Annotated in this window: 91 protein-coding genes, 13 tRNA genes, 9 rRNA genes, 1 pseudogene and 1 riboswitch (2 of these 115 running past the window's edge); of the genes and pseudogenes, 77 read left to right on the top strand and 37 right to left on the bottom strand. The window is 42.2% G+C overall.

All coding sequences use genetic code 11. The features are described from left to right. The 4 genes from IUZ65_RS16310 to IUZ65_RS16295 all read right to left on the bottom strand — a co-directional run. On the bottom strand, positions 1–299 hold the 5' portion of the coding sequence (locus IUZ65_RS16310) for a DoxX family protein (protein WP_195704694.1). The gene continues 178 nt to the left of window position 1, outside the view; the window shows 299 of its 477 coding nt (coding positions 1–299); the start codon lies at positions 297–299; its stop codon lies beyond the left edge, outside the window. Between the two features lie 12 nt (positions 300–311). Next, positions 312–1,073, bottom strand: a complete 762-nt coding sequence (locus IUZ65_RS16305) for an HvfC/BufC N-terminal domain-containing protein (RefSeq protein WP_195704693.1) — start codon at positions 1,071–1,073, stop codon at positions 312–314. Beyond that, positions 1,070–1,924 carry an MNIO family bufferin maturase gene (gene bufB, locus IUZ65_RS16300; RefSeq protein ID WP_195704692.1) on the bottom strand — a complete coding sequence of 285 codons (855 nt, stop codon included), beginning with the start codon at positions 1,922–1,924 and terminating at the stop codon, positions 1,070–1,072. Before bufB ends, IUZ65_RS16305 begins: the two co-directional genes overlap by 4 nt. Positions 1,925–2,003: 79 nt before the next feature. Next, positions 2,004–2,264, bottom strand: coding sequence for a BufA1 family periplasmic bufferin-type metallophore (locus tag IUZ65_RS16295; RefSeq protein WP_195704691.1), 261 nt, complete (start codon positions 2,262–2,264; stop codon positions 2,004–2,006). Positions 2,265–2,539: 275 nt separating this feature from the next. Here IUZ65_RS16295 and uvrD point away from each other — a divergent pair, with 275 nt between their 5' ends. After that, positions 2,540–4,711 carry a DNA helicase II gene (gene uvrD / locus IUZ65_RS16290; RefSeq protein ID WP_195704690.1) on the top strand — a complete coding sequence of 724 codons (2,172 nt, stop codon included), beginning with the start codon at positions 2,540–2,542 and terminating at the stop codon, positions 4,709–4,711. Positions 4,712–5,365: 654 nt separating this feature from the next. On the opposite strand, the gene rarD is transcribed toward uvrD, so the two are convergent. Beyond that, entirely contained in the window at positions 5,366–6,277 is a 912-nt protein-coding gene (gene rarD / locus IUZ65_RS16285; RefSeq protein ID WP_195704689.1) for an EamA family transporter RarD, read from the bottom strand. 173 nt (positions 6,278–6,450) lie between these two features. Here rarD and recQ point away from each other — a divergent pair, with 173 nt between their 5' ends. The 3 genes from recQ to IUZ65_RS16270 all read left to right on the top strand — a co-directional run bounded on the left by recQ (position 6,451) and on the right by IUZ65_RS16270 (position 9,507). Further along, positions 6,451–8,289: an ATP-dependent DNA helicase RecQ gene (gene recQ / locus IUZ65_RS16280; RefSeq protein WP_195704688.1), complete on the top strand. Its 1,839-nt coding sequence runs from the start codon at positions 6,451–6,453 to the stop codon at positions 8,287–8,289. Continuing rightward, entirely contained in the window at positions 8,285–8,590 is a 306-nt protein-coding gene (locus IUZ65_RS16275; RefSeq protein ID WP_195705146.1) for a DUF3630 family protein, read from the top strand. Before recQ ends, IUZ65_RS16275 begins: the two co-directional genes overlap by 5 nt. A gap of 245 nt (positions 8,591–8,835) precedes the next feature. Continuing rightward, entirely contained in the window at positions 8,836–9,507 is a 672-nt protein-coding gene (locus IUZ65_RS16270) for a 7-cyano-7-deazaguanine/7-aminomethyl-7-deazaguanine transporter (protein WP_195704687.1), read from the top strand. A gap of 78 nt (positions 9,508–9,585) precedes the next feature. Here IUZ65_RS16270 and gppA read toward each other — a convergent pair whose 3' ends face one another. Together gppA and rhlB are read right to left on the bottom strand one after the other, a co-directional pair. Continuing rightward, complete coding sequence (gppA, locus tag IUZ65_RS16265) at positions 9,586–11,079, bottom strand: guanosine-5'-triphosphate,3'-diphosphate diphosphatase (RefSeq protein ID WP_195704686.1); 1,494 nt, start codon at positions 11,077–11,079, stop codon at positions 9,586–9,588. A gap of 18 nt (positions 11,080–11,097) precedes the next feature. Beyond that, positions 11,098–12,399 (bottom strand): ATP-dependent RNA helicase RhlB, encoded by a 1,302-nt coding sequence (rhlB, locus tag IUZ65_RS16260; protein ID WP_195704685.1) that lies wholly within the window; start codon positions 12,397–12,399, stop codon positions 11,098–11,100. Between the two features lie 113 nt (positions 12,400–12,512). Between rhlB and trxA the strand changes: the two genes are divergently transcribed. The 12 genes and pseudogenes from trxA to IUZ65_RS16200 all read left to right on the top strand — a co-directional run bounded on the left by trxA (position 12,513) and on the right by IUZ65_RS16200 (position 23,260). Next, on the top strand, positions 12,513–12,839 hold the full coding sequence (gene trxA / locus IUZ65_RS16255) for a thioredoxin TrxA (RefSeq protein ID WP_195704684.1): 327 nt from the start codon (positions 12,513–12,515) through the stop codon (positions 12,837–12,839). Positions 12,840–13,047: 208 nt separating this feature from the next. Further along, positions 13,048–14,307 carry a transcription termination factor Rho gene (gene rho, locus IUZ65_RS16250; RefSeq protein WP_195704683.1) on the top strand — a complete coding sequence of 420 codons (1,260 nt, stop codon included), beginning with the start codon at positions 13,048–13,050 and terminating at the stop codon, positions 14,305–14,307. 212 nt (positions 14,308–14,519) lie between these two features. Next, positions 14,520–15,968 (top strand): annotated as a pseudogene (ubiD, locus tag IUZ65_RS16245) (4-hydroxy-3-polyprenylbenzoate decarboxylase); the annotation flags it as partial. A gap of 14 nt (positions 15,969–15,982) precedes the next feature. Further along, positions 15,983–16,252, top strand: coding sequence for a 2Fe-2S iron-sulfur cluster-binding protein (locus tag IUZ65_RS16240; protein ID WP_195704681.1), 270 nt, complete (start codon positions 15,983–15,985; stop codon positions 16,250–16,252). Between the two features lie 8 nt (positions 16,253–16,260). Then, on the top strand, positions 16,261–16,971 hold the full coding sequence (fre, locus tag IUZ65_RS16235) for an NAD(P)H-flavin reductase (RefSeq protein ID WP_195704680.1): 711 nt from the start codon (positions 16,261–16,263) through the stop codon (positions 16,969–16,971). 586 nt (positions 16,972–17,557) lie between these two features. Beyond that, positions 17,558–19,110: ribosomal RNA gene (locus tag IUZ65_RS16230) — 16S ribosomal RNA — on the top strand. A 124-nt stretch (positions 19,111–19,234) separates the two neighbouring features. Further along, positions 19,235–19,310, top strand: a tRNA-Glu gene (locus tag IUZ65_RS16225). A gap of 2 nt (positions 19,311–19,312) precedes the next feature. Continuing rightward, positions 19,313–19,388 (top strand) — tRNA-Lys (locus IUZ65_RS16220). 64 nt (positions 19,389–19,452) lie between these two features. Further along, a tRNA-Val gene (locus IUZ65_RS16215) sits at positions 19,453–19,528 on the top strand. Positions 19,529–19,951: 423 nt separating this feature from the next. Beyond that, positions 19,952–22,844: ribosomal RNA gene (locus IUZ65_RS16210) — 23S ribosomal RNA — on the top strand. Between the two features lie 122 nt (positions 22,845–22,966). Beyond that, positions 22,967–23,082 (top strand): 5S ribosomal RNA (rrf, locus tag IUZ65_RS16205). Together the 16S, 23S and 5S rRNA genes with 4 tRNA genes alongside form the textbook arrangement of a ribosomal RNA operon. An 87-nt stretch (positions 23,083–23,169) precedes the next feature. Next, positions 23,170–23,260, top strand: a tRNA-Ser gene (locus IUZ65_RS16200). Between the two features lie 450 nt (positions 23,261–23,710). On the opposite strand, the gene IUZ65_RS16195 is transcribed toward IUZ65_RS16200, so the two are convergent. The 7 genes from IUZ65_RS16195 to lptM all read right to left on the bottom strand — a co-directional run bounded on the left by IUZ65_RS16195 (position 23,711) and on the right by lptM (position 29,455). Further along, a complete protein-coding gene (locus IUZ65_RS16195) occupies positions 23,711–24,685 on the bottom strand; it encodes a sensor domain-containing diguanylate cyclase (RefSeq protein ID WP_195704679.1) in 975 nt (324 codons plus the stop codon). Between the two features lie 183 nt (positions 24,686–24,868). Then, positions 24,869–25,585: a 5-amino-6-(5-phospho-D-ribitylamino)uracil phosphatase YigB gene (gene yigB / locus IUZ65_RS16190; RefSeq protein ID WP_195705145.1), complete on the bottom strand. Its 717-nt coding sequence runs from the start codon at positions 25,583–25,585 to the stop codon at positions 24,869–24,871. Next, the gene (xerC, locus tag IUZ65_RS16185; protein ID WP_443083720.1) at positions 25,585–26,526 is read right to left on the bottom strand and encodes a tyrosine recombinase XerC; all 942 of its coding nucleotides are present in this window, start codon (positions 26,524–26,526) and stop codon (positions 25,585–25,587) included. The genes yigB and xerC overlap by 1 nt, the downstream gene beginning before the upstream one ends. Further along, positions 26,486–27,193 carry a DUF484 family protein gene (locus IUZ65_RS16180; protein WP_195704678.1) on the bottom strand — a complete coding sequence of 236 codons (708 nt, stop codon included), beginning with the start codon at positions 27,191–27,193 and terminating at the stop codon, positions 26,486–26,488. Before IUZ65_RS16180 ends, xerC begins: the two co-directional genes overlap by 41 nt. Positions 27,194–27,218: 25 nt before the next feature. Next, positions 27,219–28,049, bottom strand: coding sequence for a diaminopimelate epimerase (gene dapF / locus IUZ65_RS16175; RefSeq protein ID WP_195704677.1), 831 nt, complete (start codon positions 28,047–28,049; stop codon positions 27,219–27,221). Between the two features lie 9 nt (positions 28,050–28,058). Next, complete coding sequence (lysA, locus tag IUZ65_RS16170) at positions 28,059–29,312, bottom strand: diaminopimelate decarboxylase (RefSeq protein WP_195704676.1); 1,254 nt, start codon at positions 29,310–29,312, stop codon at positions 28,059–28,061. Positions 29,313–29,332: 20 nt separating this feature from the next. Then, a complete protein-coding gene (gene lptM, locus IUZ65_RS23515) occupies positions 29,333–29,455 on the bottom strand; it encodes an LPS translocon maturation chaperone LptM (RefSeq protein ID WP_443083719.1) in 123 nt (40 codons plus the stop codon). A gap of 76 nt (positions 29,456–29,531) precedes the next feature. Between lptM and cyaY the strand changes: the two genes are divergently transcribed. After that, positions 29,532–29,849 (top strand): iron donor protein CyaY, encoded by a 318-nt coding sequence (cyaY, locus tag IUZ65_RS16160; RefSeq protein WP_195704675.1) that lies wholly within the window; start codon positions 29,532–29,534, stop codon positions 29,847–29,849. Between the two features lie 70 nt (positions 29,850–29,919). Here cyaY and IUZ65_RS16155 read toward each other — a convergent pair whose 3' ends face one another. Then, on the bottom strand, positions 29,920–32,454 hold the full coding sequence (locus IUZ65_RS16155; protein ID WP_195704674.1) for a class I adenylate cyclase: 2,535 nt from the start codon (positions 32,452–32,454) through the stop codon (positions 29,920–29,922). Positions 32,455–32,809: 355 nt separating this feature from the next. On the opposite strand from IUZ65_RS16155, the gene hemC reads away from it, so the two are divergent. From hemC to IUZ65_RS16135, 4 genes are read left to right on the top strand one after another with little or no spacing between them, the layout of a single operon-like run. Continuing rightward, positions 32,810–33,748 carry a hydroxymethylbilane synthase gene (hemC, locus tag IUZ65_RS16150; protein ID WP_195704673.1) on the top strand — a complete coding sequence of 313 codons (939 nt, stop codon included), beginning with the start codon at positions 32,810–32,812 and terminating at the stop codon, positions 33,746–33,748. Positions 33,749–33,750: 2 nt separating this feature from the next. Next, complete coding sequence (locus IUZ65_RS16145; RefSeq protein ID WP_195704672.1) at positions 33,751–34,509, top strand: uroporphyrinogen-III synthase; 759 nt, start codon at positions 33,751–33,753, stop codon at positions 34,507–34,509. Then, entirely contained in the window at positions 34,499–35,776 is a 1,278-nt protein-coding gene (locus IUZ65_RS16140; RefSeq protein ID WP_195704671.1) for a uroporphyrinogen-III C-methyltransferase, read from the top strand. Before IUZ65_RS16145 ends, IUZ65_RS16140 begins: the two co-directional genes overlap by 11 nt. Further along, complete coding sequence (locus IUZ65_RS16135; protein ID WP_195704670.1) at positions 35,773–36,954, top strand: heme biosynthesis protein HemY; 1,182 nt, start codon at positions 35,773–35,775, stop codon at positions 36,952–36,954. Before IUZ65_RS16140 ends, IUZ65_RS16135 begins: the two co-directional genes overlap by 4 nt. 74 nt (positions 36,955–37,028) lie before the next feature. Here IUZ65_RS16135 and IUZ65_RS16130 read toward each other — a convergent pair whose 3' ends face one another. The 4 genes from IUZ65_RS16130 to IUZ65_RS16115 form a co-directional block, all read right to left on the bottom strand. After that, positions 37,029–37,637 carry a tRNA-uridine aminocarboxypropyltransferase gene (locus tag IUZ65_RS16130; RefSeq protein WP_195704669.1) on the bottom strand — a complete coding sequence of 203 codons (609 nt, stop codon included), beginning with the start codon at positions 37,635–37,637 and terminating at the stop codon, positions 37,029–37,031. A 1-nt stretch (position 37,638) separates the two neighbouring features. Then, positions 37,639–38,667, bottom strand: a complete 1,029-nt coding sequence (locus IUZ65_RS16125; RefSeq protein WP_195704668.1) for a COG3650 family protein — start codon at positions 38,665–38,667, stop codon at positions 37,639–37,641. Positions 38,668–38,762: 95 nt separating this feature from the next. Further along, the gene (locus tag IUZ65_RS16120; protein ID WP_195704667.1) at positions 38,763–39,581 is read right to left on the bottom strand and encodes a Cof-type HAD-IIB family hydrolase; all 819 of its coding nucleotides are present in this window, start codon (positions 39,579–39,581) and stop codon (positions 38,763–38,765) included. A 106-nt stretch (positions 39,582–39,687) separates the two neighbouring features. Continuing rightward, entirely contained in the window at positions 39,688–40,659 is a 972-nt protein-coding gene (locus IUZ65_RS16115) for an alpha/beta fold hydrolase (RefSeq protein WP_195704666.1), read from the bottom strand. 225 nt (positions 40,660–40,884) lie between these two features. On the opposite strand from IUZ65_RS16115, the gene IUZ65_RS16110 reads away from it, so the two are divergent. The 9 genes from IUZ65_RS16110 (at position 40,885) to IUZ65_RS16070 (ending at position 47,632) form a co-directional block, all read left to right on the top strand. Further along, a complete protein-coding gene (locus tag IUZ65_RS16110; protein ID WP_195704665.1) occupies positions 40,885–41,223 on the top strand; it encodes a metalloregulator ArsR/SmtB family transcription factor in 339 nt (112 codons plus the stop codon). A gap of 36 nt (positions 41,224–41,259) precedes the next feature. After that, positions 41,260–42,261, top strand: coding sequence for an ArsJ-associated glyceraldehyde-3-phosphate dehydrogenase (locus IUZ65_RS16105; RefSeq protein ID WP_195704664.1), 1,002 nt, complete (start codon positions 41,260–41,262; stop codon positions 42,259–42,261). Between the two features lie 11 nt (positions 42,262–42,272). Then, a complete protein-coding gene (locus IUZ65_RS16100; RefSeq protein WP_195704663.1) occupies positions 42,273–42,767 on the top strand; it encodes a cyclin-dependent kinase inhibitor 3 family protein in 495 nt (164 codons plus the stop codon). 130 nt (positions 42,768–42,897) lie between these two features. Beyond that, on the top strand, positions 42,898–44,121 hold the full coding sequence (gene arsJ / locus IUZ65_RS16095; protein ID WP_195704662.1) for an organoarsenical effux MFS transporter ArsJ: 1,224 nt from the start codon (positions 42,898–42,900) through the stop codon (positions 44,119–44,121). A gap of 145 nt (positions 44,122–44,266) precedes the next feature. Further along, on the top strand, positions 44,267–45,280 hold the full coding sequence (locus tag IUZ65_RS16090) for an acyltransferase (RefSeq protein WP_195704661.1): 1,014 nt from the start codon (positions 44,267–44,269) through the stop codon (positions 45,278–45,280). A gap of 197 nt (positions 45,281–45,477) precedes the next feature. Beyond that, a complete protein-coding gene (locus IUZ65_RS16085; protein ID WP_195704660.1) occupies positions 45,478–45,843 on the top strand; it encodes a DUF4145 domain-containing protein in 366 nt (121 codons plus the stop codon). A 161-nt stretch (positions 45,844–46,004) separates the two neighbouring features. Continuing rightward, entirely contained in the window at positions 46,005–46,628 is a 624-nt protein-coding gene (locus tag IUZ65_RS16080; protein ID WP_195704659.1) for a lysoplasmalogenase, read from the top strand. A gap of 131 nt (positions 46,629–46,759) precedes the next feature. Beyond that, a complete protein-coding gene (locus IUZ65_RS16075) occupies positions 46,760–46,990 on the top strand; it encodes a YecH family metal-binding protein (RefSeq protein WP_195704658.1) in 231 nt (76 codons plus the stop codon). 57 nt (positions 46,991–47,047) lie between these two features. Next, on the top strand, positions 47,048–47,632 hold the full coding sequence (locus IUZ65_RS16070; protein ID WP_195704657.1) for a YhgN family NAAT transporter: 585 nt from the start codon (positions 47,048–47,050) through the stop codon (positions 47,630–47,632). Between the two features lie 36 nt (positions 47,633–47,668). Here IUZ65_RS16070 and IUZ65_RS16065 read toward each other — a convergent pair whose 3' ends face one another. Together IUZ65_RS16065 and rsmD are read right to left on the bottom strand one after the other, a co-directional pair. After that, positions 47,669–47,935, bottom strand: a complete 267-nt coding sequence (locus IUZ65_RS16065; RefSeq protein ID WP_195704656.1) for a DUF1145 domain-containing protein — start codon at positions 47,933–47,935, stop codon at positions 47,669–47,671. Next, positions 47,932–48,531 carry a 16S rRNA (guanine(966)-N(2))-methyltransferase RsmD gene (gene rsmD / locus IUZ65_RS16060; RefSeq protein ID WP_195704655.1) on the bottom strand — a complete coding sequence of 200 codons (600 nt, stop codon included), beginning with the start codon at positions 48,529–48,531 and terminating at the stop codon, positions 47,932–47,934. Before rsmD ends, IUZ65_RS16065 begins: the two co-directional genes overlap by 4 nt. Positions 48,532–48,693: 162 nt before the next feature. Here rsmD and ftsY point away from each other — a divergent pair, with 162 nt between their 5' ends. From ftsY to glpG, 6 genes are all read left to right on the top strand, one after another. Beyond that, complete coding sequence (gene ftsY, locus IUZ65_RS16055) at positions 48,694–50,013, top strand: signal recognition particle-docking protein FtsY (RefSeq protein WP_195704654.1); 1,320 nt, start codon at positions 48,694–48,696, stop codon at positions 50,011–50,013. A 66-nt stretch (positions 50,014–50,079) separates the two neighbouring features. Further along, positions 50,080–50,754: a cell division ATP-binding protein FtsE gene (ftsE, locus tag IUZ65_RS16050; RefSeq protein ID WP_195704653.1), complete on the top strand. Its 675-nt coding sequence runs from the start codon at positions 50,080–50,082 to the stop codon at positions 50,752–50,754. Continuing rightward, the gene (gene ftsX / locus IUZ65_RS16045) at positions 50,744–51,688 is read left to right on the top strand and encodes a permease-like cell division protein FtsX (protein WP_195704652.1); all 945 of its coding nucleotides are present in this window, start codon (positions 50,744–50,746) and stop codon (positions 51,686–51,688) included. Before ftsE ends, ftsX begins: the two co-directional genes overlap by 11 nt. A gap of 186 nt (positions 51,689–51,874) precedes the next feature. Next, positions 51,875–52,729, top strand: a complete 855-nt coding sequence (gene rpoH, locus IUZ65_RS16040; RefSeq protein WP_195704651.1) for an RNA polymerase sigma factor RpoH — start codon at positions 51,875–51,877, stop codon at positions 52,727–52,729. Positions 52,730–53,229: 500 nt separating this feature from the next. Continuing rightward, entirely contained in the window at positions 53,230–53,550 is a 321-nt protein-coding gene (gene glpE, locus IUZ65_RS16035) for a thiosulfate sulfurtransferase GlpE (protein ID WP_195704650.1), read from the top strand. Then, positions 53,551–54,390, top strand: coding sequence for a rhomboid family intramembrane serine protease GlpG (glpG, locus tag IUZ65_RS16030; protein ID WP_195704649.1), 840 nt, complete (start codon positions 53,551–53,553; stop codon positions 54,388–54,390). It begins immediately after the preceding gene. 74 nt (positions 54,391–54,464) lie between these two features. On the opposite strand, the gene IUZ65_RS16025 is transcribed toward glpG, so the two are convergent. After that, entirely contained in the window at positions 54,465–54,881 is a 417-nt protein-coding gene (locus IUZ65_RS16025) for a flagellar basal body-associated protein FliL (protein ID WP_195704648.1), read from the bottom strand. A 148-nt stretch (positions 54,882–55,029) separates the two neighbouring features. Here IUZ65_RS16025 and IUZ65_RS16020 point away from each other — a divergent pair, with 148 nt between their 5' ends. Next, positions 55,030–55,569 (top strand): chorismate lyase, encoded by a 540-nt coding sequence (locus IUZ65_RS16020; protein ID WP_195704647.1) that lies wholly within the window; start codon positions 55,030–55,032, stop codon positions 55,567–55,569. Further along, a complete protein-coding gene (gene ubiA, locus IUZ65_RS16015; RefSeq protein ID WP_195704646.1) occupies positions 55,570–56,424 on the top strand; it encodes a 4-hydroxybenzoate octaprenyltransferase in 855 nt (284 codons plus the stop codon). It abuts the gene before it with no gap. A gap of 130 nt (positions 56,425–56,554) precedes the next feature. Here the strand turns inward: ubiA and plsB are convergent, their stop codons facing one another. Further along, on the bottom strand, positions 56,555–58,981 hold the full coding sequence (gene plsB / locus IUZ65_RS16010; RefSeq protein ID WP_195704645.1) for a glycerol-3-phosphate 1-O-acyltransferase PlsB: 2,427 nt from the start codon (positions 58,979–58,981) through the stop codon (positions 56,555–56,557). Between the two features lie 370 nt (positions 58,982–59,351). Then, positions 59,352–60,278 (bottom strand): hypothetical protein, encoded by a 927-nt coding sequence (locus IUZ65_RS16005; protein ID WP_195704644.1) that lies wholly within the window; start codon positions 60,276–60,278, stop codon positions 59,352–59,354. A gap of 314 nt (positions 60,279–60,592) precedes the next feature. On the opposite strand from IUZ65_RS16005, the gene IUZ65_RS16000 reads away from it, so the two are divergent. The 4 genes from IUZ65_RS16000 to dinF all read left to right on the top strand — a co-directional run bounded on the left by IUZ65_RS16000 (position 60,593) and on the right by dinF (position 64,087). After that, on the top strand, positions 60,593–61,054 hold the full coding sequence (locus IUZ65_RS16000) for an Lrp/AsnC family transcriptional regulator (protein ID WP_195704643.1): 462 nt from the start codon (positions 60,593–60,595) through the stop codon (positions 61,052–61,054). Between the two features lie 106 nt (positions 61,055–61,160). Next, the gene (gene lexA, locus IUZ65_RS15995) at positions 61,161–61,784 is read left to right on the top strand and encodes a transcriptional repressor LexA (protein WP_195704642.1); all 624 of its coding nucleotides are present in this window, start codon (positions 61,161–61,163) and stop codon (positions 61,782–61,784) included. 59 nt (positions 61,785–61,843) lie between these two features. Continuing rightward, complete coding sequence (locus tag IUZ65_RS15990; protein ID WP_195704641.1) at positions 61,844–62,674, top strand: class I SAM-dependent methyltransferase; 831 nt, start codon at positions 61,844–61,846, stop codon at positions 62,672–62,674. 60 nt (positions 62,675–62,734) lie between these two features. Then, positions 62,735–64,087, top strand: coding sequence for an MATE family efflux transporter DinF (gene dinF / locus IUZ65_RS15985; RefSeq protein ID WP_443083718.1), 1,353 nt, complete (start codon positions 62,735–62,737; stop codon positions 64,085–64,087). 64 nt (positions 64,088–64,151) lie between these two features. Here the strand turns inward: dinF and sthA are convergent, their stop codons facing one another. Continuing rightward, positions 64,152–65,552 carry a Si-specific NAD(P)(+) transhydrogenase gene (gene sthA, locus IUZ65_RS15980; protein ID WP_195704639.1) on the bottom strand — a complete coding sequence of 467 codons (1,401 nt, stop codon included), beginning with the start codon at positions 65,550–65,552 and terminating at the stop codon, positions 64,152–64,154. A gap of 223 nt (positions 65,553–65,775) precedes the next feature. Between sthA and fabR the strand changes: the two genes are divergently transcribed. Both fabR and IUZ65_RS15970 read left to right on the top strand, forming a co-directional pair. Further along, positions 65,776–66,399 (top strand): HTH-type transcriptional repressor FabR, encoded by a 624-nt coding sequence (fabR, locus tag IUZ65_RS15975; protein ID WP_195704638.1) that lies wholly within the window; start codon positions 65,776–65,778, stop codon positions 66,397–66,399. 2 nt (positions 66,400–66,401) lie between these two features. After that, the gene (locus IUZ65_RS15970; protein ID WP_195704637.1) at positions 66,402–66,773 is read left to right on the top strand and encodes a YijD family membrane protein; all 372 of its coding nucleotides are present in this window, start codon (positions 66,402–66,404) and stop codon (positions 66,771–66,773) included. A gap of 50 nt (positions 66,774–66,823) precedes the next feature. On the opposite strand, the gene trmA is transcribed toward IUZ65_RS15970, so the two are convergent. Further along, on the bottom strand, positions 66,824–67,933 hold the full coding sequence (gene trmA, locus IUZ65_RS15965; RefSeq protein ID WP_195704636.1) for a tRNA (uridine(54)-C5)-methyltransferase TrmA: 1,110 nt from the start codon (positions 67,931–67,933) through the stop codon (positions 66,824–66,826). Between the two features lie 130 nt (positions 67,934–68,063). After that, positions 68,064–68,292: riboswitch (cobalamin riboswitch) on the top strand. A 36-nt stretch (positions 68,293–68,328) separates the two neighbouring features. On the opposite strand from trmA, the gene IUZ65_RS15960 reads away from it, so the two are divergent. Both IUZ65_RS15960 and murI read left to right on the top strand, forming a co-directional pair. After that, on the top strand, positions 68,329–70,194 hold the full coding sequence (locus IUZ65_RS15960; protein ID WP_195704635.1) for a TonB-dependent receptor domain-containing protein: 1,866 nt from the start codon (positions 68,329–68,331) through the stop codon (positions 70,192–70,194). A 170-nt stretch (positions 70,195–70,364) separates the two neighbouring features. Next, complete coding sequence (gene murI, locus IUZ65_RS15955; RefSeq protein WP_443083749.1) at positions 70,365–71,171, top strand: glutamate racemase; 807 nt, start codon at positions 70,365–70,367, stop codon at positions 71,169–71,171. Here the strand turns inward: murI and IUZ65_RS15950 are convergent. Next, positions 71,140–71,592 (bottom strand): RNA recognition motif domain-containing protein, encoded by a 453-nt coding sequence (locus IUZ65_RS15950; protein WP_195704633.1) that lies wholly within the window; start codon positions 71,590–71,592, stop codon positions 71,140–71,142. The genes murI and IUZ65_RS15950 overlap by 32 nt on opposite strands. Before the next feature lie 685 nt (positions 71,593–72,277). Here IUZ65_RS15950 and IUZ65_RS15945 point away from each other — a divergent pair. From IUZ65_RS15945 to IUZ65_RS15890, 12 genes are all read left to right on the top strand, one after another. Continuing rightward, a 16S ribosomal RNA gene (locus IUZ65_RS15945) occupies positions 72,278–73,830 on the top strand. 139 nt (positions 73,831–73,969) lie between these two features. After that, positions 73,970–74,046: transfer RNA gene (locus IUZ65_RS15940), tRNA-Ile, on the top strand. 127 nt (positions 74,047–74,173) lie between these two features. Beyond that, positions 74,174–74,249, top strand: a tRNA-Ala gene (locus IUZ65_RS15935). 384 nt (positions 74,250–74,633) lie between these two features. Beyond that, positions 74,634–77,526, top strand: a 23S ribosomal RNA gene (locus IUZ65_RS15930). A 122-nt stretch (positions 77,527–77,648) separates the two neighbouring features. Continuing rightward, a 5S ribosomal RNA gene (rrf, locus tag IUZ65_RS15925) occupies positions 77,649–77,764 on the top strand. A 514-nt stretch (positions 77,765–78,278) separates the two neighbouring features. Continuing rightward, a 16S ribosomal RNA gene (locus tag IUZ65_RS15920) occupies positions 78,279–79,831 on the top strand. 124 nt (positions 79,832–79,955) lie between these two features. After that, a tRNA-Glu gene (locus IUZ65_RS15915) sits at positions 79,956–80,031 on the top strand. 2 nt (positions 80,032–80,033) lie between these two features. Next, positions 80,034–80,109, top strand: a tRNA-Lys gene (locus tag IUZ65_RS15910). 64 nt (positions 80,110–80,173) lie between these two features. Further along, a tRNA-Val gene (locus IUZ65_RS15905) sits at positions 80,174–80,249 on the top strand. A 423-nt stretch (positions 80,250–80,672) separates the two neighbouring features. Then, positions 80,673–83,565, top strand: a 23S ribosomal RNA gene (locus IUZ65_RS15900). Between the two features lie 122 nt (positions 83,566–83,687). Then, positions 83,688–83,803, top strand: a 5S ribosomal RNA gene (rrf, locus tag IUZ65_RS15895). A 92-nt stretch (positions 83,804–83,895) separates the two neighbouring features. Further along, positions 83,896–83,972: transfer RNA gene (locus IUZ65_RS15890), tRNA-Asp, on the top strand. Between the two features lie 370 nt (positions 83,973–84,342). Here the strand turns inward: IUZ65_RS15890 and IUZ65_RS15885 are convergent. The 3 genes from IUZ65_RS15885 to IUZ65_RS15875 all read right to left on the bottom strand — a co-directional run bounded on the left by IUZ65_RS15885 (position 84,343) and on the right by IUZ65_RS15875 (position 87,460). After that, a protein-coding gene (locus IUZ65_RS15885; protein ID WP_195704632.1) for an IS630 family transposase occupies positions 84,343–85,378 on the bottom strand; the annotation gives its coding sequence in 2 pieces (ribosomal slippage) (positions 84,343–84,918 and positions 84,920–85,378; 1,035 coding nt in all). A 95-nt stretch (positions 85,379–85,473) separates the two neighbouring features. Beyond that, positions 85,474–86,814 (bottom strand): CDP-diacylglycerol--serine O-phosphatidyltransferase, encoded by a 1,341-nt coding sequence (gene pssA, locus IUZ65_RS15880; protein ID WP_195704631.1) that lies wholly within the window; start codon positions 86,812–86,814, stop codon positions 85,474–85,476. A gap of 220 nt (positions 86,815–87,034) precedes the next feature. Beyond that, positions 87,035–87,460 carry a GNAT family N-acetyltransferase gene (locus IUZ65_RS15875; protein ID WP_195704630.1) on the bottom strand — a complete coding sequence of 142 codons (426 nt, stop codon included), beginning with the start codon at positions 87,458–87,460 and terminating at the stop codon, positions 87,035–87,037. 65 nt (positions 87,461–87,525) lie between these two features. On the opposite strand from IUZ65_RS15875, the gene murB reads away from it, so the two are divergent. Together murB and birA are read left to right on the top strand one after the other, a co-directional pair. Next, positions 87,526–88,566: a UDP-N-acetylmuramate dehydrogenase gene (gene murB, locus IUZ65_RS15870; RefSeq protein WP_195704629.1), complete on the top strand. Its 1,041-nt coding sequence runs from the start codon at positions 87,526–87,528 to the stop codon at positions 88,564–88,566. Beyond that, positions 88,567–89,520 carry a bifunctional biotin--[acetyl-CoA-carboxylase] ligase/biotin operon repressor BirA gene (gene birA / locus IUZ65_RS15865; RefSeq protein WP_195704628.1) on the top strand — a complete coding sequence of 318 codons (954 nt, stop codon included), beginning with the start codon at positions 88,567–88,569 and terminating at the stop codon, positions 89,518–89,520. Between the two features lie 48 nt (positions 89,521–89,568). On the opposite strand, the gene coaA is transcribed toward birA, so the two are convergent. Further along, entirely contained in the window at positions 89,569–90,492 is a 924-nt protein-coding gene (gene coaA, locus IUZ65_RS15860; protein ID WP_195704627.1) for a type I pantothenate kinase, read from the bottom strand. A 207-nt stretch (positions 90,493–90,699) separates the two neighbouring features. Between coaA and IUZ65_RS15855 the strand changes: the two genes are divergently transcribed. The 12 genes from IUZ65_RS15855 to rpoC all read left to right on the top strand — a co-directional run bounded on the left by IUZ65_RS15855 (position 90,700) and on the right by rpoC (position 104,667). Next, positions 90,700–90,775: transfer RNA gene (locus IUZ65_RS15855), tRNA-Thr, on the top strand. A gap of 26 nt (positions 90,776–90,801) precedes the next feature. Beyond that, a tRNA-Tyr gene (locus IUZ65_RS15850) sits at positions 90,802–90,886 on the top strand. 34 nt (positions 90,887–90,920) lie between these two features. Further along, positions 90,921–90,995 (top strand) — tRNA-Gly (locus IUZ65_RS15845). A gap of 206 nt (positions 90,996–91,201) precedes the next feature. After that, positions 91,202–92,386: an elongation factor Tu gene (gene tuf, locus IUZ65_RS15840; RefSeq protein WP_195704512.1), complete on the top strand. Its 1,185-nt coding sequence runs from the start codon at positions 91,202–91,204 to the stop codon at positions 92,384–92,386. Between the two features lie 227 nt (positions 92,387–92,613). Beyond that, the gene (gene secE / locus IUZ65_RS15835) at positions 92,614–92,991 is read left to right on the top strand and encodes a preprotein translocase subunit SecE (RefSeq protein WP_195704626.1); all 378 of its coding nucleotides are present in this window, start codon (positions 92,614–92,616) and stop codon (positions 92,989–92,991) included. A gap of 12 nt (positions 92,992–93,003) precedes the next feature. Further along, positions 93,004–93,552, top strand: a complete 549-nt coding sequence (gene nusG / locus IUZ65_RS15830; protein WP_195704625.1) for a transcription termination/antitermination protein NusG — start codon at positions 93,004–93,006, stop codon at positions 93,550–93,552. 131 nt (positions 93,553–93,683) lie between these two features. Next, a complete protein-coding gene (gene rplK, locus IUZ65_RS15825; RefSeq protein WP_195704624.1) occupies positions 93,684–94,112 on the top strand; it encodes a 50S ribosomal protein L11 in 429 nt (142 codons plus the stop codon). 4 nt (positions 94,113–94,116) lie between these two features. Beyond that, positions 94,117–94,821 (top strand): 50S ribosomal protein L1, encoded by a 705-nt coding sequence (rplA, locus tag IUZ65_RS15820; RefSeq protein WP_195704623.1) that lies wholly within the window; start codon positions 94,117–94,119, stop codon positions 94,819–94,821. A 334-nt stretch (positions 94,822–95,155) separates the two neighbouring features. Further along, positions 95,156–95,650 carry a 50S ribosomal protein L10 gene (rplJ, locus tag IUZ65_RS15815; RefSeq protein ID WP_195704622.1) on the top strand — a complete coding sequence of 165 codons (495 nt, stop codon included), beginning with the start codon at positions 95,156–95,158 and terminating at the stop codon, positions 95,648–95,650. Positions 95,651–95,707: 57 nt separating this feature from the next. Beyond that, entirely contained in the window at positions 95,708–96,073 is a 366-nt protein-coding gene (rplL, locus tag IUZ65_RS15810) for a 50S ribosomal protein L7/L12 (protein WP_195704621.1), read from the top strand. Between the two features lie 239 nt (positions 96,074–96,312). After that, positions 96,313–100,341, top strand: coding sequence for a DNA-directed RNA polymerase subunit beta (gene rpoB, locus IUZ65_RS15805; protein WP_195704620.1), 4,029 nt, complete (start codon positions 96,313–96,315; stop codon positions 100,339–100,341). Between the two features lie 120 nt (positions 100,342–100,461). Then, positions 100,462–104,667: a DNA-directed RNA polymerase subunit beta' gene (rpoC, locus tag IUZ65_RS15800; protein WP_195704619.1), complete on the top strand. Its 4,206-nt coding sequence runs from the start codon at positions 100,462–100,464 to the stop codon at positions 104,665–104,667. 523 nt (positions 104,668–105,190) lie between these two features. Here the strand turns inward: rpoC and rsd are convergent. Further along, the gene (gene rsd / locus IUZ65_RS15795; RefSeq protein WP_195704618.1) at positions 105,191–105,685 is read right to left on the bottom strand and encodes a sigma D regulator; all 495 of its coding nucleotides are present in this window, start codon (positions 105,683–105,685) and stop codon (positions 105,191–105,193) included. Between the two features lie 184 nt (positions 105,686–105,869). Between rsd and nudC the strand changes: the two genes are divergently transcribed. Continuing rightward, complete coding sequence (gene nudC / locus IUZ65_RS15790) at positions 105,870–106,652, top strand: NAD(+) diphosphatase (protein ID WP_195704617.1); 783 nt, start codon at positions 105,870–105,872, stop codon at positions 106,650–106,652. Positions 106,653–106,902: 250 nt separating this feature from the next. Further along, positions 106,903–107,970, top strand: a complete 1,068-nt coding sequence (hemE, locus tag IUZ65_RS15785) for a uroporphyrinogen decarboxylase (RefSeq protein WP_195704616.1) — start codon at positions 106,903–106,905, stop codon at positions 107,968–107,970. A gap of 70 nt (positions 107,971–108,040) precedes the next feature. Here the strand turns inward: hemE and IUZ65_RS15780 are convergent, their stop codons facing one another. Together IUZ65_RS15780 and IUZ65_RS15775 are read right to left on the bottom strand one after the other, a co-directional pair. Beyond that, on the bottom strand, positions 108,041–108,628 hold the full coding sequence (locus IUZ65_RS15780) for a uracil-DNA glycosylase family protein (RefSeq protein WP_195704615.1): 588 nt from the start codon (positions 108,626–108,628) through the stop codon (positions 108,041–108,043). Further along, entirely contained in the window at positions 108,628–109,554 is a 927-nt protein-coding gene (locus IUZ65_RS15775; RefSeq protein WP_195704614.1) for a D-2-hydroxyacid dehydrogenase, read from the bottom strand. Before IUZ65_RS15775 ends, IUZ65_RS15780 begins: the two co-directional genes overlap by 1 nt. A 69-nt stretch (positions 109,555–109,623) precedes the next feature. Here IUZ65_RS15775 and IUZ65_RS15770 point away from each other — a divergent pair, with 69 nt between their 5' ends. Next, positions 109,624–110,211, top strand: a complete 588-nt coding sequence (locus tag IUZ65_RS15770; RefSeq protein WP_195704613.1) for a YjaG family protein — start codon at positions 109,624–109,626, stop codon at positions 110,209–110,211. A gap of 71 nt (positions 110,212–110,282) precedes the next feature. Here IUZ65_RS15770 and IUZ65_RS15765 read toward each other — a convergent pair whose 3' ends face one another. Then, a complete protein-coding gene (locus IUZ65_RS15765) occupies positions 110,283–111,332 on the bottom strand; it encodes a CNNM domain-containing protein (protein WP_195704612.1) in 1,050 nt (349 codons plus the stop codon). 269 nt (positions 111,333–111,601) lie between these two features. On the opposite strand from IUZ65_RS15765, the gene hupA reads away from it, so the two are divergent. Further along, positions 111,602–111,874, top strand: coding sequence for a nucleoid-associated protein HU-alpha (hupA, locus tag IUZ65_RS15760; protein ID WP_195704611.1), 273 nt, complete (start codon positions 111,602–111,604; stop codon positions 111,872–111,874). Positions 111,875–111,915: 41 nt separating this feature from the next. Next, positions 111,916–112,614 (top strand): DUF1481 domain-containing protein, encoded by a 699-nt coding sequence (locus IUZ65_RS15755; protein WP_195704610.1) that lies wholly within the window; start codon positions 111,916–111,918, stop codon positions 112,612–112,614. A 113-nt stretch (positions 112,615–112,727) separates the two neighbouring features. On the opposite strand, the gene purD is transcribed toward IUZ65_RS15755, so the two are convergent. Together purD and purH are read right to left on the bottom strand one after the other, a co-directional pair. Then, positions 112,728–114,017, bottom strand: coding sequence for a phosphoribosylamine--glycine ligase (gene purD, locus IUZ65_RS15750; RefSeq protein ID WP_195704609.1), 1,290 nt, complete (start codon positions 114,015–114,017; stop codon positions 112,728–112,730). Between the two features lie 197 nt (positions 114,018–114,214). After that, positions 114,215–115,343, bottom strand: the 3' portion of a protein-coding gene (gene purH / locus IUZ65_RS15745; protein WP_195704608.1) for a bifunctional phosphoribosylaminoimidazolecarboxamide formyltransferase/IMP cyclohydrolase. 464 nt of this gene lie beyond the right edge of the window; 1,129 of the gene's 1,593 nt are visible here — the last part of the coding sequence; the start codon falls outside the window, past its right edge — the gene reads right to left on this strand; it ends in the stop codon at positions 114,215–114,217.

Raw genomic sequence — 115,343 nt, 5'->3', positions numbered from 1 at the left:
AACAACGCCACGGCCATCGGTCTAGTTAATATCCCTAATGCGATAAATATTGGTAACGCCAATTCTGCGGCTGTCCCCAAATATGCAGCAATTTCCCACGGTAAGAATGGAACGATGTACTCGTATTCAAATAAATAGAGCGTGCTATCCCATGTGGCTATCTTCGTAAGCCCTGAGTTAAAAAAGACCCACGCAACCCACAGCCGACAAAAAAGCAAAAGAAAAGGGATAAAAATCTGTTGAAATTGTTCGGATGCGGACTGATATTTTGTAAATAATTTTTGAATTAGAACTGGCATATTATCCCCTGACTATATATGTGCCTGAAAACCGATAAATAAGTTTAAAGATATTAATTTTTGTAGATGCACGATTAAGTCCTGATTGATTTTACCAAGTGGTGTCTTGGCATTAACTTGCTCAAGAAGTGATATTTCATCATTATTAAGTGCTACAACTAATAATTCATCTTTATTTAAAACTAATACAATGCCGCTTTCTGGTTGGTTTATTTCCAAATTAACGAAATCATTATTTTTGATCGCTTTTCGGATGGAAAAAACAGCATAATTAGAGGTGACTAAATTGAGTGCTGGATTTAAGAATAAACATATATCGGATTGTTGTTCTGCACTGAACGTTTGAAGTCTATCAAAGGCATAAAGGTTTGGTGTTGGAGTAGGTTGGTTATACGTTTGGTTGCTATCATCGATTGCCCATTCTAAGGCTGCTATATCTGCCAAATAAGGCACGGTTGCAACAACCAGTTCTACAGATTTTATGGTTTCTGAAAAACCATCACCATAACCAGCAACGTTTCCTTCTTGCAGAGGGTAGGAAAGGATATGCTTTCGAGCAAGGCCATCGAAGCATTCTTGTCCTACTAGGCTTAAAACAATCGGATAGGTCGAACATAAAACTTCACTAAGACTGATAATAAAATTATTTCGATATATCTGTAAGCGCTCGTCAGAGGAGAAGTGATTACTACAAATATCACAATCCTCGCCGTTCGCTTTATAGTGAAGTGCTTTTGAAAAGTTCCTTTGAAGTTCTGATAACGATAACGTCATGATACCTTCCGTATCTGGTTCCCCAAAGAATGCAAATAGCGGCTAGCAATTTCAGCCTGAGCTAACAAAACGCTCGGTTCGGGTATATCCAAGTCCCACTCTATAAGAGTGTGCCTTGAACCATGCTTCGTTATCCAATTAGAGAAAAGTGCCCAAACTTCATCACTCACAGGTCGGCTGTGTGTGTCTATCCAGACTTCGCCTTTCTCAGTGCTTTTTTTCGTGAATCCAGCTAAATGGATCTCCTTTACCGTATCTGCATCGATACCTTCTAGGTACGTCTCGCTAGAAAAACCGTGGTTAAATGAAGATACATGTATATTGTTGAAATCAAGCAGTAGCTGGCAATCAGTGCGTTTTTGTACTTCAGACAAAAATACCCACTCATCAATAGTCGAATGGTTAAAGCTTAAATAACTAGAAGGGTTCTCGACCAATATTGGCTGCTTTAGATAATCTTGAACGGTTAAGACATTTCGACAAAACACACGAAGTGCTTCTTCAGTGTAAGGCAATGGAAGTAGATCATTGAAATAATGTCCTCCATTCTCACTCCAGCTTAGGTGATCGGAAACAAAGATAGGATCGATATCGTCAATCAAAGCTTTAAGCTTTGCCATGTGGCCTTCGTTTACCGGCGCGACAGATCCAAGAGACAGGCCAATACCATGACAGCTAATATTGTAATGTTCACGTAAAACCTGAAGGTCATTTCGTTGTTGAGAGCGGCTAGCAAAATAATTTTCGCTATGAATTTCTAACCAGCTAAGTTCTGGTGTACTTTCTTTAAAAAAGTCGATGTGTGGCGTTCGAAGACCAACCCCAACTTGGTGATGTAAATCAGATAGCATAATAGAGCCCTTTGACTTTCTTTTACCTAAAGCAATCAATTAAATCGGGAAAGATTATTAGATTGCTCTAGAGAAAAGATTAACTAGATGAAGTACTGCCACCTGCTAGACGATCACAAAGGCCAGCTGGTACCATGATGAAGGCATCTTTCTGGGCATCTTCTTTTGAAGTACCTGCACAAGAGCTGTTTTTCGTTGCGCAATCATTTTTTCCTGCTTTAGCTACCCCAAAGCATTTCTCTTTATCTGCAGCAACGGCATGGGTAGTAGTTAGTGTTGTTGCACCAATTGCTAGAAGGCTGGTAACGACTGCCGTAACGGCTAGATTAGACTTTTTCATAATAATTTCCTTTGAACTTATTCCATAGTTTAGTAAGGCAGAGTTAATATTGTTATTGTTGAGCCATTCATTAACTTGCTTATTGAATAGGAGCTGTTCTTTTGATGAAAAATTTCAACTACTTACAATTAATTCTCATTTCCATTTTAACTATTTGAAAATAAAGACATAAAGTTTTGAAAAATTATTTGGACTAAACGGCGCTAAATAAGAGGTTTAATGTATAATCGTTAACTTATGTATAAATAACCAGTAACTGTATTTAGGAATAAACGATGGATGCTTCATTACTACTTGATGGTCTTAACGATAAGCAGAGAGAAGCGGTTGGCGCCCCGCTAGAAAATATGCTGGTATTAGCCGGAGCAGGTAGTGGTAAAACAAGAGTTTTGGTCCATCGAATTGCTTGGTTGATGACGGTAGAAAATGCATCCCCATTTTCAGTTATGTCCGTTACATTTACGAACAAAGCTGCAGCAGAAATGCGAGGGCGGATTGAAGAATTGATGAAGGGCAGTGCCTCTGGAATGTGGAATGGTACCTTTCATGGAATTTGCCATCGGATACTCAGAGCTCATTATTTAGATGCCGACTTACCTCAGGATTTTCAGATACTTGATTCAGATGATCAACAGCGTTTACTTCGCCGGTTAATAAAAGCACAAAACCTAGATGAAAAGCAGTGGCCAGCAAAACAAGCTGCTTGGTGGATAAATGGAAAGAAAGATGAAGGTTTGAGACCTAAGCATATAGATGCTTATCAAGATCCGATAACGCAAACTTGGCTTCAGGTCTATTCTGCTTATCAAGAGGCATGCGATAGAGCGGGATTGGTCGATTTTGCAGAAATTTTGCTACGTGTAACAGAATTACTCCGTGATAAGAAGTTTATCAGAGAACACTACCAAGCTCGTTTCTCACATATTCTTGTTGATGAGTTTCAAGATACAAACAATATCCAATATGCTTGGCTTCGATTGATGGCAGGCAAAACGAGCCATGTGATGATAGTTGGGGATGATGACCAATCTATCTACGGCTGGCGCGGTGCAAAAATAGAAAACATCCACAAATTTACCGAAGAGTTTCCTAGTGTAGCGACTATTCGTCTTGAGCAAAATTACCGTTCAACCAAAACTATATTGAAAGCAGCCAATGAGCTAATTGAAAATAATACGGAACGAATGGGTAAAGAGCTTTGGACTGACGGTGAAGACGGCGAACAGATTTCGGTTTACTCTGCCTACAATGAGTTGGATGAAGCTCGCTTTACTGTGAGTAAAATAAAAGAGTGGCAAGAGAAAGGTGGCCTGCTGGTCGACTCTGCAATGCTCTATAGAAATAACGCCCAATCTAGAGTGTTAGAGGAAGCGCTCATTCAGGCTAGATTGCCTTACCGAATATATGGTGGTATGCGATTCTTCGAACGCCAGGAAATTAGAGACGCGTTGAGTTATTTGCGTTTGACGGCAAATCGGCGAGATGATGCAGCGTTTGAAAGGGTAGTCAATACTCCAACCCGTGGGATGGGAGATAAAACGTTAGAAACAATACGGTTAGCTGCTCGTGAGCGCGGCGCTACGATGTGGGAAGCAAGTGTGGCATTGCTTAACGAAAGAGTGCTTGCTGGTAGAGCCGCAGGTGCTTTAAGCCGATTTATCGAACTGATTGATGCCCTTGAAGATGACACGGCTGAGTTTTCTCTTCATCAACAGGCAGATCATGTAATTAAGTCTTCAGGTTTGTTCGCGATGTATGAGCAGGAAAAGGGAGAAAAGTCCAAAGCCCGCATTGAAAACTTAGAAGAACTCGTCACCGCAACGAGACAGTTTGAAAAACCCGAAGAAGCGGATGATATGACAATGTTGTCAGCATTCTTATCACATGCGGCATTGGAGGCGGGCGAAGGGCAAGCCGATGAATTTGATGATGCAGTCCAATTGATGACTTTACATAGCGCTAAGGGTTTAGAATTTCCAATGGTCTTTATGGTTGGGGTCGAAGAAGGTATGTTCCCAAGCCAAATGTCAGCAGAAGAAGCGGGTCGCTTAGAAGAAGAAAGACGGCTTTGCTATGTTGGTATGACTCGTGCGAAAGAGAAACTCTTTATTACCTACGCAGAAATGCGTCGTCTATATGGTCAAGATAAATACCATAAACCTTCTCGATTTATAAAAGAATTACCCGAAAGCTGCATAGAAGAAGTTCGCATGAAAGCCCAGGTTAGTAGACCAGCCACAAGCGGACGTTTTAACCAAACGAAAGTAAAAGATAATTTCAATGAAACAGGATTTAGTTTAGGTCAAAGAGTCACACACCCCAAATTTGGTGAAGGAACAATTATAAACTTCGAAGGTAGTGGCCCACAAAGCCGAGTTCAAGTTGCCTTTAATGGTGAAGGGATAAAATGGTTGGTAACGCAATACGCAAAATTAGAAAAAATGTAGAAAAGAAAAACCCCGATACAAAAGTATCGGGGTCATAGTCTTACTTGCAGCAATCCAGCTACTAAATATGCTCCATGCATCAAATCCATGATAGTGTGCTGTAATCCTTCAGCGTATTCCTTTTCATCGCCTTCCTAGCGGTGTCCTTGTGATCTTATCCTGATCTGCCAACAATCCTCGTCAGCTTCCTTCACTTGATCCTTGAGCGGTGTCCTTTACATCATCCTGATGTTTGATCCTTGCCTCTTCCAGAGGTGTCCATTGTCTTTCCTTAGTAGTAACCATCCTAGTTACTATTGCGTCCATTCAATGTCCAATTGCTTTCCTTGCAGATTACTCATCCTGAATAATCATATCTTCATCCTGAAGACCACCGAGTCCTTGGTGCTTTCCTGTTCCGTGTCAGTATCCTTCCGACAGGACAAATAATAGCAATTATCTGCCTATCAACAAGAGGGGTAAAAACCTTCCTAATTGTGAATAGTCATGCCTATTATTATTAAGTGTTGATTTTAAAGGGTTAATACCAAGTAAGAGCCTATTGCTCAATAGAGAAACACGGAATGGCTTACGCCTTTGTAAGAGATCTCTCACAAAGAAAAAGTCTAATCTCTTAGATGCAAAACTGCGTGAAAAGTCATATTTTGCACATTTTTACGCTTTTCGTTTCTTTCTATTTTGATTAGCGAACTTTAAGCCATCTAAACTAAAGACGAACAATGCGCCCCAAATAAAGGCAAAAGTTATCGCCTTGTCTGCAGAGAAAGGTTCGTTATATATAAACACGGCAAGCAAAAACATTAAGCTAGGACCAATATATTGGAAAAAACCTAATGTAGATAACATGATACGAGTCGCCGCACCGTTAAAGCAGAGCAGAGGTAGGGTAGTGACAATACCTGCGGTAAGAAGTAGTAAATTTAGGTTCAAATCATTATTGAGCAAGCTCGAAGTTGGGCTGTCGGCAATAAAGGTGAGGTAAATAAGCGCAGCGGGTAGAATAATCATCGTTTCAATAAATAACCCAGTCTGGGCATCTAAATTAATTTTTTTTCTAAGTAACCCATAACAACTAAAACTCGTCGCTAAAGCGAGAGCCACGACGGGAACTCGACCAAATGCGAATATTTGAATAGCAACGCCAATGAAGGCAAGTAGCACTGCAAACCATTGAAGTTTTCGGAGTCTTTCTCCTAGAAAAAACATGCCCAGTAACACATTAAAGAGTGGATTAATGTAGTAGCCCAAACTTGCATCAATCATATGTTCAGAATTCACCGCCCAAATGAAAATTAACCAATTTGTGGCGACAAGCAGTGAAGTAATAGTTAAAAAAAGCATGCTTTTCTTGTGGGTCAGAACTTTTGCAACGACTTTCCATCGTTTACCCAGGTGCAAAAGAAAAGCAAGGAAGACAAATGACCATATAATTCTGTGGCTAAGTATTTCTAATGGTGCGACTTCAATGATGGCCTTAAAATAGATAGGCGCTATGCCCCACATGGTGTATGCGGCAATCGCCAGTAATACGCCTTGTTTTGATCTAGCCTGTTGTTCGGATGTCATGCTTTTTAAACTTATTAGTTATTTGGAGTAAGAGAGCAAGTATAAAAGCGATATCACATATTCACCTAATAATTTGATGTGTTATTCCCTGCTAAACCCAACTACAATGTCTCGCTATATTAAGAACCCCATTTCTTAAATGACTGCTCTGTACTTTATCTATTAGGATACTAATGACTTCCAAGCTTTTAGCTCAGCAAATCGATGCGGATAAACCTGATGCAAAGTCGATACTTAATGATGTATTTGGTTATCAGAATTATCGTGACGGCCAAGAGGAAGTTATTACTGCCGTTCTAAATGACCAAGATAGTTTAGTGATTATGCCAACGGGTGGTGGTAAATCGCTTTGTTATCAAATTCCTGCATTGGTTAAAGAAGGGCTAACAATAGTTATCTCGCCACTTATCTCGTTAATGAAAGATCAAGTCGACCAATTAAAAGCAAATGGTGTTGCCGCTGGATGCCTGAATTCCTCAATGACAAGAGAGGAGTTGACCACCGTTTTTACTAGAATGAACAACGGGAAATTGAAACTGTTATATGTTTCTCCTGAGAGAGCGTTAAGCCAAGACTTCACTGAACGGTTGTCCTGGGTGCAAGTTTCAATGATTGCAGTTGATGAAGCTCATTGTATTTCACAATGGGGGCATGATTTTAGGCCGGAATACGCTGCCTTAGGTCAGTTAAGAATGCAATTACCTAATGTTCCGTTTATGGCTTTAACTGCGACAGCAGATGAAGCGACAAGAAAAGATATTGTTTCTAGACTGCATCTTAATCAAGCGTTGATCTACCTAGGAAGTTTTGACCGCCCCAATATTCGTTACAATCTTGTAGAGAAACACAAACCTGTTTCACAAGTAGTTCGTTTTTTGGCAACACAAAAAGGTCAATGTGGAATTATTTATTGTGGTAGTCGAAAAAAAGTAGAAATGCTGACTGAAAAACTGTGCAATAACCACATTCGTGCTGCTGGCTATCATGCCGGCATGGATTCTGATGAACGAGCCTATGTTCAAGATGCTTTCCAAAGAGATGATGTTCAAATTGTGGTCGCTACCGTCGCTTTTGGTATGGGGATAAATAAGCCTAATGTTCGGTTTGTTGTTCATTTTGATATACCAAGAAATATCGAATCTTATTATCAAGAAACAGGGCGAGCAGGCCGTGATGGTCTTCCTGCTGAAGCTATGATGCTATTTGACCCGGCAGATATGGGTTGGTTACGAAAAATATTGGACGAAAAGCCAGAAGGTGATCAAAAAAGAGTAGAAACACATAAACTCAACGCCATGAGTGCATTTGCTGAAGCGCAAACTTGTCGTCGACAAGTATTGCTCAACTATTTTGGTGAATACCGGCATGATCCTTGTGGAAACTGCGATATATGCTTGGATCCGCCAAAACATTTTGATGCGACAGAAGCAGCACGAAAAGCACTATCTTGTGTGTACCGAGTCAATCAAGGCTTTGGTATGGGCTATGTAGTGGAAGTTTTACGAGGAATGCAAAATATACGTGTTAGAGAGAATGGTCACGATAATCTTTCTACTTACGGTATAGGGCGTGAACATAGTCATGATTACTGGATTAGTATTATGCGTCAACTTATCCATAAAGGAATGCTATGCCAGAACATTACTCGTAATTCGACATTGCAACTAACGGAAGAGGCGAGACCACTCTTAAAAGGAGAGATGGTAATTGAACTCGCCGTTCCAAGATTGGACACGGCTGTTAGAGCGGCGAAATCGAACAAGCTCGCGAATCGTAATTATGATAAAAAATTATTTTCCAAGTTACGTAAGTTGCGTAAGTTTATCGCGGATGAAGTTGGCTTACCTCCCTATGTCGTATTTAGTGATGCGACATTGATTGATATGGCTGAGATTTTACCGACTTCATATGGTGAAATGCTTGCAGTGAATGGCGTGGGGCAGGTCAAACTAGAGAAGTACGCTGACAAGTTTTTAGATGCTATACAGGAGCACGTTACTCATGGAGATTAACAAGCATTGGGGGTTAATTGAACATATAGAGGCGGAAGGTAAGCTCATCTTAACTGCACCATCTTTTGATGTTGATTCTTTCCCCAAAGTTGGTAAAGAGTTAGTCTGTCTATTATCGGCTGAAATTAAAGAGAAGCAACTTGATGCCGATCTCCATTCTTGGTTGATTGATTTTGAAGGTTGTCTCTTTTTTTTAAGGGCTGAACATTACTCTGAATCTGTGTGGCTCGAGGCTCTGTACAAAGAAGAAAGCCGGGAAGAGGTCGCTTATTTAGCGAGTCTGTTTTCACAAGGGTTTTAGTTTTAAAGGTGCTCATCACTATCTGACCATTTCATTATTATCAAGGAATCCGCCGTAGCGTAATCAAACATCCGGTATAAATAAATTTGCAGACTTAAACGTTTGCTATTCTTTTAGGCTCTTGAAGCTTGATTTGATTGATGTATAATCGTCGCCCGCTCGTAAGAGCATTTTTAACTGCTTTAAAGAAGACATGTTGTCTACTTGGGTTCCCTCAACCCCAAGCAAAACTAAAAAGGTACAAAATGAATAATTTTACCCCTGCGCAAATGCGCAAAGCACTCTCTATACTTGTTCTGTTTCACTTGGTGATTATTGCGTCTAGCAATTACTTGGTTCAACTGCCATTTACCATTTTTGGTATGCATACCACTTGGGGGGCATTTACCTTCCCGTTTATTTTTCTAGCAACGGACCTTACGGTACGTGTTTTTGGTGCCAAGTTGGCCAGAAAAATAATATTCTTAGTAATGTTACCGGCTTTAATTGTCTCCTATTTATTGTCTGTGGTTTTCTTTGAAGGACAATTTCAAGGTTTTGGACAGTTAACGGAATTCAACCTATTTGTCGCACGTATTGCTGTTGCAAGTTTCATGGCTTACCTATTGGGCCAAATTCTCGATGTTCATGTATTTAATCGCCTGCGTCAATTGAAACAGTGGTGGATAGCACCAACGTGTTCAACCTTGATTGGTAATGCTCTCGATACATTAGCTTTCTTTGCCATTGCTTTTTATCAAAGTCCAGATGCGTTTATGGCTCAACATTGGAAAGAAATCGCCTTGGTTGATTATGGTTTTAAGTTGGTTATCAGCTTGGGATTATTCGTACCCATGTACGGTATGTTTCTCAACTACTTAGTTAAGAGAATGACCGCAATGAACCCTGACTTGAAAGTGACTGGCGTAAATGCTTAAAAAGTAAAAAAGCGAATGTCATATTGAAATTCGCTTTTTTAATGTACCTACCTAAAATAACCTAACTCTAACTTCTGATTATTCAGCATTTATTATCAACGGCCATCCTATATCGGATTGACGGTTAGACTCAATTTCAAGTTCAGCTGTTGTCAGTGGATTTTGTTCTAACCATGATTTTTGAATCGACATAACCAGCGAATCCTGATCCGCTTCAATGCGATATTGTGGCTCTAATTCAGAGCTTCTTCGATGCGTTAAGATAATCGCTATTCTTAATAAACGGAGTAATCTCTTACCACTTCGTTCAGAAATAGCATGCTGCTCTGGCAATGAAGAGAGCGGATCTCTATAGCGACGAGTTAATTCGCTAATATAGTATTTTTGTGCACGAGTGAAACCCGGTAGATCGAGGTTTTGCAAAAGGTAGGCGCTGTGCTGACCACCCTTTTTAAAATCAATAGCGAGTCCTATTTCGTGAAGCTTGGCTGCGGCTTCAAGTAATATTGAAGCTTGGGATTCAGGTACCCAAGTCTTCGCACCACACTGCTGAAGTAGAGAAAGTGATACGCTGAACACTTGCTCCCCATAGAGTTTATCTATTTGATAACGAGACTGAACGCTGCTAATGGTTCGAGAGCGAATATCATCGTGTTGCATTTCAATCATCATTCCATAGACCATTCCCTCGCGCAGAGCACCGCCTGCCAATGTCATGGTGTCGATCTTTAGGAGTTCAAAAATGGCGATTAATATGGATAGTCCACTTGGGAATACCAACGCCCTTTCTAACGTCAAACCGTCTATTTCTAGTTCTTCTAAATGATCGGCTAGCATAGCCTGTTTCTGCAATCGCTTAAGTTTGGAGTGAGTAATCACTTCGTCCATGCCTTGTGCAAGCATTATCTCTTGTAGAGCCTGAACGGTTCCACTGGCGCCTACGCATACATCCCAACCAATATCGTTATATTGTTTAAGAATTGGATGTAGAGTTGTTTTTGCTGCCTCAATTGCAGCGTCAAAATTGTGTGTATTAAGCTGACGATCTTTAAAGTGTTTTTCTAACCACGTGACGCACCCCATTTTTACACTGGTTAATGCTTTGGCGTTGAAGCCTTCTCCGATGATGAGTTCAGTACTTGCACCACCAATGTCGACAACAAGCCTTCTACCTAAGCCACCAGATGTATGAGCGACACCTTTATATATTGTTCCAGCTTCTTCTTTACCAGATATGACATTTATGTCATATCCAAGAATATGGTTTGCGTGTTTCAGAAAAACATCCACATTAGTGGCCGTTCTTAGTGTCGCTGTGCCAACAATGCGGATATTCTCTTCTGGGATATCTTGTAATCTTTCAGCAAACAATCTTAGACAGTCCCAGCCTCGTTGCATCGCTTCAGGGCTGAGAGCGTTATTCTCATTGAGTCCAGCAGCCAAGCGGACTTTCCGCTTAATCTTTGCCATTGTTTGAACACTTCCATCAATATGCCGTACAACGAGCATGTGGAAGCTGTTCGAGCCTAGGTCAATGGCCGCATAGAGCGGCGATGAGATTGCTTGATCCATATTTACTTTATCTATCCCTTAACTACGAGGTTGACGCGGTCGGTAGTTACTTCGCTTATTGTTGCTGCGATTACCGTTACGTGGGCCACCTGTCGGTCTACGGTTGTTGCTAGGTCTTGTACGCGTACGAAGTGCCTGTGGTAGATCATCGAGTAAAGCGCTCGGGTCATAATCTGATACAGGTATTGTGTGTTCAATGAATTCTTCAATTGCGGTCAAGTTAATTGCGTACTCTTCACAAGCAAAGCTGATTGAATTGCCACTCTCTCCAGCGCGCCCAGTACGGCCAATTCGATGGACGTAATCTTCGCAGTCATCAGGTAAGTCGTAGTTAAATACATGCGTTACTTGTGGGATATGTAACCCACGAGCAGCAACATCCGTCGCAACCAAAATATCGACTTCACCTTGAGTAAATTGCTCTAGGATTCGTTCTCGTTTCTTTTGAGGTACATCACCAGTCAAAAGACCAACACGATGATTGTCTGCAGCTAAATGACCCCAGATTGAATCACATTTATATTTGGTATTAGCAAATATAATTGCACGGTCTGGCCATTCTTCTTCAATTATCGATTGAAGAAGGGACATTTTATGCTCGTTTGACGGATAGAAGAGCTCTTCTTGGATTAGATATCCCGTTTTTTGCCCAGGTTCTACAACAACATGCTCTGGATTATGCATGTGCTCAAAGGCGAGTTCCTGTACACGATAAGAAAGTGTAGCGGAAAAAAGCATATTCAAGCGATCAGTCGGTTCTGGCATGCGACGAAAAAGAAAGCGGATATCTTTAATAAAACCTAAGTCGAACATTCTATCGGCTTCATCCAGTACAACTACTTGGATGTGGTTCAAATTAAAAACTTTTTGTTTGTAAAAGTCTATAATTCGGCCTGTTGTCCCAATGAGGATGTCTACGCCCTGTTCTAATTTTGATACTTGTTTATCGTAACTTTCGCCACCATAAGCAAGTCCAGCTTTTAGCCCTGTCGATTCAACTAGAGACTCAGCATCGTTGTAGATCTGAATTGCTAGCTCACGAGTCGGCGCCATAATAATTGCGCGAGGTTGGTTTGGTTTCCGCCCTTCTTGCTCCGGAGTGGTTAGTAAGTGGTTGAAAGCAGCAGTAAGAAACGCTAACGTTTTACCAGTACCCGTTTGGGCCTGGCCTGCAATATCTTGGCCGGTGAGCAGTACCGGCAACGCCAAGGCTTGGATAGGGGTACAATATTCGAACCCTTTTTTATCTAAACCTTCAATGACTTGCGGCAGTAAACCGAAGTCGGCGAATTTGTGCTCTGTGATATGAGTGTTTTTCATAAGTTATAGAATATCAGTTAAGGGTTGCAATACGGAAGCAAATACATTCCAATAGGGAATCTATTTCCTGGTTATCATCCAACCAGTAGCATATAAACACATTGGAGTGGAAGATGAGTGATAAATTTTTGCAGCTATCAGATGAAAGTTTTGAAAACGATGTAATCAAAGCTGCAGGGCCTGTATTAGTTGATTTTTGGGCTGAATGGTGTGGACCTTGTAAAATGATTGCACCTATTCTAGATGAGATCGCAGATGAATACGAAGGCAAACTCACTATCGGCAAACTAAATATTGACCAAAATGCTGGTACACCACCAAAATTTGGTATTCGTGGTATTCCAACGTTACTTCTTTTTAAAGATGGTAGTGTAGCAGCAACGAAAGTTGGTGCACTTTCTAAATCTCAATTAAAAGAGTTTTTAGACACAAACCTGTAGTTTAGTTTTGATATAGAGCGAGAAACCGTGCACTTTAACATTTGCGCGGTTTTGTTTTTTGTAAAACTAGACTAGTCTTTCATTTAGTGCTAGTTTGTCGCACGATAAATAAACAAATGTTCATTTCTTGGTCGCTCCTTAGACCGAAAAAATCATAACTAAACAAACAGATCCTATTTTGACAACAAAAGCTAAAGCATCCACTACTATGAATCTGACTGAATTGAAGAACAGGCCTATACCTGAGCTTGTCAAGCTTGGTGAAAGCCTCGGTCTGGAAAACCTTGCTCGTCTACGTAAACAAGACATTATTTTCTCTACTCTCAAAGCCCACGCGAAAAGCGGTGAAGACATTTTTGGAGATGGTGCATTAGAAATCCTTCAAGACGGTTTTGGGTTTTTACGTAGTGCAGATAGTTCTTATCTTGCGGGTCCAGATGATATTTATGTATCACCAAGCCAAATACGCCGTTTTAACTTGCGTACTGGCGACTCAATAGCGGGTAAAATTCGACCACCTAAAGATGGCGAACGTTATTTTGCTTTGCTAAAAGTTAACACTGTAAACCACGATAAACCTGATAACGCACGTAACAAGATTCTCTTTGAGAATTTGACTCCTTTGCATGCAAATGAACGCATGACGATGGAACGTGGTAATGGCTCGACAGAAGACATTACCGCACGTGTTTTAGACTTGGCTTCACCTATCGGTAAAGGCCAACGAGGTTTGATCGTTGCTCCGCCAAAAGCGGGTAAAACAATGTTGCTACAGAACATTGCGCAAAGTATTGCTCACAATCACCCTGAATGTATATTGATGGTTTTACTTATCGATGAACGCCCTGAAGAAGTGACAGAAATGCAACGCCTTGTAAAAGGTGAAGTTATTGCGTCAACTTTCGATGAACCTGCGTCTCGACATGTACAAGTTGCCGATATGGTAATCGAAAAAGCAAAACGTCTAGTAGAACATAAAAAAGACGTGGTTATTTTGCTTGATTCTATTACGCGTCTTGCTCGTGCATACAACACCGTTGTTCCATCATCAGGTAAAGTTTTGACGGGTGGTGTTGATGCGAATGCACTACATCGTCCTAAGCGTTTCTTCGGTGCAGCACGTAACGTTGAAGAAGGTGGCAGTTTAACGATTATCGCTACTGCATTGGTTGATACGGGCTCTAAAATGGATGAAGTCATCTACGAAGAGTTTAAAGGTACTGGTAACATGGAGCTGCATCTTAATCGTAAGATTGCAGAAAAACGTGTATTCCCAGCTATCGACTTTAACCGTTCAGGTACGCGTCGTGAAGAATTGCTAACGAAGTCAGATGAACTTCAGAAGATGTGGATTCTACGCAAGATTGTTCATCCAATGAGCGAATCTGATGCGATGGAATTCTTAATCGACAAATTGGCAATGACCAAAACAAATAACGAGTTCTTCGATGCGATGCGTAGACAATAACGTCACGTTTTAGAACTATTAGCTTTTAAGAATAGAGCTACTAAGAAACGCCACGCGTATTTATACGAGTGGCGTTTTTGTTTTTAGGTAAGCACTTAAAAAACCAAGAACCTCTCTTATTTATTATATTTCGAACAATTCCACGCTAAATAGTCGGTTTCGTTATTTTTTTGTTATAAAATAGCAACAATTCCAATAATCGAATGAGCCCTATGAGTATTAAGGATTTACGTGACTTTATTACCCTTTTAGAAGAAAAGGGTCAGCTTAAGCGTATTACTCACCCAATAGACCCACATTATGAGATGACGGAGATTAGCGATCGCACTTTGCGAGCTGGTGGTCCTGCTTTACTTTTTGAAAATCCAGTAGGGTATGAGATGCCAGTATTGACCAATCTCTTTGGTACAGCGGAACGTGTCGCACTGGGAATGGGGCGAAAGGAGGTTTCTGAGCTCAGAGAGGTTGGAAAGTTATTGGCTTACCTGAAAGAGCCTGAACCACCAAAGGGCTTTAAAGACGCAATTGACAAGATACCTGTATTCAAACAAGTTCTAAATATGCCCACCAAAAGGCTCAGGAAGGCTCCATGTCAAGAGGTTATTTGGCAAGGTGATGACGTTGATTTAGACAAGTTACCCGTAATGAGTTGTTGGGCTGAAGATGTGGCGCCATTGTTGACATGGGGACTGACTGTCACCAAGGGACCGAATCAAAAACGTCAAAATTTGGGTATTTACCGCCAACAAAAGCTGTCCAAAAACAAAGTTATCATGCGTTGGTTAGCACATCGAGGCGGCGCTCTTGATCTGCAAGATTGGATGCAAAGTAATCCTGGAGAGCGATTCCCGGTTTCCGTTGCATTTGGTGCTGACCCCGCAACTATTTTAGGTGCAGTGACACCGGTTCCCGATACTCTTTCTGAATACGCCTTTGCTGGCTTACTGCGAGGCAGTAAAACAGAAGTCGTTAAGTCTATAAGTAATGACTTAGAGGTGCCTGCAAGTGCTGAGATTGTATTGGAAGGTTACATCGATCCAAGTGAATTTGCGGCTGAAGGCCCATATGGCGATCATACTGGATACTACAATGAAGTAGAACAACATCGCGTGTTCACGATTACTCATATCACCATGAGAAATAATCCCATTTATCACAGTACTTATACTGGGAGACCACCAGATGAGCCCGCGGTTCTAGGCGTCGCGCTAAATGAAGTATTTGTTCCTATACTTCAGAAACAGTTTCCTGAAATTGTCGACTTTTATTTACCACCTGAAGGATGTTCTTATCGAATGGCTGTAGTGACAATGAAGAAGCAATACCCTGGACATGCAAAGAGAGTCATGATGGGAGTGTGGTCTTTTTTGAGGCAGTTCATGTACACCAAATTTATCGTTGTTTGTGATGATGATGTGAATGCTCGGGATTGGAATGATGTAATTTGGGCTATCACGACTAGGATGGATCCAGTGCGTGATACAGTGATGATTGATAATACCCCGATAGATTCGCTTGATTTTGCATCTCCCACTGTTGGTTTAGGATCAAAAATGGGGCTAGATGCAACCAATAAGTGGGAAGGGGAAACGCAAAGAGAGTGGGGTAGACCCATCAAAAAGGATCCAAAAATAGTAGAGAAAATAGATTCTATTTGGGATGACCTTGGTATTCTATGAGCCATAAAGTCACTCTACTTCCTAGCGGAAAAGAATTTGATGTATCAGCAGGACAGACGATATTAGAAGCCGCGCTCAACAATAATATAAGCTTCCCACATCGTTGTCAGGTTGGAGCATGTGCGATGTGCATGTGCCGAAAAGTGGAAGGTGAAGTTTCTTATCATTTAGACCCCGTATTGACTGAAAAAGAAATACAAAAGGGATGGATCTTTCCTTGTCAGGCATTTGCAGAAACTAATCTTAAACTTACCTTTGAAGAGTAAGAGGAAATATGACTATTCGTTGTAAAGTAAAGTCCATTCAACCCTTAGCATGCAATACCTATAAAATATTGCTTCATCCAGAAACCCCTGTCGAATTTAAAGCGGGTCAATATTTAATGGTGGTGATGGGAGAGAAAGATAAGCGCCCATTTTCTATTGCTAGTAGCCCTTGTCGGAATGAAGGAGAACTTGAACTTCATATAGGTGCCGCCGAAGAGAACGCTTATGCGGCAGAAGTTATCGACAAAATGAACATCGCGTTTGACAAAGGTAATGATATTGAGATTGATGCGCCGCACGGAGATGCTTGGCTTAAGGAAGGGAATCGTCCTATATTGCTTATCGCGGGTGGAACAGGTTTCAGCTATGTGCGTTCTATTCTCGATCATTGTGTAAGCCAGAATATCGAAAACCCGATATATCTTTACTGGGGAGCAAGATCGGACGGGCAACTTTATGCCTTTGACGAAATGAAAACGTTATCTGAAAAATTCAGCAATATTCATTTTATTCCTGTTCTAGAAAGCGCACCTAATATATGGAATGGCAAAATAGGTAATGTATTGACTGCTGTTTTAGCCGATTTTGACAGTTTAGAAGATTTTGATATCTATATAGCGGGTCGATTTGAAATGGCAGGCGCAGCCAGAGAACAATTTAGCTTAGAAAAAAATGCCAATAGAGAACGAATGTTCTCTGACGCCTATTCATTTATCTAGTTTGTTATATAAATGTAAGTAAAAGGACGCTTTATCGACCTCCTTTTTTACTTTTGGTGGTAAAAAGAACAATCAAAAAGAAAAATTGGATTTTTTTGAGAAAAGGGCTTGCGTCACATAAAAATCTCCCTATAATGCGCAACTCCTAACGGCGAGACCTTATTTAAAAAGGGATTAGCGTACTGGAACAAAATTTGGTCTTAGAGAAATAATTCTAAAAAAGTGTTTGACACGAAGAGTTATCTCGCTAAAATGACCGCCCACTTCAACGGGAAAGTCGAAAGGCTTAAAAGTAATAATTTACTTACTATTGAAGTAACGCTCTTTAACAATTTAAACCTATATCAATCTGTGTGGGCACTCGTTGATGACAATCGAAGATGATTCTCTGCCTTAGGGCACGAAATCAACAACGGTTTCAATGAACTGAGTGACCTAATTTGATGCTTTCGGGTATCGAACACAGTTATTTAAATATCACTCTGTTGGAGTGATAGAACTTTAAAGAACACTTTACTATTTAACCTTCGGTTATCTAAAGTAAAAGGCAATTTAAAGTCAGTATTCATTGAGCCAAAAAGAACTTAAATTGAAGAGTTTGATCATGGCTCAGATTGAACGCTGGCGGCAGGCTTAACACATGCAAGTCGAGCGGAAACGATGTTAACAATCCTTCGGGAGCGTTAATAGGCGTCGAGCGGCGGACGGGTGAGTAATGCTTAGGAATTTGCCCAGTTGAGGGGGATAACTATTGGAAACGATAGCTAATACCGCATACGCCCTACGGGGGAAAGGAGGGGACCTTCGGGCCTTCCGCGATTGGATAAGCCTAAGTGAGATTAGCTAGTTGGTGGGGTAATGGCTCACCAAGGCGACGATCTCTAGCTGGTCTGAGAGGATGATCAGCCACACTGGAACTGAGACACGGTCCAGACTCCTACGGGAGGCAGCAGTGGGGAATATTGCACAATGGGCGAAAGCCTGATGCAGCCATGCCGCGTGTATGAAGAAGGCCTTCGGGTTGTAAAGTACTTTCAGTAGTGAGGAAGGCAGTAAGTTTAATACGCTTATTGTTTGACGTTAGCTACAGAAGAAGCACCGGCTAACTCCGTGCCAGCAGCCGCGGTAATACGGAGGGTGCGAGCGTTAATCGGAATTACTGGGCGTAAAGCGCATGCAGGTGGTTTGTTAAGTCAGATGTGAAAGCCCGGGGCTCAACCCCGGAAGGTCATTTGAAACTGGCAAACTAGAGTACTGTAGAGGGGGGTAGAATTTCAGGTGTAGCGGTGAAATGCGTAGAGATCTGAAGGAATACCAGTGGCGAAGGCGGCCCCCTGGACAGATACTGACACTCAGATGCGAAAGCGTGGGGAGCAAACAGGATTAGATACCCTGGTAGTCCACGCCGTAAACGATGTCTACTTGAAGGTTGTGGCCTTGAGCCGTGGCTTTCGGAGCTAACGCGTTAAGTAGACCGCCTGGGGAGTACGGTCGCAAGATTAAAACTCAAATGAATTGACGGGGGCCCGCACAAGCGGTGGAGCATGTGGTTTAATTCGATGCAACGCGAAGAACCTTACCTACTCTTGACATCCAGAGAAGCCAGTGGAGACACAGGTGTGCCTTCGGGAGCTCTGAGACAGGTGCTGCATGGCTGTCGTCAGCTCGTGTTGTGAAATGTTGGGTTAAGTCCCGCAACGAGCGCAACCCTTATCCTTAATTGCCAGCGAGTTATGTCGGGAACTTTGGGGAGACTGCCGGTGATAAACCGGAGGAAGGTGGGGACGACGTCAAGTCATCATGGCCCTTACGAGTAGGGCTACACACGTGCTACAATGGCGCATACAGAGGGCAGCCAACTAGCAATAGTGAGCGAATCCCAAAAAGTGCGTCGTAGTCCGGATTGGAGTCTGCAACTCGACTCCATGAAGTCGGAATCGCTAGTAATCGTAGATCAGAATGCTACGGTGAATACGTTCCCGGGCCTTGTACACACCGCCCGTCACACCATGGGAGTGGGCTGCAAAAGAAGTAGGTAGTTTAACCTTCGGGGGGACGCTTACCACTTTGTGGTTCATGACTGGGGTGAAGTCGTAACAAGGTAGCCCTAGGGGAACCTGGGGCTGGATCACCTCCTTAAACGATGATTGCTCATGATGAGTGTTCACACAGATTGAAATAGGTTTAGAAAGTAAAGAGAGTATTTGTACCTGCTTAACTGCGGGTATAAGTGTGAAAGTGCCCAACACTTTTATGCACCTGTGTCCCGTTCGTCTAGAGGCCTAGGACACCGCCCTTTCACGGCGGTAACAGGGGTTCGACTCCCCTACGGGATACCATTGGGTCGTTAGCTCAGCTGGTAGAGCAGTTGACTTTTAATCAATTGGTCGCAGGTTCGAATCCTGCACGACCCACCATTCTTTCCCACGAAGGAATTAAAATCGTTTCGTTTTCACTTTGAAAAGTGAAAGCAAACAATGTGGGCGATTAGCTCAGTTGGGAGAGCACCTCCCTTACAAGGAGGGGGTCACTGGTTCGAGCCCAGTATCGCCCACCATTCTCTAAGTATTTTTGGTGTCATATCCAAACCAATGGTTATTAATTATTGGTTTATTGTGGTCTCTGAAAGTCTTTAGAAAATGTGATTAACTTATTTTAATAAGAATAGAACATTTTGCTCTTTAACAATTTGGAAAGCTGACTGATAAATAATTGATTATTATTTATCAAAATAAAAGTTCTCAAATCCTAAATCTTTTAGATTTAGGTACTTGTTGTCACTTCGGTGATAACAAACCAACACACATTCAAGTGTTCTTGGAAACAGCTAACTTCGGTTAACTGTTTAATATTTGAGTCCGGCAAAATCGAAAATGTTGTCTCGCTCATTCAAATAATGAGGCAACGATAGAAACCTTGGTTGCTATTACAATAACAATTCGTTGTTATTTCGCGTAAGCGAAACCCTTTGGGGTTGTATGGTTAAGTGACTAAGCGTACACGGTGGATGCCTTGGCAGTCAGAGGCGATGAAGGACGTATTAACTTGCGATAAGCGTAGATAAGGCAGTAAAAGCCACTTGAGTCTACGATTTCCGAATGGGGAAACCCACTAGCATAAGCTAGTATTATTAACTGAATACATAGGTTAATAAGGCAAACCCGGGGAACTGAAACATCTAAGTACCCGGAGGAGTAGAAATCAACCGAGATTCCGAAAGTAGCGGCGAGCGAAATTGGATTAGCCCTTAAGCTTTTAATGATGCAGGTGAAGATTCTGGAAAGTATCGCGATACAAGGTGATAGCCCTGTAACCGACACGTCATTTTAAGTGAAAACGAGTAAGGCGGGACACGTGATATCCTGTTTGAATATGGGGGGACCATCCTCCAAGGCTAAATACTACTGACTGACCGATAGTGAACCAGTACCGTGAGGGAAAGGCGAAAAGAACCCCTGTGAGGGGAGTGAAATAGAACCTGAAACCGTGTACGTACAAGCAGTAGGAGCAGGCATTGCGTCCTGTGACTGCGTACCTTTTGTATAATGGGTCAGCGACTTATATTTAGTAGCAAGGTTAACCGTATAGGGGAGCCGTAGGGAAACCGAGTCTTAACTGGGCGTCGAGTTGCTAGGTATAGACCCGAAACCAGGTGATCTAGCCATGGGCAGGTTGAAGGTTGAGTAACATCAACTGGAGGACCGAACCGACTAATGTTGAAAAATTAGCGGATGACTTGTGGCTAGGGGTGAAAGGCCAATCAAACCTGGAGATAGCTGGTTCTCCCCGAAAGCTATTTAGGTAGCGCCTCGGACGAATACTACTGGGGGTAGAGCACTGTTAAGGCTAGGGGGTCATCCCGACTTACCAACCCTTTGCAAACTCCGAATACCAGTAAGTAATATCCGGGAGACACACGGCGGGTGCTAACGTCCGTCGTGGAGAGGGAAACAACCCAGACCGCCAGCTAAGGTCCCAAAGTATAGCTAAGTGGGAAACGATGTGGGAAGGCTCAGACAGCCAGGATGTTGGCTTAGAAGCAGCCATCATTTAAAGAAAGCGTAATAGCTCACTGGTCGAGTCGGCCTGCGCGGAAGATGTAACGGGGCTAAGCTATACACCGAAGCTGCGGCAACATAATTTATTATGTTGGGTAGGGGAGCGTTCTGTAAGCCGTTGAAGGTGGACTGTAAGGTCTGCTGGAGGTATCAGAAGTGCGAATGCTGACATGAGTAACGATAATGGGAGTGAAAAACTCCCACGCCGGAAGACCAAGGGTTCCTGTCCAACGTTAATCGGGGCAGGGTAAGTCGACCCCTAAGGCGAGGCCGAAAGGCGTAGTCGATGGGAAACGGGTTAATATTCCCGTACTTCTTATAATTGCGATGGGGGGACGGAGAAGGCTAGGTGAGCCTGGCGATGGTAGTCCAGGTTCAAGGGTGTAGGCTAATTTCTTAGGTAAATCCGGGAAATTGTTAGGCTGAGACCCGATGTCGAGTCACTACGGTGATGAAGTCATTGATGCCATGCTTCCAGGAAAAGCCTCTAAGCTTCAGATTATAAGAAATCGTACCCCAAACCGACACAGGTGGTCGGGTAGAGAATACCAAGGCGCTTGAGAGAACTCGGGTGAAGGAACTAGGCAAAATGGTACCGTAACTTCGGGAGAAGGTACGCTCTTGACGGTGAAATCCCTTGCGGATGGAGCTATCGGGAGTCGCAGATACCAGGTGGCTGCAACTGTTTATTAAAAACACAGCACTGTGCAAAATCGTAAGATGACGTATACGGTGTGACGCCTGCCCGGTGCCGGAAGGTTAATTGATGGGGTTAGTCTTCGGACGAAGCTCTTGATCGAAGCCCCGGTAAACGGCGGCCGTAACTATAACGGTCCTAAGGTAGCGAAATTCCTTGTCGGGTAAGTTCCGACCTGCACGAATGGCGTAATGATGGCCACGCTGTCTCCACCCGAGACTCAGTGAAATTGAAATCGCTGTGAAGATGCAGTGTACCCGCGGCTAGACGGAAAGACCCCGTGAACCTTTACTACAGCTTGGCACTGAACATTGACCCTACATGTGTAGGATAGGTGGGAGACTTTGAAACTTCGTCGCTAGATGGAGTGGAGTCGACCTTGAAATACCACCCTTGTATGCTTGATGTTCTAACGTAGGCCCCTTATCGGGGTTGCGGACAGTGCCTGGTGGGTAGTTTGACTGGGGCGGTCTCCTCCCAAAGAGTAACGGAGGAGCACGAAGGTGGGCTAAACACGGTTGGACATCGTGTGGTTAGTGCAATGGCATAAGCCCGCTTGACTGCGAGAATGACAATTCGAGCAGGTGCGAAAGCAGGTCATAGTGATCCGGTGGTTCTGAATGGAAGGGCCATCGCTCAACGGATAAAAGGTACTCCGGGGATAACAGGCTGATACCGCCCAAGAGTTCATATCGACGGCGGTGTTTGGCACCTCGATGTCGGCTCATCACATCCTGGGGCTGAAGTCGGTCCCAAGGGTATGGCTGTTCGCCATTTAAAGTGGTACGCGAGCTGGGTTTAGAACGTCGTGAGACAGTTCGGTCCCTATCTGCCGTGGGCGTTGGAAGATTGAAAGGGGCTGCTCCTAGTACGAGAGGACCGGAGTGGACGAACCACTGGTGTTCGGGTTGTCATGCCAATGGCATTGCCCGGTAGCTAAGTTCGGAATCGATAAGCGCTGAAAGCATCTAAGCGCGAAGCGAGCCTTGAGATGAGTCTTCCCTGGCACTTTACGTGTCCTAAAGGGTTGTTCGAGACTAGAACGTTGATAGGCAGGGTGTGTAAGCGTTGTGAGGCGTTGAGCTAACCTGTACTAATTGCCCGTGAGGCTTAACCATACAACACCCAAGGGGTTTTGTGGACTCAATGTAAGAACATTGAATGTGTGTGAACTTTTATTTAGGTCAGTAATCCAGATTATTAAAGTTTTCTAAATTATTAGGAAGCTTTACCAAATTTGCTTGGCGACCATAGCGTTGTGGACCCACCTGATTCCATGCCGAACTCAGAAGTGAAACGCAATAGCGCCGATGGTAGTGTGGGGTCTCCCCATGTGAGAGTAGGACATCGCCAGGCTTTAATACCGTTTTATCTTTTTTAGGAAAGATAAGGCAAAAATAGTCAAAGCTAAGTTTTATAAGACTTTGATTATTAGCAAAATTCGGAGGGATGGCTGAGTGGTCGAAAGCACCGGTCTTGAAAACCGGCAAGGGTTTGTAGCCCTTCTAGAGTTCAAATCTCTATCCCTCCGCCACTATCTAAGCCCTAGTCGAAAGACTGGGGCTTTTTTTATAACTCAAATCCCTCAATAATGAACTTCTGTGATGTATTTTCTAACCACTCGTGTAGTTGTGTTCTTCCTCGCTATTCCGCAGTACTAATCTAAAACCTTCAATTTAGTACGTTGTGATTGCTATGTCGTGAATATTTTCTGCGGCACAGCCGTGTTGGCGATGGTATAGAATGGTGGAGGCTCCTATGCCGACTCCTACAATGCCTTGGAACTACTTATGAGGCATTTCCTTTATATTACTTAATAAGCGTTCAAAGTGTCTGAATAGAGGTTTCTGAAGGACAGATATCATCGGGGTTGAAGGAAGTTTCTTCCTATAGGAATGAAGGGTAGTAGCGGTAATAACTAGCGCTAAAGTCGCTACTATGTCTTGAGGTAAGTGTTGGCTTATGTACATTGAGGCTTAGTACATTAATAACAGATTTGGTTTCTACCGTTATCTTTCGCTCGGAATAGCGCTTTGTCGGCGGTACCCAACATTTTTTCGTAGATCTCTGAAGGAGTAAGATCGATTCCAGCGATGCTTTTTTCACCAAATGTAGCAACACCGACGCTTATGGTCACAGGGCTAGAGTTGGTCATTACACATTCCTCAACACCCATCCGTAATCGTTCAGCAGCGAGCTGTGCTTCTCTATGATTGGAATTGAACATGAGCACGACAAACTCATCACCTCCAAATCGACCAATTATGTCACTGTCCCGAGCTACTTTTCGCAATGTGTTGGCTACCTCCAGTAGAATATTATCTCCTTCAAGGTGACCAAGAGCATCGTTAATGACTTTAAAGTTGTCTACGTCGACCATCGCTAAAGATATCGGCATATGTTCTCTAGCGGCGATTAAAAGTTGTTGTTCAAAGATCTCTGCGAAGGCAAAGTGGTTGTAGAGAGAAGTATGAGGGTCATGCCTTGCGAGGTTTTTAAGCTCTTCATTTTTGCGTTTTAAAGTCTCTTCTGTTTCTTTTAACTGTGTGACATCGGTGTGGGTACCAAGAATACGTATTGCTTTGCCATTTTTATCTCTTAAAGCAAATCCTCGACATCTAACCCATACAGTTGAACCATCTTTGTGTTTGTATCTAACAATTTGATTATGCGGGTGAGCTGGGTTTTCACAATGAAGCTTAAAATTGTCTAATGCTTGCTTCATGTCTTCTTGATTGATGACTTCGCGCCAATCCGAGAGTAAGTGTTGTTTACTGGCAGGGTCATACCCCAACACCTTCCAGAAGTTGTCGCTCATCCATTTGTGTTCTTGGTTTTCTAAATCCCAGAAAAATACACCATCAAGGCAACTGGTTTGCAAGAACTGGAATATAGCTGGATCTTTCGCTAGTGTGTTTTGCAGTTCTTTCTCTAGATAGTGCGGTTCTGTTTTTTCCATTATTCAGACTCTTTATGTGATTCTCTATTTATACTAGCTATAAAAACTATCAAAGTAATAAGAAACCGTTCTTTTTGTTCAAATTCTTTGATTGAAGCAATAGAACAACAAAGTAAGTGTATTTACGGTGCAGGATTGTAGAAATTGGATTAACGCATTTAGGCCTTAAGGCCGACAGAACGGCTATACTAAATATAGCAGTTCACTTACATTCTCAATTTCTATATCTGGAAGAACTCTTGCTTGACGATGTTCCGTAATCGGACTTATTGACGTGTTAATCCAACATGTTGAAAAGCCGCATTTTTTAGCCCCACTGACATCTGAAATAAGGTGGTCACCAACATGTAAGATTTGTTCTTGGGGAAGCCTTAAGTGATGACTTGCTGCCAAAAACATATCTTGATGAGGCTTTGAACGTCCATCGGGTCCAGCTTTTAATACCAAATCGAAATATTGACCAAGGCCTATCTCATGCACATCTACATTACCATTGGTGATAGCTATCAACGGAAACTTTTCTTTTAATGCTTGCAGCGTTTGATGTGATTCTAATGGGACATCGACCTGGTTACGCAGCCATAAAGCGTGTTTTATCCCATCTTCGGACGCTTCTTTTGCTTTTAGGTTATCGTAACCCAATTGCTTTAAACCCTGCTCGATCTGTGTTTTCCGCCAAATAGTTACGTCATGCTTAAGCTCTGGATGCGTCTCGGCTAATTGAAACTTCAATTCCTTCCATTGTTGTGACGATAATTGACTTGAGATTGGATGGTGTTGATGGAGCCAGAGTGCCATTTCATTTTCTACTCTGCGTATCACCGGATGATTGTCATATAACGTATCATCGAGATCAAAACTAAGTGCCTTTATTGAACTTAAACGTCGGTATACCTGCATCATTTCTCTTTTTTCTTGAAAGCTCTAGGGTGCGCTTTATCATACTCTTGAGCTAGGTGTTGAAAATTTAAGTGAGTGTAAACCTGAGTCGTAGAAATGTTTTCATGTCCAAGTAATTCCTGAACTGCGCGCAGATTACCACTGGATTCTAGTATATGAGTGGCAAATGAGTGACGTAGTTTATGTGGACTAATATGACTGGAGACACCTTGTTTTAATCCCCATTGAGCCATTCGTTTTTGAACGTTTCTAGATGAGATGCGGGCACCTAATTTCGAAATAAATAACGCTGATTCGTCTTGCTTTAATAACATTGGGCGAAGTGTGAGCCACATATTTACCCATTGCTTAGCATATCCCGAAAACGGTACTTTACGCTCTTTGTCGCCTTTGCCGATGACTCTAATCTCTCCGTTGCCGTTGCTGATGTCTCTTATATCTAGGTTAATTAATTCAGCAAGGCGAATACCTGTTCCATACATCAGTTCCATCATCGCTCTATCACGAACGGATAATGGGTCGGTTTCATCTACGGCTAACAACAGGTCAACTTGGTCTACATCGAGGTTTTTTGGTAACGTTTTTTGGCGTTTTGGTGCAGCAACACCTTTGGCTGGATTGGCGTTTAGCTCACCTCGTAAAACTAAGAAATCGAAAAAACTCCTTAGAGAGGAGAGCCGTGTAGCAAGGCTACTCGACTTCATTCCTTGGCGCATACCTTTACTGGCAACTTGACGAACCCAAGCAGCATCAACCTGTTGCCAGTCCTGCAAGCCGAGATCAAATAGTTGTTCGGCGATAATTTGTAGCTGTTTTTTGTAATTGTTTTGGGTATGCAAACTGAGCCCTTTCTCGCTTCTTAAATATTGATAGAAGCGTTCAAGAGGCTCTATAAGTTGTTCAGGCAGATGTGTGGTTAAGGACATTGTTGGTTGGCCCATTATTTTCCCATTCAAGAGTCGAAACCAAATGAGAAACGACCGTTGCAAGGTGACGCAAAAATAGGGTATCCATACTCGGTTGGAAGTGACCACCGTCATTACTAGAAAAGGCGATGACACCAAGAGGCTTTGATTTTTCTAAAGGTAATATGGCAAATGAACCTAGTTCAGGGCAGCGATCATGGTTAAACAATAGATCACGGTCTGCTTTTTTTAATCTACCAAGGTAAGCCGACTTACCATTGAAATGATTGGTCGCAAATCGTTGCCAGTTCTCCATATTAATATGATGTTTGAGGTTGTCGCAATGTAACAATTTTAAATAAGCCGTGAGAGAGAGCTCTTTTGAAAACTGATTAATGGCATCAACAACCTGAGACAAAGTATGGCACTTGAGAATGGTTTCCTGAAGGCTCATAAATTGATGAAAATGCTGGCCGTTGTTCGCTGCCATTGACATTAATTCAGTGATCTCTTCCTCGAGGTCAGCGATTTTCTCTCTCTGCCTTCTTAGCTTTATTTCAACCAAAGAGACAGTGCCTTCCTGACGTACAGGAAGTGACATAAGCTCTGTGAGCTCTTGTCTTTCCCTGAAAAAGTCAGGATGGTCACGTAAATATTGAGCAATAACCTCAGCGGTCATTGGATCTGCTTTGCTTAAAGACAAATTTTTTCCTCTGTCATATTGCTAATTAGCACGTCAATTGACCATCAAATACATGAGTAGCAGGCCCGGTCATATAAAGAGGGTGTCCCGGTCCTTTCCACTTAATGACAAGATCTCCGCCGGGAAGATGGACCTTTACTTCTTCGTCTAAGGATTCTTGATATATACCGACAGCCACCGCTGCACAAGCTCCGCTACCACAAGCTAAGGTCTCTCCAGCGCCTCTTTCATAGACTCTAAGGTTTATCTCACCTCTATCTATAATTTGCATAAAGCCAGCATTCACTCTCTCAGGAAAGCGTTCATATGATTCAAGTAGAGGACCGAGTGTTTCAATATCAATGGTCTGAATATCATCAACTGGTGTCACGACATGAGGATTACCCATGCTCACCGCACCACAAAATAGAGTCTGTTCGTTGACACGAATTATGTAGGTTTTCTCAGCTTGTTTAGCTTTGAATGGAATTTTGTTAGGTTCAAATATGGGTTCGCCCATATTCACGGTAACAAAGTCATCCTCTTCAATATTCAACACCATTTTCCCTTTTTTGGTGCTCACGTTAATATTGAATTTGTTGGTTAGGCCTTTCATTCGAACAAATCGTGCAAAGCATCGTGCTCCGTTACCACACTGTTCTACTTCACTACCGTCAGCATTAAAAATGCGGTAGTGAAAATCGGATTCAGGATCATAAGGCGCTTCAACGACGAGTAATTGGTCGAAGCCAACACCGGTGTTTCGATTCGCCAAACGACGGATGAGATCTGGGGAAAAGAAAATATTCTGCGTAATGCAATCTACGACCATAAAGTCGTTGCCCAGACCGTGCATTTTAGAGAAATGGAAATGCATATTTTCTAGTTACTCCGGTAAAATGTGTTCATCACGCCAAAGGTCAATATACTCTTCACGTTTACGAACGAGATGTACTTTATCCCCGTCGACCATTACTTCAGCAGCTCGTCGACGAGCGTTATAGTTTGAAGACATTGAGAAGCCGTATGCACCTGCAGATCTTATCGCCAACAGGTCGCCCTGTTGTATTAATAGGTCTCGGTCTTTACCTAAAAAATCGCCAGTTTCGCAAATAGGGCCAACTATATCGTATGCTATTGCTTCCCCTTTCCTCGGTGAAACAGGCACTATATCTTGCCATGCAGAGTATAGTGCAGGGCGCATTAAGTCGTTCATAGCTGCATCAACTACTGCAAAGTTTTTGAATTCGGTGTGCTTTAAGTATTCGACCTTTGTCAGGAGAATACCTGCGTTCGCGGCAATTGCACGTCCCGGTTCAAAAATTAATTCAATATCTGGATGGTTAGTCAGGCGAGCTAATAACGCTTTTGCATAATCAGATGGTTGTGGGGGTAACTCATCTTTGTATACCACCCCAAGACCACCACCAACGTCCAAATGTTCGATATGAATATTATCGGCAATCAGTTGATCGATCAGTGCCAGTAGTCGGTCTGTCGCATCAATGAATGGCTCTATATCCGTGAGTTGAGATCCAATGTGGCAATCTATGCCTTGTACATTGAGATTTGGTAGACTATCTGCGAATCGATACACTTCTGATGCGCGATCAAATGCAATACCAAATTTGTTATCTCGTAGACCAGTAGAAATGTAAGGATGCGTTTTCGCGTCTACATCTGGATTAATTCTAAGAGAAATCGGTGCAATCACGCCCATTTCAGCGGCAACAGTGTTGAGCCTTTCCAACTCAGGTTCAGATTCTACATTGAAGCACTTGATATTTAACTCAAGCGCTCTTTTCATCTCTTCAACCGTTTTACCAACGCCAGAAAAGACGATTTTAGCAGGATCGCCACCTGCAGTTAATACGCGTTCTAGTTCACCACCAGAAACAATATCAAAGCCAGATCCCAAGCGTGCCAATGCGTTTAGCACACCTAGATTACCATTTGCCTTAACTGCGTAGCAGACAAGGTGAGGATGTTCGCCTACAGATTTATCAAACGCATTCCAGTGCCTTTCTAACGTCGCTCGGGAATAAATGTATAATGGGGTGCCAAACTGTTGCTCTAAAGCTTGTAGTGAAACTTCTTCAGCCCATAGTTGGCCATCATCCTGATAATTAAAATAATCCAATGTATTCTTTCCTTAACAAATTACGATTGCGTTTGTTCACTTTCTTGTGGCGCATCTTCTGGCATATAGAGTGATCCTGTATTTCCACAACCAGCTAAACTTAATGTTGATAACAAGCAGAGTCCCGCGATAATTTTTTTCATGGTGCAATTCGTGATTATTGATTCAATGCCCTCTATAATCGCACTACTAATAAGAAAAGCAATAGGATAGAGCAGGATGAATGATACTGAATATCATCAAATCGTAGATGAAGTGTTTAATCAACTGGAAGAGATGATTGATGATTCTGGTGCGGATGTTGATTTTGAAATCATTGGAAATGTAATGAATTTAGAATTTAGTGATAGAAGTCAAATAGTTATTAATAAACAAGAACCAATGAAAGAGATCTGGTTGGCATCAAAATCTGGCGGATTTCATTTTTCGTACATAGATGACAAATGGATCTGTTCAAAAACAGGTTCTGAGTTTTTCTCATTTGTGAAAAATGAATGTGGCAAGCAAGCAGGTGAAGATATTGACTGGGATGAATAAAGACGTTTTCTAATAATGCGAATCATTCATTCCCTATTAAATGGGAGTGGGTGACGAGTATTAACAAATCCTAGGCATTAACTGCCTTAGAAGGTTTTGATTGAACGCAATTATCATTGCGGTACGGTGCAACGTAGCTATTGCTAGTGTCATCTTTAGGATGAATAATTTGGTAATACTGTGGAAGATTGAAGTTAATCAAACAGAGGTCTTCGCTTTCAGTACCATGGCTAGAGGTATAGAATCGATTAACGTTATTTATCATGTCATCTTTACTGCCGTTAAACTGGTGGTAAACCTCTAAAGAGTTTTCTTCATCTAAAACATAGATGTTGAAACCATCAGCGGTATCTTCGAAAAAGAACTGAACCAAGCCTTCACTCGCAAAACTATCGACGACAGGTGGTAAATGATAGTCTCGCTCTTTATCAAGCATTGATAACGGTGAGCCATTTAATTTATTGGTTGATATGCTGCGATAAAAATCTACCGAGTTTTCTAATTTCTGAACTGATACCCCTCTTCTTTCGAAGAATAGACCAAACATTTGATTTGCGACTTTAATCGCTTTGAATTTTCGATTCGTTTGTTCTTCTACTGGCTTCAAACGCATATCAATGCATTCGGCAAGTAATTGGTAAACAGTATTACGAATGACGCCTCTTAAGTTTTTACTGTAGCAGAAAACATCAACCGACTCTGGTGGAACGGCATCTTGGTGCATTTTGCCCAGGATGGTTTTTAATGCATCTAATATTGCGGCATCACCGGTAAAGTGCATGGTTCTAACTTCATGCCAAGAGTTACGATATACCAAGTCAACGCTGCCAACTAAGCTTATGGCTTCTTCACCAAAACTAAATATATCTACGTTCTTCACATCAACTTTAAGTGAACGCGGAATATGTTGAGCGCTCGGATCATTCTCGAAGTTGATGAACATTGCCATTTGGCTGATTTCACACGGACTGCCCAAAGCCTGCATTGAAGGCCGGCGTTTACGTAGAGAAAAAGTATTTCGTAAATCACTGACCATTTGATAGAACTTGTCTATATCAAGTTGTGCATCTTTCACTACCGAATTTAATCGAGTAGATTCGGTAATTAACCCATTAAAAAATGACCATGCTACCAATTTACTTAAGTATTCATTGTGCTCAAGACTTTTGGAACCAATCAGTTTATTTGCGATAAGAGGCTGCTTATAGAGATACCATCCAGACGGATTTGTACGTCCTTTTTGTACCTGAATAAAACTTAGGTCGGGTTCATGAAGGTCCGGTGAAATTTGCGGATTGAGTAACGTTACTTTTCCGGGAAGTACTTCAAAGGCGGCGTAGAGCTTTCTTGCTAATATGCTAATGTCCTGAGGACTGATAGCTGACGTTATATCGTTGCGCCTAGCAAACTGTATTAGGTTACGATAACTCAACATTAGAGCATCAAGTAACCCATCATGGACAACTTTTACCTGTTCTACTTTCCAGTTGCGACGGTCATCTAATTCAGCAATGACGTTATGATCCCAATTCCAACTCTTAGTCATTTTGCCCAGTATTTTACGACGCCACTCTACAGAGCCAGCACCTGGGGTACGAGAAAGTTTTTCATGGGTTTTAAGGTAGAAACAACGACGAACTAAGTCTAGACGGGTGTAATCTTGAATACGTTCTAGGTAGGTAGTGACTTTATCGAGCATGAGATAATACGAATCCATGCTATATAGGTCAGGTTCATAGGCAAAAAATCGACGTTTGCTATCGACACTCAAAAGTTGAGTATTCGGGTATTCCCAAGAATAGGCTTCTAAAAGGATGGCCTTTAATACTGATTTGTAAGGGGAGTCGATACTTTTATATAACTGCCATAAGTTCGAACCAAAATATTCTTCCGCAGGAATTCGATTTAGCTCGCCAAAGTCGATCCAATCGTAGCAATTGATATGTCCTGTCTTACACAGTTGGTCAACGTACTCTTGATAACATTCCTCCATCTCTGGAGGTACGATTTGCCACAAAAGGCGCTGACCAGCTAACCGAACAGCAGAACGATAGAATTCATCAAGTAATAGTAAGTGTTGAGAGGAACCGCAGTTATCACCAGTCATCTCTTCGGAGTGGTTGCTTCTGAAGCGCTCTTCATCCATTAAGAAAAAGTTGGCCTCGATACCGTAGCCTTTAGCCCACTCAGTAATCAGTAAGCATTTATTACCAAGATGAGAGCGTTCATCATCCCCCATCTCTGGTGACACACAAACCCATATATCGAGATCACTGGATGTACTTTGACCGATAGAAGAGGTACTGCCCATGGTGTATAGCCCTAAAATATGAGCCTCGCTATCAGGTTCTATAGGTTCTGATTGGGTAGCTGAAATTTGAGCGATAAACTGTGTCTGAATATCGTTTTCTTCTAAAGAATGGACTCCATATGGGACGGGTTTGTCATAATAGCCAGGAACTGCGGGATGGTTGTAATGAAGAAGGGTAGGAATAAGATTGAAAACTTGCTTGCCTTTTTGATCCATAATCGCCAACGCGCGCTCGATGCGCTGCTGATTCAGAGAGTCAATTCTACTGATTATTGTTTGGATATAAGCCTGCAAGGTGTATTCCTTGGTCTGATAAATTCTAGTTCTGTTTAGTTTTTATTCTATGTACGTTACAAAACGTGATCAATTTAACACTTTTAGCGAGCGAGGTAAAGAAATTACAATTAATATGGTTATTTCTAAGCTGTTTACCCGCCATTCATTTCAACCCTCAATCGAGAGTGTCGTAATATAGAGAGCACTAATATAAGTGTAACTTTTATTGAGATAAACATCACATATTTTTTGTCATTTAAGCAAGAAACAAGCACAATTTATCAGACCTTATAACAATCGATATATGTGACTTAGATTGGATGGTAGGATAATAAAATTGTAGTCAATTAAAAAGTAAATATTCGGAATTTCCATGACAGATAACACTCCGGTAAGAATCGCTACTCGTAAGAGCCCTCTTGCTTTATGGCAAGCATATTTTGTTAGAGATGCCTTGCAAGCCGCTCACCCTGGCCTAGAAGTCGAGTTGGTTACCATGGTGACTAAGGGGGATATCATTCTTGATTCTCCATTGGCAAAAATTGGTGGAAAAGGCCTTTTTGTTAAAGAGTTAGAAGTTGCTATGTTAGAAGGACGCGCCGATCTTGCTGTCCACTCAATGAAAGATGTACCAGTAGGCTTCCCTGAGGGGTTAGGTCTTGTCACTATTTGTAAGAGAGAAGACCCGAGAGATGCGTTCGTCTCAAATACTTATGGGTCTATTGATGAGTTGCCGCTGGGTTCGATTGTCGGCACCTGTAGCTTGCGTCGTCAATGTCAGCTTTTGGAAGCTCGCCCAGATCTTGTTATCAAAGAATTACGCGGCAACGTCGGTACTCGGTTAGGTAAACTTGATGCCGGCGATTACGATGCAATTATTCTTGCTGCTGCCGGGTTAAAGCGCCTTGAGTTAAAGGAACGAATTAGAAGCTATATCGAACCAGAGCAATCCTTACCAGCGGTTGGTCAAGGTGCTGTAGGGATTGAATGCCGAGTTGATGATGAGCGCATATTGAAGCTTTTGGAACCATTAAATCACGCCGACACAGCAGATAGAGTGCGTTGTGAACGCGCGATGAATCTAACTTTGGAGGGTGGTTGTCAGGTACCTATTGGTAGTTACTCTCTTTTAGACGGTGATAAAATCTGGTTACGCGCTTTAGTTGGAGAACCCGATGGTAGCAAAATGGTTCGAGGAGAGATCCGCGGAAATCGTAAAGATGGAGAAATCTTAGGTGTCGAGCTTGCCAATCAGCTTCTTGCTGACGGAGCAAAAGAGATTTTAGAAAAGCTATATAGCGACCACGAGTAAGTATGGTCGTATTAATAACTAGGCCTAGCCCAGACGGAGAAGCGCTTTGTGATGCGCTTTCTTCTTGTGGTATCCAAGTTATTTATCAGCCTTTGATACAGTTCTCCGAGGGCAAGGACAGTTGTCGCCTCCACAAGACATTAAAAAATTCTGATTTGGTTATTGCGGTAAGTAAAGCAGCAGTTGAATGGGCCGGCAGAGTGTTGCAATCTGAAATGCAATCTTGGCCCGATTCCATTCGATATTTTGCCATCGGTCAAAAAACAGCGGATAAACTCAGCGAAGTTACCGCTCAGAAAGTACACTATCCGCAAGTGAGTGATAGTGAACATTTATTGAGACTTCCTCTACTATCAAAGCTTATCAATACCAAAGTGACAATATTGAGAGGCAATGGAGGACGGGAGCTCATCCGGGATGAATTACTTAAAAGAGGCGCTAGAGTTGAGTATTGTGAAGTATACCAACGTCAAACGCTTTCATTTGACGGAAACTCTAGTGTTAAGAATTGGAAAAAAAATAACGTTGACCATATAGTATTGACGAGTGGAGAACAGTTGGACTATTTCTTCAACATGATCCCTAATAATGAGCATAACTGGCTTTTTGAGCAAAAGCTTATCGTGCCAAGCAATAGAATTGCAACGTTAGCTCGAAGGCTTGGATTTCATGAAGTAGCGGTTTCGGGTAGTGCATCCAACCCCGATTTAGTCGCTGTTATTCAACAGCAATGCACAACAGGACAAGTACATGACAAATAAAAAAAACGGGCAAACAGAACCTGAAATCAACGAACTTCAATCAAATGATACGGCGTTGAAAGACACGTCTGTAAAAGTAAAAAAGAAGTTGGAAACCTCTTCTGAAACCTTGGTCGAGGGTAAGAAAGCAGAGAGTGGTGCCGATTCTACTTCTTCAAAAGCTACCTCTGATGGTCAGTCTGTAAAAAGTGACCAAGGAAACTCTCCAATCGATCCGGTTCAATTTGAAGAAAAACAGGGCAAACGAGGCGTTAAACTTGGCACTTTGGCCATTGTTATTTCTCTTTTATTTGCTGGTGGCGCTGCTTTTGTATTTAATCAGCAGAATGTCCAACATCAATCCCAACTTGCTCAACTAGAAGCGCAAATAAATAGTATGAGTAATCAGCTAGATCAACGACTTTCCTCAACAGAAGCGTTAGCCGCGGCAAAAGCAGATGAAGCATATAATAAAGCAGACACGGCGATTACTCAGCAACACGAGAGTATCAAAAGTCTACAAGTTGCTCTAGCCGATGTAGCGGGTAGACGACCAAACGATTGGCTTCTAGCTGAATCTGACTACTTAGTAAAACTAGCTGGAAGAAAGCTATTTTTAGAAAAAGACGTGGTGAGTGCGACTCAATTGATGGAGAGTGCCGATCAACGAATATCTCTGCTCAATGATCCGAGTTTAATGCCATTACGTAAAGAAATGGCAAAAGATATTACCACGCTTAAATCGGTCCCATTAATTGATAAAGATGGATTGGTATTAAGGCTAATTAGTCTGCAACAACAAATTGATACTTTACCGTTAGCGAACGCGATTTTACCTGAGACGCCTGTTGTAGAACACAAGAAGGTATCAACGGATATTTATGACTGGCAAGACAATCTATTGACGTCATTGACGGATTTTTCTGAACAGTTTATAACTTTCCGTACCCGTGAAGGCAATGTAATCCCGCTTCTCGCACCGAAACAGCATTATTATTTGAAAGAAAATGTGAAAGGTAAAATTGAGACAGCAATTCGTGCTGTCTATAATGAAAACCAAGCGATCTACCAAAGTTCATTGAAGACTGCAGATGAATGGACGATGCAGTTTTTTAAACTCGATGATCCTGCAGTAGTGCAGTTTAATAAGTCTATTCAGCAGCTTTCTGGACAAAATATCGAGGTTAAATACCCCGTTAAACTGGTGTCACAAAAAGCACTTCAAGATGTCATTAATGATCGTCTTCGTCGTCAAGTTACCAGTATGACCATGGAGGATAAACAATGATTCGAATGATTTTCCTCTTTGCGACACTTGGAATAGGGCTTTTTGTGGGTACTCAGTTTGCTGGGCAACAAGGCTATGTTCTGATTTCCATTGCTGACACAACGATAGAAATGAGCGTAACGACGTTAGTCATTTTTGTTATTGGTATTTTAGCGGCACTTTTTGGTTTGGAATACCTGATCAAAAAAACGTTGAATATGAGCAGTACTACATGGAACTGGTTTAGTGTTCGTAAGCTTAAGCGAGCTCGTAGAAATACGAACGAAGGTATTGTGAAGCTGCTAGAAGGCGATTGGCAAGCGGCGGAGAAAAAAGTAACTCGTTGGGCGAACCACCATGATATGCCATTACTGTGTTATTTAATCGCGTCAGAAGCCGCTCAAGAGATGGGTGATAACAACAAGCGGGATAAATATCTACAGTTAGCAAAGCAGCAAGATAACTCTACATTAGCGGTTGAGTTAACCAAAGCTCGCCAACAAGTTCGTGAACGAGATTTTGAGCAATCATTTATTACTTTGTCCACATTACAAAGTGCTCATGCTACGAATTCGATGGTACTGAATCTACTTAAGATTACGTATATTAATCTGGAACATTGGGCGCTTTTATTAGAAATCTTACCTAGGTTAGCCAAGGCTAAGCTTATTGATTCTGAAGAACAATCTAAGCTTTCTAAACAAGCTCAATGTGGTTTGATCATAGAAGTTGCTAGATCGAAAGGCTCTGAAGGTGCGATTGCACTTTGGAATAGCTTTCCTCGAAAGACTCGTCATGATGAAGAAATCGTTGCATGTTTAGCCATGCAATTAATAGAACGACACGCGGATTCTGAAGCCTATAGCTTGGTTGTTGAGTCACTCAAAAAGCAGCATAACGATGCTCTTATTCAGTTAATACCAACCATGAATTTAGCCGATAATTATCCTGCAGTTGTGATGTTGCAAGGGCTTATCAAGAAAAACTCAGAAGATGCCGTTGCCCATAGCGCAATAGCTAAAGTGTATATGACGAATGAAAAGTGGGTTGAAGCGCAGCAACACCTAGAAAAAGCGCTTTCGATTAGAGCTGATGTATCGGATTACTCTGCCTTAGCGACGGTTCTCGAAAAACAAGATCTTACTCATGCGGCAAATGATGTCTCGAGACAGGCGTTGACGTTGATTAGTGCCAAATAAAGACAATTAGCGTGAAATATCTGAATATAAAAAAACCAGCGTAAGCTGGTTTTTTTATATTCAGATATTGCCGATTAGGTCATCTGCTTATGACCGCTTCTGTCTGCTTTAAATATCGCCAAATAGTGGTGAAAAAAAACAATTAATCTATCGGCATTTATTGGTTCATTAGATAGCCTCAATAATTCACATGCTGTTTCACATGTACATAAGTGACCACTATCTTGATTACGTCGTAATGAGTAATCTGAATTTAACATACCCGATAACTTCATCATTGTTAGGGTTTGTAACCATGGGCTCTTTCGTATCATCTTATTCGCCTCCTGCCATGTTGAATCTAAAATGATAAACAGAGGTGGTTTCTCATTTTTATTGATTATTCTATCGTCAAGTATAGTGCTGTCTTCACTGGGAAATAGCAGTATCGGTCTAAAGTTATTGCTGTTGATAAGTTGGATTAGTTCTTGTGGTGGTGTGACTCTATCCCACGTAAACCTGAGCGTTTCAGGTAAGCTCTTTGAAACCAATTTACCTGTATTTGTTTCTCGCCTGATTTCGTTGGGATGCATTAATAATGCAATGTTAACTTTACTTTCAAGGTACGGAGTCTCTTCGCACAGGCAATTAAACTTAAAACCGCATTTTAAACACGGTTTTAATTGTGATTCTATTTGGGACATTCTATGGCTTGTCTCTATAAAGTGTTAAGCCACCATTTGCGATAGGGTACACATCACCATTCACTTTTTCGTGTTTAGCCTCTATCTGGTTGCCTTGCAGTGTGAATAGGCGCTCAGCGACTATCCGCTGTCCTTGATGGTGCGTCATCACCACTTGAACCTGTTCATCATTCAATTGCTGCCAATAACCCGATTCTTGGATTGGCAATCCAGCCGCGTAAGAATAAGTGGTTGTAGCCGTATGATCAGAAGATAATTTTAGTTCAATACTGAACCCTGTTGATTTAGTACTTGTTGCAATATAGCTATTGACCCATTTTAATGTGGCATCTTTGTTCGCCAAGGTTGCGCAACCTTGCTTTTCTTCATCTTTGTCATTAAACGTCGCGCTCCAGCCATAGATACTGTCGCTCATCGAGTCATTACATATTGCTTTCGTAATAGTAAGTTGCCCCTGTCCAAAATGATACTTACGTTCTGTCGGGGTTAAACGAGTAGATGAGAGTGAAAATCCTCTCTCATCAGCGCCAAATTGCTGGTAACGTGTTTTATCATCGCTAAACTCCATTGACCAGTATGGCTCGTTGCCAAAAGCTTTTGTTGAGCGAAATGGTTGCTCACAACGTTTGGTATTTTCTGTTGTGATGAAATTAATCCCTGAAACGACGAACCGAGCCGAAAAGTCATGATTGAATCCTTCGCCAGATGTCCCTTCAAGGTGACCGATCATTTCTGCATACATGGGCTGATATGTTTCACGGCTAAGCCCCATGGTTTCATTAAATGATTCAGTATCCATATCTACCCAATATTGCTGATTACTGCCGCAAGGAATGAAACTACGAGTTTCATGACCGACGGTGAGGATTCCTCTCATAATAAACGTAGGCGCTTTGGGTGTATCGCTCTCTTCGCTCAGAGAAATCTGCTTTTTATTCTTTTGTGAAGGAACGGATGTTTCCGATGAGGAAGAGCAAGCCTGGGTGAGACAAACTAATACCAGTAATATTGAAATAGGTAATAACTTCATAAAGTAAATCCATCTAACTACGTTTCAATCATTATGTCATAACTACTAAAAAAGGTAGCGAAATTGCTACCTTTAATCAAATATAAGACATTGAATTAAAACAAGTGCTCATTCAGATATTGGGCAACGGCGTGATCTTTATGGGAACCGATAATCTCATTATTGGGCAGTGCTTGTTTTACCTTTTCGTGAGAAGTTTCCATCACAAGGCCTTTGCCTGCCATCGATAGCATTTCAACATCATTCATTCCATCGCCAAAAGCGATACAATTTTCAAGCGTGGATCCTATCGAATGGGCAATCGCTTCTAATGCGGCCCCTTTAGATACACCATCCGCCATCACTTCTAAACAAGTAGGTGTCGAAAAGGCAACATTCACCCGGCCTTTAAATTGTGCATTCAGTTTATCTTCAAACTGGGTTAAGTATTCGTGGTCTGGGTAGACAAAGAAAAGTTTGGCAATACCTGTCGTGGGCATATTGTCGGCATCTAGAAGCGTGTACTGGAACCCCGAATCTTTATGAAATTTCTTGATGTCGTCATCTTCTCTGTTGGTTAGCCAATGATCATTTTGATAGACATGTATGCGAATTCTTGGATCTTTTTTGATGATATCTGCAATGGGCTGAACAAGTTCTTCATCTACATTTTTACTGTACATTAACTCATCATTTTGATTGTGTACACGAGCGCCATTTGACGTGATCATGAAGGCTGGTATGCCTGCTTGCTCGCGAATCTGAGCGACATCCACATGGTGGCGGCCTGTCGCAAAAACAAAGGTAAAACCTTTTGAATGCAGCTCCTGGAGTGTTTTTTTACTGAAGTCACTTAATTGGTGATCGGGAGCGAGAAGGGTGCCATCTAGATCAGAGGCGACAATTTGAAACTGTGTATCGTTTAGTCGGTTCATACAACTCTCTATTAATTATTTGACTCTAGCAGTAGGTAGTTTAGGGCAAAACACAGATGAAAAAGAGGGTAAAATTGTTAATCTTCTTTTCCCTATTTTCAGTTTATCAATCTTGTTCAAAAAAACGATGGATCATCGATAGAGCTTCATCTCTTATTTTATCATTCTCAAACAAAATTTCGTGTTTGCTGCCCTTACTTATCTCTAATTTTGAAGCTTTGTTAGTTATGCTCAGCGATGCAATAAATTCTAATTGGGCTTGATTACTGACGATATCATCCTGCTCAGCTTGAATAAGTAGTATTGGGATAACCAGTTTTTTAGCATTTTTGATGCATGCTGCTGCTCCGGATAGTGCTTGCCAAATCCAGTGAGCGCTGGGTCCTCCAATTTTGAGCTGAGGCATATCTTCGTAAAGGTCTCTAAACCACTTGTATCTTACTTTGCTGGAGGTCAGTGGGTTGAGCTTAAATGGTTTCGCTCGATATTCCCTATTTTTGGTTAGATAATCAGGTTTAGTACTAATAAGGCTAACAAGGCACGCCCAATATGGTGCAATGGGTTTCAAGAGCGGCGACATATTAACACCAAACATAGGGGCACTGAGTGCTACGCGATCAAAACCATGGTTGGGGTAGCACTGTAAATATCGGGTAGAAATTGCGCCTCCCATGGAATGTGCGATAAGAAATTTCTGGTCATATTTCCCCAGTTTAAAGCCATCAACTAATTCGGCCATGTCATCGACATAATGGGAGAAGGAGTCCACATGCCCAATTTGCCGGTCTTCGGTTAGTCGGTCGGATAAACCCTGCCCGCGATGATCAAACGAGTATACGTCATAACCTAATTGGAAAAAGTAATAAAGAAGTTCTTGATATTTCCATGCTGATTCCACTCGACCATTTGCAACCACAATGGCTTTGGTGTGATTAGCCGAAGTAACGGACATCCAATACAGGTTCTTTTGGCCTTTTCCTAGTACAAAGCCTTCCTCTCTTTTTTGCCAGAAATTATTGATTTTACCGTGCATGATTTCTGGATAGTCTGATTCTTGGATTGGGTTTGCCGTGATCATAATTACCTAATTTTTTTGTCACTTAAGGTGCGGGTATAAAGAATGAATGAAGTAAGCATATCACTCATGTTGCCCATATTAAATTGAGATAGCGAATGCCATTTTTTCTGCCGTGTGAATAAGCCTATTTCTTCATATGAAGATTTGATGACAATTCACATTGATCATTGATCTGAAATTATGGTTGTATAATATATACGTATATCCATATGTTTGGTTTGAATTATGTTGCCTAATCAGTTTTTTAAAATGCTGTCAGATGAGACTAGAGTTCGTTGCTTGCTATTAATTGCAAGAGAAGGAGAGCTGTGTGTCTGCGAACTGACTCAGGCACTGGGGGAGAGTCAGCCTAAGATATCCCGACATTTAGCTCAATTGCGCCAGTCTGGGATATTACAGGATGAACGGAAAGGACACTGGGTGTATTACCGTGTTGCCGCTGAATTACCTCGATGGTTAGAGAAAGTGATTGAAGGATTGAAACAATCTAATTGTTTAATAGAGCAATACAAAACTGACATTGAACGTTTGAATGCGATGAAGAGCCGTCCAAATAGATGCTGATACGGCTATATAAGATTATTTACAAGGAAATTACTTATGACGATTAAAGTAGGAATTAACGGTTTTGGTCGAATCGGTCGCTTAGCCTTACGCGCTGCCTATGACTGGCCAGATATGGAGTTTGTACATATTAATGATATTGCGTGCGATACGGCTACTTTAGCGCACCTGTTAGAATTTGACTCGATTCAGGGACGTTGGCATCACGAAGTGAGAGTGGATGCTTCTGAAATGGTGATTGATGGCAAAAGAGTGGCTACGAGTCAGCAGCAAGATATTAATGAAGTAGATTGGTCGGGTTGTGATGTGGTCATTGAAGCGACGGGTGTTCATCGTAAAGTTTCTCACTTAAACAAGTATCTAGCTCAGGGCGTTAAACGCGTTGTCGTGTCAGCACCAGTAAAAGAAGAAGGTGTTGCCAATATTGTTGTAGGAGTAAATGAACATATATTTAATCCAGCAGTACATAAAATTGTCACTGCAGCGTCGTGCACCACAAACTGTATTGCACCTGTGGTAAAAGTCATTCACGAGAAGCTTGGCATTGAACAGTCTTCCTTTACTACAATTCATAATTTAACCAATACACAAACCATTTTGGATGCTCCCCACAAAGACCTTCGCCGTGCTCGTGCGTGTGGTATGAGTTTGATCCCAACCACCACGGGTTCTGCAACCGCGATAGTTGAAATTTTCCCAGAACTTGAAGGGAAAATTAATGGCCATGCCGTTCGTGTTCCTCTGGCTAATGCGTCTTTGACCGACATTATTTTTGATGTGAAGCGCGATACGACAGCTGAGGAAGTGAACGCTCTACTAAAAGAGGCCTCTGAGGGAGATTTACAAGGTATTCTTGGATTTGAAGAACGTCCGTTGGTTTCTATTGATTATAAAGGTGATCCACGCTCAACGATTGTTGATGCTCTGTCTACCATGGTTGTCGGAACTCGTATGGTCAAGATTTACGCCTGGTACGACAACGAAATGGGTTACGCAACCCGAACGTCAGAGTTAGTTCGTAAAGTCGGCTTAGCATAAGGTATTTTAAAATGACACATCCAATTTGGCAGCTTAACGTAGCGGACAATGATGCCGCGCTTATTCTAACGCCTTGCCCAGGAACAAAAGGGGTTGATCTAGAGACTTCGCTTAAAGAATTAAAATCCTCTGGTGTACAGGCGATAGTGACAGCTTTGGAATTTGATGAGATGGAAAAAGCGGGAGTAGCAGAATTGCCAAGGTTAGCGAAACAATTAGGCATGTCTTGGTTCCATCAACCAATTAGAGACGATGAAGCGCCTGATGAGCAATTCGATGTTCGCTGGGAGATAATTAGTCCTCAGGTGCATGAAGTATTAAAGCGGGGCGGTAACGTAGTGTTGCATTGTATGGGTGGCTCTGGTCGTACAGGGCTACTCGCCGCGCATATATTGCTAGAGCTTGATTGGGATCTGAATAGGATCAAATCGGAGGTTCAAGCGCTACGTCCAGGCGCTTTTACTAAACCTCTTCAGATTGAGTATATTAATCAAGTTAGTAAATAGTTCAAACTTTGATTAGCCCGTGCACAGAGCTTTTGGCTTGCCATGATCCTAAAGCTCTCCTTGCTTCAATTAAGATGTAACATGGTTTCTTGAGTGATGGTTTATGTCTTTATTAACAGTGAATTAACTTATGTTTTCAAATTTGAACAAAAGTGTTCGTCAATATATGTTGGTTACGTTCAATTATTGGAACTTTACCATTACAGATGGCGCACTTCGTATGTTGGTGGTGCTCTATTTTCACGATCTTGGGTACAGCACACTTGCGATAGCATCCCTCTTTTTGTTTTATGAGTTCTTTGGCGTAATAACCAATTTAGTTGGAGGCTGGTTAGGGGCGCGTTTAGGTTTAAACCGAACAATGAATGTGGGGTTGGCAATGCAGGTTGGTGCCTTGGTAATGTTAGCGGTACCAAGTGCATGGCTTACTATTCCATGGGTCATGGCGGCGCAAGCGGTTTCAGGCATAGCTAAAGATCTAAATAAGATGAGTGCGAAAAGCGCTATCAAGACGCTGGTCCCCGATGACCAACAAGGGGCGCTTTACAAATGGGTAGCAATTTTAACGGGTTCTAAAAATGCGTTGAAAGGTGCTGGTTTCTTTATCGGTGGACTTTTGTTGTCTTTTATTGGATTTCAGTCTTCGGTATTGCTTATGGCTGGTGTGCTTTCTTTCGTACTTATGGGAAGCCTATTCGCTTTAGAAAGTGACATAGGGAAAGCAAAGAGTAAGCCTAAATTTAAAGAAATTTTTTCTAAATCGCGAAGTGTCAATATCCTCTCTGCGGCGCGTATGTTCTTATTTGGTGCTCGTGATGTTTGGTTTGTCGTGGCGTTACCCGTGTATTTAGGGTCAACGTTTGGTTGGGATCATTTGTGGGTAGGTGGATTTTTAGCGCTTTGGGTGATTGCTTATGGGTTTGTTCAGAGTATCGCTCCTAAAATTACAGGAAAAGGGCAAGGTAAGGTGCCAGATGGCTCTGCTGCAATAATGTGGGCTGCGTTACTTGCCATTATAACGGGATTAGTGGCCTATGCTGTTCAAATGGACTGGCAACCAGAACTCGTCATTGTTGTTGGCTTGATGGTATTTGGTGCCGTTTTTGCCGTGAACTCATCACTGCATTCTTATTTAATTGTTAGTTATGCGAAAGGCGATGGTGTCTCACTGGATGTGGGGTTTTATTATATGGCTAACGCTATGGGAAGGTTGATCGGAACAATACTATCTGGTTGGGTTTTCCAATTAGCGGGCTTGGCTGCATGTTTATGGGTCTCATTTTCTTTCTTAGCAATAACAACCCTTATCTCTATTTATCTACCTAAATCGGTAAAATCGATAGCGACCAACTAAGTAATTTAGGCGCTCACATAAATTTGTGAGCGTTTTTTACACCGTCTTGACTATCCCTTAAGCTATTCTTATGTACTATGATCAAATGATACTCAAGTTATCATAGTACTCATTCTTTTATTTTTGACCACAATCTGGAAAACTAATGGAAAAAAGAGTTTTTTTCTTCGACCTACTTCGTTGTATGGCCGCGATTGCGGTTATTGCTATTCACGTTCTCGCACCTTATCGACATGAATTAGGTACCATTCCGATGAATGAATGGTTTGTTGCGATTACGGTGAACGGTTTTAGTCGTTGGGCTGTTCCAGTGTTTATTATGATCACTGGGGCGTTGATGTTGAACGACACTCGGCCATTTAATGCGAAATATTATGTCAGTCGGCGCCTTGGTAAAGTTTTGATTCCATTTATTATCTGGTCTTTATTTTACGCTTATTTATCAGGGTGGTCTGAGGGTGGTTATGATTCTGGTGTGGCATTTGACACGTTGAAAAATGTTCTCCATAAAGAAACGTATTATCATCTTGGTTTTTTTTACTACTTTATTCCTCTTTATTTTGTCATTCCCTTTTTTCAGATTCTGGTTCAAAAAACGGATGACCTAGCGATTTTTGCTTTCTTATCAATATGGATACTCACAACAGCCTTGTTTCTATTTCGAATCGATGGTCCGTGGAGCCACCAATTATGGTTGTATTCCGGTTATCTATTGCTTGGTTATGTTCTTTACAAAAAGGTGCCATTAACAAAGGGGATGGTGATGTTTTTTGTTATTCTCGGTGCTATAGGGCTATTTAGTAGTGTTTGGATGGTTGCTACAGAAAGCATTGCGCAAGACAAATATACCTTTGGTAGGTGGCTATCTTATAAGACTCTCAATACCGTTGCTGCTGCCTCAATGGTGTTTATGCTTTGTCGCCAATTTGGTGAAGGATTAAGGCAAAGTACGAGAAAAGTTGTTGGGTTTATTAGTCAAAATTCTCTTGGGATATATATTCTGCACCCCATATTTTTATGGCCAATGAAAGAGTTTGAGTGGTCTAATGGTCATCCAATTTGGGTTATCCCGTTGTGGATATTACTTAGCGGTAGCGGCGCTCTCTTTGTTAGTTGGATACTGTCAAAAAGTAATAGGACGTCGTGGCTACTACCTTAATCGCATAGGCATCTCGACTATATAGTCGAGATGCCTGCTGTTGAGCTCGAATGTGTTTTCTCTGATGTAAGTGATTGTAAATTATCGTGTCGAGATCACATTATTTATCTAAGATAGGGCATGGTAATGTATTGTTTTTTCGGGAACTATTTATACTGGTAATGAGTCTTCAATTAGAAAGTTATTAGGAGAACAATATGTCGAATATTGAGGAAGTTGTTAAGCGTACTCGCCGTATTGAGAAGTTGTTGCGAGTGCAATATCATGCTGATGGAAAAGGATTACATCAACTAATCACCAGTTGTGAGGATAGATTACCTCACGATGTGATAAGTAAATTAAGGTATGTCGCCACTATTCGGAACAAAATAGTTCATGAAGAAGACTTTAAGTTGAATAACAGAAAATCTTACTTCGCTACCTGTGACGCTTGCGAAAAAGAACTTACCCCAAGAGCGAATCGTTTCATTTGGCGAGCGGCCATATTAGTCATGACGTTGTTTACGCTAGCGGCTCTAGGATTCTATCTTGTTCACTGGGATAAGCTTGTTGAACACTTATAACCCACTCCTACGTATGAAAATCACATGTGCAAAACACTTTTACAACAACCTCATTACATCGGGATGGTTATTTTCGTAAAGATCCAACTATTGGTCATTAATACTGGATTAAAATTTCATTTTTCCTAAACTAGCCGACTTAAATGAAATGAGGAAAATGTATGTGGGGTTGGCTGATGGTTGGGCTATCTGGGTTAATTCATATTTCGACGGCGAATAGCGAGAATAAAAACCTGTCTAAGATATTGAAACCGACAACTTTACTATTATTAATGGCTATTTTGGTAACAACTGGTCGTGAAGAGCCTCAGTTCATATGGGTGGTGATTGGACTTTCTCTTGCTGTCATTGCCGATACGTTTAGTGTTCTACCCAAAATAAGTACCAGAGCAAGCTTTATCGCGTTGATTTTGTCATTTCTATTTTACAGTAAGGGATTTTGGTCTCTGCTACAGGGCGATATTACGTGGTGGTTACCGTCTCTGCTATTTGCTGGTAGCATTATCCTTATCTTATTATTGCTACCAAAGCTGGATACAATTATTTTTCCTGTATCTATTATGGGTTTGGTCTTGGTCCAGATGTCATGGGTGGCCTGTGCTGTTTGGATGAACAATACCAATATGGCAAATTTGTATGCTTGTCTTGCTTGTTTTGTTTTTGTTGCTGCGACTCTAATTAGTGCGGTCAATGTCTATCGTCATCCTTTCCCAAATTCTGATTTATGGGCCACGAGTGGCTTTTTTATCGCTCATTCACTGACTGTCGCCTCTGTCATTGCGTGATCAGTTGATTGAATGACATTTTCTATTTCACTTTAGTTTTAAAGTTATCTACTTTGGATTCATCCACTATAGATTGATTAAGAATCTCACTTTCTAGTGTATTCTTAGCGGTCTCAGGTTAAGGGTAAAAAATGAATAACGTTCATGGACACAAAATATTAGATATGTTGTCAGAAAAATTTCTTACTCGAGATGAAGTAAAGAATCTGCTGACAGATGAGTACGGAGACGATGTCCAGTTTCATACTTGCCAGAGTGAAGGTCTGAACTTTGATGAACTTTTTGATTTCTTTATCGATAGAGAAAAAATAGTCACTGTTGATGGGAAATACAGCATTAATGCGACGAATAAGTGCGAATAACACCCCCCAATACCGTTATAGCTGTTTCACCAATATAGCGCGGAGATAAAATTAACAATGGATATACTTTCAGCAGCAACAATGTTGTTTTTAATTATGGACCCATTAGGTAATTTACCGGTCTTCTTGTCCATTCTTAAGCATATTGAACCGAAAAGACGACGAATTATATTAATCCGTGAGCTTTGCGTTGCGTTGGTTATTTTGCTTGCTTTTCTATTCGGTGGCCAAAACATACTTAATTTTCTACATATAAATCCTGAGACCTTAAGTATTTCTGGTGGTGTGATTCTCTTTATCATCGCCATCAGGATGATTTTTCCACAACCAGGCGGTGTGACAGGTCTTGCCGCTGGTGAAGAGCCATATATTGTACCGATGGCTATCCCAATGATTGCTGGCCCGTCTGTGATGGCTTTACTGCTATTATTGTCGAGTCAAGAACCTGATCGTATTTGGGATTGGGCCGCTGCGTTACTTATCGCCTGGGGGGCAAGCTTCTTTGTACTTATGTTCATCAACTTTTTCCATAAGCTATTGGGTGAAAAGGGTCTAAAAGCGGTAGAAAGGTTGATGGGGTTGTTATTAGTTATGATCTCTACCCAGATGTTCCTAGATGGTATTAAAGACTTTATAAGTTAAGGTATGGTAAAAAAAGAGCGCTTAAGCGCTCTTTTTTTACATCATGTGTTTACGCCTTATATCGAGCAGGGAAAATATACCGAATATTAAAATTGACCACTTCTCCCAACCACTTATTTTTATTTTGTCACCAAAAGCTCCGATAAATATCAGCATTTGAACCGCGTGCATCATGAATAAGAATCCAGTCATAATATAGAGTGCAATGGCCGCCTTACCTGGAAATGGCATGAAAATATTGAAGAGAAGGACAAACCAAACAAATGCGATAGAAGCTTTTGCTAAAAATATCAGGACTTTCATTCTATATTCCTTTCAAATAATCGGTAACTTACTTGGCCAGCTTTTTTTTCTCGATAAAGAGACCAATTGTCTGGTACGCCAGTAAGTGTGAGTTCTTTTTCTGTTTCAATATAAATCATAGCATTTTCTGCAAGCCAATTATTTTCTTCTAATAATTTTAAGCTCTTTTCTAGTAATCCTTTTCTAAAAGGAGGATCGATAAAGACGATATCAAAAGGTGTCCCCTGCTTCTCAAGGTAGGAAAGGCAATCCAAATTGATTGCTTCAATAGAATTTGTTTTTAATGTTGTGATATTTTGGCTTAACTGTTTATGTGCTTGAACGTTGAGTTCGAGCATCACAACCTGCTTTGCTTGACGCGAGGCGGCTTCAAAGCCTAATCCACCAGAGCCTGCAAACAGATCCAAACATTTGGCATGAGGCACATCTTGAGCAATCCAATTAAACAACGTCTCTTTTACGCGATCGGCCGTAGGTCTTAGCCCTTCAGCATTGAATACAGGTAGTTTTCTACCTCGCCAAAGACCAGCAATAATACGTATTGAGCCTTCTGGTTGCTTTTTTTGTACATTGTTTTTAGTTTGACTTCTTACCATAGATTTTTTGACCGCTAATAAAGTGTTACTATATCCCGTTATATAATGTCAAAGTGTACCAATCAAAACAGAAATTTTTCAATACTTTGTCATTTTTCTCTGCTCAAATAATTTTGCAGGGCATTAAATTAGAATTAGTTGTTAGATCTAGGACTCCTCTCGATGACGGATAAGAAAAAGCGCGGACTATTTTCATGGCTTGGTTTTGGCGAAGATGAAGGAAAAAGCCAAGAAGGTGAAAATAAGCAAATTGAAGAGCTTCAGCCAGAGAAGCAAGAAGAAAATGCCACTATTGAAACTGAGCTAGCGAGCAATGAAAGCGAAGACATTATTGCTGATGCCTCACAAACGAATGATATTCCATCAGTTAATACAGACGGCTTAGATGATGAAATCAATACGACTATCGACTTTGAAAGTGGGGTTGAGGCGCGTGTAGAATCGCCAATTGATACAACTGTACAGGTTGAATCAACAGAGGAATCCGCAGCAGTCGAAATTGTAGAAGCGCCTGTCGAAAGTGATACAAAGAAAGTCATTGTTGAACAAGAGAAACCAACAGAAGGTTTCTTTTCAAGGTTAAAGCGCAGCTTAGCCAGAACAAAACAGAACATCGGTGCGGGTTTTTTTGGTCTGTTTAAAGGAAAATCGATAGACGATGATCTTTTTGAAGAGCTTGAAGAACAACTTTTGATAGCCGATGTAGGGATGGATACAACCTTAAAGATTATCGGTAATCTAACAGAAAAGGCATCTCGTAGAGAATTAAAAGATGGTGAAGCGCTTTACGGTTTACTTAAAGAAGAAATGGCCGAAATACTGTCACATGTAGAGCAGCCACTCGTCATCGATACTAAGCATACTCCTTACGTCATACTAATGGTTGGCGTGAATGGAGTGGGTAAAACCACGACAATAGGTAAATTAGCAAAACAATTCCAAGCTGATGGGAAAAAAGTCATGCTTGCCGCGGGAGATACATTCCGAGCCGCTGCGGTGGAACAGTTACAAGTTTGGGGTGAAAGAAATAATGTCCCGGTTATTGCTCAACATACTGGTGCTGACAGTGCATCCGTCATTTATGATGCGATAGAAGCAGCGAAAGCTCGTGGTGTAGATGTTGTCATCGCGGATACTGCAGGTCGACTTCAAAATAAGGGTCACTTGATGGAAGAGCTGCGTAAAATTGTACGCGTAATGAAAAAAGTCGATGACTCAGCACCGCATGAAATAATGTTAACCCTTGATGCAGGTACTGGCCAAAACGCAATTAGCCAAGCCAAATTATTTAGCGATGTCGCCCCTGTTACTGGCATCACCCTGACAAAGCTTGATGGAACCGCGAAAGGTGGCGTTATATTCGCCATCGCGGATCAATTTAATATTCCTATTCGCTATATTGGTGTTGGGGAGGGTATTGATGATCTTCGCCCGTTTGAATCTGAAAACTTTATTGAAGCGCTATTTAGTCGCGAAGAATAATGATTAAGGTATTGTGCAGTAGCAAGCGCTTAATTGGAATGAGTTGAATAGTTAGAGGAAGAGTAAGTGATAAGATTTCAGCAAGTTAGTAAAGCTTATCGAGGTGGTCGTCAAGCATTACAAAAAGTGGATTTTCATCTTAGACAAGGTGAAATGGCATTTCTTGGTGGGCATTCTGGCGCTGGCAAAAGTACATTACTCAAGTTGATTTGTGCTATGGAGCGTCCTTCTGATGGCACTATTCAATTCAACGGACACGATATAACAAAGATATCGAATAACGATATTCCCCTTTTAAGACGTAATATTGGTATCGTTTTTCAAGATCACCGTTTGTTAATGGATCGGACTGTTTTTGATAATGTAGCATTACCAATGCGTATAGAGTCTGCGACAGAAAATGATATCAAGCGTAGAGTCTCCGCAGCGTTAGATAAAATAGGGTTGTTAGATAAAGCGAAGTGTTTGCCAAGTCAACTATCAGGTGGTGAGCAACAAAGAGTTGGTATCGCAAGAGCAGTTGTGAATAGGCCCACTTTAGTGCTGGCTGATGAACCGACGGGTAATCTAGATCCTGAACTGTCTAATCGAACCATGATGTTGCTGGAAGAGTTTAATCGAGCCGGTGTCTCTATTCTTGTTGCTACTCATGATATTGGTCTTGTCGGCAGTCGGCCTCAGTATCGACGATTTGAGTTGAATCAAGGTTTTTTAAGTGAGGTTGAAGGCTATGGCCAATAATGCTCGCAGCAAAAACAAAGTTGATCGTGTCGGTTTTTTGACCATGCATATAAGGCAGGCTAAAAGCTCATTTATGAGTTTGTGGCTTAGACCGTTAGGTAACATATTGACTCTAGCGGTGATCGCTATGGCACTTTCTTTGCCTGCGAGTGTTTATCTTGTGGGTAAAAATATTGCTAAAGTTGCTGAAGAGGTTGCGAGTCCGTCACAGGTAAGTGCCTATATACAAGAAGACATCGCAGAAGCGAGAATCATGGTACTTAAGGACCGGGTAGAAAGTTGGGAAAATGTAGAAAGTGTGCAATATATTTCTTCTCAACAAGGTCTTAGTGATTTAAGTGAGTATTCTGGATTTGAACAAGCTATTTCATTACTCAGTGATTATTCGTTACCCGCAGTGCTCGTTATACAACCATCTGAGCAAAATGATGTGAGCATCAGAGATATCGCAATAGCACTAAGAGATGAGCAGGGTATTACCGATGTAAGATTGGATGAAGATTGGCTTGCTCGCTTAGATGCAATGAAGAATCTGGCAACAACGGTTGTTGTTACTTTAGCGACCTTAATGCTAGGGGCTGTATTTTTAATTGTCGGCAACACATTGCGGTTTACGATTTTAGCGCATAAAGAAGAAATTCAAGTGATGAAGCTGATCGGAGCAACAGACAGTTTTATCTTAAGACCCTACTTATATTCTGGTATGTGGTTTGGCTTAATTGGAGCTGTAAGCGCTTGGTTTTTGACGGCAATTATTACGATATTGTTAAATGGAGCTGTAGAAAAGCTTTCTATGTTATACGACAGCCAATTTCACCTGATAGGCTTGAACTGGGATGAGTCATTGTTGTTATTAATGCTAGGTGTTTTCCTGGGCTTTATTGCAGCAAAACTATCCGCACGGAAACACTTAAAAGATATTGAACCTGTATAGGCTTTTCTTGTCTTAAAAAAGATTAAAACAGCAGGTTAAAACAGTAAATATTTGTAAATCGCTCTTGTATAGTGATTGTATCTATGGATAATTACCGTCCCCTTATTGAAATTTTCTTTGATTAAGTTCAATATTGATGGGTTTAGAATAAAAATATTGCTCAATGTAAAAAGAATGAGGAATTGAATGGCAAACCAAAAGTATTCAATGGCTTTAGTTACGCAAGATAGCTTAGACAGTTATATTCGTTCAGCAAACAGCTACCCTATGCTAAAACCTGAAGAAGAGCGTGATCTGGCAGAACGATTGCATTACAAAGGTGAAATTGACGCTGCGAAAGGTCTTATACTTTCACACCTTCGATTCGTCGTTCATGTTGCACGAGGTTATTCTGGTTACGGTTTACCGATGGCTGATTTGGTTCAGGAAGGCAATATCGGCCTGATGAAAGCAGTGAAGCGCTTTAATCCTGAAGTGGGTGTTCGTCTTGTTTCTTTTGCCGTCCATTGGATAAAAGCTGAGATTCATGAGTACGTTTTAAGAAACTGGCGTATTGTTAAGATCGCTACAACCAAGGCTCAACGTAAACTTTTTTTCAATCTACGTAAATCTAAAAAGCGTTTAGGTTGGTTTAATAACGGTGAAGTTGAAACGGTTGCTCGCGAACTAGGTGTTGCACCTTCTGAAGTACGTGAGATGGAATCTCGTCTTGCTGCACAAGATGCTGCTTTTGAATTGCAGAATGAAGATGACGATTCAGGAAGCTACTCAGCTCCCGTACTTTATCTAGAAGATAAGCATTCTGATGTTGCAGATAATGTGGAAGCTGATAATTGGGAAACGCATACTAATACGCGTTTAACTCATGCCTTGGCAACGCTAGATGAACGAAGCCAACATATTGTCCGTTCTCGTTGGTTAGATGATAAGAAATCAACATTGCAAGAACTCGCCGAAGTCTACAGTGTTTCTGCAGAGAGAATTCGTCAACTCGAAAAAAATGCAATGAAGAAGTTAAAACTTGCGGTTGGCGAGTTTTAATAAGAAAGCGTTGTTAATACTTACAGTACATTGAGAACGCCAAAATTTTTTAGAGCCGAGATCGTTGAGATCTCGGCTTTTTTGTGCCTGATCGAAATTGATCGATATGTCTGATCAAAATTGAACTTTTCCTGTGCATAAGTCTGTGAGGAAAACTTTCATTAACTGTCAGGAAGTAGCGGATAGACTGGGATTAAGAGAGAATATCCATTGGGGATAGTTTATTTGATACACACAGAAAAAGAAGGATCACCACTACATGTTGTGGATCTTTTTATTAAGAGATACTTTATCAACGCAATTCACAGATTTATCCACAGATGGTGAAATATTGATCATCAGTGGATAAAAAATAATGTAATTTTTATTCTCTTATTCAGATAATTTTGACAGAAGAACGACAGAATTTTTATTTCTTGTTAGAGGCTATGTTACTTGGGTGCTAATAACACTTGGTATACAATCTAGTGACAAAAATAACATCAGGGAAGGTTAGCTCAATGAGTAGTTTCAAGCAGATAAATGTCGTTGAAGCAAAGAAGTTAATTAGTGACAGAAGCGCAGCACTTTTCGATATACGAGATGTTGGTTCTTTTACTACTTCCCATGCTGAAACAGCCCGTCATCTAACGAACGATACAATGGTTGCCTTTCTGGAAGAGGTTGAATTTGATCACCCTATACTTGTTATGTGCTACCACGGCGTAAGCAGTCAAGGGGCCGCACAATATTTAGTGAATCAAGGCTATGAAGAAGTGTATAGCGTTGATGGTGGGTTTACAGCATGGCACATGGCTGACTTGCCAATCCAGAGAGGTTAAATGATTAAGCTAATCACACTCAAAAACCCTAGAACGGCTCAAGCTTTTATTGATTATATGGCATCAAGGAAAATAGAACTCGGTATGATGCCAGAGGGGGGGGGACAATTTGCTCTTTGGCTTAAAGACGACATTGATAAACTAGAAGCTGAATCGGAGTTGTCTCATTTTTTAGCGAATCCGAATGATAGCAAGTATCAAGCTGCATCGTGGGACCTCGCGGGCTCTAGAACGAGAAAGTTTACATATCAGACTCCTAGCATACTGGCTATGGTCAAAGCAAAAGCAGGGCCTTTTACGCTTTTGATTATGTTTGTTTCTATTACGTTATTCATCCTTTTCCAAATAGGGTTTGGTAATTCAATTTTTTCGGTAACACATTTTCCAGCTTTTGATGGACAGAAGTGGCAAATTTGGCGCTGGGTTTCGCATGCACTTATTCATTTCTCTGTCACCCATATTGCTTTTAACCTCCTGTGGTGGTGGCAATTAGGTGGAGATATAGAAAAGCGGCTTGGTACGATTAAATTATTGCAGATCTTTATATTATCGTCGGCTCTGTCGGGAGCGGGTCAATATTGGGTTGAAGGTGCCAACTTTGGTGGATTGTCAGGGGTGGTGTATGCGCTAATGGGGTATTCATGGTTGTTAGGTGTCATATCGCCTGAAAAAGGAGTGAACCTACCGAAACCTATCGTCATATTTATGCTTGTTTGGTTGGTGCTAGGGTATGTGCAGCCATATATGGCTATTGCCAATACCGCTCACTTAGTTGGCTTAGCGTCTGGCTTATTACTTGCTTGGGTTGATAGCCAGATGACAAAAAAGACAAATGGCTGATGATCGTATAGTGCAAAAAATGTCTATCGTAGCAATGGCCTGTAAATGCCATTGCTTGGTAAATCAGAGCGGAATTATTGAAAGAGGAATTTAGTAAACAATAAATCTGTGATGAGGGTTTTACCCGTTTCGGCAATGAGCAGATTGTTTAGATTTTCTTTGAGCTGCTTTCTGAGTTCTTCTCTTCCAGCGAGGGTTTTTACTTGATCTTCAGTTTGTTCACCAATGTATGCAACGATAGTATCTCGAATTAAAGGTTCGTGTCTTTCTAGCTCAACGACATAAGAGCTATCCGCAACCATTAAATCGACTCGGACTTGCAGGTATGCCAGTTTTTTGCCTTTTGTGTATACATTGGTAGTGAGATCTGGCGCCAATGTATAATAGGCGAATGTCGGCCCGCTGTTTTGCTCTTCTTCGTCCGCATACGTTGTGACTGAAAAAGTACTGGTTAGAGCGAAAATTATTAAAACAATATATTGTTTAAGCATATTTATGGGATCTTTCTTTTTTATCGGATTATCGTGGCGTCTTAGTCTGCTACAATGTAGCACCTAGACAAGTTTGTATTCTGCGGCTTTTTTAGCCTAAACACCAAGTATAAATTGCTTATATTACTAGAACTAAATAAATATACCTATGACTGAGCTGATTTCGTTGTACATTGCTGCGCTCAAAAAAGTTGATTGGCAAGACATTGACAAGTTTGAACTATCTTCGAGCGTTTCTCTACATTGGTTGTTGGAAAGAGGCTCATTGTCACGTCGTTTTGAAGAGAAGTGTGAAAACTTAACGGTTAAGATGCTTTTTAATGAGATGATTTCAGCTAGAGAGGTCACAATTGAAGAAAAAGAACTTCTTAGTGATACAGACTGCTTACTCAGAGAAGTCATGCTTTTAGGTGATGAGCAAGAATGGGTAATTGGTCGAACTTTGATACCTGAAGCTTCTTTGGACGAACAGCCACATAACTTAGTTCAACAGGGTACTATTCCGCTTGGATTAACAGTATTTAGTGTGGAGGGTGTGAGTAGAGATGCTTTGCAACTTGGCTGGGTTAATCTCCCTAACCAGCGACTTATTGCTAGACGATCACGTTTATGGATGAATAAAAAACCTATGTTAGTTGCAGAACTTTTTCTTCCCGATTCACCGGTGTATCTTACGGAGACGGTTTAGATGAGCTTAGTAAAAGCGAGAGCCTACTGGCAACTAATGCGTATGGATAAACCAATTGGTTCATTGTTACTGCTGTGGCCAACCATATGGGCCTTGTTACTTGCTTCGGAAGGTAAACCTAGATTAGACGTTGTTATCGTATTTTTTTTTGGAGTGCTGTTTATGCGCTCTGCTGGATGTGTTATCAATGATTTCGCAGATAGAAAAATTGACGGACATGTTCAAAGGACAGAGCAACGGCCCCTTCCTGCAGGGAAAGTGAAACCGTTTGAAGCCATTGTTTTGTTTCTAATATTAGCGCTATCTTCTTTTTTTCTTGTACTTACTATGAATCCTCTCACCGTTAAGCTGTCATTTTTCGGAATCGTGTTGGCGTTCGTTTACCCTTTTATGAAGCGTTTTACTCATCTGCCTCAATTGTTCCTAGGGTTAGCATTCAGTTGGGCGATACCAATGGCCTGGGCTGCGCAAGCGAATGAACTAACGTCTCCTGTATGGTTATTATTTGTCATCAATGTGTTATGGACCATGGCTTACGATACTCAGTACGCAATGGTTGATAGAGATGATGACTTGCGGATAGGGGTAAAATCAACCGCGATTTTGTTTGGTCGCTTTGATAAAATTATTATTGGTTTATTGCAGTTGTTAACGCTTGTTTTATTTATAATTTTGGGTAATTGGCTGAACCTAAGTACCATTTTTTACTGGGGAATACTCGTGTCGGCTGGGTTGTTTGTGTATCAACAAAATTTGATTAAAAAGAGAGAACGAAATCTCTGTTTTAAGGCATTTTTAAATAACAATAATGTTGGGTTAATTATGGCTTTGTCGATTTTTCTTAGTTATCTATAATCTACCCAAGACGTCAAAAAAGTGGTTTTTGATGAAAAAGGTTCTGTATTGACAGAACCTTTTCTCGTTATTACGCTATTCAAATGACGGTCACTTCACTTCACTTCACTTCACTTCACTTCACTTCACTTCACTTCACTTCACTATATAGGTTTTCCTGGATAGTTAGCTTTACTTCCGTTGGTAATAACGCCGATAACATATCCGCTAAATGCTGAGTGTTCTCTAGATTACAGTTGCCATCCGCGTCAATATATTGTTGTTCTTTCAATGTTGTAAATAACGAAGTAAATACCCCTTTATCAAAAAACTCTGGAGCATTGATACCGTGTAATCTACCGAGACGTTGAGCAACTTCCTGACATTTCTTCTCAAGTTCAGGTTTCTCAAGTTCTGGATTAGCCCCTAGAAGATTGATTGAAATGGCATAGCGTTGCAGTGTCTCTGCGATAGTACGGGCAAGCAACATTAATGATTGAATTCTAGGTTGGTCGATAGAGATATTATCTTCTGTACGGCAAACCAGTTTTTGCCCTACCAGTTCATCTAAGATGCTTTCGACCGTTTGATCTATATTTGATTGATCGTAATTCAAAAACAACTCTTTTTTCAAGAAAGGATAAAGTTGGTGGACTACAGATTTAATGTATTTTACGGATATACTTTCGTGACGAACAACCAAGTGTGAAATTAATGATGGTATTGCGAATAAGTGAATAATGTTATTGCGGTAGTAAGTCATTAAGATGGATTGATTGCGATCTAGAGAAACAATATCACCCATAGTATCGGTTTCGATTACGAATTTATCTAATGAAACCGCATGCTCAACTAACTCTGTTGCGGTTTTGTCTGGCATGGTGAATGTATCTGAGTATGGGACATTCTTAAGTAGGGATAAATACGAGTCGATCTGCACTACCAATGTATCTTTTGATAGGGCACGCTGACGAGATGCAAGCAGAGCGGTTGCGCATAGCGTTAATGCATTTGCTGCAGCAGCATCGTTGATATGAGTCATCATCTTAACAGCGAGTTTATTGACTGTTGGCGTCAACCATTTAGGTCTAGGTGGATCAAGAGGATTGATATCTTGTTTCCATTCCGGGACTTCTTCGTTAAGGAATTGGTTTAGAGGGATTGGTTCGCCAAAGTTTACATAACCTTGACCAAAATTACGAAGCTTACGTATCGTTTTAAGTACCTGTCCTGCGTTCTCTTTTTCTTTGCGTTTTCCACGTAGCTCTTTCGCGTAAGTGGATACTTCCATTACATGTTCATAGCCAATGTAGACTGGGACGAGGGTAACAGGGCGGCTCTGTTCTCGTAACATCGTTTGGATAGTCATGGCTAGCATGCCTGTTTTTGCTGGCAGTAGTCTACCAGTACGAGAACGACCACCTTCACTAAAATACTCAACCGAGTAACCTTTAGTAAATAACTCAGAGAGGTATTCACGGAATATAGTGGAGTAGAGTTTATTTCCTTTGAAGCTGCGACGAATAAAAAAGGCACCGCCACGACGAAATATATAGCCTGCGGGGAAGAAGTTAAGATTGATGCCTGCAGCAATATGAGGAGGAACCATCCCCTCATGGTAAAGGACGTAAGAAAGCAATAAATAATCCATATGGCTTCGATGACACGGGACGTAAACTATTTCATGTCCATCCTGTGCCAATCGACGTACCGTCGTGGCGTTGCTAATGTTAAGCCCTTTATAAAGCTTATTCCATAACCAACCCAGTATTCGCTCTCCGTTCTTAATCAGAGAATATGAGAAATTGGCGGCAATTTCATCGAGTATCGAGTGCGCTTCTTTCCGCGCCTTTTCGAGACTGATATTTTTACTGCTGGCTTCATTTTCGATAGCTTTTTGGATCACTTCTGAATCGAGTAGCCGAGTAAATAATTGCTCGCGATTAGGGAGTTTAGGCCCAATAGCGGCTAGCTTTTGTCTTGAGAAGTGAGTTCGTGCTACTCGAGCGAGTTTATGCGCTATCGATTCATCTGTACCATGTACATCTGCCATATAACGAAGCGAAACAACGGGACTAAACCTCACTTGGCAATCACGACCAGAAACGATGACTGCTGCGGCTTTTTGTGGGCCATTCATTGCGCGTAAATAAGGTCTTAGATCGGCTTCTTTACCCGGTTTTCTTCCCCATAAAACGGTCGCAGGTATAACTTGAACATCTAGTTCTGTATCTTCTCCATGCAACGTCAATAAATCGCTAAATAGAGCAATGGAAGCACTTGGTATGTGCTTGTCATTTTTGAGTATTGTTGGCCTCGAACTAATATAGACATATCGACCTAACTCTTTCCCGTTTATCTTTAATGGCAAAAGAGGATCAGGTAAACCGATTTCTAATGCTTTTCTTCTCAATGTAAAAAGGTCAACATTGGAACGAAATGGGAGTGCGTAGACGATAGGTTTATCCAAATCGATGTCTAAATCTCTGATTGGCTCAGTAGGAATAGCGGTACTCTTTACTAATAAAGAGAGAGGGAGCTTTAAAAGTGAGCGTGGAATTATACGTCCAGATGACATTAGGTTTATCGCCTCAAGAGTTATCAAAAATGCACTACATTCAAGGGTTCGAATTCATCCCAAAACTCTGATGAAAATCGAAGTTTTAAAGGGGATCTCGATGAAGATAGTTTTGCGCCGAAAGAATACCAGAAACTAGTCCAAGCTTTCATGTCTAAATCAATTTGTTCTATCATTTTTGTTACAGTTGATATGTTGGCTAATTATAGCAGCAGGTAATAATAAATGAATTACAAAAAAAGGGATTCAAACGCATTGCTAAAGTCGGTTCCTATTCTACACAAGGTATAAGCGTAGTGTTTAAAAGCGAAGAAGCTTTTTTGGTCACCGCTATTTTCGGCGGTTGCTCCAGTTTACTTAACCTTGTAATTTATTGCTTATACATTCGTCCCCAAATAGCAACGATGCAGATAGCGAAAACAAGCCTTCCCCAAAGAATGGCGTATACGTCAGCGCCGAGCAATAGTATCAATAGTGTGTCTTCAATTATGCTGTGACATAACCCAAGGAAACCCATGACAAGTACAGTATCCCGTTTACTAATGTGCCCTTTTTTCACTTCATCGATGAGTAATCCTGCACCAAATGAAATGCCCAGAGTCATTCCAATAATTGTAATGTTGGCGGCCTCTTTACCTAATGTTAGCCCTCTTAATAACGGTGATAGTAATGTGTGCAGTAGTGCCTCAATTCCAAGTAAGCGTAGAATTCGCAGCATTATGATGAGGGCGGTTAGAATGACAAAGATAGAAGCAAAAAGTTGCGCTTGTTCAATACTCCACTGAATCCATCCAAACGAATGACTTGTAGTTGGTGCCCAAGATAAAGCAATTGGTTCTTGTTTCCATTGCAGAGTTGAATATAAAAGGTTCAATATTGACCCTAATAATAACGCTCCTCCCACTCTTACAAGTAATGTGACTCTCCATCGAATACCTAATGACTTGGCTATAGCACCCTCTACAGGTAGTCCATGAGCAATTAATATCATGACTCCTAGCACCGAAATGTCCGCGACAGAAATTGCATTATTAGCGGCAATTGAGTAGAACACCACCATAGCGGTATATATATTGGTTAATAAGGCGACGGCCCATACCAAGCCCATTTCTTGCGGTAACCCTACAATGTCCATTGCAGGAGAAAGACAGTAAGCAAGTAGATCTGTGGCGCCAACTAAGTCTAATAGTTTTACGATAATGACAGCCGGAAGCATTACCTTGACTAAAACCAGATAGACTCGGATGATCTCTTTAATCTGATTTGATATATGGATGATGAACGTATTGTTCCACATGAAACATTATCCTTTTAATGCATTTATAAGTAACTTGAATTTGGGACAAACGATATCCACCGGTAGGACTTTTATTACCTCTATTGCATTAAGTTTTGATAAAGCAACACGCAGTTACTTCATAAATTTATCTTGATAAGAACCAAAAAACCGACGTTCATGTATGAGTTTTAGATGGATTAGGGCAATAATTATCTATTTACCTGCATCATTCTTCTACAAGTTAATTAGTTTAGAGTAGATTTGAAAAATTATTGCTGTAATTTAGAGCCATAAATGTATTTTATTCTGATAATGGGTGAGTGAGGTGAATAGTGTTTCTTGATCGGACAGATAAAGCTATTTTACGAGAATTGCAGAGCGACTGCTCTATTACCAATGTCGACCTTGCTGAAAGGGTGGCATTGTCTCCTCCAGCATGTCTGAAGCGAGTACAGCGACTAACAACAGAAGGTGTAATTAGTCGAAAGGTAGCCATTCTGAACCCAGAAAAATTAGGTAATCCATTACACATTGTTGTTGAAGTATGTATGGAGAGGGACAAAAAGCAGATTAATCAAAACTTCATAAAACAACTCCAAAGTGTACCTGAAGTGAAAGAGTGTTATCAGGTGACCGGTGAGGTGGATTTTGTACTGATTATTGATGTGGCGGACTTGCGAACTTACGAGAGGTTAAAAGAGACGATTTTCTTTAGTAATGAAAATATTAAAACGTTTAAAACGATGATCTCAATGAATCGTGCTAAGTATGAAACGCAATTGATAATTGACTAAACAGAGATGAACAATGGATCATTGGTTAAAAAATGACACCTTTCCGTTGCAAACGAATAAATACTGGATATACTCACAGTTAACTGTATAAAAAAACAGGTGACTTATGAAGCCGTTAACCCCTCGTCAACAACAAGTATTAGATCTGATCAGAGACAAAATTGAAGATTCTGGTATGCCCCCAACACGAGCAGAAATCGCTAGAGAGTTGGGTTTCCGTTCTGCTAATGCTGCAGAAGAGCATTTAAAAGCCCTTGCTAAAAAGCAAGCTATTGAGATTATCCCTGGCGCATCTAGGGGGATTCGAGTTTTGCTTCAAAGTGATGCTGTAAATGATGATTTAGGATTGCCATTAATAGGGCAAGTCGCGGCTGGCGAACCTATTTTGGCGCAAGAGCATGTTGAAGCGAATTATAAAGTTGATCCTACGATGTTTCGACCTCAAGCTGATTTTTTACTTCGCGTTCAAGGTGAAAGTATGAAAGATATAGGCATCATGGATGGTGATTTATTGGCGGTACACAAAACACAAGACGTCAGAGATGGTCAAGTTGTTGTGGCTCGTGTCGATGATGACGTCACAGTTAAGCGACTTGAAAGGAAAGGGTCTACAGTATTACTTCATGCAGAAAATGAAGATTTCTCTCCAATTAAAGTCGATCTAGAATCACAACATTTAGCTATAGAAGGTGTCGCTGTCGGTATTATTCGAAATACGGACTGGATGTAATTTATAACTTGATAATCTAAATAATAATCATTATCATCTTTAGTTCGGGAGAGATGATAATGAATGTTCCATATATAAAAGCCTCAACCAATATCAATAATAAGCCTCACTATGATGTGCCAGTTCACTTACTACAACCCATGTGGTTAAGAAGTCGAGAAAGTCTGGTTAATGATGGTTTGGTGTATGATCCTATAGCTGCTAATGCCTGTCGATACTGTCAGCTTTCTTCAGAATGCCTTTCTGGTGATATTGCTCAGAAACAATTATTGCACGCGACGATTACGAAGCTCTGCGACGAAAGAGTCGGTGCTTTTTTAAAAGATCATCCTAACGCTTGGGTATTAAATATAGGTGGAGGATTAGATACTCGATTTTATCGATTAGATAATGGCTTGTGTCACTGGGTAGAGCTAGACATTTCTGAGCACTTGCTTTGGAGGGAAAAGTTATTTCATCCAAGTGATAGATATAAATTAATCAATGGCTCCGTAGATAACTTTAATTGGGTGCAAACCCTATCTATACCGAGCAATGTGCCAGTTATTATCGTCTGTGAACAAGCGTTGTTATCGCGTTCAGAATCTGATGTGGCTCAGTTTGTCCAAAATATGAGTCGATATTTCAATCAATGTCATGCTTGTATTGTCGTAGCCGGTGACAAAGCGTCGACTCGCCTTGGGCAAAGGTTAGGAAGCCAAAACTATTTTCATGGTTTTAACAAACCAGCAGAAAAACTGTTGCAATGGTTGCCTTGGTGTAAATATATTAAATTGTTCTCACCATTTGATGATAGTTGTGGACGGTGGAAAGTTTGGCAACGTGCCATTGCAGCATTTCCAACATTAAGACATAGGCTTACTCCGATTGTCGTTGAGTTATCTTGGTAATTTAACGGGACAATGGGTGAATCACTAAGTTACACTTCCCGGCAACTTAGTGAGGTTTATGTGTCTAATTCTTTTTTGTCTACGCTTCAGAATAAATCGATTCACAAGCAAGTACTTCTTCTAGCTATTCCGATGGTTCTTTCAAATATCACCGTTCCATTGCTGGGGTTGGTTGATGCTGCTGTGATCGGGCATTTAGAACATTCATGGTATTTAGGTGGTGTCGCCTTGGGTGGAACCATGATCAGCGTGACGTTCTGGTTGTTAGGTTTTTTAAGAATGTCGACAACTGGGTTAACCGCCCAAGCTCTAGGTGGAGAGAAAAAAGAACAACTAGTTTTGGTTCTGCTTCAAGGTTTGATTATGGCCTTCGCATTCGCGGTAATATTTCTGCTTTTTCATCGAGTGGTGGCTGATATTATTTTCGATTTTAGTCGTGCGAGTAATGAGGTTAAGCACTACGGAGAGACCTATTTTGTTATTAGAGCGTGGAGCGCACCGGCTTCTCTTGCTAATTATGTCATGCTTGGTTGGTTGTTAGGCACCCAAAACTCACGAGCACCCATGTGGATGGTGATTTTCGCCAACGTTACCAATATTGCTTTAGATCTTCTTTTTGTGGTTGGATTCAACTGGGGAGTAGAAGGCGCCGCTCTTGCTTCTGTTATTGCAGAATATACAAGCTTGGTTATTGGGTTGGGTTTTATTGTTAAAACGTGGAAAAATTTTCAGTTGCCTGCTATTTCATTAATAGTACGTAAAAAAACCATAAGATTAACGAGTGGACTATCACGGTTCGTCAAACTCAATCGAGACATCTTTCTACGTTCGCTATGTCTACAGGGTGCCTTTAGCTTTATGACCTTTCAAGGAGCAACCTATGGTGATGACGTCGTCGCAGCTAATGCCGTATTGATGAGCTTTCTGATGATTATATCTTATGGTATGGATGGGTTTGCCTATGCCATTGAAGCCATGGTGGGCAAAGCGATAGGCGCGAAAAATAGAGGGGCGTTGAAAGAGTCGATAGTGGTTACGTTTATTTGGAGTTTCGTTATCTGTTTCATTCTAGGGGTCGTTTTTTATCTCTTTGGTAACAACTTAATCTCCATGATCACTGATATTGAACGTGTTAGTGAGATTGCCAGTGTGTACCTCCCTTGGTTAATAGCTATGCCATTATGCGCGATGTGGTGTTTTGTTTTGGACGGTATTTTTATCGGTGCGACAAAAGGCAAGGAGATGAGAAACAGCATGTTTATTGCCACTTGTACTTTTTTTGCAGTCTTCGGCTTGATGAGCGGTTTTGGTAATCACGCCTTATGGGCGGCGATGATAAGTTTTATGGTCATACGTGGTGTAAGTTTAGGGTTTGTTTTTGTGTTGCAGTGGAGAAGAGGTGTTTTTCTCTGAGATCTCGTTCAGGCTGAGGTATTCTTAGCCTGAACATAATGACTACCGCGTATCGTCTTTTATTTTAAAACAGACGATTAAGCCCGTTTAAAGCCGCTACTCGGTAAGCTTCTGCCATTGTCGGGTAGTTAAAGGTGGTATTGACGAAATATTCGATGTTATTCGCCTTTCCTTTTTGCTCCATTATAGCCTGCCCGATATGAATAATTTCCGCGGCGCGTTCCCCGAAACAGTGAATACCTAATATCTCTTTGGTTTCTCTATGAAAGAGAATTTTTAGGCTGCCAATATCTTTTCCTGCGATCTGAGCTCGAGCGAGGTGTTTAAACGAAGAACGTCCTACTTCATATGGAACCTTCGCAGCAGTGAGTTCTTGTTCTGTTTTACCCACAGAACTAATTTCCGGTATGGTGTATATCCCTGTAGGGATGTCTTCTATTAAGTGGGTATCAGCTTTTCCTTTCACAATGTTCTGTGCTACAAATCGACCTTGATCGTATGCAGCACTAGCTAAGCTAGGGTATCCAATAACATCTCCGACAGCATAAATATGCTCTACTTTTGTCTGATATTTTTTATTGATGCTTAGAGAGCCTCTGGCGTCAGCAGTCAATCCAGCTGATTCGAGGTTTAGTTTATCGGTATTACCCGTTCGACCATTGGCGTAGAGCAAGCAGTCAGCACGCATTTTTTTCCCTGATTGTAAGTGTATAATTACACCGTCATCAGTGGCTTCGACTTTCTCATATGTCTCGTCATTTCGGATGACAACGCCACTATTCCAAAAATGGTACGAAAGAGCATCTGAAGTTTCATTATCTAAAAATGAAAGTAAGCGATCCCGTGTGTTGATGAGATCGGTTTTTACATCTAATCCGCGAAAAATGGAAGCGTATTCGCAACCGATGACGCCTGCACCATAAATAATGATGTTTCTTGGAGTATGTCCTAGAGAAAGAATTGAGTCGCTGTCGTAAATACGAGGATGAGTAAAGTCAACGTCTTCGGGTTGGTAAGGTCTGGAACCTGTCGCGATGACAAATTTGTCCGCAGTATAATATTCTAGGCTCCCGTCAGTCTGTTTTACGGCAACCTGATTTTTATCTACAAAATGAGCTTTACCAAAAATAAGGTCACATTGGTTGCGATCATAAAAACCTTGACGAAGGCGTGTTTGCTTATCAATAACGGTTTTCGCATGGCTAAGGATATCGGCAAAAGAGGCATGCACGTTATTTACATTACGATGAAACAGTGGATTGCTATTGAATTCAATGATTCGGCTTACTGCGTGTCTCAATGCTTTCGAAGGAATCGTTCCCCAGTGCGTACATCCGCCACCAACACTTGATTCTTTTTCAATTATGGCGACATTTAACCCTGCTTTGGTTAATCCCATTGCTGCCCCTTCACCTCCAGGACCACTACCGATTACGATCACATCAAAGTGAGTTTTTCGAGCCATATTGATTCGCCTTCCATGATTGTTGTTAACATTGCTGTAGCGAGATTTTAACTTGTTATCACCATAGGTAAATGGTCATCACACTATAGAGTGGTAATGATCACGGACTTATGCAAATCTAATGGATGTTAGTTGTGCTTTTACAATGTGTATTTCTCACTGGTCCGAATTCGCGTTATAGTAATTAGACGTTAATTGGCTTTATTGGTAAAAATAACCCCCTATGGGAATTCGTGCGCTACAAAAAGAAAAAACACGCCGATCATTAATTGATGCAGCATTTAATCAGCTTAGAGCTGATCGCAGTTTCTCAAATTTGAGTTTAAGAGAAGTCGCGAGAGAAGCGGGTATTGCGCCGACCTCGTTCTATCGTCATTTCAAAGATATGGATGAGCTAGGTTTAACCTTGGTTGATGAGGGCGGATTACTCCTAAGGCAACTTATGAGGCAAGCTAGGCAGCGAATTGCCAAAGAAGGCAGTGTTATTCGAACCTCAGTAGAAACCTTTATGGAATTTATTGATAGTAGCCCTAACGTGTTTCGATTGTTATTGCGTGAACGCTCAGGTACATCGGCTGAATTTAGAGCCGCAGTAGCAAGAGAGATGCAACATTTCGTGGCTGAAATGACCGAATATTTGATAAGCACAGGAATGGATAGAGAGGAAGCTTCTATTCAGGCGGAAGCATCGGTAATCTTGGTATTTAGCTCCGGCGCAGAAGCGTTGGATTTAAGTAAAGATGAAAGAGAGGAACTAACTGAAAGGTTAGTGATGCAATTAAGAATGACCGCCAAAGGTGCTTATTGGTACAGAAAAGAGCGAGAAAGACAAAACAATAGGATATAACTATGTCGAATGAATTTAGTCCAACAAAAAGTGACTCTGCTAGAAAAACGCTACTATTAGCGGTAATTGTGGGTATGTGCAGCAATGCATTACTCTCCGTGTTGACGGTAACCGAGGTCGCTTTCTCAATTTTTCCACTGATAGCTCTGGTACTATCCGTACAAATGCTCTATCAAAATTATCTACGTAATCCTGTTTCAGAAGAACTTCCATTGGTTGGTTTGGCTTGTTTTTTTGTAGGTGCTTTCGGTTATTCAGCATTTATAAAAGCTCAGTATCCGGGGGCGGGATCGAATTTTTTCGCCATTATAGTGACGTTGTTGTTACTGTTATGGGTAGGAAAAAAACTAGGTTTCATCGCAAAGGGTGAGTAGTTAGTTAGGAATAAAAAAAACGAGCGAAATGCTCGTTTTTTTAGTTTGCTTTATTTGCGCCTTTCTAAAAGAACGCCTGCTTCCATATGGTGCGTATATGGAAATTGGTCAAATAGAGCGAATCTGATGATTTTGTGAGTTGTAGACAATAATTCGAGATTTTCTTTGAGCGTTTCAGGGCTGCAAGATATATATAAAATACGCTCATAACCTTGAACCATTCTACAAGTGTCTTCGTCCATGCCTGATCTTGGTGGATCGACAAAAATAGTGTTGCAGTTGTAACTAGCTAGGTCAATATTTGCTTGTTTTAAACGTCGAAACTCTCGTTTACCATCCATCGCTTCGGTAAACTCCTCAGCGGACATACGAATAATTTGAACGTTATCTATCTTATTTGCCGCGATATTGTATTGAGCTGAAACGACTGATGGCATAGCGACTTCGGTTGCGAGTACGCGTTCAAAGTTTTGAGCGAGGGCTAATGAAAAATTACCGTTCCCACAATAAAGCTCTAATAAATCACCGCTACTTTCTTTCGTACAGTCTACCGCCCACTCCAGCATTTTCTGAGCAACAATACCGTTCGGTTGAGTGAAGCTATTTTCTACTTGTTGATAGATATAGGTACGGCCATGAACATTTAATTTTTCAATCACATAATCACGCTCGAGCACTATTTTCATTTTTCTTGCTCGTCCGATAATATTGAGATTGAAACCTTTGCTGCTAAGCAATATCCTCAATGTTTTTGCTTCTTCAGTCCATTTATCATCAAGCTGACGGTGGTAAAGAAGAGAAACAAGCACTTCGCCATTTAAGGTTGAAAGAAAATCAACTTGAAACAGTTTTTTCCGAAGATCATCGTTATTTTTGATTCTATCTATAAGAATTGGCATCAACTCGTTAATTACGTTGCTAGCCGCAGGGAATTGGTCAACGCGAATTTTCTCACGAGTTCCTTGATTAAACATTATGTAATAAAGAGCTTCGCCTTCGTGCCAAACGCGAAATTCGGCTCTCATACGATAGTTTTGCTCTGGAGATTCAAATATTTCCAACTCAGGAACATCATATTCAACAAACATTTCGTTGAGACGATTCGCCTTCTCTTTCAGCTGTTCGTGGTAGCGATTAGAGTTTATTTCCAGGTTTGCCATAGATATGCCTTTAACTTTACACAAGGAGCGCAGATTTTATTCAATCCGGCTTGGTTGTCCAGTACTGATATGAATAAGTTTCATGTAGAAACGTAATTTTTTCCACTAGACAAGAGATATATTGATAATTAGTATCCGTTTTAGAGCTGGTGGCAATTGAAACTATAAATTGCCTGAAATGGGAATCTGGTGAAAATCCAGAACTGACGCGCAGCGGTAAAAGAGAACGAACATCTACGGTGAAAACCACACACTGCTACATCCAATGATGAGTGGGAAGTGAGATGCTAGGCGACCAATTAATATTATCATAGGTCATGCTCCTAAGTCCGAATACCTGCCAGCAAGTAAATGAACTTTCTCATTTGCTAGGACTTACGCGAACAGGATTATTAATGAACAAATCAATAATAGCGGCCGCAGTGGCATCGCTAGTTTCTGCATCACCTTTCTCTTTTGCACAATCTTCTTCTGATATCGAAACTGTCGTTGTTACGGCCAATCGTTTTGAACAGGTGGAGAGTTCGGCTCTGGCTTCAATAACGGTTATTGATAGAGAACATATAGAAGCTACGCAAGCTACCACTGCTTTAGAGTTACTGAAGAGCGTTCCTGGAATTACGGTTAATACTCTAGGGAACAAAGGCAATGCTTCTTCTATATATATCCGTGGAACGAAATCTAAGCATGCTCTAGTTTTGGTTGACGGCGTTAGAATTAATTCTCCAACGTTAGGGAGCGCATCCATTGGATTAATCCCAGCTTTTGCTATTCAGAGTATTGAGATTGTGAGAGGTCCAAGGGCTTCTGTTTATGGATCTGATGCTATTGGCGGAGTTATCGCGATAAGCACTATATCTTCAGAAGAAACCCATGAGTTGAGAGTCGGTTATGGCAGCGAAGATCATAGCCAGGTTGGTTGGCGGTCATCGGGTAATGTTTCAGAAAATACTCAAGGCTCTTTTGTAATAAACAAAGAACAAAGCGATGGTTACAAAATATATGAATTGGCCGCGGATGGCGAAGAGTTTGGCTATTCAGCCCAAACAGCATTCGGTCACATTAATCACCAACTAAATGATGAATGGTCTTTGATGTTTAGTGGATATGACAAATCGTCAGATTTCGAATACGCAGGTCAATATGACGGTTCGAAAAATCAACAAGACGATGAGTTCTATAGTTTGTCCAGTGGTGTTATATACGAAAAAGAGGATTACCTTTCTAATCTGCAGTTTTTTTTAGGTAAGAGTTCTCAGGCAACGGGTGATGCTGAAGGACAAAATGCGAAAGGAACAATAACATCTCGCCGCAATGGTGTTTCCTGGATAAATACCTATTTGGCTCTTAATAATATCGTCCTTAATGCAGGATTAGATTATTACAAAGAGAGTGCTGATAGAGGAGGTTCAAATACGGATAATTACGAAAAACTAGATAAAGAAAACAAAGCGGCATTCTTGACCTCTAGTTTTGAATTTGACCCACTAAGCGTAGAATTGAGTTTAAGACATGATGACGATAGCGTATTTGGTGGAAAGACAACTTGGAATGCGGCCGCAGGGTATCAAATCTCGAAATCACTTCAAATAGTATCCTCTATTGGTAGCGCATTTAAAGCACCCACATTTAACGACTTGTACTGGCCTGAGTCTGCTTATGATAAAGGTAACCCAAATTTAAAACCGGAAGAGTCGGAGTCAGCGGAAGTTGGCCTTCGAGGCAACTACGATGTTTTAAATTGGAGCATTACGGCATATAAAACAGAAATCGAAAACCTTATAAACTGGGCTCAAGAGAATGGAAGTGGAAAATGGACACCTTCAAATGTTGATGATGCGACAATAGAAGGTATAGAAGTCGCAATCGATTTCTATACGGGGCCAATCAACCATGAACTTGTTGCTGAATGGATGGATGCAGAAGATAAAAGTACAGGAGATGCTTTAGTTCGTATCCCTGAAAATAAATTTGCTTGGAATATGATGTATTTTTATGAAAACTTCGACCTGAGTGTGTCGGCGTTGTATACGGGAGAAAGAGCAGACAATTCTGACAAAGAGCTTGATGCTTATACTGTTGTTGATTTAGGCATAGGATATCTGGCGACGAGTTCTCTTAAATTAGGATTGCGAGTAAATAATGCTTTTGATACTGATTATGAAACAGGTTATGGGAGTAGTAGTTTCGTGACTGGCGAAGATTATTATTACAAAGGACCTGGTCGAACTGCATTTTTTACTGGTACTTATCAGTTTTAAATTGCAAAGCGGCTTTATGAAAAACCTCCAATTGTTGGACTAACTAACATTGGGGGTTTGTATGTTCAAATGCAGTGAGATATTAACAATAACAAATCCTTGCCCTTAGATAGTTGACTTTATTGTTGCCAAATAGAAACTATTAAGTAAGATCTTTCGTCTTTATCTGACTGGTTTTAACTTTGCCACAGCAAGCTAATATCCTTATCTTCGATTCTGGCGTTGGTGGATTGTCAGTTTATCAAGAAGTCTGCAAAGAACTTCCTAACGCAAACTATATCTATCTATTTGATGACAAAGGCTATCCCTACGGAGAACTTGAGCCTGACACGCTCATTGAAAGAGTGAATGGTATGGTGCGTTATGCTACTCAGCAGCATCGGGTTGACGTCATTGTTATTGCCTGTAATACGGCAAGTACAATTGTACTTCCTTCATTACGCAAATCATTTTCTATACCCGTTGTTGGTGTTGTACCGGCAATAAAGCCAGCATCTCTTATTTCAAACATTGCAGTCGGACTTATCGCTACACCTGCAACGGTAAAGCGAGAGTATACTCAAACCCTCATTAAAGATTATCTGTCTTCTGTTCCGACCAAGCTATTAGGATCGACAGAATTAGTTGATATGGCGGAGAACAAACTAAAAGGCAAACCAGTTTGTATGGAGTCTTTAACTTGTGTACTAAAGCCACTTATCGGGAAAATAGACGTAGCAGTTTTAGGTTGTACGCATTTTCCTTTGCTTAGAAATGAAATAAAACAGGTATTAGGGAATAAGGTTCGTATTATTGACTCAGGAGCGGCTATTGCGAGGAGGGTAGTTTCGTTAATTGAATATAATCATGATATGAAGAGCAAGCGAGAAATGGTTGCTTACAATAGTGCTTCTTCCAAAATAGAAGAAGCACTATATATAACGTTCAAAAAACTTGGTTTTGAAACTATTGAGACGATTCCGACTCCGGATGTTTAGGATCATTGGCGATACGTACTTTCAAAGTACGTTGCATATAATCATGATCATTTAATCCAGAAATAACATTATCAACATCACTACTGCCAACCACAACAAAACCAAAGCCGCGTCGTTTACCAGTTCGTTTGTCTTTCATTAGGCGTACGGCAAATACTTCGCCATGTTCAGAAAATACTTGACGAACATTAGTTTCGTTCGCTTTGTATGGAAGGTTACCAACATACAGTGTTGTTGTAGATGGTTTATCTTTTGGTGTTGTGGAAGAAGAAGTAGTAGAACAAGAAAGGTTAAGGATAAATGCTGATGCAACTACACCAATTACAAAAGATATAGCGGGAGAAACTGCTAATTGAGAAAAGATAGCAGCGCCAAGTACAGCGAGAGCGATTATTAAAAAGATAAATTTTTTAGAGTTCATATTTGAATACAACGTCTAGTAGATAAAAAAAATGGGATATATAGCTAACAAATATAGCTTCCTGAATACTACGGGTAACTCTGCTTAATTTCCAACCTATTGATGTGACTCTGCTCAAATGTTGAAATTTTATCCAATAAATATCTGTTTGATCGTTTTTTAAGCAAGCAGAAAAATAAATCAAAAAAGATCTTGCCAGAAAAAAAAACCTCCCTATAATGCGCCCTCACCAACACGGAGTACAGCAACAAAAAGTACAGTGAAAAATGGTGATGAGAAAAGGATCCAAAAAGATCTTGACTCATTAGAATGGAAGCGTAGAATACGCATCCCTAACTGATTGGAACTGATAAAGATTCAATGGTTAGAACGCTCTTTAACAATTTAAACCTATATCAATCTGTGTGGGCACTCGTTGATGACAATCGAAGATGATTCTCTGCTTTAGGGCACGAAATCAACAACGGTTTCAATGAACTGAGTGACCTAATTTGATGCTTATTTTGTTTTTACTTTTTTAAAAGTGAAAGCGAATTAACTTCGAACACAGTTATTTAAATATCACTCTGTTCCTTTTTATAGGAAGAGAAGGATAGAACTTTAAAGAACACTTTACTATTTAACCTTCGGTTATCTAAAGTAAAAGGCAATTTAAAGTCAGTATTCATTGAGCCAAAAAGAACTTAAATTGAAGAGTTTGATCATGGCTCAGATTGAACGCTGGCGGCAGGCTTAACACATGCAAGTCGAGCGGAAACGATGTTAACAATCCTTCGGGAGCGTTAATAGGCGTCGAGCGGCGGACGGGTGAGTAATGCTTAGGAATTTGCCCAGTTGAGGGGGATAACTATTGGAAACGATAGCTAATACCGCATACGCCCTACGGGGGAAAGGAGGGGACCTTCGGGCCTTCCGCGATTGGATAAGCCTAAGTGAGATTAGCTAGTTGGTGGGGTAATGGCTCACCAAGGCGACGATCTCTAGCTGGTCTGAGAGGATGATCAGCCACACTGGAACTGAGACACGGTCCAGACTCCTACGGGAGGCAGCAGTGGGGAATATTGCACAATGGGCGAAAGCCTGATGCAGCCATGCCGCGTGTATGAAGAAGGCCTTCGGGTTGTAAAGTACTTTCAGTAGTGAGGAAGGCAGTAAGTTTAATACGCTTATTGTTTGACGTTAGCTACAGAAGAAGCACCGGCTAACTCCGTGCCAGCAGCCGCGGTAATACGGAGGGTGCGAGCGTTAATCGGAATTACTGGGCGTAAAGCGCATGCAGGTGGTTTGTTAAGTCAGATGTGAAAGCCCGGGGCTCAACCCCGGAAGGTCATTTGAAACTGGCAAACTAGAGTACTGTAGAGGGGGGTAGAATTTCAGGTGTAGCGGTGAAATGCGTAGAGATCTGAAGGAATACCAGTGGCGAAGGCGGCCCCCTGGACAGATACTGACACTCAGATGCGAAAGCGTGGGGAGCAAACAGGATTAGATACCCTGGTAGTCCACGCCGTAAACGATGTCTACTTGAAGGTTGTGGCCTTGAGCCGTGGCTTTCGGAGCTAACGCGTTAAGTAGACCGCCTGGGGAGTACGGTCGCAAGATTAAAACTCAAATGAATTGACGGGGGCCCGCACAAGCGGTGGAGCATGTGGTTTAATTCGATGCAACGCGAAGAACCTTACCTACTCTTGACATCCAGAGAAGCCAGTGGAGACACAGGTGTGCCTTCGGGAGCTCTGAGACAGGTGCTGCATGGCTGTCGTCAGCTCGTGTTGTGAAATGTTGGGTTAAGTCCCGCAACGAGCGCAACCCTTATCCTTAATTGCCAGCGAGTTATGTCGGGAACTTTGGGGAGACTGCCGGTGATAAACCGGAGGAAGGTGGGGACGACGTCAAGTCATCATGGCCCTTACGAGTAGGGCTACACACGTGCTACAATGGCGCATACAGAGGGCAGCCAACTAGCAATAGTGAGCGAATCCCAAAAAGTGCGTCGTAGTCCGGATTGGAGTCTGCAACTCGACTCCATGAAGTCGGAATCGCTAGTAATCGTAGATCAGAATGCTACGGTGAATACGTTCCCGGGCCTTGTACACACCGCCCGTCACACCATGGGAGTGGGCTGCAAAAGAAGTAGGTAGTTTAACCTTCGGGGGGACGCTTACCACTTTGTGGTTCATGACTGGGGTGAAGTCGTAACAAGGTAGCCCTAGGGGAACCTGGGGCTGGATCACCTCCTTAAACGATGATTGCTCATGATGAGTGTCCACACAGATTGAAATAGGTTTAGAAAAGCAAAGAGATGATAACTCAGAAATATCTTCTGTTATTGCATCATGATTTTTCTTAGTTCAACTAAGAGAAAGCATAAAGCAAGAATGGGTCTGTAGCTCAGCTGGTTAGAGCGCTCGCCTGATAAGCGGGAGGTCGGTGGTTCAAGTCCACTCAGACCCACCAAACTCTCCTTTATACTGCGTTAAATTGTTCGTCGTGTATTTACATACACTTCCTTGCAATTTGCCTTGTCTAAAAAGAGTTAACTTTATTAGATTTCATGAGTTGTCAAAAAAAACACCCAACTGATGGGGTTATAGCTCAGCTGGGAGAGCGCCTGCCTTGCACGCAGGAGGTCTGCGGTTCGATCCCGCATAGCTCCACCATCTTTAAGTGTTTTTACTCTGCATAGAGAAAAGAATATTTAAAAATGGTTTTGGCTTATTTTTATAAGTATGAAATCTTTGCTCTTTAACAATTTGGAAAGCTGACTGATAAATAATTGATTATTATTTATCAAAATAAAAGTTCTCAAATCCTAAGTCTTTTAGATTTAGGTACTTGTTGTCACTTCGGTGATAACAAACCAACACACATTCAAGTGTTCTTGGAAACAGCTAACTTCGGTTAACTGTTTAATATTTGAGTCCGGCAAAATCGAAAATGTTGTCTCGCTCATTCAAATAATGAGGCAACGATAGAAACCTTGGTTGCTATTACAATAACAATTCGTTGTTATTTCGCGTAAGCGAAACCCTTTGGGGTTGTATGGTTAAGTGACTAAGCGTACACGGTGGATGCCTTGGCAGTCAGAGGCGATGAAGGACGTATTAACTTGCGATAAGCGTAGATAAGGCAGTAAAAGCCACTTGAGTCTACGATTTCCGAATGGGGAAACCCACTAGCATAAGCTAGTATTATTAACTGAATACATAGGTTAATAAGGCAAACCCGGGGAACTGAAACATCTAAGTACCCGGAGGAGTAGAAATCAACCGAGATTCCGAAAGTAGCGGCGAGCGAAATTGGATTAGCCCTTAAGCTTTTAATGATGCAGGTGAAGATTCTGGAAAGTATCGCGATACAAGGTGATAGCCCTGTAACCGACACGTCATTTTAAGTGAAAACGAGTAAGGCGGGACACGTGATATCCTGTTTGAATATGGGGGGACCATCCTCCAAGGCTAAATACTACTGACTGACCGATAGTGAACCAGTACCGTGAGGGAAAGGCGAAAAGAACCCCTGTGAGGGGAGTGAAATAGAACCTGAAACCGTGTACGTACAAGCAGTAGGAGCAGGCATTGCGTCCTGTGACTGCGTACCTTTTGTATAATGGGTCAGCGACTTATATTTAGTAGCAAGGTTAACCGTATAGGGGAGCCGTAGGGAAACCGAGTCTTAACTGGGCGTCGAGTTGCTAGGTATAGACCCGAAACCAGGTGATCTAGCCATGGGCAGGTTGAAGGTTGAGTAACATCAACTGGAGGACCGAACCGACTAATGTTGAAAAATTAGCGGATGACTTGTGGCTAGGGGTGAAAGGCCAATCAAACCTGGAGATAGCTGGTTCTCCCCGAAAGCTATTTAGGTAGCGCCTCGGACGAATACTACTGGGGGTAGAGCACTGTTAAGGCTAGGGGGTCATCCCGACTTACCAACCCTTTGCAAACTCCGAATACCAGTAAGTAATATCCGGGAGACACACGGCGGGTGCTAACGTCCGTCGTGGAGAGGGAAACAACCCAGACCGCCAGCTAAGGTCCCAAAGTATAGCTAAGTGGGAAACGATGTGGGAAGGCTCAGACAGCCAGGATGTTGGCTTAGAAGCAGCCATCATTTAAAGAAAGCGTAATAGCTCACTGGTCGAGTCGGCCTGCGCGGAAGATGTAACGGGGCTAAGCTATACACCGAAGCTGCGGCAACATAATTTATTATGTTGGGTAGGGGAGCGTTCTGTAAGCCGTTGAAGGTGGACTGTAAGGTCTGCTGGAGGTATCAGAAGTGCGAATGCTGACATGAGTAACGATAATGGGAGTGAAAAACTCCCACGCCGGAAGACCAAGGGTTCCTGTCCAACGTTAATCGGGGCAGGGTAAGTCGACCCCTAAGGCGAGGCCGAAAGGCGTAGTCGATGGGAAACGGGTTAATATTCCCGTACTTCTTATAATTGCGATGGGGGGACGGAGAAGGCTAGGTGAGCCTGGCGATGGTAGTCCAGGTTCAAGGGTGTAGGCTAATTTCTTAGGTAAATCCGGGAAATTGTTAGGCTGAGACCCGATGTCGAGTCACTACGGTGATGAAGTCATTGATGCCATGCTTCCAGGAAAAGCCTCTAAGCTTCAGATTATAAGAAATCGTACCCCAAACCGACACAGGTGGTCGGGTAGAGAATACCAAGGCGCTTGAGAGAACTCGGGTGAAGGAACTAGGCAAAATGGTACCGTAACTTCGGGAGAAGGTACGCTCTTGACGGTGAAATCCCTTGCGGATGGAGCTATCGGGAGTCGCAGATACCAGGTGGCTGCAACTGTTTATTAAAAACACAGCACTGTGCAAAATCGTAAGATGACGTATACGGTGTGACGCCTGCCCGGTGCCGGAAGGTTAATTGATGGGGTTAGTCTTCGGACGAAGCTCTTGATCGAAGCCCCGGTAAACGGCGGCCGTAACTATAACGGTCCTAAGGTAGCGAAATTCCTTGTCGGGTAAGTTCCGACCTGCACGAATGGCGTAATGATGGCCACGCTGTCTCCACCCGAGACTCAGTGAAATTGAAATCGCTGTGAAGATGCAGTGTACCCGCGGCTAGACGGAAAGACCCCGTGAACCTTTACTACAGCTTGGCACTGAACATTGACCCTACATGTGTAGGATAGGTGGGAGACTTTGAAACTTCGTCGCTAGATGGAGTGGAGTCGACCTTGAAATACCACCCTTGTATGCTTGATGTTCTAACGTAGGCCCCTTATCGGGGTTGCGGACAGTGCCTGGTGGGTAGTTTGACTGGGGCGGTCTCCTCCCAAAGAGTAACGGAGGAGCACGAAGGTGGGCTAAACACGGTTGGACATCGTGTGGTTAGTGCAATGGCATAAGCCCGCTTGACTGCGAGAATGACAATTCGAGCAGGTGCGAAAGCAGGTCATAGTGATCCGGTGGTTCTGAATGGAAGGGCCATCGCTCAACGGATAAAAGGTACTCCGGGGATAACAGGCTGATACCGCCCAAGAGTTCATATCGACGGCGGTGTTTGGCACCTCGATGTCGGCTCATCACATCCTGGGGCTGAAGTCGGTCCCAAGGGTATGGCTGTTCGCCATTTAAAGTGGTACGCGAGCTGGGTTTAGAACGTCGTGAGACAGTTCGGTCCCTATCTGCCGTGGGCGTTGGAAGATTGAAAGGGGCTGCTCCTAGTACGAGAGGACCGGAGTGGACGAACCACTGGTGTTCGGGTTGTCATGCCAATGGCATTGCCCGGTAGCTAAGTTCGGAATCGATAAGCGCTGAAAGCATCTAAGCGCGAAGCGAGCCTTGAGATGAGTCTTCCCTGGCACTTTACGTGTCCTAAAGGGTTGTTCGAGACTAGAACGTTGATAGGCAGGGTGTGTAAGCGTTGTGAGGCGTTGAGCTAACCTGTACTAATTGCCCGTGAGGCTTAACCATACAACACCCAAGGGGTTTTGTGGACTCAATGTAAGAACATTGAATGTGTGTGAACTTTTATTTAGGTCAGTAATCCAGATTATTAAAGTTTTCTAAGTTATTAGGAAGCTTTACCAAATTTGCTTGGCGACCATAGCGTTGTGGACCCACCTGATTCCATGCCGAACTCAGAAGTGAAACGCAATAGCGCCGATGGTAGTGTGGGGTCTCCCCATGTGAGAGTAGGACATCGCCAGGCTTTAATATCGTTTTATCTTTTTTAGGAAAGATAAGGCAAGACTAGATAAAGCGCACAAGTAAGACTTTATGTAGGATGACTATGATTGCCCGTATTACATACGGGCATTTATTTCGCTCAAAGTTGAGTGAAGTCAAGATACCGTTTTTAATGAATAGATTGAAAATTGTATCTTGACTTTACAGTCAGGACGCGTAGAATACGCATCCCTAACTGATTGAAACTGATAAAGATTCAATGGTTAGAACGCTCTTTAACAATTTAAACCTATATCAATCTGTGTGGGCACTCGTTGATGACAATCGAAGATGATTCTCTGCCTTAGGGCACGAAATCAACAACGGTTTCAATGAACTGAGTGACCTAATTTGATGCTTTCGGGTATCGAACACAGTTATTTAAATATCACTCTGTTGGAGTGATAGAACTTTAAAGAACACTTTACTATTTAACCTTCGGTTATCTAAAGTAAAAGGCAATTTAAAGTCAGTATTCATTGAGCCAAAAAGAACTTAAATTGAAGAGTTTGATCATGGCTCAGATTGAACGCTGGCGGCAGGCTTAACACATGCAAGTCGAGCGGAAACGATGTTAACAATCCTTCGGGAGCGTTAATAGGCGTCGAGCGGCGGACGGGTGAGTAATGCTTAGGAATTTGCCCAGTTGAGGGGGATAACTATTGGAAACGATAGCTAATACCGCATACGCCCTACGGGGGAAAGGAGGGGACCTTCGGGCCTTCCGCGATTGGATAAGCCTAAGTGAGATTAGCTAGTTGGTGGGGTAATGGCTCACCAAGGCGACGATCTCTAGCTGGTCTGAGAGGATGATCAGCCACACTGGAACTGAGACACGGTCCAGACTCCTACGGGAGGCAGCAGTGGGGAATATTGCACAATGGGCGAAAGCCTGATGCAGCCATGCCGCGTGTATGAAGAAGGCCTTCGGGTTGTAAAGTACTTTCAGTAGTGAGGAAGGCAGTAAGTTTAATACGCTTATTGTTTGACGTTAGCTACAGAAGAAGCACCGGCTAACTCCGTGCCAGCAGCCGCGGTAATACGGAGGGTGCGAGCGTTAATCGGAATTACTGGGCGTAAAGCGCATGCAGGTGGTTTGTTAAGTCAGATGTGAAAGCCCGGGGCTCAACCCCGGAAGGTCATTTGAAACTGGCAAACTAGAGTACTGTAGAGGGGGGTAGAATTTCAGGTGTAGCGGTGAAATGCGTAGAGATCTGAAGGAATACCAGTGGCGAAGGCGGCCCCCTGGACAGATACTGACACTCAGATGCGAAAGCGTGGGGAGCAAACAGGATTAGATACCCTGGTAGTCCACGCCGTAAACGATGTCTACTTGAAGGTTGTGGCCTTGAGCCGTGGCTTTCGGAGCTAACGCGTTAAGTAGACCGCCTGGGGAGTACGGTCGCAAGATTAAAACTCAAATGAATTGACGGGGGCCCGCACAAGCGGTGGAGCATGTGGTTTAATTCGATGCAACGCGAAGAACCTTACCTACTCTTGACATCCAGAGAAGCCAGTGGAGACACAGGTGTGCCTTCGGGAGCTCTGAGACAGGTGCTGCATGGCTGTCGTCAGCTCGTGTTGTGAAATGTTGGGTTAAGTCCCGCAACGAGCGCAACCCTTATCCTTAATTGCCAGCGAGTTATGTCGGGAACTTTGGGGAGACTGCCGGTGATAAACCGGAGGAAGGTGGGGACGACGTCAAGTCATCATGGCCCTTACGAGTAGGGCTACACACGTGCTACAATGGCGCATACAGAGGGCAGCCAACTAGCAATAGTGAGCGAATCCCAAAAAGTGCGTCGTAGTCCGGATTGGAGTCTGCAACTCGACTCCATGAAGTCGGAATCGCTAGTAATCGTAGATCAGAATGCTACGGTGAATACGTTCCCGGGCCTTGTACACACCGCCCGTCACACCATGGGAGTGGGCTGCAAAAGAAGTAGGTAGTTTAACCTTCGGGGGGACGCTTACCACTTTGTGGTTCATGACTGGGGTGAAGTCGTAACAAGGTAGCCCTAGGGGAACCTGGGGCTGGATCACCTCCTTAAACGATGATTGCTCATGATGAGTGTTCACACAGATTGAAATAGGTTTAGAAAGTAAAGAGAGTATTTGTACCTGCTTAACTGCGGGTATAAGTGTGAAAGTGCCCAACACTTTTATGCACCTGTGTCCCGTTCGTCTAGAGGCCTAGGACACCGCCCTTTCACGGCGGTAACAGGGGTTCGACTCCCCTACGGGATACCATTGGGTCGTTAGCTCAGCTGGTAGAGCAGTTGACTTTTAATCAATTGGTCGCAGGTTCGAATCCTGCACGACCCACCATTCTTTCCCACGAAGGAATTAAAATCGTTTCGTTTTCACTTTGAAAAGTGAAAGCAAACAATGTGGGCGATTAGCTCAGTTGGGAGAGCACCTCCCTTACAAGGAGGGGGTCACTGGTTCGAGCCCAGTATCGCCCACCATTCTCTAAGTATTTTTGGTGTCATATCCAAACCAATGGTTATTAATTATTGGTTTATTGTGGTCTCTGAAAGTCTTTAGAAAATGTGATTAACTTATTTTAATAAGAATAGAACATTTTGCTCTTTAACAATTTGGAAAGCTGACTGATAAATAATTGATTATTATTTATCAAAATAAAAGTTCTCAAATCCTAAATCTTTTAGATTTAGGTACTTGTTGTCACTTCGGTGATAACAAACCAACACACATTCAAGTGTTCTTGGAAACAGCTAACTTCGGTTAACTGTTTAATATTTGAGTCCGGCAAAATCGAAAATGTTGTCTCGCTCATTCAAATAATGAGGCAACGATAGAAACCTTGGTTGCTATTACAATAACAATTCGTTGTTATTTCGCGTAAGCGAAACCCTTTGGGGTTGTATGGTTAAGTGACTAAGCGTACACGGTGGATGCCTTGGCAGTCAGAGGCGATGAAGGACGTATTAACTTGCGATAAGCGTAGATAAGGCAGTAAAAGCCACTTGAGTCTACGATTTCCGAATGGGGAAACCCACTAGCATAAGCTAGTATTATTAACTGAATACATAGGTTAATAAGGCAAACCCGGGGAACTGAAACATCTAAGTACCCGGAGGAGTAGAAATCAACCGAGATTCCGAAAGTAGCGGCGAGCGAAATTGGATTAGCCCTTAAGCTTTTAATGATGCAGGTGAAGATTCTGGAAAGTATCGCGATACAAGGTGATAGCCCTGTAACCGACACGTCATTTTAAGTGAAAACGAGTAAGGCGGGACACGTGATATCCTGTTTGAATATGGGGGGACCATCCTCCAAGGCTAAATACTACTGACTGACCGATAGTGAACCAGTACCGTGAGGGAAAGGCGAAAAGAACCCCTGTGAGGGGAGTGAAATAGAACCTGAAACCGTGTACGTACAAGCAGTAGGAGCAGGCATTGCGTCCTGTGACTGCGTACCTTTTGTATAATGGGTCAGCGACTTATATTTAGTAGCAAGGTTAACCGTATAGGGGAGCCGTAGGGAAACCGAGTCTTAACTGGGCGTCGAGTTGCTAGGTATAGACCCGAAACCAGGTGATCTAGCCATGGGCAGGTTGAAGGTTGAGTAACATCAACTGGAGGACCGAACCGACTAATGTTGAAAAATTAGCGGATGACTTGTGGCTAGGGGTGAAAGGCCAATCAAACCTGGAGATAGCTGGTTCTCCCCGAAAGCTATTTAGGTAGCGCCTCGGACGAATACTACTGGGGGTAGAGCACTGTTAAGGCTAGGGGGTCATCCCGACTTACCAACCCTTTGCAAACTCCGAATACCAGTAAGTAATATCCGGGAGACACACGGCGGGTGCTAACGTCCGTCGTGGAGAGGGAAACAACCCAGACCGCCAGCTAAGGTCCCAAAGTATAGCTAAGTGGGAAACGATGTGGGAAGGCTCAGACAGCCAGGATGTTGGCTTAGAAGCAGCCATCATTTAAAGAAAGCGTAATAGCTCACTGGTCGAGTCGGCCTGCGCGGAAGATGTAACGGGGCTAAGCTATACACCGAAGCTGCGGCAACATAATTTATTATGTTGGGTAGGGGAGCGTTCTGTAAGCCGTTGAAGGTGGACTGTAAGGTCTGCTGGAGGTATCAGAAGTGCGAATGCTGACATGAGTAACGATAATGGGAGTGAAAAACTCCCACGCCGGAAGACCAAGGGTTCCTGTCCAACGTTAATCGGGGCAGGGTAAGTCGACCCCTAAGGCGAGGCCGAAAGGCGTAGTCGATGGGAAACGGGTTAATATTCCCGTACTTCTTATAATTGCGATGGGGGGACGGAGAAGGCTAGGTGAGCCTGGCGATGGTAGTCCAGGTTCAAGGGTGTAGGCTAATTTCTTAGGTAAATCCGGGAAATTGTTAGGCTGAGACCCGATGTCGAGTCACTACGGTGATGAAGTCATTGATGCCATGCTTCCAGGAAAAGCCTCTAAGCTTCAGATTATAAGAAATCGTACCCCAAACCGACACAGGTGGTCGGGTAGAGAATACCAAGGCGCTTGAGAGAACTCGGGTGAAGGAACTAGGCAAAATGGTACCGTAACTTCGGGAGAAGGTACGCTCTTGACGGTGAAATCCCTTGCGGATGGAGCTATCGGGAGTCGCAGATACCAGGTGGCTGCAACTGTTTATTAAAAACACAGCACTGTGCAAAATCGTAAGATGACGTATACGGTGTGACGCCTGCCCGGTGCCGGAAGGTTAATTGATGGGGTTAGTCTTCGGACGAAGCTCTTGATCGAAGCCCCGGTAAACGGCGGCCGTAACTATAACGGTCCTAAGGTAGCGAAATTCCTTGTCGGGTAAGTTCCGACCTGCACGAATGGCGTAATGATGGCCACGCTGTCTCCACCCGAGACTCAGTGAAATTGAAATCGCTGTGAAGATGCAGTGTACCCGCGGCTAGACGGAAAGACCCCGTGAACCTTTACTACAGCTTGGCACTGAACATTGACCCTACATGTGTAGGATAGGTGGGAGACTTTGAAACTTCGTCGCTAGATGGAGTGGAGTCGACCTTGAAATACCACCCTTGTATGCTTGATGTTCTAACGTAGGCCCCTTATCGGGGTTGCGGACAGTGCCTGGTGGGTAGTTTGACTGGGGCGGTCTCCTCCCAAAGAGTAACGGAGGAGCACGAAGGTGGGCTAAACACGGTTGGACATCGTGTGGTTAGTGCAATGGCATAAGCCCGCTTGACTGCGAGAATGACAATTCGAGCAGGTGCGAAAGCAGGTCATAGTGATCCGGTGGTTCTGAATGGAAGGGCCATCGCTCAACGGATAAAAGGTACTCCGGGGATAACAGGCTGATACCGCCCAAGAGTTCATATCGACGGCGGTGTTTGGCACCTCGATGTCGGCTCATCACATCCTGGGGCTGAAGTCGGTCCCAAGGGTATGGCTGTTCGCCATTTAAAGTGGTACGCGAGCTGGGTTTAGAACGTCGTGAGACAGTTCGGTCCCTATCTGCCGTGGGCGTTGGAAGATTGAAAGGGGCTGCTCCTAGTACGAGAGGACCGGAGTGGACGAACCACTGGTGTTCGGGTTGTCATGCCAATGGCATTGCCCGGTAGCTAAGTTCGGAATCGATAAGCGCTGAAAGCATCTAAGCGCGAAGCGAGCCTTGAGATGAGTCTTCCCTGGCACTTTACGTGTCCTAAAGGGTTGTTCGAGACTAGAACGTTGATAGGCAGGGTGTGTAAGCGTTGTGAGGCGTTGAGCTAACCTGTACTAATTGCCCGTGAGGCTTAACCATACAACACCCAAGGGGTTTTGTGGACTCAATGTAAGAACATTGAATGTGTGTGAACTTTTATTTAGGTCAGTAATCCAGATTATTAAAGTTTTCTAAGTTATTAGGAAGCTTTACCAAATTTGCTTGGCGACCATAGCGTTGTGGACCCACCTGATTCCATGCCGAACTCAGAAGTGAAACGCAATAGCGCCGATGGTAGTGTGGGGTCTCCCCATGTGAGAGTAGGACATCGCCAGGCTTTAATATCGTTTTATCTTTTTTAGGAAAGATAAGGCAAAAACAATCAAAGCTAAGTTTTATAAGACTTCGATTGTCGTAAGAATACCATGTGGAGTGGTAGTTCAGTTGGTTAGAATACCGGCCTGTCACGCCGGGGGTCGCGGGTTCGAGTCCCGTCCACTCCGCCAGTTCTTACAAGAAAAGTTCAGAAGCCTCAGCAGAAATGCTGAGGCTTTTTTGCGTTTATAGAAGAAAGGAATACCCTGTGGTGTGGCCGCTCAGTTGGTTGCTTTTTGTGAAGAATCAGGGGGAGTGATGGAGTAGTCATAAGGTTTAAATGGAGCCGACATTAATGCGCAAGGAAATTCATTACTATGGGCTCAAGGATGCCTTGAACTTGGTAAAAACTTGTAGCTTATTAGTAGAAAAGCCCACAAGGAACAGTTGCCGGGATGATGAGTGTTTTATGAGGTAAAAATCCCTCAGCATCGTTCGGACACGGGTGTTTCTTGTGAACTGATAGTATTAGGTGGGGATACCTAATACCATTCCGGAAAATTAACTGGTCAGGTCTATCCAGCTTCTAGAACACATTTCCGTGACTCTCTTTGAGCTTTCTAAAAAGCCATTCCATGCGGTGCATATTTGAGAAACTATATCGTCATAGTGCTCAAAACTTTGGTTGGCGAGGTAATGTTGTCGTAGCCAACTCCAAACTTGCTCGATAGGATTCAACTCCGGGGAATATGGTGGAAGTTTGATGATACTGACATTATCGAATTGGTTAACGATATCTTCGGTATGCCATCCTGCACCATCCATTATCACCACTGCATGACGCCCAATTTGGGTCATTTCAGATATCTGTTTCAAGTGTTCAATCATAATATCTTTATTGACCCAAGGGACGACCATTGCCTCACCTATACCTCTTGCGGGACAAACGGAACCAAACAGATAGGCGTATTCAAATTGCTGTTGTTTCACAACTCGAGGCCGAGTTCCTCGTTCTGCCCAAAGTCGTGTTGTCGTGTTTTGCTGGCCGAATCTGGCTTCATCCTGAAACCAAACATCAACGTGCTCAAGCCTTATGTGACCAGGGATCTTGAGGATCGTTTCAATTTTGAATTTTTTTAAAATCGTCCTGAGCTTGTGGCGATTGTTTAGGGTGTTTTGAGCGTGACGTTATCCAAGAAAAGCCCATATGCTCGAGCAGATAGTAGATGGAGTTTGGGTGATAGTGCTTATCGAAATTATTAATTATGTAAGCGTGTATATCACTGCCAGTCAGTCGACCACCTGATGAGTTTTCAGCTTCTGTTTTGATGTATTGGCTGAGTTGCTCACGTTGAGCCAGAGTCAAAAATGCTGGTCTTCCAGTTCGTGGTTTTTCTTGGAAACCATCGATACCTTTTTCTAGAAAGATTTGAACCCATTTATTCACGCTGGTTCTACTCACTTTAAGAGATTTTGCAATTTGGGTTCTAGAAGCTCCGTCTTTGAAGTGTGCCAAGGCCAAAAAACGCATTTTCATCTGCATAGATTTTTGCTGACTAGCAAGCTTTTTGAAGTCGATATTATTGAGGCTTTTCATAGTGATAATAAGTTTGTTTCAGGTAGCCTCAATTAGATCATATTTTTACTTTAATTGGTATAATAGAGAGCCTAGTGAAGGCTCTCTATTAAAATCTATAGAATCTTTTTAAGTACCCTGTCAGCTTTAACTCGTGTCACTTTCCTAATGAGCTTTTGAACCTCCATTGGATAAGTATCAAGTTTTTCTAATTGCTTGTAGCTGCCGATCAAATCAGCATGTTTTAGAATATTTTGAAATTCTGCTTCAAATTTTTCTGTTAAAAGATGATGCTTGTCCTGAATCAACAGTGCGTTTTCCAGATCGAGACTCCAAGCTCTTGGATTGAGATTATTCCCGGTCAATAGCATCTGGGTTTTATCAACCCAAATCCCTTTTAGGTGGTAGCTATTTTTGTCATGCTTCCAAAGCTGTATAGATAGTTTTCTACTTGCCATATTTGCTTCGTTAGTTTTCGCGAATCGCCTAAGGTTCATCTCATACAGATAGGGTAAGCCTGCGATTGTTTTAAACGTTTCTTCTGGCGGGATATAAAAATCATTCGCTGTTTTGTCACCGATGACTATAGTAACTTTTACGCCACGCTTGAGTGCTTTCTTAACTTCTTTCGCAACACTTTTAGGAAAGTTGAAATAAGGCGTACATATCAATACTTCTTCTTTAGCAGATGCAATGAGCTGGTTTACCCTTAGATTTAGCCTATTACGACGCTTCCCTATGCCGACTAAGGGTGTAATGGCAACCTGATCACTATTTACAGCTTCATTCTGAAATTGATATCTAGATTGTGCAAGGGTAGAGCGGAATTGTCTAATTGCTAATTTAATGTCTTTTGTCTTGGGTTTATCGTCGCTACAGAGTTTATTTACTGCTGGATGAGACAGCATGTCATCTTGAATAAAGGTGACCATCGAATTCGCTAAAGACTGATTCCTGATAACGTGGTATCGGTCAAAGCGATACCTATCATTAAAATTGAGGTAAATGTTGTTGAGGCTAGCACCACTGTATATGACTGTGTCATCAATGATGAAACCTTTTAGATGTAAAACCCCAAATACTTCTCTTCCACGGACAGGGACGCCGTAGACAGGGACTTTCTGTTCATACTTGTCCGAAAATTCTTTGTAAAAACTAGCATTTCCCTCAGATTGCTCAGCACCAATTAATCCTCTCTGCGCTCTGTGCCAATCGACACATATAGCGATATCTAATTCAGGATTATTTTGCTTAGCTTGATAGATAGCGGTTAGCACCTCTCTACCAGCGTCATCATCTTCGAGATACAGCGCCGCGATATAGATTCGCTGTTGAGCATTACGGATATGTTTTAATAAACACTCTCTAAATGCTATTGCTGTATGCAGCACGTCAAACTGCTCTGGGTCCAAAGCGATTGTTGGCATCTGTTTGAACGGATTATTTAACGCCATCATATAGTGTGAATTGCCTCAGAAATCAAAAAGTATCAGGGTCGGATTTTACCAAACGAAACCATAAAGTGGCTAATATTAACTGCATTATTTGGTAAGTGATCGTTAATGATATTGAAAGTTATTGAGATTGGACACTTCTTTCTTATCTTGTCTGTGAGAAATTTGGGTTAGATGCACTTTTAACGGCTCAAGAGTCCTTCGAGTAAGACATAGAATAGGATTATACAGAAAATCGCATAGGGATGAGATCTTTGCCACTTTGACAATAGCGCATGAACAACGGTTTGAGCGATGCTGGTAAATGTTCAATTTTTAACGGTTCAAATCCGTGTTGATGGTAAAAAGGTTGTAAATTAGCATAGGCGAAACAGTAGTCGGCTGAGTTTAGTGTCTCATTAATACAGTGCTTCATCATGAGATGCGCTATACCCATTTTACGATATTCAGGAATAACTAACATCCCTGTAAGCAAACGACATTCGTCTATAGTTCTAAGACGTACGACACCACAAAGATCGGATTGACAGTAAGCAACGTATATCAATTCATCACGCTTTGCTTTTCCTGATTTGTAATGCTTCTTATACAACTTCTGCACAAGAGGTATCAATAACGGGTCTAGCTTTTTTATATCTAGTCGATTCATTCAAAACTGCGCTTATTGAGCCAATAGGGTAGAATATTATTATTACTAGTTTATCTCCGAATGCCATGCAGATACATAAAAAAGCCAATCTTAAATCATTCCATACCTTCAGTGTGGACGTTACATGCGACGTACTGGTTATTGTCGAGTCCCAAGAAGACCTCCTTTTTGTGTATCAAAATAGAGAATGGAATGGGTTGCCGAAACTATTGTTAGGCAAAGGAAGTAATGTCTTGTTTACCTGTCATTTCGAAGGCGTGGTTATCATTAATCGATTGTCTGGTATAGACGCGTCAGAAACAGAAAATGGTTGGAAGCTACATGTAAATGGTGGAGAAGACTGGCCTAACCTCGTGGAGTGGTCAATTGAACAAGGGTATTATGGTCTCGAAAATCTTGCCTTAATACCTGGTTGTGCTGGCTCCGCACCTATCCAAAATATAGGAGCATATGGCGTAGAATTTAAAGATGTCTGCGAATACGTTGATGTGCTTGATCTGCACTCTTTTGAGATCACTCGATTAAACAATACCGAGTGTAAATTTGGATATAGAGACTCAATTTTTAAAAAGGAGTTATACGAAAAAGTCATCATAGTGTCTGTTGGTATTAAACTACTTAAGCAGTGGTGCCCCGTTGTAACTTACGGAAATTTAAGAGTATTACCTAAGGTTGGCTTAACAGCTAAGCGAATATTTGATGAAGTGTGTAACATGAGGTTGAGTAAATTACCCGATCCTAATGTGGTGGGGAATGCAGGTAGTTTTTTCAAAAACCCGGTGATAAGTCAGCAGAAATTTGACCAGTTATCTCTTCAATTTCCAGAACTGGTTGCTTATCCAAGTGGCGATGGTATGAAAGTCGCTGCAGGATGGTTGATCGACCAGAGTGGGCTAAAAGGGTTCCGTATTGGTGGTGCTCAAGTCCATGATGAACAAGCTCTAGTCTTGATCAATTTGGGTGATGCAACAGCCGCCAATATTATTGAACTGGCATCAAAAGTTCGCAGCAAAGTTTTAGATAAATACCAAATATCACTTGAGCATGAAGTGCGATTTTATAGTTCCACAAAAGAAACCTATTTACAAAAAATGGTTAGCGAATAGATGAAAGATCACAGTGTAAAATTAAAGATAATAAAACTTCTTTCTTTAGGAGAGTTTGTATCGGGTGAATTACTAGGGGCTGAGTTGGGTATTTCTCGGGCTGCTATTGGCAAACAGATAAAAGGTATTATGTCTTGGGGGCTCGACATTTATAGCGTTCAAGGAAAAGGCTACCGATTATCCAAACCGATTCAACTTTTAGATAAAAACACGATAGAACATTTAACATCTAAAAAAGTCGAACTCATCCCGGTGATCGAATCAACTAATCAATACCTACTCGATAACACAGAGGCGATTGAGAGTGGTTCGGTGTGTATTGCTGAATATCAATCTAATGGCCGTGGTAGGCGAGGTCGCCAGTGGGTATCTCCATTTGGTAGCAACATTTATTTGTCGATGTATTGGCGCTTGGAAGCCGGAATGGCGGCATCAGTGGGACTTAGTCTCGTTGTCGGTGTCGCGATAGTAGAAGCTTTGGAATCCATAGGAATACATGGCATCAAGCTGAAATGGCCAAATGACCTTTATTATCAAGATAAGAAATTGGCCGGTATTTTAGTTGAGATGAATGGACAAGCCGGAGGCGCTGCGAACCTAGTTATTGGGATGGGGATGAATATAGATATGCCTGAAGCAATAGAAGGTATTGATCAGCCATGGACATCGTTATCACAGGTCATTGGTGGCCAACCTAATCGGAACCTACTTGTCGCAACTCTTATCAATACCTGGAATACCACATTAGAGAATTATGAATTTGAAGGAATGAATGGGATTACTGAGAGATGGAACCGTCTAGATAACTTCATTGGACGCCCAGCTAGGTTGATTATGGGCAATAGAGAAATACAAGGGACGGTGAGAGGTATCAATGATCAAGGTGCGATACTTCTTGAAACCGAAAATGGCGTAGAGAGCTATATAGGTGGCGAAATTTCATTGAGACAATAACCAATCAACTAGCGTTTAAACGTTATCGAAAAACGCTAGTTTTAATGACTATTTCCGTAATAAAACTTCTTCAACCATGTGATTGCCACCTTTCTTAAGAATCAAATGAGCGCGTTCTCTAGTAGGTAGTATATTTTGTGCCAAGTTTTTTCCGTTTATGCTGTCCCAAATACTCATTGCTTTATTGACTGACTCTTGCTCTGTTAAAGAAGTATAGTGAGAAAAATAAGAACCCGGTTTTTTAAACGCACTTCTTCTAAACTCCATAAATCGCTCTACATACCATTTCTTAATCTGATGAACTTCTGCATCTACAAAAATAGAAAAATCTACGAAGTCAGAAACAAAGACTCGATGTGGGTCATGGGGGTAGTCCATCCCGCTTTGCAGTACATTAAGTCCTTCAATAATCAGTACGTCAGGGAGGTCAACGACCTTTTTTTCGTCGGTAATATCATACGTTATATGGGAGTATACCGGAGCAACTACATGTCTCTTACATGCTTTAATGTCTGAAACGAACTGAACAAGGCCTTTCATATCATAGGATTCTGGGAATCCCTTTCTGGTCATTATTTCGCGCTCGTTTAGTACTTTGTTTGGTAGTAAAAATCCATCGGTCGTAATGAGTTCAACTCTTGGATGCATCTCCCATCTGGATAAAAGGGCTTTCAATAGGCGTGCTGTGGTGCTTTTCCCGACGGCAACACTACCCGCGATCCCAATAATGAAAGGGGGAGAGTGTTCTTTTTTATTTAGAAAATGATTTAGCACGGAATTTCTACTTTGCCGAGCAGATATATAAAGATTGAGTAGTCGAGTTAGAGGCAGATAAATCTCGACTGCTTCTTGCATAGACAGCTTTTCATTAATGCCTTGCAGTTCTCTAAGGTCGGCTTCAGACAATGTCATGGGTACTGAATTTCTCAGCTCTGCCCAATGGTTGCGATCAAAAGACATGAAAGGACTCATAAAAACTCGATATAAACAGATAATGAAGAGAGGAAAATACATTAACTAAGAATGAATTCAAGCGACTTAGCTTGCATATCGATGATTATACACTTTGGACTGCGTAAAAAGTGGTCTAAAAACTAGAAAGTTTAGGAAAAGCACATTTATTTCAAATTTCCTATTGCAAGAGAAAAGATCATCCCATAAAATGCGCTCCACTTATGTGCCGACTTAGCTCAGTAGGTAGAGCAACTGACTTGTAATCAGTAGGTCACCAGTTCGATTCCGGTAGTCGGCACCACTTTCTTTTAAAGAAAGAGAAATTTTGGAGGGGTTCCCGAGTGGCCAAAGGGAGCAGACTGTAAATCTGCCGGCTCCGCCTTCGATGGTTCGAATCCGTCCCCCTCCACCATATTCTTAAGGAAATAGCTCTCAGAGTCACTTGTGCGTGCATCGTATAATGGCTATTACCTCAGCCTTCCAAGCTGATGATGCGGGTTCGATTCCCGCTGCACGCTCCATCTATTTGAGTGCAGTTACAGCTCAGTCGATAGAGCACACCTTTGGTAAAGGTGAGATTCCCAATTGAAATTTGGGTATCAGCACCAACTCTGAAGCAAGTATCTCCTTTTGATATATTATTAGTTATTAAGAAAGTTTAATTACCAATATTTTTTGGTTGCGTGGTCATCAAAGCCACCTAAATCCGTACCTAGAGGGACAACTCATGTCTAAAGAAAAATTTGAACGTACGAAACCGCACGTAAACGTTGGTACTATTGGCCACGTTGACCACGGTAAAACAACTCTAACTGCTGCAATCTGTACTACTCTTTCAAAAGTGTACGGCGGTGAAGCGAAAGACTTCGCATCAATCGATAACGCTCCAGAAGAGCGTGAGCGCGGTATCACTATTGCAACGTCTCACGTTGAGTACGATACACCAGCACGTCACTACGCACACGTAGATTGCCCAGGACACGCCGATTATGTTAAAAACATGATCACTGGTGCTGCGCAAATGGACGGCGGTATCCTAGTAGTAGCTGCGACAGATGGCCCTATGCCACAAACTCGTGAGCACATCCTACTTGGACGTCAGGTTGGTATCCCTTACATCATCGTATTCATGAACAAATGTGACATGGTTGATGATGAAGAACTACTAGAACTAGTAGAGATGGAAGTTCGTGAACTTCTTTCTGAATACGAATACCCAGGTGACGATCTTCCAGTAATCCAAGGTTCAGCTCTAGGCGCACTTAACGGTGAGAAAGAGTGGGAAGATAAGATCATTGAGCTAGCAGAAGCGCTAGACAACTATATCCCAATGCCAGAGCGTGCAGTGGATCTACCGTTCCTACTACCAATTGAAGATGTATTCTCAATTCAAGGTCGTGGTACAGTAGTAACGGGTCGTATCGAACGTGGTATCCTAAAAGTTGGTGACGAAGTTGTTATCGTTGGTATCAAAGAGACAACTACTACGACTTGTACTGGTGTTGAAATGTTCCGTAAACTGCTTGACGAAGGTCGTGCAGGCGAGAACGTTGGTGCTTTACTACGTGGTACAAAACGTGAAGACGTAGAGCGCGGTCAAGTATTGGCGGCTCCAAATTCAATCACTCCTCATACGAAGTTTGAATCAGAAGTTTACGTTCTTTCTAAAGATGAAGGTGGTCGTCATACTCCATTCTTCAAAGGTTACCGTCCACAGTTTTACTTCCGTACAACGGACGTAACAGGCGACATCACTTTGCCGGAAGGTGTAGAGATGGTAATGCCAGGTGACAACATCCAAATGACGGTTGAGCTAATTGCTCCAATCGCAATGGATGACGGTCTACGCTTCGCGATTCGTGAAGGTGGTCGTACTGTTGGTGCTGGTGTTGTTGCTAAAATCTTCGAATAAGATTTGACGAACGGCTAGTAAAAAGGGCATCATTTGATGCCCTTTTTAAGCACATGAAAAAAGGGTTGGCTGTTTTTATGTCGATCTTGTTGAAAAACAAAGAATTTTCGAGTCAAGATGTGTATCTTGGCTGATCGGTGCATTAGTTTTTTTGATGTATTAAGAATGAGCCCTGCAGCAGCGGGGTTGTTGTCGTCTATAGTTAAGACTTGTAACGGGTTGGTTTTATGAACGCAAATGCTGAAACTCCTAATAGCTCAAGTGCAGCAGATACATTTAAGTGGATTATCGCTTTTGCTCTGCTAGCCGCTGCTGTAGTGGGTAATTACCTGTATGGTGAAATGTCGGTTGTATTACGCGTAGCAGGAGTCGTTGTTTTAATCGCAGCAGCTCTTGGTGTGTCTGCAACTACAGCAAAAGGTAAAACAGCGATTAGTTTTGCACGCGAATCTCGTATGGAAGTTCGTAAGGTAGTTTGGCCTACGCGCCAAGAGACTATGCAAACAACACTAATCGTTTTGGTCGTATGTATTATTATGGCTTTAATACTTTGGGGAATTGACGGCATTATGGTTCGTCTAGTTGCCTTAGTTACTGGTGCATGAGGGTTTTAATTCATGAGTGAAGCTCCAAAAAAACGTTGGTATGTGGTTCAGGCTTTTTCAGGCTATGAAGGTCGTGTTGCTCAATCTCTTCGTGAGTATATAAAAATGCACACGATGGAAGATTACTTCGGCGAAATTCTTGTTCCTACAGAAGAAGTAGTTGAAATGCGTGCTGGCCAACGCCGCAAAAGTGAACGCAAATTCTTCCCAGGTTATGTTCTCGTTCAGATGTTGATGAACGATGAATCATGGCACCTTGTACGTAGCGTTCCACGTGTAATGGGCTTCATTGGTGGTACTTCTGACCGTCCAGCTCCTATCACTGACAAAGAAGCTGACGCCATTTTGAACCGTCTAGAACAAGCGAGCGAAGCTCCTCGTCCTAAGACTATGTTTGAACCTGGTGAAGTGGTACGTGTTAACGATGGTCCATTTGCAGACTTTAACGGTACCGTTGAAGAAGCAGATTATGAGAAAAGCCGCATTAAAGTGTCTGTTTCGATCTTTGGTCGTGCAACACCAGTTGAGCTTGAATTTGGTCAAGTTGAGAAACTTGATTAAAAAAACATCTTTTTATACTTGTGTAAGGCGCGAAATCTGATTATAATTTCGCGCCTTTTTACAGGTTATTATTAAAAAAGCGGGGAGCTGATCAATAGATTAGCGTTTGAACCCAAGCATTAGGAAATATCATGGCTAAGAAAGTTGAAGCTTATATCAAGCTGCAAGTTGCAGCAGGTATGGCGAACCCAAGTCCACCAGTAGGTCCTGCTCTAGGACAACACGGTGTGAACATCATGGAATTCTGTAAAGCGTTTAACGCAAAAACAGAATCTGTTGAGAAAGGTCTACCGATCCCAGTTGTTATCTCTGTATACAGCGACCGTTCTTTCACGTTCGAAACTAAGACTCCACCGGCAGCTGTTCTTCTTAAGAAAGCAGCTGGCGTTAAGTCTGGTTCTGGTCGTCCAAATACTGAGAAAGTTGGTACTGTAACTGACGCTCAGCTGCAAGAAATTGCAGAAACAAAAGCTGCAGATATGACTGGCGCTGACGTTGAAGCAATGAAACGTTCTATCGCAGGTACTGCTCGTTCAATGGGCCTAGTGGTAGAGGGTTAAGATTATGGCAAAACTAACTAAACGCATGCGCGTAATACGCGACAAAGTTGACGTAACTAAGCAATACGAAATCAACGAAGCAATCGCTCTTCTTAAAGAACTAGCAACAGCTAAGTTTGTAGAAAGTGTAGACGTAGCTGTTAATCTTGGTATTGACGCTCGTAAATCTGACCAAAACGTACGTGGCGCAACTGTGCTACCGCACGGTACTGGCCGTGACATTCGCGTTGCAGTGTTCACTCAAGGTGCTAACGCTGAAGCGGCTAAAGAAGCCGGCGCAGATATCGTAGGTATGGAAGATCTTGCTGAGCAAGTTAAAAAAGGCGTTATGGACTTTGACGTTGTTGTTGCTTCTCCGGATGCAATGCGCGTTGTTGGACAACTAGGTACAATCCTAGGTCCACGCGGTCTTATGCCAAACCCTAAGGTTGGTACTGTAACTCCTAACGTTGCACAAGCAGTTAAAAATGCTAAAGCAGGTCAGGTTCGCTATCGTAACGATAAGAACGGCATTATCCATACTACTATTGGTAAAGCCTCTTTCGAAACTGCTCAACTACAAGAGAACTTAGAAGCTCTTCTAGTTGCACTTAAGAAAGCGAAGCCATCTTCTGCGAAGGGTGTTTTCTTACAGAAAGTTAGCATCTCTACAACGATGGGTGCTGGTGTTGCGGTTGATCAAACTAGCCTGAACACTGTAGCAAGCTAATTTGCATAGGCGCGGAATTCATGTATAATTCCGCGCCTATTTAATTTGTGGTTGGGACTGCGTTTTAAAGGTCATTTTAGTGGTTTTATTGAGCAAATTTTATTATTTGTTTGAGAGAAACGTTGAAATACCTCGCTATCGCAGTCTCCGTCCAAGACCGTAGGCGTTTTGAATTTTATATTTGAAACTTAATGTCTACCTACGTAGACGGTGCCCGAACCGAAGAAAGTCAATTTTATTTCGATTGGCTTTTATCTGGGAATGCACCGTATTAACTCCCGATATCTATTTATGAATATTGGGTGGTGTAACGACAACCAGGAGTAAATCCAAGATGGCTTTAAACCTTCAAGACAAAAAAGCAATTGTTGCTGAAGTCAACGAAGCAGCCGGTGATGCACTTTCTGCAGTTGTAGCTGACTCTCGTGGCGTTACTGTTGGCGCGATGACTACTCTACGTAAACAAGCTCGTGAAGCGGGTGTTTACATGAGAGTTGTTCGCAACACACTAGCACGTCGCGCTGTAGAAGGCACAGCTTACGAATGTCTACAAGACGTATTCGTAGGTCCAACTTTGATCGCATTCTCTAACGAGCACCCAGGTGCTGCTGCGCGTATCTTTAAAGATTTCGCGAAAGAGAATAAAGATTTTGAGATCAAAGCTGCTGCATTTGAAGGCGTAGTTACTGACGCTAATGTATTGGCGACACTACCAACTTACGACGAAGCTATCGCACGCCTAATGATGTGCATGAAAGAAGCTTCAGCTGGCAAGCTGGTACGTACAATCGCTGCTGTTCGCGATCAGAAAGAAGAAGTTGCGGCATAAGCCTCACTTTGTACTGATTGCAAAATAAACTAATTGTTGACTTAAAAGAGAATTGTTATGTCTATTACTAACGAGCAAATCCTAGATGCAGTTGCAGAAATGTCTGTAATGCAAGTTGTAGAGCTTATCGAAGCTATGGAAGAAAAATTCGGCGTTTCTGCTGCAGCAGCTGTTGTTGCTGGTGGCGCTGCTGCTGAAGTTGCAGAAGAGCAAACTGAATTTGATGTGATGCTTACTGCTATTGGCGGAAATAAAGTATCTGTAATCAAAGCAGTACGTGCTGCTACAGGTCTAGGCCTTAAAGAAGCTAAGGGCCTAGTTGATAGCGCTCCTGCTGCTGTTAAAGAAGCTGTATCTAAAGAAGAAGCAGAAACACTGAAAGCTACTCTAGAAGAAGCTGGTGCAACTGTTGAAGTTAAGTAATAATTACTTAGCTTAGCCGAAAGGCTGATGGCTGGTGGTTTTATAACCACCGGCCTTTTTGCGCTGTAGGGTATTGGTGAATTTTCCTGCTGTTTAGATACCAATATTCAAGCAAAAAACCGCTATGTAAGTCAGCTTGCATAGGGTCTACAGTAAACAGTTGCTAGTACTGCCCCGCTCTTTTCGTTTAGAAAATGATTGGGTAGATTGGGTCACTTATCAGCGAGCTGAGGAACCCCATGGTTTACTCTTATACCGAGAAAAAGCGCATCCGTAAGGATTTTGGTACTCGTCCACAAGTTTTGGACATTCCATATTTGCTATCAATCCAGCTTGATTCCTTCGATAAATTTATCGAACAGGATCCTGAAGGACAACACGGTCTTGAAGCCGCTTTTCGTTCTGTATTTCCTATTCAGAGCTATAACGGCAATTCTGAGCTGCAATACGTTAGCTACCGTCTTGGTGAACCAGTTTTTGATGTTAAAGAATGTCAAATTCGTGGTGTAACTTATTCAAAACCATTGCGCGTAAAATTGCGCCTTGTTGTGTTTGATAGAGATGCACCAGCAGGTACCGTAAAAGACATTAAAGAACAAGAAGTTTACATGGGTGAGATCCCATTAATGACTGATAATGGTACCTTTGTAATTAATGGTACTGAGAGGGTTATCGTATCCCAGCTGCATCGAAGCCCAGGTGTGTTCTTCGACAGCGATAAGGGTAAAACCCACTCATCAGGTAAAGTTTTATATAACGCACGTGTTATTCCTTACCGTGGCTCATGGTTAGACTTTGAGTTCGATCCTAAGGATAATTTATACGTACGTATCGACCGTCGTCGTAAACTGCCTGCTTCTATCATTCTTCGTGCACTGCAAAAGACGACAGAAGAGATCCTTGATATCTTCTTCGACAAAGTGAACTTCGAAGTGAAAGACCAAACTCTTATGATGGAGTTGGTCCCTGAACGCCTGCGTGGCGAGACGGCAAACTTTGATATAGAAGCGAATGGCAAGACTTACATCGAAACAGGTCGCCGCGTTACGGCTCGTCACATCCGCAATCTTGAAAAAGATGGCGTTGAGTCCATCGAAGTACCAGTAGAGTACATCGTTGGTAAAGTTTCTTCTAAAGATTACATTAATGAAGACACTGGCGAGATTATCGTTGCGGCGAACCAAGAAATCAGCTTAGAAGCGTTAGCTAACCTTTCTCAAGCTGGTCACAAACATTTACAGGTTCTGTTCACCAATGATCTAGACCACGGTCCATTCATGTCCGACACATTGCGTGTCGATAGCACGGTTGACCGTATTTCTGCGCTAGTTGAAATCTACCGTATGATGCGTCCTGGTGAGCCACCAACAAAAGATGCGGCAGAAGCTTTATTCCAAAGCTTATTCTTCGCTGTAGAACGTTATGATCTATCGACTGTTGGTCGTATGAAGTTTAACAGTTCGATTGGTCGTGAAGATGCTGGCGAGCAAGGTATCCTTGACGAAACCGACATCATCGAAGTAATGAAGAAGCTTATAGGCATTCGTAACGGTAAAGGTGTAGTGGACGATATCGACCACTTAGGAAACCGTCGTATACGAAGCGTAGGCGAAATGGCTGAAAACCAATTCCGTGTTGGTTTAGTACGTGTTGAGCGTGCAGTGAAAGAACGTTTAAGCCTTGGTGACCTTGATGCAATCATGCCGCAAGACCTTATCAACGCTAAGCCTATTTCTGCAGCTGTTAAAGAATTCTTTGGCTCTTCACAGCTTTCACAGTTTATGGATCAGAACAACCCGTTATCAGAAGTGACGCATAAACGTCGTATCTCTGCATTGGGTCCTGGTGGTCTTACTCGTGAACGCGCAGGTTTTGAAGTACGTGATGTTCACGTAACTCACTACGGTCGCTTATGTCCGATTGAAACGCCTGAAGGTCCAAACATCGGTCTTATCAACTCGTTGTCTGCGTTTGCACGCTGTAACGATTTTGGTTTCCTAGAAACCCCTTACCGTCGCGTTGTTGATGGTATTGTGACTTCCGATGTTGATTACTTGTCAGCTATTGAAGAAGGGCAATTCATCATCGCTCAGGCGAACTCTACGCTAACTGAAACTAATGCCTTCGGAGAAGAATTAGTTACGGCGCGTCAGAAAGGTGAATCTGGTCTTCATCCACGTGACCAAGTTAACTACATGGACGTTGCAACCAACCAGGTTGTATCTGTCGCTGCATCGCTTATCCCGTTCCTAGAACACGATGATGCGAACCGTGCCCTAATGGGTGCGAACATGCAACGTCAGGCGGTTCCAACATTACGCGCAGATAAGCCTCTTGTAGGTACTGGTATTGAGCGTAACGTAGCGGTTGACTCCGGTGTTACTGCGGTAGCAAAACGTGGCGGTACTGTTCAGTCAGTAGACGCATCTCGTATCGTGGTTAAGGTTAATGAAATTGAATTGGTACCTGGCGAAGCCGGTATCGACATCTATAACCTAACTAAATACACGCGTTCTAACCAGAATACTTGTATTAACCAACGCCCAACCGTGCTACCTGGTGAACCAGTAGCAAAAGGTGACGTAATTGCTGATGGTCCTTCAACCGACCTTGGTGAATTGGCGCTTGGTCAAAATATTCGCTTGGCATTCATGCCTTGGAACGGTTATAACTTTGAGGATTCAATCCTCGTTTCTGAGCGTGTCGTTCAGGAAGACCGTTTCACGACTATCCACATTCAAGAGCTATCTTGTGTGGCACGTGATACTAAGCTGGGATCTGAAGAGATCACTGCGGATATTCCAAACGTAGGTGAATCTGCTCTGTCTAAACTAGACGAGTCAGGTATCGTTTATATTGGTGCTGAAGTGAAGGGTGGTGACATCCTAGTTGGTAAAGTGACACCTAAAGGTGAAACTCAGCTAACTCCTGAAGAGAAACTCTTACGAGCTATCTTTGGTGAAAAAGCATCCGATGTTAAAGATACGTCACTACGTGTACCAAACTCTGTTTCAGGTACGATTATCGATGTTCAAGTCTTCACTCGTGACGGCGTTGAGAAAGATAAGCGTGCACTAGAAATTGAACAAATGCAGCTTAAAGAAGCGAAGAAAGACCTTACTGAAGAGTTTGAAATTCTTGAAGGTGGTCTACTTGCTCGTGTTAGAGCTGTACTTGTTTCAGGCGGTTACTCTGAAGCTAAGCTAGATTCTATTCACCGTAAACAGTGGCTAGAACAAACACTAGAAGATGATGAGCTTCAATCATTGCTTGAGCAACTTGCTGAGCAGTGGGACGAGCTTAAAGCAGACTTCGATAAGAAGTTTGAAAACAAACGTCGTAAGATTACACAAGGTGATGATTTAGCACCTGGTGTTCTTAAGATTGTTAAAGTTTATCTAGCGGTTAAGCGTCGTATCCAACCTGGTGATAAGATGGCCGGTCGTCACGGTAACAAGGGTGTAATCTCTAAGATTAACCCTGTTGAAGACATGCCTTACGATGAAAAAGGTCAGCCTGTTGACATCGTACTTAACCCACTGGGTGTACCGTCTCGTATGAACATTGGTCAGATCTTAGAAGTTCATATGGGTCTAGCTGCGAAAGGTATCGGTGACAAGATCAACCAAATGCTGAAGGAACAACAAGAACTGCATCAGTTCCGCAACTTCCTGCAAAAGGTTTATGATCTTGGTGAAACGCGTCAGACAGTAGACATTGCGGCTCTATCTGATGATGAAGTTCGTACATTGGTGCAAAACCTACGTGGTGGTTTACCTATTGCGACTCCGGTATTTGATGGTGCTCCAGAATCTTCAATCAAAGAGCTGTTGAAATTGGGTGACTTACCAGAATCTGGTCAGTTGCGTTTATTTGATGGCCGTACTGGTGACGAATTTGAGCGTCCTGTAACCGTAGGTTACATGTATATGCTTAAACTGAACCACCTTGTTGATGACAAGATGCACGCACGTTCTACTGGTTCTTACAGCCTCGTAACTCAGCAACCACTTGGTGGTAAAGCTCAGTTCGGTGGACAGCGTTTCGGTGAGATGGAAGTATGGGCACTAGAAGCATACGGTGCTGCTTACACTCTACAAGAAATGTTGACTGTTAAGTCCGATGACGTGAATGGTCGTACTAAGATGTATAAGAACATCGTAGACGGAAACCATAGCATGGAACCTGGTATGCCAGAATCGTTCAACGTATTGTTGAAAGAGATTCGCTCACTAGGTATCAACATCGAGCTAGAAGACGAAGAGTAATCCAGTTTCCCTATAAAAACTCTTTATAGGGATGGAACAGGATTATCGGTAGAAAGGTTCTCGCTATTGAATGGTTAATCCATCTGGCGAGTTCCTTTTAACTCCTTACAGGAGCTGATTGTGAAAGACTTATTAAACTTTCTAAAAGCACAGCATAAGACCGAAGAATTTGATGCTATCAAAATCGGTCTATCTTCACCGGACATGATTCGTTCATGGTCTTTTGGTGAAGTTAAGAAACCTGAAACGATCAACTATCGTACGTTCAAACCAGAACGTGATGGTCTTTTCTGTGCGCGCATATTTGGACCAGTTAAAGACTACGAATGTCTTTGTGGCAAATATAAGCGTCTAAAACACCGTGGTGTTATCTGTGAGAAGTGTGGCGTTGAAGTTACACAAACTAAAGTTCGTCGTGACCGTATGGGCCACATTGAACTTGCGTCTCCAGTTGCACATATCTGGTTCCTAAAATCACTACCGTCTCGTATCGGTCTGTTAATGGATATCCCACTGCGTGATATCGAACGCGTACTTTATTTTGAAATGTACGTAGTGACAGAACCTGGTATGACTGATCTAGAAAAAGGTCAAATGCTCACAGAAGATGAGTATCTTGATCGTCTAGAAGAGTGGGGTGATGAGTTCACAGCGAAGATGGGTGCGGAAGCGATCAAAGATCTGCTTTCAACGATGGACCTGCACGCTGAAACAGAACAAATGCGCGAAGAACTTGAGACGACTAACTCAGAAACTAAGCGTAAAAAAATCACTAAGCGCCTGAAGCTTGTTGAAGCATTTATCACGTCTGGTAACAACCCGCAATGGATGATCTTAACGGTTCTTCCAGTTTTGCCACCAGATCTACGTCCTCTAGTACCACTAGATGGCGGTCGCTTTGCAACGTCTGATCTTAACGACCTATACCGTCGTGTGATTAACCGTAACAACCGCTTGAAGCGTCTACTAGAGTTAGCTGCTCCGGACATCATTGTACGTAACGAAAAACGTATGCTGCAAGAGTCTGTCGATGCGCTTCTAGATAACGGCCGTCGTGGTCGTGCAATTACGGGTTCTAATAAACGTCCTCTGAAATCTCTTGCTGATATGATCAAGGGTAAACAGGGTCGTTTCCGTCAAAACCTGTTAGGTAAACGTGTTGACTATTCTGGCCGTTCTGTAATCACAGTTGGTCCATATTTACGTCTACACCAGTGTGGTCTTCCTAAGAAGATGGCACTTGAGTTATTTAAACCGTTTATCTACAGCAAGCTAGAAACTCGTGGCATGGCAACGACGATCAAAGCAGCTAAGAAAATGGTAGAGCGCGAAGAAGCGATCGTTTGGGATATCCTAGATGACGTTATTCGTGAACACCCAGTATTGCTAAACCGCGCACCGACACTTCACCGTCTAGGTATTCAAGCGTTTGAACCAGTACTAATCGAAGGTAAAGCGATTCAGCTACACCCACTTGTGTGTGCGGCATATAACGCTGACTTCGATGGTGACCAGATGGCGGTACACGTACCTCTAACTCTGGAAGCTCAACTTGAAGCACGTACACTGATGATGTCGACGAATAACATTCTGTCGCCAGCGTCAGGTGACCCTATTATCGTACCTTCTCAGGATGTGGTATTGGGTCTTTATTACATGACTCGTGACAAGATCAACGTTAAAGGTGAGGGCATGTACCTTGCTGGACCAGCTGAAGCTGAGAAAGCATACCGTACTAAGTCTGCTGAACTGCACGCTCGCGTTAAAGTTCGTATCACTGAAACAGTTGTAGATGAAGATGGTGACAGAACGACGAACACTAGTATGGTTGATACGACGGTTGGTCGTGCAATGCTGTGGAATATCGTTCCTACTGGTCTACCATTCAGTCTTGTTAACCAAAAGCTTGGTAAGAAACAGATTTCTACCCTTTTGAACGAGGCATACCGTAAGCTTGGTCTTAAAGATACAGTAATCTTTGCTGACCAAATTATGTACACAGGTTTTGCATACGCTGCACTTTCTGGTGTTTCTGTTGGTATCAACGATATGGTTGTTCCTGACGCTAAGTACACTGAAATCTCTGCTGCAGAAGAAGAAGTTCGCGAAATTCAGGAACAGTTCCAATCAGGTCTTGTTACTGCTGGTGAGCGTTACAACAAAGTTATCGATATTTGGGCATCTACCAATGATCGCGTTGCGAAAGCAATGATGGATAACCTTTCTTTTGAAACAGTGATTAATAGTGACGGTAAAGAAGAACAACAAGAATCGTTTAACAGCATCTATATGATGGCTGACTCCGGTGCTCGTGGTTCTGCTGCACAGATTCGTCAGCTTGCAGGTATGCGTGGTTTGATGGCTCGTCCAGATGGTTCAATCATCGAAACGCCAATCACCGCAAACTTTAAAGAAGGCTTGAACGTACTTCAGTACTTTATCTCAACGCACGGGGCTCGTAAGGGTCTAGCGGATACAGCATTGAAAACAGCAAACTCCGGTTACTTGACTCGTCGTTTAGTCGACGTTGCTCAAGATGTTGTTGTTCATGACCACGATTGTGGCACTCACGAAGGTATCGACATGATGCCTCACATTGAAGGTGGTGACGTTAAAGTTGCACTTTCAGAGTTGGCTCTTGGTCGTGTGGTTGCTGAAGATGTACAAAAACCAGGTACTGATGATGTACTGATCCCACGTAATACTCTGATTGATGAGAAGTGGTGTCAAATCATGGAAGAAAACTCTGTAGATAGCATGAAAGTGCGCTCAGTAGTTACCTGTGATGCAGACTTCGGTTGTTGTGCACAATGTTATGGTCGTGACCTAGCACGTGGTCACCTAGTGAACCAAGGCGAGGCAGTAGGTGTTATTGCTGCTCAGTCTATCGGTGAGCCGGGTACACAGCTTACAATGCGTACGTTCCACATTGGTGGTGCTGCATCAACGGCAGCAGCAGAGAACAGCATTCAAGCTAAGACTACGGGTGTAGTGAAGCTTCATAACGCTAAATTTGTTATCAATAAAGATGACAAATTGGTTATTACCTCTCGTGCATCTGAACTTACTATCATTGATGAGTTTGGCCGTACGAAAGAGAAGCACAAACTTCCTTATGGTTCGATGCTAAGTAAGAAGAACGATCAAGACGTTACAGCTGGTGACATCGTCGCTAACTGGGAAGCGCACACAATGCCAATCATCACTGAAGTGGCTGGTCGTATCCAATATGTGGATATGATTGATGGTGTGACTGTTACTCGTCAAACGGATGATCTAACCGGTCTTTCTTCAAGTGAAGTAACTGACCCAGCCGCTCGCTCTACAGCAGGTAAAGATATGCGTCCAGCTATCAAACTTGTTGATGCGAAAGGTAAAGATGTAATGATTCCTGGTACTGATATGCCAGCTCACTACTTCTTACCAGGTAAAGCGATTGTACAAATCGAAGATGGTGCAGAAGTTGGTATCGGTGACACGTTATCTCGTATCCCTCAGAAATCGAGTGGAAACAAAGATATCACCGGTGGTCTTCCTCGCGTTGCTGACCTATTTGAAGCTCGTAAGCCTAAAGAGCCTGCGATTCTTGCAGAGCACACAGGTACTGTGTCGTTCGGTAAAGAGACAAAAGGTAAGCGTCGTTTGATTATCACTAGAGATGGTGGTGAGCATTACGAAGAGATGATAGCCAAGCATCGCCAGTTGAACGTATTTGAAGGCGAGAAGATCGAACGCGGTGATGTTATCGCTGATGGTCCAGAAACACCGCATGATATCTTACGTTTACGTGGTATCCGAGCAGTAACCTCTTACATCGCAAACGAAGTACAAGAAGTATATCGTCTGCAAGGGGTTAAGATTAACGATAAGCACATTGAAACTATCGTTCGTCAGATGCTTCGCAAATGTACTATCACATTCAAGGGTGACTCTGAGTTCCTTGTTGGCGAGCAGGTTGAATTTGCTAATGTTAAGATTGCTAACCGTGCTCTAGAAGCTGAAGGTAAAGAACCTGCACGTTTTGAACGTGAGCTACTAGGTATTACGAAAGCATCACTAGCAACTGAATCATTCATCTCTGCAGCTTCGTTCCAGGAAACGACTCGCGTACTAACAGAAGCGGCAGTTTCTGGTAAGCGTGATGAGTTACGTGGTCTGAAAGAGAACGTTATTGTTGGTCGTTTGATTCCAGCTGGTACTGGTTTTGCGTATCACCAAGAGCGTCAAAAGCTACGTGCAGGCGGTGGTCCAGAAGCACCATCTGCTGAACAAGCAACAGACAATCTAGCGGCACTTCTTAATGCAGGCTTTTCTTCAGAAGAGTAAGCATTAACTAAGCCTTATTAAAAAGCACCTTCGGGTGCTTTTTTTGTGCCTGTAATGCACTGATTTGAATATATTTTGTAGAAGTTATTATCCGTATATTGTCCATGAGTTTGGATATCACAATCATAATAGCTATGTTTCTAACAAACTATTGCTGGAGCGCATATTTATACTTAAAACTCTCGTTACCACGGTCCTCCGTGATAACGAATACCGAACTTAAAATGAACAGTCAAACATAACATCATGCAGTTTGATGTTCTTGTTTATAGTCCATTACGAGAGTTTCATTAGCTTTGATATGCATTACCACGCCAGAGCATGGTAGCGAGTGAAATGTGACGAAGTGGATTATGAGCATTGCGTTAGGTAAACAGATGGTCTCATCATTAATGCGATGAATGTTAGTTTTACAGAGAGGTATAAGAGATCAGCCTGGAGGAGAAATAAAAAAAGCACCAATCACATATGTGAATCGTGCTTATTCTAGGGTTTAGTATAGGCAATGTACTCAGTGAGAATACTATGCTCCTGGAGGTACCGCTAAGCTATCCGCTATCATTTGGATGAGTTGATCTTCAACCTCGAAGCGTGTCTCTATAATCTCTCCAATGAGTGATAAGTCATTATCCAAATCTTCGAGAGGATCATCTTTACCAACATTGGCATACTTGTCGGTGAAATTTAATAGAGGATCAGTTGTCAATACTATTTTACCGTAGGTTTGGTTAATTTCGTCAGTGGGAGAAAAACCCGTTGATTTCCATTTATCCATAACCATCTCATAGATCTTAAAATGACCTTCTGAAATGTAATCGACAAGGTGCTGACAATATTTTTGCAGTTCATCAGGTGTCGGTAGTTCTCCCACAGCTTTCTTATAGGTGTTCGGTTTCAATGCTGCAAGATGACAGTATTCGACGATAACGATTTGTCTGGTATCAAGCCAGTGATCGATAACCTCACTGGAACCACCCCATTGTTCTTGTGTTTTTTTTAATTTATTTAACATGACCATGTCCCTCATGATCAGATTGCGCACATAGCGTCAACCGAAAACCCCATAAACTGAGGCACTTAATACAAATGTTTATCTTCTTGATACCAAAAGTAATGTGTATATATTATTACATGACGACTAATTCTGGTATGAATTCAGATTGCCAGTAAAATGGATGAACTTCAAGCGGTGAGGTCAAAGGATGTTAAAAAAAAGTGTTAATAATGGTGATGTCGACGCTTATTGGATCGTAGTGAATGGCAGTGATATCTGGCTAATTGAAAATGAAATGCCATCAGGAACAGCTAAGGCATTGAATTTGCCTTTAGATAAAGCAATTCAAATCGGTGAGTATTTAGCTAAGCCAGTAATGTGGGTAAATGAAGCAGATGTCGATCAGGTAGTGGAACTAGTCTCTCTTCGAGATCATTTGCTTATGCCACAAGCGTTGTTTTTATTGGCGAGTAAAGCCGTCCAGTATGGACATATGACACAGACACAACGGTTTTGTGCACAGTGTGGTGGTAGAAATTTTCTGAACCATAATGAAATTGCGATGCAATGTGGTGAGTGTCGCACAATACACTATCCACGTATTTTTCCGTGTATCATCGTTGCGGTACGCGATGAGGGCAAAATATTGTTGGCACAACATCCTCAACATAAAGGGGGAATGTATACGGTTATTGCTGGCTTTGTGGAAGTCGGGGAGACGTTGGAGCAGTGTGTTGCAAGAGAAGTGAAAGAAGAAACGGGCGTTAACATAAAGAATATTCGTTATTTTGGTAGCCAACCATGGGCATTTCCAACCAACATGATGATTGGTTTTTTAGCGGATTATGATTCGGGTGATATTCAACCTGATTATACCGAGCTCGCCGATGTTAAATGGTTTACTCCGGAAGAGATGCCAGTCGTGGCGCCAAAAGGCACCATTGCTCGTGCGCTTATTGATAAGACGGTTGAAATCATAAGTTTAGGATAAAAAAAACCCTCCGTAAACGGAGGGGGTAAGTAAGATGTCGTTATGAGATGTTTAGGTATTTTTAGCTACCTAATATTATTATTGTTTTCGCTAGCGGAAAGATTAGTACCATGCTCGGAAATGAGACGCAAAAGAATAGTTGATTAAAAACTTAATAACTTGATCTAGGGCTCAAAGCTCGTGTAGCAGCATATTTAAAGAGTGTTAGAATAAGCTTTTGAAAAAATTAAATTCAAATTGGAATGACGGAATGACCGAATTAAAAAACGACCGCTATTTACGCGCTCTACTGAAAGAACCTGTCGATTACACCCCTGTATGGATGATGCGTCAAGCAGGTCGTTATTTACCTGAATACAAAGCAACACGTGCAGAAGCAGGTGATTTTATGTCACTTTGCCGTAATGCAGAGTTGGCATCTGAAGTGACCATTCAACCTTTGCGCCGCTTTCCATTAGATGCCGCCATTCTGTTTTCTGATATTTTAACAATCCCTGATGCTATGGGATTAGGCTTACACTTTGATACAGGTGAAGGCCCTAAGTTTGATCATCCTATTACTTGTAAAGCTGATGTTGATAAAATAGGTTTACCAGACCCTGAAGGTGAACTTCAATATGTAATGAATGCTGTACGTCAAATTCGCAAAGATCTGCAAGGCGAAGTGCCATTAATTGGTTTTTCTGGTAGTCCTTGGACTCTAGCTACCTATATGGTTGAAGGTGGAACGTCTAAAGCATTCACTAAGATTAAAAAGATGATGTATGCCGAACCAGCAACCTTGCACCTATTGTTAGATAAACTGGCTGACAGTGTGATCGAATATCTTAATGCTCAGATTAAAGCGGGTGCACAATCGGTGATGGTATTTGACACTTGGGGTGGCGTACTTACTCCGCGTGACTACAATCTATTCTCTCTTCAATACATGCAAAAAATAGTCGATGGTTTGATCCGTGAGAATGATGGACGTCGTGTTCCTGTTACCTTGTTTACCAAGAATGGTGGTATGTGGTTAGAGAAAATTGCCGCTACGGGTTGCGATGCGGTCGGCCTTGACTGGACTATTAATATTGAGGATGCCAAAGCACGCGTTGGCGATAAAGTCGCTTTACAAGGTAATATGGATCCGTCGGTACTTTATGCTCCCGCCCCACGTATTCAAGAAGAAGTAGCGACAATTCTAAAAGGTTTTGGTGATACTGGTACTGGTCATGTCTTTAACCTGGGCCACGGCATTCACCTCGATGTACCTCCTGAAAATGCGGGTGTGTTTGTAGAAGCGGTACACGAGCTATCTAAGCCATACCATAAATAGATTGGACACTTTATAACTTGGGCACTCACTTTGTTCACTTCTAGGTTCTAGATTCGGGCTTGGTGAGAGCTCAATATTCTTTTCGAGAAAGTACGAGTTCCACCTTTTCAGCTAAGTGCTTAACAACATCCTCTTCAAACCACGGATTCCTTCTAAGCCACAACGTGTTTCTCGGAGAAGGGTGTGGAAGAGGCATAACGCTTGGTGCCCATCGGTGCCACTGTTGGACGGTCTTTGTGAGCGTTTTTGGCTTATCGGGCAAATAATAAAGTTGAGCGTATTGGCCAATCAGTAACGTTAATTCTATCTTTGGCAGCAGAGATAACACGCTTCCATGCCAAAGTGGAGCACACTCTTTCCTTGGAGGAAGGTCGCCACTTTTGCCTTTTCCCGGATAGCAAAAACCCATTGGCATGATGGCTATGTTTTTAGGGTCATAAAAACAGCTTTTATCAATATTTAACCAGGTTCTGAGCCTATCTCCACTAGGGTCATTCCAAGGTATAGACGTCCTATGTACTTTAACCCCGGGAGCTTGGCCTATAATTAAAATCTTAGCATCTTGATCTGCCTGTATCACCGGGTTGGCACCGAGTTCAAGTTCTGATTCACAAAGCTTACAAGCCTTTATCTCAGTAAGTAGGTTACTAACACTCATTAGTAGCCCTTTTCAAAATCGATGGTGTTTAACAGGTTAAAGCCGCTCTTCCATAGTAGATAATTCTCTTTGAAAATCTCAAATACTTGCTCAGGGAAGCTGCACGCTGCAATGTGAGGGGTTACGGTGACTTTTGGATTGAGCCAATAAGGACAAGCTTGAGAAATTGGTTCATTTATAAATACATCTAAGAACGCGTGACGAATATTGTCGTTTTCTAGGGCGAATAGAAGGCTTTCAGTATGAACTGAATGGCCCCTACCAACGTTGAAAAACAGAGCTTGTTGGCAATAAGAAAAAAACGTTTGGTCGAATATACCAACAGTATGTGGGGTATTAGGCAGTGTAGACACGATGACGTCTATTTCGCCTAAAGCATTATGTACCTGTTCAATGTGAACAATGTCTGTAAAAGCGGAATCCTTTGGTGGAATCCCAGTACGATTGACGCCGATAGTATGTAATCCAAAAGATGAAGCAGATTTAGCCAAGTAATTGCCTATTGCTCCTGTACCTAAAATTAACATTCTTTTGCCTGAAACGGTTCGATACCGATGAGGTAGCCAAAGCTTCTCAGATTGTTGAGTACGGTATGTGTTGAAATGTCTAAAGTGGGAGATAGTGTAGGCCAGAACATATTCAGATATTTGCTCGCCAAAGATCCCTTTCACATTGGTGAGTTGATAATCTTGTCGAAGTTCAGGGCCTATTAACGAATCAACACCTGCATAAGCGGATTGCATCCATTCAAGGTGAGAGAACTCATCGACAATAGGAGTGATTAATGGAGGGGATCCTAAAATAATATTCGCGTCGTTATTCTTGTCGGTAATTATTAGGTCAGGTAATTCTGCTTGATTAAGCATTTCGATGTATTCGTCGTTATGTTCAGTAATAATTCTGACTTTGTTTTTAAAATTATCCATCTGCTTTCTTTTTTCCCTTTACTTTATCAAGTACACTGCCGCTGATTATTTATAAACCATAGAGCTGTTATGTTACAGAATCCACTGCAAGTACGACTTGAGAAGTTTGAACCTTGGCAACAAATAACCTTTATGGCTTGTTTGTGTGAGCGTATGTACCCGAACTATGTTGTTTTTTGTGAGAATACAGAATTTGCAGAATCGCGTATATATCGAGATATCCTAGATAGCATCTGGGAGTTAATGACAGTAAAAAGTGCAAAAATAAATTTCGAACGCCAGTTAGAAAAATTGGAAGAGTTGATCCCTTCATCCGAAGATTTTGATTTCTATGGTGTCTACCCAGCAATCGATGCGTGTAAAGGTTTATCAACACTGATTCATGGTCTACTTGATAGAGACTATTTGTTTGAGAACATGCTGTCGGTGAGTGAGTTGTCAGTGATGACGGTTGCGCAGCTAGAAGAAGCTCAAGGCGGTGATGAGATCACCAATGAAAATCAAAAAGAAAACGAAGCGGTTTGTACTGAATGGGATGTTCAATGGGCAATATATAAACCTCTTAAGGATGCAGTGAGGCGAGATATCGATCTGATCAAAGGCCTACGCCAAGAAATCAAAGATGAAGGCGTGAGTAACTTAGGTATTTCAGCCTAATTTGAATCTTGAAGCGAATTCAGTCTGTTCAAAAGAACAACGTTCGCTTCAAGCTTTAAGAAGAGAGTACTTTAATCGCTACTATCTTTTACATCATGCAATTTTTTCCACGTTTCCCATCTTTGATAGGCCAACTCTTGCATGTCGGTTGTTTTATCAGCTTCATCGACAATTTCTTCGCCTATCAGATATTCAAACATGTCTTCAAGGGTAACAATGCCTTGAATGGTGCCATATTCATCTACAACCAAAATTAATTGAAGTCGATTGCTCATCATATGGTCAAACGCTTTAGGTAACACGGTGTTGTTAAGCAGAACATTAATAGGTCGCATCACCGCACCCAATTGCTGTTCACCGCTGCCTAATTGCTGCATCTTGAACAGCTCTAATCGATGCACAAATCCTAAAATGTTGTCTTTTTGTTGGCTGTATATTAATGGCCGAGAAAAAGGAATATCCTTATGTTGCTCTATAAACTCGTTAATGGTGAGTTCGGCTTCTACTCTAAAGACGACGGGCCTTGGTGTCATGATTTGTGTAATAGGGACATCAGGTAACGTAAGCAGATTGTGTAGTATCTTAGATTCACCTTCATTGAACTCGCCACTCTCTTTGGCAAGCATCGCCATCGCAGAAATTTCGTCGCGCAGTTTTGGAGGGGTATGCCCACGTGCCAAGCGCTTGGTTATCTGCTCTGAAAGCCAAACAAATGGGGTTAACGCCCACACCATCCAACCAAGCAGGTTTGCAGCGACTGGAGCTAATTGTCTCCAATAGGTTGCACCTATGGTCTTTGGAACTATTTCTGAAAGCAATAGTATCCCCAATGTTAAAACAGCAGAGAACAAACCTAACCACTGGCTACCAAATACCGATGCTGCTTGCGCACCTGCACCAGCCGCTCCAATCGTATGGGCAATGGTATTAAGAGTCAGTATCGACGCTAAAGGACGGTCAATATTTCCTTTGAGTTGACTTAGTTTTGGAGCCGAGGGATGTTTTTTTTGTCTTAATTGAGCTAAGTAGCTTGGTGTAATGCTGAGCAAAATAGCTTCAAGTACTGAACAAACAAATGAAACACCGATGGCTACGGTTATATATAAAGTTAATAGAAACATGAATTTTTTAAGACCATTCCTGTGTAAAGTATCAATAAATTAAAAATATTTAAGTGAGATATATAGCGCTTAGATACTGTATTTACTCGTGTTACGGCATGATAAGCAATAATTACGGCACAGAAAACTGTATCAAATTGTGAGATATTACTCATATTCAACCTAAACTTACGTCTTTTTAAGGTAACTTCCCAGACAAACCTTTGCCAGACGGGGCCTTTATGCATTACAGTGGTTCGGATTCGATAACACATAAGAAGGGAAACCTAATGAACAAGACCCAATTAATCGACTTTATCGCTGAAAAAGCGGATCTATCTAAAGCTCAAGCAAAATCTGCACTTGAAGCAACTCTAAGTAGTGTTTCTGATACACTAAAAGAGGGTGACCAAGTTCAACTAATTGGTTTTGGTACATTCAAAGTAAATCACCGTGCAGCTCGTACTGGTCGTAATCCAAAGACTGGCGAAGAGATTCAAATTTCTGCAGCTAATGTACCTGCATTTGTAGCAGGTAAAGCACTGAAAGAATCAGTGAAGTAATATAATTGACACCGAGACAAGTGCTCGGTGTCATACTCTTTATGAAAAAGTATTTTATACCTCTTCTCTTATCCTCATTTCTTTTGGGCTGCTCATCTAGCCCAACGACAAGCAATACTGAAATATTCAATACGATGACTGGTGGTCAATCTGCTGGTGATGCAACGAGTTTTTATTGGTATACAGAGCGATTAGATCTTCCTTATTCAGCTTCCGATTATGTCGCTTCAGGTGATTATGGCTGGTATAAGTCAGACTATCGTTGGAGAAAGAGTGTCGTAAGAGAAATTGTCAGAGAAGGAATGCAACGACAAGAGTCATATGAGCTCGTTCCGTATCGAATTCAACTACGTTTTGACAATAATGGAGAGGCGGTTTACCAGCAATATCGGCTTGATGGTAAGGTGCTTCCTTTGACAACACAGCAGATTCAAATGTTTTTGAATGAAGCCGAATCTATTAAGACCGTCACTGAACAGCAGGATAAGAACGGTTCTAGCTTGACGCAAGGATATTGGAATGGGAAGGTGTTTTATAGCTGTGATGCCGAAACATTCGAAAAGATAGAATTTAATCAGACATTGCCAACCTTTGTTATAAATCGCCTTGCGAGTCTAGACAGTTATGCCGCGTTTGTTAGTGCCACTTCGCCGGGTAAATTGGTCGTTAAAAATTTATTGATGCTAGAAGATGAAAGTTTTGATTGTGTAGAAAGACCCGTTTTTATAGAAGATGAATGAGTATAGTGAAGCTGGATAGGGGTTGAGTTCGACTAGATGACGAATTCAAGTCCTGCGACACAATTGAAAAAGGCGCATTGAGCGCCTTTTTCATGTCAGAACATCGAGAAAGGTTATTTCTTGTTTTCTCTCTCTATCGCTCTGTAACCGATATCATTGCGATGGAACATGCCATTCCAACTAATGCGCTTTGTAAGCTTATAGGCGCGCTGCTGAGCTTCTGATACGGTGTTTCCAAGTGCTGTTGCACAAAGTACCCGACCACCATTAGTGACAACATCGCCGTTTCTATAACTAGTACCAGCATGAAACGCTTTCTCACCCTCTACTTCCTCAGTAGGAAGCCCTGAGATAACGTCACCTTTTGCGTAATCAGCAGGGTAACCACCAGCAGCGAGTACGACACCAATTGAGGCGCGTGGATCCCAATGTGATTCAGCATTTTCAAGGTTCTCATCAAGCGCGTCTAAACATAAGTCGACAAGATCAGATTCCATGCGCATCATGATTGGTTGTGTTTCCGGATCACCAAATCGACAATTATATTCGATGACTTTAGGTGTACCATCAGCATCAATCATCAAACCAGCATAAAGAAAACCAGTATAAGGGTAACCCTCTGCATCCATACCGCGAACGGTTGGATAGATCACTTCTTCCAGAATCCGAGCATGTATCTCTGGTGTTACCACGGGTGCTGGTGAGTAAGCCCCCATACCACCAGTATTTGGACCCGTATCTTTGTCACCAACGCGTTTATGATCCTGGCTGGTGGCCATTGGCAAGACACTCTTACCATCAACCATAACTATAAAGCTTGCTTCTTCGCCTTCAAGAAACTCTTCGATAACGACTCGGCTACCGGCGTCTCCAAATGCATTACCCGCAAGCATGTCTCTGATAGCATCTTCGGCTTCTTGCTGTGTCATTGCGACGATGACACCTTTACCAGCGGCTAAACCATCGGCTTTAATAACGATTGGTGCACCTTTCTCACGAACATATTCGATTGCAGGTGTAATCTCGGTAAAGTTCGCGTACCAACCTGTCGGAATGCCGTGGCGAGCCAAAAAGTCTTTAGTGAATGCCTTTGAACCTTCTAGTTGTGCGGCGGCTTTTGTTGGTCCAAATATAGGTAGGTTTGCTTCGCGGAATGCGTCAACAACACCAAGTACTAACGGTACTTCTGGGCCTACAATCGTTAGTTCGATGGCTTTTTCTTTTGCAAAAGCGACCAAGGCATCAATATCTTCCACATCGATAGCAATATTAGATAGCTTTGGCTCGAGGGCCGTGCCCGCATTACCCGGTGCAACATAAACGGTTTCAACGTCTGGGTTTTGCGCGGCTTTCCAGCCAAGTGCATGCTCACGACCGCCTGCACCTATGATCAATACATCCATTTTTTTCAATCCTTATAGCTACGTCAGTGATGCTACTTCTGTGTCAAAAGTGCTCATTTACTGACGTAAACTGCGCGCTTTTTTCTTGGATTAGCTTCACTGACTTGCTCTAATGCTTAAAAAACTCCCTTTAAAAAAGGGAATCAAAAACTTCAAATCTACTGCCTAGGACAGAAAATCGAACCTAGGCGGTTTAATTAATGGCGGAAGTGACGCATGCCAGTGAAGATCATCGCCATGCCGTGTTCATCAGCGGCTTCAATAACTTCATTGTCGCGCATAGACCCACCCGGCTGAATAACACATTTTATTCCTGCTTCTGCTGCGGCGTCTATGCCATCGCGGAACGGGAAGAAAGCGTCAGATGCCATTACGCTACCAGGTACTTCTAGTCCTTCATCTGCGGCTTTAATACCTGCAATTTTGGCCGAGTATACGCGGCTCATTTGACCGGCACCAACACCAATGGTCATATCGCCTTTCGCATAGACAATAGCATTAGATTTCACATATTTTGCTACTTTCCAGCAGAAAAGCGCGTCTTTGAGTTCTTCTTTTGTTGGTTGGCGTTTAGATACAACGGTTAGATCATCGTGCGTTACCATACCCTGATCGCGGTCTTGAACAAGTAGGCCCCCATTCACTCGTTTAACATCGAAGCCCGTCGTTTTTGTTGTCCATTCACCACACTCAAGTAGACGAAGGTTTTTCTTCGCTGCGACTATTTCAATCGCTTCAGTCGATATACTTGGTGCAATGATAACCTCAACAAACTGACGTTCAACAATCGCTTGTGCGGTCGCTGCATCCAACTCTTGGTTGAAGGCGATAATGCCGCCAAAAGCCGACGTAGGATCGGTTTGATATGCACGGTTATAGGCTTCAAGTATATCTTTGCCAAGAGCGACACCACATGGGTTTGCGTGCTTAACGATAACGCAAGCGGGTTCAGAAAACTCTTTAACGCACTCTAAAGCGGCATCGGTATCCGCAATGTTGTTGTATGAAAGGGCTTTACCTTGAATTTGACGAGCCGTTGAAACTGAGGCTTCTTCAGGGTTCTCTTCAACATAGAAAGCTGCTGCTTGGTGGCTGTTTTCACCGTAACGCATATCTTGCTTCTTCTTGAACTGCTGGTTAAACGTGCGAGGGAAGCTAGACGCTTCGTCACCTTCTTTATTGTCACCATAAGAAGGGACCATAGTGCCAAAATAATTGGCAATCATGCCGTCGTAGGCGGCGGTATGTTCAAAGGCAGCGATAGCAAGATCAAAACGAGTTTCTAATGTAAGTGATTTCTCATTTGTATCCATTTCAGCGATGACG

Source organism: Vibrio sp. VB16, assembly GCF_015594925.2.
Taxonomy (GTDB): Bacteria; Pseudomonadota; Gammaproteobacteria; order Enterobacterales; family Vibrionaceae; genus Vibrio.
This window is presented reverse-complemented; position numbering and strand designations above follow the sequence as displayed.

What these genes read in the sequence shown, in the direction of transcription:
- IUZ65_RS16305 (WP_195704693.1), bottom strand. Translation starts at nt 1,073, where the DNA reads ATGACGTTATCGTTATCAGAACTTCAAAGGAACTTTTCAAAAGCACTT.
- bufB (WP_195704692.1), bottom strand. Translation starts at nt 1,924, where the DNA reads ATGCTATCTGATTTACATCACCAAGTTGGGGTTGGTCTTCGAACGCCA.
- IUZ65_RS16295 (WP_195704691.1), bottom strand. Translation starts at nt 2,264, where the DNA reads ATGAAAAAGTCTAATCTAGCCGTTACGGCAGTCGTTACCAGCCTTCTA.
- uvrD (WP_195704690.1), top strand. Translation starts at nt 2,540, where the DNA reads ATGGATGCTTCATTACTACTTGATGGTCTTAACGATAAGCAGAGAGAA.
- rarD (WP_195704689.1), bottom strand. Translation starts at nt 6,277, where the DNA reads ATGACATCCGAACAACAGGCTAGATCAAAACAAGGCGTATTACTGGCG.
- recQ (WP_195704688.1), top strand. Translation starts at nt 6,451, where the DNA reads ATGACTTCCAAGCTTTTAGCTCAGCAAATCGATGCGGATAAACCTGAT.
- IUZ65_RS16270 (WP_195704687.1), top strand. Translation starts at nt 8,836, where the DNA reads ATGAATAATTTTACCCCTGCGCAAATGCGCAAAGCACTCTCTATACTT.
- gppA (WP_195704686.1), bottom strand. Translation starts at nt 11,079, where the DNA reads ATGGATCAAGCAATCTCATCGCCGCTCTATGCGGCCATTGACCTAGGC.
- rhlB (WP_195704685.1), bottom strand. Translation starts at nt 12,399, where the DNA reads ATGAAAAACACTCATATCACAGAGCACAAATTCGCCGACTTCGGTTTA.
- trxA (WP_195704684.1), top strand. Translation starts at nt 12,513, where the DNA reads ATGAGTGATAAATTTTTGCAGCTATCAGATGAAAGTTTTGAAAACGAT.
- rho (WP_195704683.1), top strand. Translation starts at nt 13,048, where the DNA reads ATGAATCTGACTGAATTGAAGAACAGGCCTATACCTGAGCTTGTCAAG.
- IUZ65_RS16240 (WP_195704681.1), top strand. Translation starts at nt 15,983, where the DNA reads ATGAGCCATAAAGTCACTCTACTTCCTAGCGGAAAAGAATTTGATGTA.
- fre (WP_195704680.1), top strand. Translation starts at nt 16,261, where the DNA reads ATGACTATTCGTTGTAAAGTAAAGTCCATTCAACCCTTAGCATGCAAT.
- IUZ65_RS16195 (WP_195704679.1), bottom strand. Translation starts at nt 24,685, where the DNA reads ATGGAAAAAACAGAACCGCACTATCTAGAGAAAGAACTGCAAAACACA.
- yigB (WP_195705145.1), bottom strand. Translation starts at nt 25,585, where the DNA reads ATGCAGGTATACCGACGTTTAAGTTCAATAAAGGCACTTAGTTTTGAT.
- xerC (WP_443083720.1), bottom strand. Translation starts at nt 26,526, where the DNA reads ATGGGCCAACCAACAATGTCCTTAACCACACATCTGCCTGAACAACTT.
- dapF (WP_195704677.1), bottom strand. Translation starts at nt 28,049, where the DNA reads ATGCATTTCCATTTCTCTAAAATGCACGGTCTGGGCAACGACTTTATG.
- lptM (WP_443083719.1), bottom strand. Translation starts at nt 29,455, where the DNA reads ATGAAAAAAATTATCGCGGGACTCTGCTTGTTATCAACATTAAGTTTA.
- cyaY (WP_195704675.1), top strand. Translation starts at nt 29,532, where the DNA reads ATGAATGATACTGAATATCATCAAATCGTAGATGAAGTGTTTAATCAA.
- hemC (WP_195704673.1), top strand. Translation starts at nt 32,810, where the DNA reads ATGACAGATAACACTCCGGTAAGAATCGCTACTCGTAAGAGCCCTCTT.
- IUZ65_RS16145 (WP_195704672.1), top strand. Translation starts at nt 33,751, where the DNA reads ATGGTCGTATTAATAACTAGGCCTAGCCCAGACGGAGAAGCGCTTTGT.
- IUZ65_RS16140 (WP_195704671.1), top strand. Translation starts at nt 34,499, where the DNA reads ATGACAAATAAAAAAAACGGGCAAACAGAACCTGAAATCAACGAACTT.
- IUZ65_RS16135 (WP_195704670.1), top strand. Translation starts at nt 35,773, where the DNA reads ATGATTCGAATGATTTTCCTCTTTGCGACACTTGGAATAGGGCTTTTT.
- IUZ65_RS16130 (WP_195704669.1), bottom strand. Translation starts at nt 37,637, where the DNA reads ATGTCCCAAATAGAATCACAATTAAAACCGTGTTTAAAATGCGGTTTT.
- IUZ65_RS16125 (WP_195704668.1), bottom strand. Translation starts at nt 38,667, where the DNA reads ATGAAGTTATTACCTATTTCAATATTACTGGTATTAGTTTGTCTCACC.
- IUZ65_RS16120 (WP_195704667.1), bottom strand. Translation starts at nt 39,581, where the DNA reads ATGAACCGACTAAACGATACACAGTTTCAAATTGTCGCCTCTGATCTA.
- IUZ65_RS16115 (WP_195704666.1), bottom strand. Translation starts at nt 40,659, where the DNA reads ATGATCACGGCAAACCCAATCCAAGAATCAGACTATCCAGAAATCATG.
- IUZ65_RS16110 (WP_195704665.1), top strand. Translation starts at nt 40,885, where the DNA reads ATGTTGCCTAATCAGTTTTTTAAAATGCTGTCAGATGAGACTAGAGTT.
- IUZ65_RS16105 (WP_195704664.1), top strand. Translation starts at nt 41,260, where the DNA reads ATGACGATTAAAGTAGGAATTAACGGTTTTGGTCGAATCGGTCGCTTA.
- IUZ65_RS16100 (WP_195704663.1), top strand. Translation starts at nt 42,273, where the DNA reads ATGACACATCCAATTTGGCAGCTTAACGTAGCGGACAATGATGCCGCG.
- arsJ (WP_195704662.1), top strand. Translation starts at nt 42,898, where the DNA reads ATGTTTTCAAATTTGAACAAAAGTGTTCGTCAATATATGTTGGTTACG.
- IUZ65_RS16090 (WP_195704661.1), top strand. Translation starts at nt 44,267, where the DNA reads ATGGAAAAAAGAGTTTTTTTCTTCGACCTACTTCGTTGTATGGCCGCG.
- IUZ65_RS16085 (WP_195704660.1), top strand. Translation starts at nt 45,478, where the DNA reads ATGTCGAATATTGAGGAAGTTGTTAAGCGTACTCGCCGTATTGAGAAG.
- IUZ65_RS16080 (WP_195704659.1), top strand. Translation starts at nt 46,005, where the DNA reads ATGTGGGGTTGGCTGATGGTTGGGCTATCTGGGTTAATTCATATTTCG.
- IUZ65_RS16075 (WP_195704658.1), top strand. Translation starts at nt 46,760, where the DNA reads ATGAATAACGTTCATGGACACAAAATATTAGATATGTTGTCAGAAAAA.
- IUZ65_RS16070 (WP_195704657.1), top strand. Translation starts at nt 47,048, where the DNA reads ATGGATATACTTTCAGCAGCAACAATGTTGTTTTTAATTATGGACCCA.
- IUZ65_RS16065 (WP_195704656.1), bottom strand. Translation starts at nt 47,935, where the DNA reads ATGAAAGTCCTGATATTTTTAGCAAAAGCTTCTATCGCATTTGTTTGG.
- rsmD (WP_195704655.1), bottom strand. Translation starts at nt 48,531, where the DNA reads ATGGTAAGAAGTCAAACTAAAAACAATGTACAAAAAAAGCAACCAGAA.
- ftsY (WP_195704654.1), top strand. Translation starts at nt 48,694, where the DNA reads ATGACGGATAAGAAAAAGCGCGGACTATTTTCATGGCTTGGTTTTGGC.
- ftsX (WP_195704652.1), top strand. Translation starts at nt 50,744, where the DNA reads ATGGCCAATAATGCTCGCAGCAAAAACAAAGTTGATCGTGTCGGTTTT.
- rpoH (WP_195704651.1), top strand. Translation starts at nt 51,875, where the DNA reads ATGGCAAACCAAAAGTATTCAATGGCTTTAGTTACGCAAGATAGCTTA.
- glpE (WP_195704650.1), top strand. Translation starts at nt 53,230, where the DNA reads ATGAGTAGTTTCAAGCAGATAAATGTCGTTGAAGCAAAGAAGTTAATT.
- glpG (WP_195704649.1), top strand. Translation starts at nt 53,551, where the DNA reads ATGATTAAGCTAATCACACTCAAAAACCCTAGAACGGCTCAAGCTTTT.
- IUZ65_RS16025 (WP_195704648.1), bottom strand. Translation starts at nt 54,881, where the DNA reads ATGCTTAAACAATATATTGTTTTAATAATTTTCGCTCTAACCAGTACT.
- IUZ65_RS16020 (WP_195704647.1), top strand. Translation starts at nt 55,030, where the DNA reads ATGACTGAGCTGATTTCGTTGTACATTGCTGCGCTCAAAAAAGTTGAT.
- ubiA (WP_195704646.1), top strand. Translation starts at nt 55,570, where the DNA reads ATGAGCTTAGTAAAAGCGAGAGCCTACTGGCAACTAATGCGTATGGAT.
- plsB (WP_195704645.1), bottom strand. Translation starts at nt 58,981, where the DNA reads ATGTCATCTGGACGTATAATTCCACGCTCACTTTTAAAGCTCCCTCTC.
- IUZ65_RS16005 (WP_195704644.1), bottom strand. Translation starts at nt 60,278, where the DNA reads ATGTGGAACAATACGTTCATCATCCATATATCAAATCAGATTAAAGAG.
- lexA (WP_195704642.1), top strand. Translation starts at nt 61,161, where the DNA reads ATGAAGCCGTTAACCCCTCGTCAACAACAAGTATTAGATCTGATCAGA.
- IUZ65_RS15990 (WP_195704641.1), top strand. Translation starts at nt 61,844, where the DNA reads ATGAATGTTCCATATATAAAAGCCTCAACCAATATCAATAATAAGCCT.
- sthA (WP_195704639.1), bottom strand. Translation starts at nt 65,552, where the DNA reads ATGGCTCGAAAAACTCACTTTGATGTGATCGTAATCGGTAGTGGTCCT.
- fabR (WP_195704638.1), top strand. Translation starts at nt 65,776, where the DNA reads ATGGGAATTCGTGCGCTACAAAAAGAAAAAACACGCCGATCATTAATT.
- IUZ65_RS15970 (WP_195704637.1), top strand. Translation starts at nt 66,402, where the DNA reads ATGTCGAATGAATTTAGTCCAACAAAAAGTGACTCTGCTAGAAAAACG.
- trmA (WP_195704636.1), bottom strand. Translation starts at nt 67,933, where the DNA reads ATGGCAAACCTGGAAATAAACTCTAATCGCTACCACGAACAGCTGAAA.
- IUZ65_RS15960 (WP_195704635.1), top strand. Translation starts at nt 68,329, where the DNA reads ATGAACAAATCAATAATAGCGGCCGCAGTGGCATCGCTAGTTTCTGCA.
- IUZ65_RS15950 (WP_195704633.1), bottom strand. Translation starts at nt 71,592, where the DNA reads ATGAACTCTAAAAAATTTATCTTTTTAATAATCGCTCTCGCTGTACTT.
- pssA (WP_195704631.1), bottom strand. Translation starts at nt 86,814, where the DNA reads ATGATGGCGTTAAATAATCCGTTCAAACAGATGCCAACAATCGCTTTG.
- IUZ65_RS15875 (WP_195704630.1), bottom strand. Translation starts at nt 87,460, where the DNA reads ATGAATCGACTAGATATAAAAAAGCTAGACCCGTTATTGATACCTCTT.
- murB (WP_195704629.1), top strand. Translation starts at nt 87,526, where the DNA reads ATGCAGATACATAAAAAAGCCAATCTTAAATCATTCCATACCTTCAGT.
- birA (WP_195704628.1), top strand. Translation starts at nt 88,567, where the DNA reads ATGAAAGATCACAGTGTAAAATTAAAGATAATAAAACTTCTTTCTTTA.
- coaA (WP_195704627.1), bottom strand. Translation starts at nt 90,492, where the DNA reads ATGAGTCCTTTCATGTCTTTTGATCGCAACCATTGGGCAGAGCTGAGA.
- tuf (WP_195704512.1), top strand. Translation starts at nt 91,202, where the DNA reads ATGTCTAAAGAAAAATTTGAACGTACGAAACCGCACGTAAACGTTGGT.
- secE (WP_195704626.1), top strand. Translation starts at nt 92,614, where the DNA reads ATGAACGCAAATGCTGAAACTCCTAATAGCTCAAGTGCAGCAGATACA.
- nusG (WP_195704625.1), top strand. Translation starts at nt 93,004, where the DNA reads ATGAGTGAAGCTCCAAAAAAACGTTGGTATGTGGTTCAGGCTTTTTCA.
- rplK (WP_195704624.1), top strand. Translation starts at nt 93,684, where the DNA reads ATGGCTAAGAAAGTTGAAGCTTATATCAAGCTGCAAGTTGCAGCAGGT.
- rplA (WP_195704623.1), top strand. Translation starts at nt 94,117, where the DNA reads ATGGCAAAACTAACTAAACGCATGCGCGTAATACGCGACAAAGTTGAC.
- rplJ (WP_195704622.1), top strand. Translation starts at nt 95,156, where the DNA reads ATGGCTTTAAACCTTCAAGACAAAAAAGCAATTGTTGCTGAAGTCAAC.
- rplL (WP_195704621.1), top strand. Translation starts at nt 95,708, where the DNA reads ATGTCTATTACTAACGAGCAAATCCTAGATGCAGTTGCAGAAATGTCT.
- rpoB (WP_195704620.1), top strand. Translation starts at nt 96,313, where the DNA reads ATGGTTTACTCTTATACCGAGAAAAAGCGCATCCGTAAGGATTTTGGT.
- rsd (WP_195704618.1), bottom strand. Translation starts at nt 105,685, where the DNA reads ATGGTCATGTTAAATAAATTAAAAAAAACACAAGAACAATGGGGTGGT.
- nudC (WP_195704617.1), top strand. Translation starts at nt 105,870, where the DNA reads ATGTTAAAAAAAAGTGTTAATAATGGTGATGTCGACGCTTATTGGATC.
- hemE (WP_195704616.1), top strand. Translation starts at nt 106,903, where the DNA reads ATGACCGAATTAAAAAACGACCGCTATTTACGCGCTCTACTGAAAGAA.
- IUZ65_RS15780 (WP_195704615.1), bottom strand. Translation starts at nt 108,628, where the DNA reads ATGAGTGTTAGTAACCTACTTACTGAGATAAAGGCTTGTAAGCTTTGT.
- IUZ65_RS15775 (WP_195704614.1), bottom strand. Translation starts at nt 109,554, where the DNA reads ATGGATAATTTTAAAAACAAAGTCAGAATTATTACTGAACATAACGAC.
- IUZ65_RS15770 (WP_195704613.1), top strand. Translation starts at nt 109,624, where the DNA reads ATGTTACAGAATCCACTGCAAGTACGACTTGAGAAGTTTGAACCTTGG.
- IUZ65_RS15765 (WP_195704612.1), bottom strand. Translation starts at nt 111,332, where the DNA reads ATGTTTCTATTAACTTTATATATAACCGTAGCCATCGGTGTTTCATTT.
- hupA (WP_195704611.1), top strand. Translation starts at nt 111,602, where the DNA reads ATGAACAAGACCCAATTAATCGACTTTATCGCTGAAAAAGCGGATCTA.
- IUZ65_RS15755 (WP_195704610.1), top strand. Translation starts at nt 111,916, where the DNA reads ATGAAAAAGTATTTTATACCTCTTCTCTTATCCTCATTTCTTTTGGGC.
- purD (WP_195704609.1), bottom strand. Translation starts at nt 114,017, where the DNA reads ATGGATGTATTGATCATAGGTGCAGGCGGTCGTGAGCATGCACTTGGC.